This window comes from Streptomyces flavochromogenes (assembly GCF_000717595.1).
Taxonomy (GTDB): domain Bacteria; phylum Actinomycetota; class Actinomycetes; order Streptomycetales; family Streptomycetaceae; genus Streptomyces; species Streptomyces flavochromogenes.
The window spans coordinates 56,151-168,802 of record NZ_JNZO01000011.1; the positions used below are offsets into that span (position 1 = coordinate 56,151).

105 protein-coding genes and 4 tRNA genes (2 of these 109 cut by a window edge) are annotated in these 112,652 nt (G+C 71.9%); 59 read left to right on the forward strand and 50 right to left on the reverse strand.

Going from position 1 to position 112,652, the window contains the following annotated elements; genetic code table 11:
- The 3 genes from IF00_RS0114280 to IF00_RS0114290 form a co-directional block, all read right to left on the reverse strand.
- Positions 1-374, reverse strand: the start of a protein-coding gene (locus IF00_RS0114280) for a MerR family transcriptional regulator (protein ID WP_030318017.1). 574 nt of this gene lie to the left of the window's left edge; the window shows 374 of its 948 coding nt (coding positions 1-374); it begins with the start codon at positions 372-374; the stop codon falls past the left edge of the window.
- Positions 375-494: 120 nt separating this feature from the next.
- Positions 495-2,288: an SDR family oxidoreductase gene (locus IF00_RS0114285; RefSeq protein ID WP_030318018.1), complete on the reverse strand. Its 1,794-nt coding sequence runs from the start codon at positions 2,286-2,288 to the stop codon at positions 495-497.
- Complete coding sequence (locus tag IF00_RS0114290) at positions 2,288-3,121, reverse strand: M24 family metallopeptidase (protein ID WP_209439765.1); 834 nt, start codon at positions 3,119-3,121, stop codon at positions 2,288-2,290. Before IF00_RS0114290 ends, IF00_RS0114285 begins: the two co-directional genes overlap by 1 nt.
- 286 nt (positions 3,122-3,407) lie before the next feature.
- Here IF00_RS0114290 and IF00_RS0114295 point away from each other — a divergent pair, with 286 nt between their 5' ends.
- The 4 genes from IF00_RS0114295 to IF00_RS0114310 are packed head-to-tail and all read left to right on the forward strand — an operon-like array spanning position 3,408 to position 6,973.
- Entirely contained in the window at positions 3,408-4,370 is a 963-nt protein-coding gene (locus tag IF00_RS0114295) for an ABC transporter ATP-binding protein (protein WP_030318022.1), read from the forward strand.
- Positions 4,367-5,278 (forward strand): ABC transporter permease, encoded by a 912-nt coding sequence (locus IF00_RS0114300; RefSeq protein WP_030318024.1) that lies wholly within the window; start codon positions 4,367-4,369, stop codon positions 5,276-5,278. The genes IF00_RS0114295 and IF00_RS0114300 overlap by 4 nt, the downstream gene beginning before the upstream one ends.
- 49 nt (positions 5,279-5,327) lie before the next feature.
- On the forward strand, positions 5,328-6,239 hold the full coding sequence (locus IF00_RS0114305; RefSeq protein ID WP_030318025.1) for an ABC transporter ATP-binding protein: 912 nt from the start codon (positions 5,328-5,330) through the stop codon (positions 6,237-6,239).
- Positions 6,240-6,253: 14 nt separating this feature from the next.
- Positions 6,254-6,973 (forward strand): ABC transporter permease, encoded by a 720-nt coding sequence (locus IF00_RS0114310; protein WP_030318027.1) that lies wholly within the window; start codon positions 6,254-6,256, stop codon positions 6,971-6,973.
- An 87-nt stretch (positions 6,974-7,060) separates the two neighbouring features.
- On the opposite strand, the gene IF00_RS0114315 is transcribed toward IF00_RS0114310, so the two are convergent.
- Together IF00_RS0114315 and IF00_RS0114320 are read right to left on the reverse strand one after the other, a co-directional pair.
- A complete protein-coding gene (locus IF00_RS0114315; RefSeq protein ID WP_030318029.1) occupies positions 7,061-8,359 on the reverse strand; it encodes a CynX/NimT family MFS transporter in 1,299 nt (432 codons plus the stop codon).
- On the reverse strand, positions 8,356-9,036 hold the full coding sequence (locus tag IF00_RS0114320) for a FadR/GntR family transcriptional regulator (protein WP_030318031.1): 681 nt from the start codon (positions 9,034-9,036) through the stop codon (positions 8,356-8,358). The genes IF00_RS0114315 and IF00_RS0114320 overlap by 4 nt, the downstream gene beginning before the upstream one ends.
- Positions 9,037-9,158: 122 nt before the next feature.
- Between IF00_RS0114320 and lpdA the strand changes: the two genes are divergently transcribed.
- Both lpdA and IF00_RS0114330 read left to right on the forward strand, forming a co-directional pair.
- Positions 9,159-10,562, forward strand: a complete 1,404-nt coding sequence (gene lpdA / locus IF00_RS0114325) for a dihydrolipoyl dehydrogenase (RefSeq protein WP_030318033.1) — start codon at positions 9,159-9,161, stop codon at positions 10,560-10,562.
- Between the two features lie 35 nt (positions 10,563-10,597).
- A complete protein-coding gene (locus tag IF00_RS0114330; protein WP_030318034.1) occupies positions 10,598-11,257 on the forward strand; it encodes a rhomboid-like protein in 660 nt (219 codons plus the stop codon).
- Positions 11,258-11,360: 103 nt separating this feature from the next.
- On the opposite strand, the gene IF00_RS0114335 is transcribed toward IF00_RS0114330, so the two are convergent.
- The 9 genes from IF00_RS0114335 to IF00_RS0114375 all read right to left on the reverse strand — a co-directional run bounded on the left by IF00_RS0114335 (position 11,361) and on the right by IF00_RS0114375 (position 21,214).
- Complete coding sequence (locus IF00_RS0114335) at positions 11,361-12,167, reverse strand: HAD family hydrolase (RefSeq protein WP_030318036.1); 807 nt, start codon at positions 12,165-12,167, stop codon at positions 11,361-11,363.
- On the reverse strand, positions 12,164-13,453 hold the full coding sequence (gene serS, locus IF00_RS0114340; RefSeq protein WP_030318037.1) for a serine--tRNA ligase: 1,290 nt from the start codon (positions 13,451-13,453) through the stop codon (positions 12,164-12,166). The genes IF00_RS0114335 and serS overlap by 4 nt, the downstream gene beginning before the upstream one ends.
- A 497-nt stretch (positions 13,454-13,950) precedes the next feature.
- Entirely contained in the window at positions 13,951-14,886 is a 936-nt protein-coding gene (gene pheA, locus IF00_RS0114345; RefSeq protein WP_030318039.1) for a prephenate dehydratase, read from the reverse strand.
- An 81-nt stretch (positions 14,887-14,967) separates the two neighbouring features.
- Positions 14,968-16,236 (reverse strand): iron uptake transporter deferrochelatase/peroxidase subunit, encoded by a 1,269-nt coding sequence (gene efeB / locus IF00_RS0114350; RefSeq protein ID WP_030318040.1) that lies wholly within the window; start codon positions 16,234-16,236, stop codon positions 14,968-14,970.
- A 3-nt stretch (positions 16,237-16,239) separates the two neighbouring features.
- Positions 16,240-18,240, reverse strand: coding sequence for a copper resistance CopC/CopD family protein (locus IF00_RS0114355; protein WP_030318042.1), 2,001 nt, complete (start codon positions 18,238-18,240; stop codon positions 16,240-16,242).
- Positions 18,241-18,285: 45 nt separating this feature from the next.
- The gene (locus tag IF00_RS0114360; protein WP_030318044.1) at positions 18,286-18,753 is read right to left on the reverse strand and encodes a copper chaperone PCu(A)C; all 468 of its coding nucleotides are present in this window, start codon (positions 18,751-18,753) and stop codon (positions 18,286-18,288) included.
- Positions 18,750-19,481: an SCO family protein gene (locus IF00_RS0114365; RefSeq protein WP_051820251.1), complete on the reverse strand. Its 732-nt coding sequence runs from the start codon at positions 19,479-19,481 to the stop codon at positions 18,750-18,752. Before IF00_RS0114365 ends, IF00_RS0114360 begins: the two co-directional genes overlap by 4 nt.
- A 47-nt stretch (positions 19,482-19,528) precedes the next feature.
- A complete protein-coding gene (locus IF00_RS0114370) occupies positions 19,529-20,311 on the reverse strand; it encodes a YcnI family copper-binding membrane protein (RefSeq protein ID WP_030318047.1) in 783 nt (260 codons plus the stop codon).
- 111 nt (positions 20,312-20,422) lie between these two features.
- The gene (locus tag IF00_RS0114375) at positions 20,423-21,214 is read right to left on the reverse strand and encodes a hypothetical protein (protein WP_030318050.1); all 792 of its coding nucleotides are present in this window, start codon (positions 21,212-21,214) and stop codon (positions 20,423-20,425) included.
- A 213-nt stretch (positions 21,215-21,427) separates the two neighbouring features.
- On the opposite strand from IF00_RS0114375, the gene IF00_RS0114380 reads away from it, so the two are divergent.
- Positions 21,428-21,877, forward strand: a complete 450-nt coding sequence (locus IF00_RS0114380) for an ATP-binding protein (RefSeq protein WP_030318052.1) — start codon at positions 21,428-21,430, stop codon at positions 21,875-21,877.
- 71 nt (positions 21,878-21,948) lie between these two features.
- On the opposite strand, the gene IF00_RS0114385 is transcribed toward IF00_RS0114380, so the two are convergent.
- Entirely contained in the window at positions 21,949-23,409 is a 1,461-nt protein-coding gene (locus tag IF00_RS0114385; RefSeq protein ID WP_030318054.1) for an aminopeptidase P family protein, read from the reverse strand.
- Between the two features lie 139 nt (positions 23,410-23,548).
- A complete protein-coding gene (locus IF00_RS0114390; RefSeq protein WP_078944680.1) occupies positions 23,549-25,000 on the reverse strand; it encodes a PP2C family protein-serine/threonine phosphatase in 1,452 nt (483 codons plus the stop codon).
- A gap of 567 nt (positions 25,001-25,567) precedes the next feature.
- Here IF00_RS0114390 and IF00_RS0114395 point away from each other — a divergent pair.
- Both IF00_RS0114395 and IF00_RS0114400 read left to right on the forward strand, forming a co-directional pair.
- Entirely contained in the window at positions 25,568-26,248 is a 681-nt protein-coding gene (locus IF00_RS0114395; RefSeq protein WP_030318058.1) for a bifunctional DNA primase/polymerase, read from the forward strand.
- Between the two features lie 301 nt (positions 26,249-26,549).
- Complete coding sequence (locus IF00_RS0114400) at positions 26,550-27,188, forward strand: hypothetical protein (RefSeq protein ID WP_030318060.1); 639 nt, start codon at positions 26,550-26,552, stop codon at positions 27,186-27,188.
- Positions 27,189-27,407: 219 nt separating this feature from the next.
- On the opposite strand, the gene IF00_RS0114405 is transcribed toward IF00_RS0114400, so the two are convergent.
- From IF00_RS0114405 to IF00_RS0114415, 3 genes are all read right to left on the reverse strand, one after another.
- Positions 27,408-28,385, reverse strand: a complete 978-nt coding sequence (locus tag IF00_RS0114405; protein WP_030318062.1) for a DUF5926 family protein — start codon at positions 28,383-28,385, stop codon at positions 27,408-27,410.
- A 234-nt stretch (positions 28,386-28,619) separates the two neighbouring features.
- The gene (locus IF00_RS0114410; protein WP_078944681.1) at positions 28,620-29,222 is read right to left on the reverse strand and encodes an ATP-binding protein; all 603 of its coding nucleotides are present in this window, start codon (positions 29,220-29,222) and stop codon (positions 28,620-28,622) included.
- Between the two features lie 166 nt (positions 29,223-29,388).
- Positions 29,389-30,210, reverse strand: coding sequence for a glycerophosphodiester phosphodiesterase (locus tag IF00_RS0114415; protein ID WP_030318065.1), 822 nt, complete (start codon positions 30,208-30,210; stop codon positions 29,389-29,391).
- Positions 30,211-30,417: 207 nt separating this feature from the next.
- On the opposite strand from IF00_RS0114415, the gene IF00_RS0114420 reads away from it, so the two are divergent.
- From IF00_RS0114420 to IF00_RS0114480, 13 genes are all read left to right on the forward strand, one after another.
- Positions 30,418-31,887, forward strand: coding sequence for a S1C family serine protease (locus tag IF00_RS0114420; RefSeq protein WP_030318067.1), 1,470 nt, complete (start codon positions 30,418-30,420; stop codon positions 31,885-31,887).
- Between the two features lie 48 nt (positions 31,888-31,935).
- A tRNA-Ser gene (locus IF00_RS0114425) sits at positions 31,936-32,022 on the forward strand.
- A gap of 222 nt (positions 32,023-32,244) precedes the next feature.
- Positions 32,245-32,460: an antitoxin gene (locus tag IF00_RS0114430; RefSeq protein WP_030318069.1), complete on the forward strand. Its 216-nt coding sequence runs from the start codon at positions 32,245-32,247 to the stop codon at positions 32,458-32,460.
- Between the two features lie 134 nt (positions 32,461-32,594).
- Entirely contained in the window at positions 32,595-33,119 is a 525-nt protein-coding gene (locus tag IF00_RS0114435; RefSeq protein WP_030318071.1) for an O-acetyl-ADP-ribose deacetylase, read from the forward strand.
- A 393-nt stretch (positions 33,120-33,512) separates the two neighbouring features.
- Positions 33,513-33,818, forward strand: coding sequence for a hypothetical protein (locus IF00_RS0114440; RefSeq protein ID WP_030318072.1), 306 nt, complete (start codon positions 33,513-33,515; stop codon positions 33,816-33,818).
- Positions 33,819-34,017: 199 nt separating this feature from the next.
- Entirely contained in the window at positions 34,018-35,184 is a 1,167-nt protein-coding gene (locus IF00_RS0114445; protein ID WP_030318076.1) for an acyl-CoA dehydrogenase family protein, read from the forward strand.
- The gene (locus IF00_RS0114450) at positions 35,181-36,149 is read left to right on the forward strand and encodes a bifunctional MaoC family dehydratase N-terminal/OB-fold nucleic acid binding domain-containing protein (protein WP_030318078.1); all 969 of its coding nucleotides are present in this window, start codon (positions 35,181-35,183) and stop codon (positions 36,147-36,149) included. The genes IF00_RS0114445 and IF00_RS0114450 overlap by 4 nt, the downstream gene beginning before the upstream one ends.
- Position 36,150: 1 nt before the next feature.
- Positions 36,151-37,179, forward strand: a complete 1,029-nt coding sequence (locus tag IF00_RS0114455) for an acyl-CoA dehydrogenase family protein (protein WP_030318080.1) — start codon at positions 36,151-36,153, stop codon at positions 37,177-37,179.
- Positions 37,176-37,583, forward strand: coding sequence for a MaoC family dehydratase (locus tag IF00_RS0114460; RefSeq protein ID WP_030318082.1), 408 nt, complete (start codon positions 37,176-37,178; stop codon positions 37,581-37,583). The genes IF00_RS0114455 and IF00_RS0114460 overlap by 4 nt, the downstream gene beginning before the upstream one ends.
- Complete coding sequence (locus IF00_RS0114465; protein WP_030318084.1) at positions 37,580-38,746, forward strand: lipid-transfer protein; 1,167 nt, start codon at positions 37,580-37,582, stop codon at positions 38,744-38,746. Before IF00_RS0114460 ends, IF00_RS0114465 begins: the two co-directional genes overlap by 4 nt.
- 52 nt (positions 38,747-38,798) lie before the next feature.
- Positions 38,799-39,947, forward strand: coding sequence for a DUF1906 domain-containing protein (locus IF00_RS0114470; RefSeq protein ID WP_078944682.1), 1,149 nt, complete (start codon positions 38,799-38,801; stop codon positions 39,945-39,947).
- Positions 39,948-40,071: 124 nt separating this feature from the next.
- Positions 40,072-40,617, forward strand: a complete 546-nt coding sequence (locus IF00_RS0114475; protein ID WP_030318088.1) for a SigE family RNA polymerase sigma factor — start codon at positions 40,072-40,074, stop codon at positions 40,615-40,617.
- Positions 40,618-40,805: 188 nt separating this feature from the next.
- Positions 40,806-42,458 carry a long-chain fatty acid--CoA ligase gene (locus IF00_RS0114480; RefSeq protein ID WP_030318089.1) on the forward strand — a complete coding sequence of 551 codons (1,653 nt, stop codon included), beginning with the start codon at positions 40,806-40,808 and terminating at the stop codon, positions 42,456-42,458.
- A 119-nt stretch (positions 42,459-42,577) separates the two neighbouring features.
- Here the strand turns inward: IF00_RS0114480 and IF00_RS0114485 are convergent, their stop codons facing one another.
- Entirely contained in the window at positions 42,578-46,504 is a 3,927-nt protein-coding gene (locus tag IF00_RS0114485; protein ID WP_030318090.1) for a PAS domain-containing protein, read from the reverse strand.
- Between the two features lie 157 nt (positions 46,505-46,661).
- On the reverse strand, positions 46,662-47,084 hold the full coding sequence (locus tag IF00_RS0114490) for an SSI family serine proteinase inhibitor (RefSeq protein ID WP_030318091.1): 423 nt from the start codon (positions 47,082-47,084) through the stop codon (positions 46,662-46,664).
- A gap of 301 nt (positions 47,085-47,385) precedes the next feature.
- Here IF00_RS0114490 and IF00_RS0114495 point away from each other — a divergent pair.
- The 5 genes from IF00_RS0114495 (at position 47,386) to IF00_RS0114515 (ending at position 50,150) form a co-directional block, all read left to right on the forward strand.
- A tRNA-Ser gene (locus tag IF00_RS0114495) sits at positions 47,386-47,476 on the forward strand.
- A 233-nt stretch (positions 47,477-47,709) separates the two neighbouring features.
- Positions 47,710-47,782, forward strand: a tRNA-Arg gene (locus IF00_RS0114500).
- 444 nt (positions 47,783-48,226) lie between these two features.
- Positions 48,227-48,613 carry a signal protein gene (locus IF00_RS41245; RefSeq protein WP_245234531.1) on the forward strand — a complete coding sequence of 129 codons (387 nt, stop codon included), beginning with the start codon at positions 48,227-48,229 and terminating at the stop codon, positions 48,611-48,613.
- A gap of 207 nt (positions 48,614-48,820) precedes the next feature.
- Positions 48,821-49,186 carry a PH domain-containing protein gene (locus IF00_RS0114510; RefSeq protein WP_030318096.1) on the forward strand — a complete coding sequence of 122 codons (366 nt, stop codon included), beginning with the start codon at positions 48,821-48,823 and terminating at the stop codon, positions 49,184-49,186.
- Between the two features lie 139 nt (positions 49,187-49,325).
- Entirely contained in the window at positions 49,326-50,150 is an 825-nt protein-coding gene (locus tag IF00_RS0114515) for a BRO family protein (RefSeq protein WP_030318097.1), read from the forward strand.
- Here the strand turns inward: IF00_RS0114515 and IF00_RS0114520 are convergent.
- Positions 50,135-50,530 (reverse strand): hypothetical protein, encoded by a 396-nt coding sequence (locus IF00_RS0114520; protein WP_030318099.1) that lies wholly within the window; start codon positions 50,528-50,530, stop codon positions 50,135-50,137. The two genes, IF00_RS0114515 and IF00_RS0114520, sit on opposite strands and share 16 nt — an antisense overlap.
- Before the next feature lie 25 nt (positions 50,531-50,555).
- On the opposite strand from IF00_RS0114520, the gene IF00_RS0114525 reads away from it, so the two are divergent.
- The 9 genes from IF00_RS0114525 to IF00_RS0114565 all read left to right on the forward strand — a co-directional run bounded on the left by IF00_RS0114525 (position 50,556) and on the right by IF00_RS0114565 (position 61,104).
- The gene (locus IF00_RS0114525) at positions 50,556-51,425 is read left to right on the forward strand and encodes a DUF2797 domain-containing protein (protein ID WP_030318101.1); all 870 of its coding nucleotides are present in this window, start codon (positions 50,556-50,558) and stop codon (positions 51,423-51,425) included.
- 85 nt (positions 51,426-51,510) lie between these two features.
- Entirely contained in the window at positions 51,511-51,846 is a 336-nt protein-coding gene (locus tag IF00_RS0114530; protein WP_030318103.1) for an antibiotic biosynthesis monooxygenase family protein, read from the forward strand.
- Positions 51,847-51,892: 46 nt separating this feature from the next.
- Positions 51,893-52,783: an amidohydrolase family protein gene (locus tag IF00_RS0114535; protein ID WP_037638263.1), complete on the forward strand. Its 891-nt coding sequence runs from the start codon at positions 51,893-51,895 to the stop codon at positions 52,781-52,783.
- 79 nt (positions 52,784-52,862) lie between these two features.
- Positions 52,863-53,606 carry a response regulator transcription factor gene (locus IF00_RS0114540; protein ID WP_030318107.1) on the forward strand — a complete coding sequence of 248 codons (744 nt, stop codon included), beginning with the start codon at positions 52,863-52,865 and terminating at the stop codon, positions 53,604-53,606.
- 6 nt (positions 53,607-53,612) lie between these two features.
- Positions 53,613-55,181, forward strand: a complete 1,569-nt coding sequence (locus IF00_RS0114545) for a sensor histidine kinase (protein WP_030318109.1) — start codon at positions 53,613-53,615, stop codon at positions 55,179-55,181.
- A 26-nt stretch (positions 55,182-55,207) separates the two neighbouring features.
- Positions 55,208-56,479 carry a bifunctional glycosyltransferase family 2/GtrA family protein gene (locus IF00_RS0114550; protein WP_051820253.1) on the forward strand — a complete coding sequence of 424 codons (1,272 nt, stop codon included), beginning with the start codon at positions 55,208-55,210 and terminating at the stop codon, positions 56,477-56,479.
- On the forward strand, positions 56,476-58,680 hold the full coding sequence (locus IF00_RS0114555) for an ArnT family glycosyltransferase (protein ID WP_030318114.1): 2,205 nt from the start codon (positions 56,476-56,478) through the stop codon (positions 58,678-58,680). The genes IF00_RS0114550 and IF00_RS0114555 overlap by 4 nt, the downstream gene beginning before the upstream one ends.
- Before the next feature lie 79 nt (positions 58,681-58,759).
- Complete coding sequence (locus IF00_RS0114560) at positions 58,760-60,286, forward strand: MFS transporter (RefSeq protein WP_030318119.1); 1,527 nt, start codon at positions 58,760-58,762, stop codon at positions 60,284-60,286.
- Positions 60,287-60,321: 35 nt separating this feature from the next.
- A complete protein-coding gene (locus IF00_RS0114565) occupies positions 60,322-61,104 on the forward strand; it encodes a TetR/AcrR family transcriptional regulator (RefSeq protein ID WP_030318121.1) in 783 nt (260 codons plus the stop codon).
- Positions 61,105-61,211: 107 nt separating this feature from the next.
- On the opposite strand, the gene IF00_RS0114570 is transcribed toward IF00_RS0114565, so the two are convergent.
- On the reverse strand, positions 61,212-62,750 hold the full coding sequence (locus IF00_RS0114570; protein ID WP_466412015.1) for an MDR family MFS transporter: 1,539 nt from the start codon (positions 62,748-62,750) through the stop codon (positions 61,212-61,214).
- A 96-nt stretch (positions 62,751-62,846) separates the two neighbouring features.
- Positions 62,847-63,290: a MarR family winged helix-turn-helix transcriptional regulator gene (locus tag IF00_RS0114575; protein WP_030318125.1), complete on the reverse strand. Its 444-nt coding sequence runs from the start codon at positions 63,288-63,290 to the stop codon at positions 62,847-62,849.
- A 214-nt stretch (positions 63,291-63,504) separates the two neighbouring features.
- Here IF00_RS0114575 and IF00_RS0114580 point away from each other — a divergent pair, with 214 nt between their 5' ends.
- Positions 63,505-63,738 (forward strand): hypothetical protein, encoded by a 234-nt coding sequence (locus tag IF00_RS0114580; protein WP_030318127.1) that lies wholly within the window; start codon positions 63,505-63,507, stop codon positions 63,736-63,738.
- 105 nt (positions 63,739-63,843) lie between these two features.
- On the opposite strand, the gene IF00_RS0114585 is transcribed toward IF00_RS0114580, so the two are convergent.
- A complete protein-coding gene (locus tag IF00_RS0114585) occupies positions 63,844-64,533 on the reverse strand; it encodes a TetR family transcriptional regulator (protein WP_030318129.1) in 690 nt (229 codons plus the stop codon).
- Between the two features lie 100 nt (positions 64,534-64,633).
- On the opposite strand from IF00_RS0114585, the gene IF00_RS0114590 reads away from it, so the two are divergent.
- Positions 64,634-65,572 (forward strand): oxidoreductase, encoded by a 939-nt coding sequence (locus IF00_RS0114590; protein WP_030318130.1) that lies wholly within the window; start codon positions 64,634-64,636, stop codon positions 65,570-65,572.
- Here the strand turns inward: IF00_RS0114590 and IF00_RS0114595 are convergent.
- The 10 genes from IF00_RS0114595 to IF00_RS0114640 form a co-directional block, all read right to left on the reverse strand.
- Positions 65,559-66,413: a hypothetical protein gene (locus tag IF00_RS0114595; RefSeq protein WP_245234532.1), complete on the reverse strand. Its 855-nt coding sequence runs from the start codon at positions 66,411-66,413 to the stop codon at positions 65,559-65,561. The two genes, IF00_RS0114590 and IF00_RS0114595, sit on opposite strands and share 14 nt — an antisense overlap.
- Before the next feature lie 50 nt (positions 66,414-66,463).
- Positions 66,464-67,369 (reverse strand): RNA polymerase sigma factor SigF, encoded by a 906-nt coding sequence (locus tag IF00_RS0114600; protein WP_030318134.1) that lies wholly within the window; start codon positions 67,367-67,369, stop codon positions 66,464-66,466.
- A 235-nt stretch (positions 67,370-67,604) separates the two neighbouring features.
- Positions 67,605-68,450 carry an RNA polymerase sigma factor SigF gene (locus IF00_RS0114605; RefSeq protein WP_030318136.1) on the reverse strand — a complete coding sequence of 282 codons (846 nt, stop codon included), beginning with the start codon at positions 68,448-68,450 and terminating at the stop codon, positions 67,605-67,607.
- 223 nt (positions 68,451-68,673) lie between these two features.
- A complete protein-coding gene (locus tag IF00_RS0114610) occupies positions 68,674-68,967 on the reverse strand; it encodes a Dabb family protein (RefSeq protein ID WP_030318138.1) in 294 nt (97 codons plus the stop codon).
- Between the two features lie 9 nt (positions 68,968-68,976).
- Positions 68,977-69,141, reverse strand: a complete 165-nt coding sequence (locus IF00_RS46115) for a hypothetical protein (protein WP_167346861.1) — start codon at positions 69,139-69,141, stop codon at positions 68,977-68,979.
- A 303-nt stretch (positions 69,142-69,444) separates the two neighbouring features.
- Positions 69,445-69,885 (reverse strand): acyl-CoA thioesterase, encoded by a 441-nt coding sequence (locus tag IF00_RS0114620; RefSeq protein WP_030318139.1) that lies wholly within the window; start codon positions 69,883-69,885, stop codon positions 69,445-69,447.
- A 2-nt stretch (positions 69,886-69,887) separates the two neighbouring features.
- Entirely contained in the window at positions 69,888-71,792 is a 1,905-nt protein-coding gene (locus IF00_RS0114625; protein ID WP_063740655.1) for an acyl-CoA dehydrogenase family protein, read from the reverse strand.
- A gap of 15 nt (positions 71,793-71,807) precedes the next feature.
- Positions 71,808-73,025, reverse strand: a complete 1,218-nt coding sequence (locus IF00_RS0114630; protein ID WP_030318142.1) for a beta-ketoacyl-[acyl-carrier-protein] synthase family protein — start codon at positions 73,023-73,025, stop codon at positions 71,808-71,810.
- The gene (locus IF00_RS0114635) at positions 73,022-73,267 is read right to left on the reverse strand and encodes an acyl carrier protein (RefSeq protein ID WP_078944685.1); all 246 of its coding nucleotides are present in this window, start codon (positions 73,265-73,267) and stop codon (positions 73,022-73,024) included. Before IF00_RS0114635 ends, IF00_RS0114630 begins: the two co-directional genes overlap by 4 nt.
- 117 nt (positions 73,268-73,384) lie before the next feature.
- Positions 73,385-74,410 (reverse strand): beta-ketoacyl-ACP synthase III, encoded by a 1,026-nt coding sequence (locus IF00_RS0114640; RefSeq protein WP_030318146.1) that lies wholly within the window; start codon positions 74,408-74,410, stop codon positions 73,385-73,387.
- A 379-nt stretch (positions 74,411-74,789) separates the two neighbouring features.
- On the opposite strand from IF00_RS0114640, the gene IF00_RS0114645 reads away from it, so the two are divergent.
- The 16 genes from IF00_RS0114645 (at position 74,790) to IF00_RS45630 (ending at position 96,378) form a co-directional block, all read left to right on the forward strand.
- Positions 74,790-75,542, forward strand: coding sequence for a 4'-phosphopantetheinyl transferase family protein (locus IF00_RS0114645; protein WP_078944686.1), 753 nt, complete (start codon positions 74,790-74,792; stop codon positions 75,540-75,542).
- A 373-nt stretch (positions 75,543-75,915) separates the two neighbouring features.
- Positions 75,916-76,944 (forward strand): ParB N-terminal domain-containing protein, encoded by a 1,029-nt coding sequence (locus tag IF00_RS47635; protein WP_051820255.1) that lies wholly within the window; start codon positions 75,916-75,918, stop codon positions 76,942-76,944.
- Positions 76,945-77,107: 163 nt separating this feature from the next.
- On the forward strand, positions 77,108-77,728 hold the full coding sequence (locus IF00_RS0114655; RefSeq protein WP_030318150.1) for a hypothetical protein: 621 nt from the start codon (positions 77,108-77,110) through the stop codon (positions 77,726-77,728).
- A gap of 276 nt (positions 77,729-78,004) precedes the next feature.
- Positions 78,005-79,021, forward strand: a complete 1,017-nt coding sequence (locus IF00_RS0114665; protein WP_037638239.1) for a 3-oxoacyl-ACP synthase III family protein — start codon at positions 78,005-78,007, stop codon at positions 79,019-79,021.
- 3 nt (positions 79,022-79,024) lie between these two features.
- Positions 79,025-79,258, forward strand: coding sequence for a hypothetical protein (locus IF00_RS0114670; RefSeq protein WP_030318153.1), 234 nt, complete (start codon positions 79,025-79,027; stop codon positions 79,256-79,258).
- Positions 79,259-79,266: 8 nt separating this feature from the next.
- Entirely contained in the window at positions 79,267-79,893 is a 627-nt protein-coding gene (locus tag IF00_RS42650) for a GNAT family N-acetyltransferase (protein ID WP_030318155.1), read from the forward strand.
- Complete coding sequence (locus tag IF00_RS0114680) at positions 79,890-80,648, forward strand: SDR family oxidoreductase (RefSeq protein WP_030318157.1); 759 nt, start codon at positions 79,890-79,892, stop codon at positions 80,646-80,648. Before IF00_RS42650 ends, IF00_RS0114680 begins: the two co-directional genes overlap by 4 nt.
- On the forward strand, positions 80,645-81,556 hold the full coding sequence (locus IF00_RS0114685) for an ACP S-malonyltransferase (RefSeq protein ID WP_030318158.1): 912 nt from the start codon (positions 80,645-80,647) through the stop codon (positions 81,554-81,556). The genes IF00_RS0114680 and IF00_RS0114685 overlap by 4 nt, the downstream gene beginning before the upstream one ends.
- The gene (locus tag IF00_RS0114690) at positions 81,546-82,442 is read left to right on the forward strand and encodes a hypothetical protein (protein ID WP_030318160.1); all 897 of its coding nucleotides are present in this window, start codon (positions 81,546-81,548) and stop codon (positions 82,440-82,442) included. Before IF00_RS0114685 ends, IF00_RS0114690 begins: the two co-directional genes overlap by 11 nt.
- A 34-nt stretch (positions 82,443-82,476) precedes the next feature.
- Positions 82,477-83,604: a glycine amidinotransferase gene (locus IF00_RS0114695; protein ID WP_030318162.1), complete on the forward strand. Its 1,128-nt coding sequence runs from the start codon at positions 82,477-82,479 to the stop codon at positions 83,602-83,604.
- On the forward strand, positions 83,604-91,004 hold the full coding sequence (locus IF00_RS0114700; protein WP_051820257.1) for a type I polyketide synthase: 7,401 nt from the start codon (positions 83,604-83,606) through the stop codon (positions 91,002-91,004). The genes IF00_RS0114695 and IF00_RS0114700 overlap by 1 nt, the downstream gene beginning before the upstream one ends.
- On the forward strand, positions 91,001-91,768 hold the full coding sequence (locus IF00_RS42655; RefSeq protein WP_051820259.1) for a thioesterase II family protein: 768 nt from the start codon (positions 91,001-91,003) through the stop codon (positions 91,766-91,768). Before IF00_RS0114700 ends, IF00_RS42655 begins: the two co-directional genes overlap by 4 nt.
- Before the next feature lie 45 nt (positions 91,769-91,813).
- Positions 91,814-92,161 (forward strand): hypothetical protein, encoded by a 348-nt coding sequence (locus tag IF00_RS0114710; RefSeq protein ID WP_063740656.1) that lies wholly within the window; start codon positions 91,814-91,816, stop codon positions 92,159-92,161.
- 41 nt (positions 92,162-92,202) lie between these two features.
- Positions 92,203-92,931: a flavoprotein gene (locus IF00_RS42660; RefSeq protein WP_051820261.1), complete on the forward strand. Its 729-nt coding sequence runs from the start codon at positions 92,203-92,205 to the stop codon at positions 92,929-92,931.
- A 67-nt stretch (positions 92,932-92,998) separates the two neighbouring features.
- Positions 92,999-95,665 (forward strand): class III lanthionine synthetase LanKC, encoded by a 2,667-nt coding sequence (lanKC, locus tag IF00_RS45625; protein WP_030318172.1) that lies wholly within the window; start codon positions 92,999-93,001, stop codon positions 95,663-95,665.
- The gene (locus IF00_RS45630; RefSeq protein WP_030318173.1) at positions 95,665-96,378 is read left to right on the forward strand and encodes a GAP family protein; all 714 of its coding nucleotides are present in this window, start codon (positions 95,665-95,667) and stop codon (positions 96,376-96,378) included. The genes lanKC and IF00_RS45630 overlap by 1 nt, the downstream gene beginning before the upstream one ends.
- A 96-nt stretch (positions 96,379-96,474) precedes the next feature.
- On the opposite strand, the gene IF00_RS0114730 is transcribed toward IF00_RS45630, so the two are convergent.
- The 4 genes from IF00_RS0114730 to IF00_RS0114745 form a co-directional block, all read right to left on the reverse strand.
- Positions 96,475-96,562, reverse strand: a tRNA-Ser gene (locus IF00_RS0114730).
- A 55-nt stretch (positions 96,563-96,617) separates the two neighbouring features.
- Positions 96,618-97,109 (reverse strand): tRNA adenosine(34) deaminase TadA, encoded by a 492-nt coding sequence (gene tadA, locus IF00_RS0114735; protein ID WP_078944689.1) that lies wholly within the window; start codon positions 97,107-97,109, stop codon positions 96,618-96,620.
- Positions 97,109-97,642, reverse strand: coding sequence for a tRNA adenosine deaminase-associated protein (locus IF00_RS0114740; protein ID WP_030318175.1), 534 nt, complete (start codon positions 97,640-97,642; stop codon positions 97,109-97,111). The genes tadA and IF00_RS0114740 overlap by 1 nt, the downstream gene beginning before the upstream one ends.
- 295 nt (positions 97,643-97,937) lie before the next feature.
- The gene (locus tag IF00_RS0114745; protein ID WP_030318177.1) at positions 97,938-98,147 is read right to left on the reverse strand and encodes a hypothetical protein; all 210 of its coding nucleotides are present in this window, start codon (positions 98,145-98,147) and stop codon (positions 97,938-97,940) included.
- A gap of 94 nt (positions 98,148-98,241) precedes the next feature.
- Here IF00_RS0114745 and upp point away from each other — a divergent pair, with 94 nt between their 5' ends.
- Entirely contained in the window at positions 98,242-98,877 is a 636-nt protein-coding gene (gene upp / locus IF00_RS0114750; RefSeq protein WP_015034991.1) for a uracil phosphoribosyltransferase, read from the forward strand.
- Positions 98,878-98,952: 75 nt separating this feature from the next.
- On the opposite strand, the gene IF00_RS0114755 is transcribed toward upp, so the two are convergent.
- Positions 98,953-99,582 (reverse strand): LytR C-terminal domain-containing protein, encoded by a 630-nt coding sequence (locus IF00_RS0114755; protein WP_037638244.1) that lies wholly within the window; start codon positions 99,580-99,582, stop codon positions 98,953-98,955.
- A gap of 116 nt (positions 99,583-99,698) precedes the next feature.
- Complete coding sequence (locus tag IF00_RS0114760; protein WP_015034993.1) at positions 99,699-99,995, reverse strand: type II toxin-antitoxin system VapB family antitoxin; 297 nt, start codon at positions 99,993-99,995, stop codon at positions 99,699-99,701.
- Positions 99,996-100,091: 96 nt separating this feature from the next.
- Between IF00_RS0114760 and IF00_RS0114765 the strand changes: the two genes are divergently transcribed.
- Positions 100,092-101,684, forward strand: a complete 1,593-nt coding sequence (locus IF00_RS0114765) for a helicase HerA-like domain-containing protein (RefSeq protein WP_030318181.1) — start codon at positions 100,092-100,094, stop codon at positions 101,682-101,684.
- A 14-nt stretch (positions 101,685-101,698) separates the two neighbouring features.
- On the opposite strand, the gene IF00_RS0114770 is transcribed toward IF00_RS0114765, so the two are convergent.
- The 5 genes from IF00_RS0114770 to IF00_RS0114790 all read right to left on the reverse strand — a co-directional run bounded on the left by IF00_RS0114770 (position 101,699) and on the right by IF00_RS0114790 (position 108,305).
- Complete coding sequence (locus IF00_RS0114770; protein WP_030318183.1) at positions 101,699-103,252, reverse strand: M28 family metallopeptidase; 1,554 nt, start codon at positions 103,250-103,252, stop codon at positions 101,699-101,701.
- A gap of 115 nt (positions 103,253-103,367) precedes the next feature.
- Positions 103,368-104,021 (reverse strand): HhH-GPD-type base excision DNA repair protein, encoded by a 654-nt coding sequence (locus tag IF00_RS0114775; protein WP_051820263.1) that lies wholly within the window; start codon positions 104,019-104,021, stop codon positions 103,368-103,370.
- Positions 104,022-104,079: 58 nt separating this feature from the next.
- Positions 104,080-105,039 carry a prolyl aminopeptidase gene (gene pip / locus IF00_RS0114780; RefSeq protein ID WP_030318186.1) on the reverse strand — a complete coding sequence of 320 codons (960 nt, stop codon included), beginning with the start codon at positions 105,037-105,039 and terminating at the stop codon, positions 104,080-104,082.
- 10 nt (positions 105,040-105,049) lie between these two features.
- The gene (locus IF00_RS0114785; protein ID WP_030318187.1) at positions 105,050-105,622 is read right to left on the reverse strand and encodes an RBBP9/YdeN family alpha/beta hydrolase; all 573 of its coding nucleotides are present in this window, start codon (positions 105,620-105,622) and stop codon (positions 105,050-105,052) included.
- Between the two features lie 412 nt (positions 105,623-106,034).
- Positions 106,035-108,305, reverse strand: coding sequence for an ATP-binding cassette domain-containing protein (locus IF00_RS0114790; RefSeq protein WP_030318189.1), 2,271 nt, complete (start codon positions 108,303-108,305; stop codon positions 106,035-106,037).
- A gap of 122 nt (positions 108,306-108,427) precedes the next feature.
- Between IF00_RS0114790 and IF00_RS0114795 the strand changes: the two genes are divergently transcribed.
- Positions 108,428-109,207 carry a TetR/AcrR family transcriptional regulator C-terminal domain-containing protein gene (locus tag IF00_RS0114795; protein ID WP_030318191.1) on the forward strand — a complete coding sequence of 260 codons (780 nt, stop codon included), beginning with the start codon at positions 108,428-108,430 and terminating at the stop codon, positions 109,205-109,207.
- Positions 109,208-109,262: 55 nt separating this feature from the next.
- On the opposite strand, the gene IF00_RS0114800 is transcribed toward IF00_RS0114795, so the two are convergent.
- A complete protein-coding gene (locus IF00_RS0114800; RefSeq protein WP_030318193.1) occupies positions 109,263-109,898 on the reverse strand; it encodes a TetR/AcrR family transcriptional regulator in 636 nt (211 codons plus the stop codon).
- A 195-nt stretch (positions 109,899-110,093) separates the two neighbouring features.
- Here IF00_RS0114800 and wrbA point away from each other — a divergent pair, with 195 nt between their 5' ends.
- Positions 110,094-110,702: an NAD(P)H:quinone oxidoreductase gene (gene wrbA, locus IF00_RS0114805; RefSeq protein ID WP_030318194.1), complete on the forward strand. Its 609-nt coding sequence runs from the start codon at positions 110,094-110,096 to the stop codon at positions 110,700-110,702.
- Positions 110,703-110,843: 141 nt separating this feature from the next.
- Here the strand turns inward: wrbA and IF00_RS0114810 are convergent, their stop codons facing one another.
- Positions 110,844-111,131 (reverse strand): metal-sensitive transcriptional regulator, encoded by a 288-nt coding sequence (locus tag IF00_RS0114810; RefSeq protein WP_030318196.1) that lies wholly within the window; start codon positions 111,129-111,131, stop codon positions 110,844-110,846.
- An 84-nt stretch (positions 111,132-111,215) separates the two neighbouring features.
- Between IF00_RS0114810 and IF00_RS0114815 the strand changes: the two genes are divergently transcribed.
- Positions 111,216-111,689: an MFS transporter gene (locus tag IF00_RS0114815; protein ID WP_245234533.1), complete on the forward strand. Its 474-nt coding sequence runs from the start codon at positions 111,216-111,218 to the stop codon at positions 111,687-111,689.
- 77 nt (positions 111,690-111,766) lie between these two features.
- On the opposite strand, the gene IF00_RS0114820 is transcribed toward IF00_RS0114815, so the two are convergent.
- A complete protein-coding gene (locus IF00_RS0114820; protein WP_030318199.1) occupies positions 111,767-112,309 on the reverse strand; it encodes a GNAT family N-acetyltransferase in 543 nt (180 codons plus the stop codon).
- A gap of 63 nt (positions 112,310-112,372) precedes the next feature.
- A protein-coding gene (locus tag IF00_RS0114825) for a YciI family protein (protein WP_030318201.1) crosses the window boundary here: on the reverse strand, positions 112,373-112,652 show its 3' portion. 137 nt of this gene lie beyond the right edge of the window; only the last 280 of its 417 coding nucleotides appear in the window; its start codon lies beyond the right edge, outside the window — the gene reads right to left on this strand; the stop codon is at positions 112,373-112,375.

Genomic DNA, 112,652 nt, shown 5'->3' on the forward strand with positions numbered 1-112,652 from the left:
AGAATGGCCGCCTCGTCCGGCGTGCCGCCGAAGCGGGCATCGAGCTCCGCACGGGAGATCCGGTCCGCCTCCTCGTCCGTCCACGGGCCGTGCACCTCCGCGACCAGACCGAGCACCCCGCCGAGCCCCCGGCCGGTGTCCCAGGCCTCCAGGAGCTCCTTGATCGAGGCCAGGGTGTAGCCCCGGTCGAGGAGGTCGGCGATCTGCCGGAGCCGCGCGAGGTGCGCGTCCCCGTACACGTTCGACCTGCCCCGCCGCTCCGGGCGGGGCAAGAGCCCGCGGTCCTGGTAGGCGCGGATCGTCCGGACCGTGGCCCCGCTGTGATGGGCGAGATCCTCGATCCTGTACTCCGGCTGTGCTGACTGCTCGGACAAACCCGCTCCCACCGACCGCTCGCTCCACCCCGCCGCCGCGGGGCCCCTCCTGCAGGGGACCGATCGTACGACCGCCGCGCCCACCCGCCCTAGGGGGCGCCTTGTCGATCAGGACACCTCCTAGGCCGGCGGCTGCCACCGCGCGAACGCCCGCAGTGTCCCCGGGCTGAACCGGGACAGGAAGTGCGCGCCCCGCGCCTCTGGTGTCACCGGGACGACCGCGCGGTTGTGCAGGACCGCCCCCAGGATCGCGTCCGCGACCTTCTCGGGCGGGAAGTTCCGCAGGCCGTACAGCCGGGACGCCTTCCGCTGGCGCCGCTTCTCCTCCGCCTCGTCGGTGACTCCCGCGAACCGCGCGGTCGCCGTGATGTTGGTGTTGACGATGCCGGGGCATATCGCGGACACCCCGATGCCCTGGTCGGCCAGCTCGGCGCGCAGGCACTCGCTGAGCATCAGCACCGCCGCCTTCGACGTGCTGTACGCCGGCAGGGCTCGGGAGGGCTGGAACGCCGCGGCGGACGCGGTGTTGACGATGTGGCCGCCCTGGCCGCGCGCCGTCATCTGTGCGCCGAAGACCCGGGATCCGTGGATCACGCCCCACAGGTTGACGTCGAGAACCCGCTTCCACTCCTCGCTGGTCGTGTCGAAGAAGGAGCCGGTGAGCCCGATGCCCGCGTTGTTGACGAGGACGTCGACGACTCCGTACTCGCTCGCCACCTTGGCGGCGAGCTTCTCCATCGCCTGTTCGTCGGCGACGTCGACGGTCTCGCCCCAGGCCTCCGGGGCGCCGATCAGCCGGGCCATCTCGGCCGTGCGGACCGCGCCCTCACTGTCCCGGTCGACGGCGACGACGCGGGCGCCGGCCTCCGCGAACGCGAAGGCGGTGGCCCGTCCGATGCCGCTGGCCGCCCCGGTCACCAGGACCAGCTGGCCGCCGAACCGCTCGGTGTAGGCCGGCTCGACACCGCTCTTCGCCACCGCCGCCGCGACCGGCGCGGGCGCCCTGGTCGCCGGTTCCTCGTGGGTCCGGACGAACTCGCCGATCCAGGCGGACAGCTGGTCGGGCCGGGTGCGCGGCACCCAGTGCTTCGCCGGCAGCGTGCGCCGGGTCAGGTCCGGCACCCAGTCGGCCAGGTCGTCGTAGAGCCGCTCGGAGAGGAAGGCGTCGCCGGTCGGCGTGATCAGCTGCACGGGTGCGTGAGCGTACGCGTCGGGGCGCGGCCTGCCGAGACGCGCCCGGACGTTGTCCCGGTAGAGCCAGGCACCGTGCGCCGCGTCGCTCGGCAGCGAGGGCGTCGGGTAGTCACCGGCGGGGACCTTCTCGACGCGCTCCAGGATCTTCGGCCAGCGCTTTCCGAGCGGGCCGCGCCAGGCGAGCTCCGGCAGCACGGGCGTGTGCAGCATGTACACGTACCAGGACTTGGCGCCCTGGCCGAGGAGCTGGCCGACCCGGCGCGGGGTGGGCCGGGTCATCCGCCGCTTGATCCAGTGCCCGAAGTGGTCGAGTGAGGGCCCCGACATGGAGGTGAAGGAGGCGATCCGGCCCTCGGTGCGCGGGACGGTCACGAACTCCCAGGACTGCACCGAGCCCCAGTCGTGGCCGACGAGGTGTACCGGCCGGTCGGGGCTGACGGCGTCGGCGACGGCGAGGAAGTCGTCCGTCAGCTTCTCCAGGGTGAAGCCGCCGCGCAGCGGTGCCGGCGCGGTCGAGCGGCCGTGGCCGCGGATGTCGTAGAGGACGACGTGGAAGTCCTCGGCGAGCCGGGTGGCGACCTCCGTCCACACCTCCTTGGAGTCCGGGTAGCCGTGCACGAGCAGCACGGTGGGCCGGCCCTCTTCGCCGAGCTCGGCGACACACAGCTCGATCCCGCCCGTACGGACCCAGCGCTCCCGCGCTTCGTCGAACCCCGCCATCAGACCGCCCCTTCGTTCCAGCGCCGCACGTGCGGCAGATCGTCGTCCAGCCAGAACGCGCTCTGCTCGGGGTCCCTGGAGTCGGTGACGACCAGGATCTCCTCGAACTTCGCGCCCGTCCCCCGGAATCCGAGGTGCGGTTCGACCGCCCACAGGCCGGGCTGCGGCGGGTGGTCGGAGAACGTGTACGGCGACCAGAGCGGCGACCAGCCGTCCCGGTGCCCGTGCAGGGCATCGCCGGCGAGGCCCTTGAGCGCCTGGGTGCCGAAACCGAAGACGGTCGGCGACCAGCGGCGCTCCTTCACCCGGTCGATCTTGTGGGCGATGACGCCGAAGGGATAGGCCCGGTGCCGGTTCGCGTAGCCCTGGCGGACCATGAGCCGGTCCACGTCCTGGTAGATCTCGCGGAGCGTGCGGCGCTCGCGCACCTCGCGCAGGATCAGCTCGCGGTGGTCCTGGAGATCGGCGAGCAGTTTGTCGTGCAGGGGGTTGAGGCCCAGGCAGCCGCTGTAGCCGATGTCGGCCGTGTAGCCCTTGAACACCGGGGCCATGTCGAGGATGAACGGCATCCCCGCCTCGAGACGCCGGTTCGTCGGGAAGAACTGCAGCGGGATCCTGAAGTCGACGAAGGCGGTGCGGTCCCCGAACCAGGCGAACGGCCGGTGGAACCAGTCCCGCACCCCCCGGTCGTACAGCCACTCGCGCTGCATCCGCGCGGCCTGGCGCTCGGTCACCCCCGGCTTGAGCTGAGCCGCGACGGCCTCCGCGCACTCGTAGGAGAGCCGCTGTACTTCCCTGAACCCCCGCAGCTCCGCGGAGAGTTCGCCTGTCATCGCTGAGGCCATGCCACCCGCCGTCCCGTGTGAGCGCCCGACTGCGCTACGCGTCCGTAACTTGACACCGATGAATGTGACAATGCTCGGCGGCTGCGTCAAGAGGTCGGACGGCGCCCTGTGGAAAAGCGGTCGTCCCGCGCGCGCCGTGAGCGGCCACGAGCCTGTGGAAAAAGACTTTCGTCGCGAGCTCCCCTACTGGCTTGTACTCCTCTGGTCGGACAAGGATCGAGCCGTTGGGCTGACGACCGCTGTGGCGCAGGCCACTACCGTCGAAGGCGTGACTGTGATCGCGACCGAAAGCCTCAGCAAGCGGTTCCCCCGGGTGACCGCTCTTGACCGGCTCTCCCTGGACATCGGACCCGGTGTGACCGGACTCGTGGGTGCCAACGGAGCCGGCAAGTCCACCATGATCAAAATCCTGCTCGGACTCTCCCCCGCCACGGAGGGCACCGCCCAGGTCCTCGGCATGGACGTCCGCACGCACGGCGCGGAGATCCGTGAGCGCGTGGGCTACATGCCCGAGCACGACTGCCTCCCGCCGGACGTCTCGGCCACCGAGTTCGTCGTCCACATGGCGCGGATGTCCGGGCTGCCCGCGACCGCCGCCCGTGAGCGGACCGCGGACACCCTGCGGCACGTCGGTCTGTACGAGGAGCGGTACCGCCCGATGGGCGGCTACTCGACCGGCATGAAGCAGCGCGTGAAGCTCGCCCAGGCCCTGGTCCACGACCCGAAGCTGGTCCTCCTGGACGAGCCGACGAACGGTCTGGACCCGGTCGGCCGGGACGAGATGCTGGGACTCATCCGCCGGGTCTGGACCGACTTCGGCATCTCCGTCCTCGTCACCTCGCACCTCCTCGGCGAGCTGGAGCGGACCTGTGACCACGTCGTCGTCATCGACGGCGGCAGCCTCCTCCGTTCCAGCTCCACCAGCGACTTCACCCGGACGACGACGACGCTCGCCGTCGAGGTCACCGACTCCGACGTCCACACCGACGGCACGGCGGCCCTCCGCGCCGCTCTCACCGCCGCGGGCGTCACGCTCCACGCGGGCGTGGAGGAGGGCCTGCCCGGCGCCGGCCACATCCTTCTCCTGGAGGCCGCGGGCGAGGAGACGTACGACCTCGTTCGGGACACCGTCGCCGACCTCGGCCTCGGTCTCGTCCGCATGGAGCAGCGCCGCCACCACATCGCCGAGGTCTTCCGCCCCGAGGCGTCCCAGCACGAGGAGGTGCCGGCCCGATGAGCACCCAGATCCCGCAGCCCTCCCAGGCCGCTCCCGACACGACCCGCATCCACAACATCGGCTACCGCTCCTACGACGGCCCGCGACTCGGCCGGGCGTACGCGCGCAGGTCGCTGTTCTCGCAGTCCCTGCGCGGCGCGTACGGCCTGGGCCGCAGCGCCAAGTCGAAGGTGCTGCCGATGCTGCTCTCAGGTGTGATGTGCGTACCCGCGCTGATCATCGTCGCGGTCGCGGTCGTCACCAAGCAGTCCAAGCTGTCGATCGAGTACACGCAGTACGCGATCTTCCTCCAGGTCGTCATCGGCATCTACCTGGCTTCCCAGGCGCCGCAGTCGGTCTCCCGCGACCTCCGGTTCCGGACCGTGCCGCTGTACTTCTCCCGGCCGATCGAGCGCGCGGACTACGTGCTCGCCAAGTTCGGCGCGATGGCCTCGGCGCTCTTCCTGCTGACGGCGGTTCCCCTCGTGATCCTCTGGGTCGGCTCCCTGCTGGCCAAGATGGACTTCGGCACCCAGACGCAGATGTTCGGCCAGGGACTGGTCTCCGTGGCCCTGCTCTCGCTGCTGTTCGGCGGCGTCGGGCTGGTCATGGCGGCGCTCACGCCGCGTCGCGGCTTCGGTGTCGCCGCCGTGATCGGTGCGCTGACGATCTCGTACGGGGCGGTCTCGACGCTCCAGGGCATCGCGTACGGCACGGACAACCTCGGCGCCATCTCCTGGCTCGGCCTGTTCTCGCCGATCACGCTCATCGACGGCGTGCAGACCGCCTTCCTGGGCGCGCCCTCCTCCTTCCCCGGAGGCGAGGGACCGGGCGCCGGTGTCGGCGCGGTCTATCTGCTGGTCGTCCTCGCGCTCGTCGCCGGCTCGTACGGCATCCTGATGCGCCGCTACCGAAAGGTCGGGCTGTGACAGCCCTCCCGTCGCCCGCCACCACCCTTCTAAGGAATGGGCAGCGCCCATGAGCATCCTCTCCATCGACCACGTCTCCCGCTGGTTCGGAAACGTCGTGGCCGTGAACGACGTCACGATGACCGTGGGCCCGGGTGTCACCGGCCTCCTCGGGCCGAACGGCGCGGGAAAGTCCACCCTGATCAACATGATGGGCGGCTTCCTCGACCCCTCCACCGGGAGCGTCACCCTCGACGGGCAGACGATCTGGGGGAACGAGTCGGTCTACCGCGAGATCGGCGTCGTGCCCGAGCGGGAGGCGATGTACGACTTCCTCACCGGCCGCGAGTTCGTCGTGGCGAACGCGGAACTGCAGGGCCTCGGCGCCAAGGAGGCCCAGCAGGCCCTGGCCACGGTCGAGATGGAGTACGCGCAGGACCGCAAGATCTCCACGTACAGCAAGGGCATGCGGCAGCGCGTGAAGATGGCCTCGGCCCTCGTGCACAACCCGTCGGTGCTGCTGCTCGACGAGCCGTTCAACGGCATGGACCCGCGCCAGCGCATGCAGCTGATGGACCTGCTGCGGCAGATGGGCGCGGACGGCCGCACGGTGCTGTTCTCCTCGCACATCCTGGAGGAGGTCGAGCAGCTCGCCTCCCACATCGAGGTGATCGTGGCCGGGCGCCACGCGGCCTCCGGCGACTTCCGGAAGATCCGCCGGCTGATGACGGACCGGCCGCACCGCTACCTGGTCCGCTCCAGCGACGACCGGGCACTCGCCGCGGCGCTGATCGCCGACCCGTCCACGGCCGGCATCGAGGTCGACCACGTGGAGGGCGGACTGCGCATCCAGGCGGTGGACTTCGGACGGTTCACCGAGCTGCTGCCGAAGGTCGCGCGCGAGGGGGGGATCCGTCTGCTGACGGTCTCGCCCTCGGACGAGTCCCTCGAATCGGTCTTCTCATACCTCGTCGCGGCCTGAAAGGAGCCTGACCGATGTACAACCCCACAGTCGCCCGGCTCACCTACCGGGCCCTCCTCGGCCGCCGCCGGGCCCTGATCCTCTTCCTGCTGCCCGGCATGCTGCTGCTCATCGCCGCGGCGGTGCGCGCCTTCAACGGTGCGGACGACCAGGTCGCGGCCGATGTCCTCGGCGGCTTCGCGCTGGCCACGATGGTCCCGCTGATCGGTGTGATCGCCGGTACGGGCGCGATCGGACCCGAGATCGACGACGGCTCGATCGTCTATCTGCTGTCCAAGCCGGTGAAGCGGCCCTCGATCATCTTCACGAAGCTGATCGTCGCCATCGCGGTGACGATGGTCTTCTCGGCGGTACCGACGTTCATCGCCGGCTTCATCCTCAACGGCAACGGCCAGCAGGTCGCCGTGGCGTACACGGTGGCGGCGCTCGTGGCCTCCATCGCGTACAGCGCGCTGTTCCTGCTGCTGGGCACGATCAGCCGCCACGCGGTGGTCATCGGCCTGGTCTACGCCCTGGTGTGGGAGGCCCTGTTCGGTTCCCTGATCGAGGGGGCGCGCACCCTGAGCGTCCAGCAGTGGGCGCTCGCCCTCGCCGAGAAGGTCACCGGTGACGGCCTGATCACCTCGGAGGTCAGTCTCACCACGGCGGTCGTGCTCCTCTCCGCGGTCACGATCGTGGCGACCTGGTTCGCCGGCTTCAAACTCCGCACGCTGAAGCTGGCGGGCGAAGAGTAGAAGCGGACACGGAAGCGGTACGGCTCCGAGGCCGGGCGCCCCACCCCGGGAGCCCCACCCCGGAGCCGCACCGCAACCCCCCTCCCCTCACACCGTCCGATCCCGTGCGGCGAAGAGCCCCACGGTGAGGGCCGCCGCGCAGACGCCGAGGACCACACAGATCGGCAGCGTCCAGGAGCCGGTGGCCTGGTGCAGGGCGCCGGCCGCGAGCGGGCCCGCGGCGGCGAGCAGATAGCCGACCGTCTGGGCCATCCCGGACAGCCGGGCCGCGGTCACCGCGTCCCCGGAGCGCAGCACGATCAGGGTCAGGGCGAGACCGACCGCCCCGCCCTGGCCGACCCCGAGCACCGCCGACCAGAGCCAGGCACCCTCCACCGGCGCCACCATCAGACCGGCGTAACCGGCCGCGACCAGCGTGGTGACCAGGACGATCAGCGGACGCTGGCTCCGCATCCGGCCGGCGAGCAGCGGTACCACGAAGGCGCCCGCGACCTGGATCAGGTTGTTGAAGGCGAAGACGACGCCGGCCGTGGAGCGGCTCATCCCGTGGTCGGTGAAGATCGTCGGCATCCAGGCGATCAGCACGTACGACCACAGCGACTGCAGGCCCATGAACAGCGTGACCTGCCAGGCGAGCGCCGAGCGCCAGACGCTCACCGGGCGGGCGCCGGCGGCCGGGACGGCCCGTACCGCGTGGCCGGTGCGGCCCCGGGCGATCAGGACCTGGGGCAGCCAGGCGACCGCGGCGACCACGGCGAGCAGGGACCAGAAGCCCAGCGAGCCCTCCCAGCCACCGCCGAGCGCCTTCTCCAGCGGCACAGCGGCCGCCGCCGCGACCGTCGCACCGGCGATCATCGCGCCCGTGTAGACCGAGGTCATCGCCGCGGCCCGGTCCGGAAAGTCACGCTTGATCAGGCCGGGCATCAGCACGTTGAGCAGGGCGATCGCGGTGCCGACGAGGATGCCGCCGCCGTACAGGGCGTACACGGAGGGCAGCACGCGCGCGAGGATGCCCACGGCGAGCAGCAGCAGGGCCCCGAGCAGCACGCGTTCGGCGCCGAAGCGGCGCCCCAGCCAGGGCGCCACCAGCGCGCCGACGCCGAGGAACAGCACCGGCACCGACGTCACGAGCGAACTCGCCGTGGAGGAGAGTCCGAAGGCCCCGGATATCTCGCCGACCAGCGGCGCCACGCTCGCGAGCGCGGCCCGCATGTTCAGCGAGGCCAGCACGATTCCGGCCAGCAGCAGCGCCGGATGCGCGAGCAGCGCCCGCCGCGCCGCAGCCCCTGCGGCCGACGCCGGGACTCCGGCCTCGGCGTCGACGAGGACGGGGGGCGGTACGGGGGAGGGGGCGGCGGAACCCTCCGTACGGGTCTCCGCGCTCATCGGGAGTTCTCCGTCAGTGCCGCGACCGTCTCCATCGGGACCCGCAGCAGTTCGCGGGCCTGGCGCTCCGCCGCCTCCGGGTCGCCCGCCTCGATCGCCGCGACCAGGGCCTCGTGGGCGTCGATGTCGACGGGCGGCATCTCCCGGTCGCCGAGGGCCTCGACGAGCACCTCGTGCACCTGGGCGGAGAAGAAGCGGTACACCTCGACGAAGGCCGCGTTGTGGGTGGCGCCGACGACCGCGAGGTGGAAGGCGAGGTCGGCGTCCGCGTTCCGGTCGCCCTCCTCGCGCAGTGTGGTGAGGGCCGCCCGGAGCCGCAGCAGGTCGTGGGTGTCCCGCCGGGCCGCCGCGAGCCGCGCCGCCTCGGCCTCCAGGGCGACCCGGAGTTCCAGGACGTCGGCCGCGCCCGCGTGCCGCACCCCGCGCAGCACGGCCGCCGGATCGGCGGTCGACCTGACGAAGGTGCCGTTGCCCTGGCGGGATTCGAGCAGGCCCGCGTGGACCAGGACCCTGACCGCCTCGCGGACGGTGTTGCGGCCCACACCGAGCTGCTGGGCGAGCTCGTGCTCGGTGGGGATGCGGTCGCCGACCGCCCACTCTCCGTCCGCGAGCTGCGTCCGCAGCTGGTCCACCACGGAGTCCACCAGCGAGGTCCGCCCCGTCGCCCTGAGTGCCATGCCGTTCCGACCTTCCATTTGCCCGGTTGCCCGGTCATCCTACAACTGACCGTGGGCGGGACACCGGACTACTGTGGGCCCGTACGCGGACCGAACACCCTCACCACCCTCGGGAGTCAGTCATGTCAGACCGCTTCGACGTCGTCGTACTCGGAGCTGGCCCCGGCGGCTACGTCGCCGCCATCCGCGCCGCCCAGCTGGGCAAGCGGGTCGCGGTCGTCGAGGAGAAGTACTGGGGCGGTGTCTGCCTGAACGTCGGCTGCATCCCCACCAAGGCACTGCTGCGCAACGCCGAACTGGCCCACATCTTCAACCATGAGGCCAAGACCTTCGGCATCAAGGTGGACGGCACCGTCTCCTTCGACTACACCGAGGCGTTCCGCCGCAGCCGCTCGGTCGCGGACGGCCGCGTCAAGGGCGTCCACTTCCTCATGAAGAAGAACGGGATCACCGAGTTCAGCGGCCGGGGAACCTTCCTCGACGCGAACACCCTTCAGGTCGCCAAGTCCGACGGCACCTCGGAGACGATCCAGTTCGACAACTGCATCATCGCCACCGGCGCCACCCCGCGACTGCTCCCGGGCACCGCCCGCAGCGAGCGCGTCGTCTCGTACGAGGAGCAGATCCTCGCCGAGGACGCCCCGCAGTCGATCATCATCGCCGGCGCCGGCGCGATCGGCATCGAGTTCGCGTACGTCCTCAACAACTACGGCACCAAGGTCACGATCGTCGAGTTCCTCGACCGGATCGCGCCGCTGGAGGACGAAGAGGTCTCCAAGGAGCTGGCGAAGCAGTACCGCAAGCTCGGCATCGACGTCCTGACCTCGACCCGCGTCGAGGCCATCGACGAGTCCGGCCCGCAGGTCCGCGTCACCGTCACCGGCAAGGACGGCGTCCAGAAGGTCCTGGAGGCCGACAAGGTCCTCCAGGCCATCGGCTTCGCCCCGAACGTCACCGGCTACGGCCTGGAGGCCACCGGCGTCGCCCTCACCGAGCGCGGTGCGATCGACGTCGACGGCCGATGCCGCACCTCCGTGCCGCACATCTACGCCATCGGCGACGTCACCGCGAAGCTGATGCTCGCGCACACCGCCGAGGCCATGGGTGTCATCGCCGCGGAGACCATCGGGGACGCGGAGACCATGGAGCTCGACTACCCGATGATCCCGCGCGCGACCTACTGCCAGCCGCAGATCGCCAGCTTCGGCTGGACCGAGGCGCAGGCCCGCGAGAAGGGCTACGACGTCAAGGTCGCCAAGTTCCCGTTCGTGGCGAACGGCAAGGCGCATGGCCTCGGCGACGCCACCGGTTTCGTCAAGATCATCGCGGACGGGACGCACGGCGAGATCATCGGCGCCCACCTGATCGGCCCCGACGTCACCGAGCTGCTCCCCGAGCTGACCCTGGCGCAGCAGTGGGACCTCACCGTCCACGAGGTCGCGCGGAACGTCCACGCGCACCCGACGCTGGGCGAGGCCGTGAAGGAAGCGATCCACGGCATTGCCGGACACATGATCAATTTCTGAGGTTTCCACCGGTTCGGGGTGATAGGCACGGACACGTGCCTCCCGAGAACCTCCCGGGTGGCGAACCGTCCCGACCGCTCAGGTCGTGGGTGCGTTCGTCACCCGGTACGCATCTCTGGCTCGCGGTCATCGCGATCACCAGCCTCGTCATCGCGCTGTCCCCCCAAGGCCTCGATAGCTATCTGCTGCACCGCAACAGCAGCAATCTCCACCAGCTGTCCCACCATCCGCTGAGGGCCCTGCTCGGCAGCGCGTTCTGGATCGAGGACCCGGCCGACCTGCTGCTGTACGCGGCGCTGTTCGAGGTGATCCACGCGCCCGTGGAGCGGTGGCTCGGTACGGCGAAATGGCTCTTCGTCGTCGCCACGGCCCATATCGCGGCCACGCTGATCAGCCAGCAGGTCGTCCTGGTGGCCATCCGCCTCCACGACGTGCCGCGCAGCATGGCGCATGTCGTCGACATCGGGGTCAGCTACGGCCTCGCCGCCTCGGCGGGCATCCTCACGTACCGGCTCGCCCGCCCCTGGCGCTGGCTCTACCTCGCGGCAGTGGTGGCCTTCTTCGTCGTACCGCTGCTCGCCGACCGCACGTACACCGATCTCGGGCATGCGATCTCGCTGGCCATCGGCCTCGCCTGCTACCCGCTCACCCGCGGAAAACCATTCGCCCCCGAACAGGGGCCCGGCGCACACTAGTTGTACGGGGGACACGGGGGTTCCCCCGAAAAGAAGGGGCGGCCGCTTCGAGCGCGTGGACCTGGTCCACGCGGGCCGCCCCTTTTCTTTTCCCCGCGGCCGGTCAGACCGACAGCAGCCGCTCCAGGACGACGGCGATGCCGTCCTCCTCGTTCGAGGTGGTGACCTCGTCAGCCACCGCGCGCAGTTCGACGTGCGCGTTGCCCATGGCCACGCCGTGCGCCGCCCAGCCGAACATCGGGATGTCGTTGGGCATGTCGCCGAACGCGATCGTCTCCGCCGCCTTCACACCCAGCCGGCGCGCCGCCAGGGAGAGACCGGTCGCCTTGCTCAGACCGAGCGGCAGGATCTCCACCACACCGGGCCCCGCCATGACGACGTCGACGAGACCGCCGACCGTCGCACGGGCGGCGACGGTCAGCTCGTCGTCCGACAGCGTCGGGTGCTGGAGGTAGAGCTTGGTCAGCGGCGCCGCCCACAGCTCCGCCGGATCCTCGTACGGCACGTACGGCAGCGGTCCCGGGTGCACCCGGTAGCCGGGGCCCATCAGGACCTCGCCCTCCAGGCCGTCGCGACTCGCGGCCAGCGCCAGCGGGCCGACCTCCGCCTCTATCTTCGAGAGGGCGAGCCCCGCGAGCTGCCGGTCCAGGGTCAGCGAGGTGAGCAGCCGGTGCTCACCCGCGTGGTAGACCTGCGCGCCCTGCCCGCACACCGCGATGCCCTCGTAGCCGAGGTCGTCCAGGATGTGCCGGGTCCAGGGCACCGCCCGGCCGGTGACGACGATGTGCGCGGCGCCCGCCTCCGTGACGGCGGCGAGCGCGTCCCGCGTGCGGGCCGAGACGGACTCGTCGGCGCGCAGCAGCGTGCCGTCGAGATCCGTCGCGACCAGGCGGTAGGGGAAGGAGCTCACTTGGCGATCGGCTCCAGGACCTCACGGCCACCGAGGTAGGGCCGCAGCATCTCCGGGACGCGCACGGAACCGTCGGGCAGCTGGTGGTTCTCCAGGATCGCCACGATCGTCCGCGGTACGGCGCAGAGCGTGCCGTTCAGGGTGGCGAGCGGCTGCACGGTCTTCTTGCCGCCCTGCTCGTCGCGCATGCGGACGGAGAGACGGCGGGCCTGGAAGCTGTTGCAGTTGGAGGCGGAGGTCAGCTCGCGGTACTTGCCCTGGGTCGGGATCCACGCCTCGCAGTCGAACTTGCGGGAGGCGGAGGCGCCGAGGTCACCGGTGGCGACGTCGATGACCTGGAACGGCAGCTCCAGACCGGTCAGCCACTGCTTCTCCCACTCCAGGAGCCGCTGGTGCTCGGCCTCGGCGTCCTCCGGCGCGACGTACGAGAACATCTCGACCTTGTCGAACTGGTGGACGCGGAAGATGCCGCGGGTGTCCTTGCCGTACGTGCCGGCCTCGCGGCGGAAGCAGGGCGAGAAGCCCGCGTACCGCAGGGGCAGCTTGTCCGCGTCGATGATCTCGTCCATGTGGTACGCCGCGAGGGGCACCTCGGACGTGCCGACGAGGTAGTAGTCGTCCTTCTCCAGGTGGTACACGTTCTCCGCGGCCTGGCCGAGGAAGCCGGTGCCCTCCATGGCGCGCGGACGGACCAGCGCCGGGGTCAGCATGGGGATGAAGCCGGCCTCGGTGGCCTGCGCGATCGCCGCGTTGACCAGGGCGAGCTCCAGGAGGGCGCCCACGCCGGTCAGGTAGTAGAAGCGCGAGCCGGAGACCTTGGCACCCCGCTCGACGTCGATGGCGCCGAGCGCCTCGCCGAGCTCCAGGTGGTCCTTGGGCTCGAAGCCCTCGGCCGCGAAGTCGCGGATGGTGCCGTGCGTCTCGAGGACGACGAAGTCCTCCTCGCCGCCGACCGGGACGTCGGTGTGGACGATGTTCCCGAGCTGGAGCAGCAGCTGCTTGGCCGTCTCGTCGGCCTCGTTCTGCTCGGCCTCGGCGGCCTTGACGTCGGTCTTGAGCTGTTCGGCCTTCTGGAGGAGCTCGGCGCGCTCCTCCGGGGTGGCCCTGGGGATCAGCTTGCCGAGCGCCTTCTGCTCGGATCGGAGCTCGTCGAAGCGGACGCCGGACGACCTGCGCCGCTCATCGGCGGAGAGCAGGGCGTCGACGAGCGCGACGTCCTCTCCACGGGCGCGCTGGGAGGCGCGAACACGGTCGGGGTCCTCACGGAGCAGGCGAAGGTCAATCACCCCACCAGGCTACCGGTGCGCGTTCGCCCGCCCCCACCGGATAACGTCACGCGTGTTGTCACGCGTGACGTTATGCCCGCATTGATACCCGTGAGAATGCCGGGAGCCGGGCTCCGCATTCAGTTATCCACAGGCTGTGCGGAAGATCTGTGGACTACGGGGAAGATCGCGTGGATTTCCTGCCCCGCCCCTGGGAATTCCGTGATCAAACACCATTGAGGCACTCATTTGGGTGGGAATTGCTCGCCCCAAAGAGTTGGTCGAGCGAACTGTGCTGACGAGGGCGTCTTCCCCGTGCTGTGGACAGTCGAGGCGGGTCGAGGAGTGGCTAGGGCGATTTGTCGACCTTGTCGGGGTGAGCTGTCGACTTGTCCCCAGGTCGAACGAGGAGCCTGTGGATAACCGCTGTGGGTAACTGAAAAATATGCAGGTAGGACTAGTGGTTCGCACCTGTGGACGAACGCTCCCGTCACCGGGAGCGTTCGGTCAGTATCGGGTCAGGCCCGACCGTCCTGGGCCCTCGCCAACCAGTCGGAGGCCGCCATGAACTCCCCGTCCGAGGTGCCGCGCCGCAGCGCTGCCACGTCCTCGACCGCGACGCCCGCCCTCGGGTACGAGCCGAGGAAGCGCACCTTGGGGCACATCCGCTTGAGCCCCATCAGCGCCTCGCCCACCCGCCGGTCCGAGATATGGCCCTCGGCGTCCACGGCGAAGCAGTAGTTCCCGATCCCCGCCCCCGTGGGCCGGGACTGGATCAGCATCAGGTTCACCCCGCGCACCGCGAATTCCTGGAGCAGTTCGAGGAGGGCACCCGGATGATCGTCACCCAGCCACAGCACCACCGAGGTCTTGTCCGCGCCGGTCGGCGCGGCCGGCCGGGCCGGCCTGCCCACCAGGACGAACCGCGTCTCGGCGTTCTCCGCGTCGTGGATCTCGGTGACCAGCGCCTCGAGGCCGTACGTCACCGCCGCGAACTCCCCCGCGAAGGCGGCGTCGAAGCGGCCCTCCTGCACCAGCCGGGCCCCGTCCGCGTTGGACGCGGCGGACTCCCACAGGGCTTCGGGAAGATGCGCCCGCAGCCAGTTCCGGACCTGCGGCTGGGCCACCGGGTGGCCCGTCACGGTCTTGATGTCCGACAACTTGGTCCCCGGCCGCACGAGCAGCGCGAAGGCGATCGGCAGGAGCACCTCGCGGTAGATCATCAGCGGCTCGCCGGAGGCCAGCTCGTCGAGGGTCGCGGTCACCCCGCCCTCGACCGAGTTCTCGATCGGTACGAGAGCGGCGGCGGCCTCCCCGTTCCGTACGGCGTCGAGCGCGGCCGGGACCGAGACCATGGGGACGAGTTCCCTCGTCGCGGCCTCGGGCAGCGTCCGCAGCGCGGCCTCCGTGAAGGTGCCCTCGGGGCCGAGATACGTGTACCGGTTGGCGGACATACCGTCACCCTAATGGGCCCCGGAGCCCCGGGCCGCCCGCCCGACGGGACACGTGTGTCCGCCGGCGGCCGACCCGGCCGGTCAGGACTCCAGGAGCCGCTGTCCCACGTACTCGCCCTCGGCGGGACCGCCCGGGACCGCGAAGAGGCCGCTCGCCTCGTGCCGGATGAACGCGGACAGCGCGTCGCCCCGGTCGAGCTTGCGCTGCACGGGCACGAAGCCCCTCAGCGGGTCGGCCTGCCAGCAGACGAAGAGGAGACCGGCGTCCGGCGTCCCGTCGGCGGCGATCCCGTCGTGGAAGGAGAACGGCCTGCGCAGCATCGCCGCCCCGCCGTTCTGTTCGGGGGCGGAGATACGGGAGTGGGCGTTGTCCGGGATGACCGTCGTTCCGTCCGGACCGCGCTTGTCCAGGTCGAGCTCGGTGGTCTCGCTGCCGCCGCTGAGCGGGGCCCCGTCGGACTTCCGCCGCCCGATCACCTTCTCCTGCCGGTCGAGCGGCAGCTTCTCCCAGTCGTCGAGCAGCATCCGGATCCGGCGCACCACCGCGTACGAGCCGCCCGCCATCCACTCCGTCGCGCCCCCGGTGCCCGCCGGGACGAAGATCCGCCGGTCGAAGTCGGGATCGGTGACCTTCGGATTGCCCGTGCCGTCGATCTGACCCATCAGGTTGCGGGCCGTCATCGGCTTCGCGGTGGCACCGGCCGAGCGGTTGAAGCCGTTCATCTGCCAGCGCACCCGGGCCGCGTCGCCCGCGTCCTTCTGGAGGGCCCGCAGCGCGTGGAAGGCGACGAGCGCGTCGTCGGCGCCGATCTGCACCCACAGATCGCCCTCCGAGCGCCGCGCGTCCAGGGCGTCGGCCGAGAAGGCGGGCAGCGGGTCGAGCGCGGAGGGGCGACGGGCGGTGAGCCCGGTCCGGTCGAAGAAGGTACGGCCGAAGCCGAAGGTGACCGTGAGGGAGGAGGGGCCCGCGTCGAGCGCCACTCCGGTGTCCCCGGCCGGGGCCTTGCCCGCCATCAGGGCCTTCGCCGTCACCGACCAGCGGCGCAGCAGCGCTGCCGACTCCTTGCGACCGGCGCCGGGGGCGAGGTCGAAGGCGATCAGATGACCGCGGGACTGCAGGGGCGTGGTGATACCGGCCTGATGTTTCCCGTGAAACATCACCTCGGTCGCACCGACGGACGTCAGCGCCGGAGCGCCACCGGCTCCGGTCCCGGCGGTGTCGTCGCCCGACCCGGCCGCGGCGACCCCGACGCCACCGGCCGCGCCGATGACGAGCCCGGCCGCGCCCGCCGCGCCGACGGTGCCGAGGAGGCGCCGCCGGGAGATCTCAGGATTGTCGTTCTCGGTCACGGGTCAGCCGATCTTCACGTTCTTCTCGATGGTGGTCTGGTCGATCTCGGAGGTACGGACGGTCACCTGGATCCGCCACTCGCCGGGCATCGGGATCTGGACGCCGCTCGCGCTCCAGTGTCCGGTCTGGATCCGGTCCGGGGCGACGGGCAGCGGGCCGACGTCCTTCGCCTCCAGGGTGAGGGCGACCTTGATCTCGGGGACGTCCAGCGGCTTGCCGTTGGGGCGTTCGACGAAGAGGTGGAGTGCGTTGGCGCCGGTGCGGCCCGGGTCGAGGCTGAGCCTGACGACACCCTTGCCCTCGATGCCGCCGGTGTCGAAGGGCAGCCGGATGTCGACGGGCCGGTCGGGCACGGCGGCCGGGCCGGAAGCGGCGGTGCCGCCCCGCCCCGCCTCCTCCTCGGTGCGGCCGGGCTCGGTCGAGGTGAGGACGGTGGTGACGGCGAGGAGCACGACGGCGACGGCGGCCTCGGTCAGCACCGAGCGGCGCAGACCGGCCCTCTCGGGGTCGGCGTCCCGCTCCCGCTTGCGCCGCGCGGTGGCGACGGCGGCCCGCTGTCGGGCGAGCTGAGCGGCCCGCTCGGGATCGTCGGTCTCGGCGGTCCCCGTGGCCTCGGTCTCGGCCGCCGCCCCCGCGCCGGCGTCGACGGCGCCTTGAGCCGTGCCGGTGCCTTCAGCCTCGTGGGCCTCTTCGGTTTCCCCGGCCTCCACCGCGGCCTCCGTCTGCTCGGCCGCCGTCTGCTCGGCTTCCTCCGCCGGCTCAGGGGCGGCGAGGCGCTGGGTCCAGCGGCGCGAGATCCAGGCGATGCCGATGAGGACGCACATCAGGCCGATCTTGACGAGCAGCAGTTGCCCGTAGCGGGTCCCGGTCAGCGCGGACCAGGAGCCCACCTGGCGCCAGGACTGGTAGAGGCCGGTGGCCGCGAGGACGGCCACGGAGCCGAAGGCCACCTTGGAGAAGCGTTCGATCGCCGAGCGGTCGACGGACGGCGCCTTGTAGAGGGAGACGAGCAGCACCGTGAGACCGCCGAGCCAGGTGGCGACGGCCAGCAGGTGCAGGATGTCGACGGGCATGGCGATCCCGGGCTGGATACCGGTCGAGGCGTGCTCCGCCAGCGCCCAGGTGCCGGCGATCCCCGCGGCCACGACGGTGCCGCCGACGCCGAGTCCGAACGCGAGGTCCTTCTTCTCCTTCGGGTCGGTCCGCCGGGCGTAGGCGCCGAAGAGGACGGCCACGAAGAGCGCGGCCGCGCCGAGCAGCAGCAGCCGGGAGGTGAGCGCGGCGCCGGTCTTCGTCTCCAGGACGGCCTTCAGACCCGCCAGGTCGAAGGCGTCGGAGAGTTCACCGGAGCCGGTGTACGGGTTGCGCAGGAGCAGCATGGCCAGGGTGGCGCCGGTGAGGGCCAGCCAGCCCCGGACCACGGTCTGCTGGACGGGGCGGACGCTCGCGCCGCGCGGCCAGCAGGCCAGGACGAAGGCGCCGCCGCCGACGAGGACGGCGAACCCGGCGTACGAGACGTAGCGCGCGATGCCGTAGAGAGTGCCGACGATGCCGCCGCCGGCCGTCCGGTCGGGCAGGGCGACGGACGTCGCGGAGGGGGCGCCGATGGAGAAGGTGAAGGCGCCCGCGATGGGGTGGCTGTCGGCCGAGACGGTCTGCCAGGCCACGGTGTACGTGCCGTCGGGCAGCCCGGACCGGAGCGCCACCCCGTAGCGGACGATCGAGCCGCTGCAGAGGTCGAGTATCTCGCCGGTGTCGGCCCGCCGGCCCGCCGGGTCGAGGACCCGGATCGAGTCGGCGCTCATGGCGACCTGTTCGGAGAAGGTGAGGTTGACCTCCTTGGGAGCGGCGGCGACCACCGCCCCGTCCTTCGGATCGCTTCCGGTCAGCGCCGCGTGCGCGGACGCGGGGGCGGCACCGGCGAGCAGCGTGCCGAGCAGCGCGGCCGCGAGGATCAGCAGCCGGGCCAGGGCGGTACCGAGGCGCGGGGCGGTGGTTGTCATCTTCCGGTTCTCTCCGTCAGTTCTGTGAGAACTCCGTCAACGCGCTCAGTGCTGCTGCGGGTTGTGGTTGGCGGCTTCGACGGGAAGGTCGACCTTGATCGGGTCGGACTTCTCGAAGTGGAGCTCGATGCTGACCTTCTCGCCCTGCTTGGGCTGCTTCTTCAGTTCCATGAACATGATGTGGTTGCCACCGCGGGCGAGCTTCAGCTCCCCGTTCGCGGGGATGTCGAAGGACTTCACCTCCTCCATCTTCTGGTTCTTCGTCTCGTGGATCGTGACGTCGTCCGAGAGGGAGCTGGTGACCGAGGTGAGCTTGTCCGCGGTGCCGCTGTCGTTCTTGATGGTGAGGAAGCCGCCGGCCATGTCCATCACCGGCTGCGGCATGAACGCGCCGCTGACCTTCAGGTCGGGCTTCCCGTCCTCGGACGCTTCGGACGAGGACGAACACCCGGTCAGCGCGAGCGCGGCGGCGAGCGCCACGGAGGCGGACAGGGTGGTGGTGCGGCGGTTCACGGGTTCTCCCCCTTGATGAGCTTCGGCAGATCCTTGGCGTAGTCGTCGACGCTCGTGTCCTCGCCGTACAGGACATAGCCCTGGTCGGTCGTCGGCGAGAAGGCGATCACCTGCGCTCCGTGCATGGAGACGACCTTGCCGTTCTCCTTCTTCGGCGGGTCGATGCCGATGCCGATCTGCCGCGCCCCCGCCTGGATGGTGGAGAACGAACCGGTGAGACCGGTGAAGGAGGGGTCGCCCGCGGCGGGCAGCCACTTGGCGAGCTCGGCCGAGGTGTCCCGCTCGGGGTCGGTGGTGACGAAGACGACCTGGAGCTTGTCCTGGTCGGCCTTGGGGAGCTGCTTCTTGGCGATGGCGATGTTGCTCATCGTCATGGGGCAGACGTCGGGGCAGTGCGTGTAGCCGAAGTAGATGAGCGTCGGCTTGCCCTTGGTCCGCTCCCGCAGGTCGTACTTCTGGCCCTTGGTGTCGGTGAGGACGAGCCCGGGCTTGGTGAACGGCCGGTCGAGGACGGTCGCGGCCTTGGTGGAGTCGTCGCCGCCGGAGACCACGGCGACCGAGCCGGAGCCGTCGGCGGAGGACTTGTCGTCGTTGCCGCCGAGGCCGACGGCCGCGGTGATGCCGATCGCGGCGACGATCGCGATCGCGGCGACGATCAACGGGGTGTGGCGCCCGGGACGGGCGGGGCCGTCCTCGGGCTTCTGAGAGGGGGTCTTCTCTGCGGACATGCTGTTTCTTTCCGCTTCTTTCCGGGTTCTCTGGATGAGGGCGGCCGTCAGGCCGAGCGGCGGCGGCCGGCGAGGACACCGAACGCGACGCCGGCGATGCCGACGAGGATGCCGATGACGCCGAGGATCCGGGCCGTGGTGTCGGAGGAGTCGGCGGCGGCCGTCTCCTTCTTCGCGTCGGCCTTGTCGTCGTGCCCGGCCTTCTCGTCCGCCGCGGCCGGAGCCGAGGCAGAGGCGGACGGGGCGGCGCCACCGTGGTGGTCGCCGGAGGCGGCGGAGAGCTTCAGGACGGGGGCGGGGTTCTGCGGCTCCTCCGCGCCCTCCTTCTGCTCCTCGATCCAGCGCACGACCTCCTTGTTGTCGTACGTCTGGATCGCCTTGAGGACCAGCTGGTCGGCGTCCTCGGGCAGCTGGCCGAGGGAGAGCGGGAACTGCTGGAACTGGCCGGGGCCGATCTTCGAGCCGTCGGCGGTCCACGTCACCTTGGAGACGGCCTCGTTGATGGTCTTGCCGTGCAGCTCCAGCGGCTTGCTGAGCTTGCTCTTGGTCACCTCGGCCTTCCAGCCGGGGATGGGCTGCGGCATGACGGAGGCGAGCGGGTGGTCGAGCGGGAAATTGACCTCGACCTTCACGGTGGAGGCGTTGTCGCGCTCGTTCGGGACCTTGATGTTGACGGTCGCGTAGCCGCCCTTGGTGGCCTGGCCCTGCGGCTGAACGCTCACGTGCGCGAACGCCGTGCCGGACAGCAGGACGACGGAGGAGAGGGCGATGCCACCGGCGAGGGCGACCCGGGTGGCGGAGACGCGGGAGGAGACACGGGAAACGGTCATGGCAGAAGACACTCCAGCTCGGAGGAAGGCGAGGGAGTCCGGCGCGCCGCGGGACAGACCCTGGAGCGGCGTGCGGACGAGCACGGCCCCGCTCCCTGTGAGCGGTCCGCGTCAGGCTGCGAGAACGCAGTCGACGGCCGGCGGGCCCCGCCTGATCAGCGTGTCCTCGAGTGCCTCGGCCACCGGCGGTGGCGAGGAGTCGAAGGCCGCACGGACCGTCCGGCGAGGCCCGGTGCCGGGCGTCGCCGCGAGGCCGTTGAGCAGCGCCCGAACGAGCCGGAGCGCGGCCCGCAGCGAGCGGACGAGGGCGCATTCGGCGAGCTCCGTCGCCCCCTGCTCGGAGAGTTCGACGAGACGGCCGAGGGCCCGGTCGCCGCGGCGCAGCAGCCAGCCCGTGGCCACGGCGGCCAGCAGGTGGCCGAGGAGCATGGGCAGACCGGGCAGCAGCTCACCGGCGGGCGCGGTCGCCGCGGCGGCCGTGTGTCCGAGGTGGTGGGCACCGGACTGCGCGGTGGCCGGGTCGAGCCCGGCGTCGCGGATGATCCTGGTGGCGTCGGCGGAGGTGAGGGACGAGGGCCCCGCGCCGCAGACGAGCCGTGCCGCCATTCGTACGAGGGCGTCGTCGGCCTGCTGGCTCAGGCCGAGCCGGCGCTGGCCGAGACCGAAGAGGACGTGCAGCCCGAGCTGTCCGCCGGCGAGGGCGCCGACGACGAAGCCGAGCGAGCGTTCCCGTCCGGTGAAGAGGACGGTGATGCCGAAGACGCCGAGGAATCCGGCGAGCAGCGTCCACAGGGCGATGCCCGCACAGGCGGCGATGGCGTGCCCGAGCGCGGACAGCACGACGCAGACCGCGGTGAACACCGCGGCCCTCAGCAGCCGTGGAGCGAGCGCGGGGGCATTCATGGCGGGCCCATCATCGCACCACGGGCCCCACCGGTATGAGGCAGGTCCAGAAGGTCGTTCTTGGGGCTCTTGCGGGTCTTCGGGGTGACATACACCGGCGCACTGGCCCGATGCATCCGCCGATCGAGCGCTCTTGACGCGTCCGTGCGCTTACGAAGGGTTCTGTCCGGCAATAGGTATCGGTATGTCGAGCCGCTGCCGGGAGGCTGGAGTATGAGCATCTGGTGGTCACTCCATCTGCGGCGCGAAGCCGCGAGCGTGCCGCTCGCCCGAAGGCTTCTGCTGGGCACGATGGAGACGGCGGGTGTCGATCCCGACGTGTCGTACGAACTGTCGGTCGCGCTGACCGAGGCGTGCGCGAACGCGGTCGAGCACGGTGGCGACGGGTCCGACGCGTCGGGTGCGGCCGGCAGGGCCTATCGGGTGACGGCGTACCTGGACGGCGAGACCTGCCGTATCGAGGTGGCGGACTCGGGCCCGGGTTTCCCCGGCGCCGAGCTGCCCGCCGCGCCGTCGGACGCCGAGCACGGCCGGGGGCTGCGTCTCATCGAGGAGCTCGCGGACCATGTGCAGTTCGGCAACCGGTCGGGCCGGGGCGGTGCGGTGGTCAGCTTCGACAAGATCCTGAAGTGGAAGGACAGCCCTTCCCTGCTCATGGCGTGAGCACGGGAGCACGGGGAAGGGCCCCCGCCGGTCGGTCGGCGAGGGCCCTTCGGTTCCAACGTACGCGGAGGTCAGCCCTTCAGCGCGGCCATCCACGCCTCGACCTCGTCGGCGTGGCGCGGCAGCGCGTCCGAGAGGTTCCGGTTGCCGTCCTCGGTGACGAGGATGTCGTCCTCGATCCGGACGCCGATGCCGCGGTACTCCTCCGGCACGGTCAGGTCGTCGGCCTGGAAGTACAGACCCGGCTCGACGGTCAGGCACATGCCCGGCGCGAGGGTCGTGTCGACGTAGGCCTCGGTGCGCGCGGCGGCGCAGTCGTGGACGTCCATGCCGAGCATGTGGCCGGTGCCGTGCAGGGTCCAGCGGCGCTGGAGGCCGAGCTCCAGGACGCGCTCGACCGGGCCCTCGACGAGGCCCCACTCGACGAGCTTCTCGGCGAGGACGCGCTGCGCGGCGTCGTGGAAGTCGCGGTAGGCGGCGCCGGGCTTCACCGCGGCGATGCCGGCCTCCTGCGCCTCGTACACGGCGTCGTAGATCTTGCGCTGGAGCTCGGTGTACCGGCCGTTGATCGGCAGGGTGCGGGTGATGTCCGCGGTGTAGAGCTCCGTGGTCTCCACGCCGGCGTCGAGCAGCAGCAGGTCGCCGGAGCGGACGTCGCCGTCGTTGCGCACCCAGTGCAGGGTGGTGGCGTGCGGGCCGGCGGCGCAGATGGAGCCGTAGCCGATGTCGTTCCCCTCGACGCGGGCGCGGAGGAAGAAGGTTCCCTCGATGTAGCGCTCGCTGGTGGCCTCGGCCTTGTCGAGGACCTTGACGACGTCCTCGAAGCCGCGGGCGGTGGAGGCGCAGGCCTTCTCCAGCTCGGCGATCTCGAAGGAGTCCTTGATGAGACGGGCCTCGGAGAGGTAGACGCGGAGTTCCTCGTCGCGCTCGGCGGTGACCTTGTCGGTCAGCGCGGCCTCGATGCCGGCGTCGTGGCCGCGCACGTTGCGGACGGGGCCGGTGGCCTCGCGCAGCGCCTCGGCCAGCTCGCGGACGTCCTTCGCGGGGACGCCGAGGAGCTGCTCGGCCTCGGTGAGGGAGTGGCGGCGGCCGACCCACAGCTCGCCCTGGCCGTCGAGCCAGAACTCGCCGTTCTCACGGTCGGAGCGCGGCAGCAGGTAGATCGTCGCCTCGTGGCCGCTCTTCGTCGGCTCCAGGACGAGGACGCCGTCCTGGGTCTGGTCGCCGGTGAGGTACGCGTACTCGGTGGAGGCGCGGAAGGCGTACTCGGTGTCGTTCGACCGGGTCTTCAGCCTGCCGGCCGGGATCACCAGGCGCTCGCCCGGGAAGCGGGCGGAGAGCGCCGCGCGGCGCTCGGCGGTCTTGTCGGCCTGGGCGATCGGCTCCAGGCCGCGCAGCTCGGTGTCGGCCCAGCCGGACTTCATGTTCTCGGCCAGCTCGTCGGAGACGCCCGGGTACAGGCCGTTCTTCCGCTGCTTGATCGCCTGTTCCTCAGTCTCTTCCGGGGTCTCCGGCGTGAGCTCCTCGGCCACGGGTCTGCCTCCTCTTGGTACGACACTGAACCCCCACCATCGTACGGTCGTACGGAAGGGGGCCCAGGGCCGGAAGACCCATTACCGGAATGTCACGCTCCGCTTACGTGTACCCACGCGGGCGGCCGCCCCGTGCCGCTCAGTCGAAGCGGGCGGCGAGCAGGACCACGTCCTCCCCGTCCACGGCGGTGTCGAGACCCTCGGGCAGCATGGTCCGCAGGACGTGGTCGGCGACGGCGCCCGGGTCGCCCCGGTCCGCCTTCGGCACGCTCGACGCCGCCGCGTGGAGCCGCGCGAAAGCCCGGTCCATGGCGTCGCCGGTACGGCGCAGCAGCCCGTCGGTGTAGAGAAGCACCGTTTCTCCGGGCTCGGGGGACAGCTCCACGCTCGGCGCCTCCCAGCAGGACAGCATCCCGAGCGGGGCCGAGAGCGAGGTCTCGACGAACTCGGTGCGCCGATCCCCGATGACCAGCGGCGGCGCGTGCCCGGCGCCCGCGAGGACGATCCGGCGCTGCGCCGGTTCGGCGTACGCGAAGAGCGCGGTCGCCGAGCGGGCCGGTTCGGTGAGCCGGAGCAGGAGCTCCAGGTCGGAGAGGACGGCGACGGGGTCCTCGCCCTCCATCACCGCGTACGCGCGCAGGGAGGCGCGCAGCCGCCCCATGGCCGCGAGTGCGCTGGGTCCGGTGCCGGAGACCGAGCCGACGGCGAGGCCGAGGGCGCCCTCGGGCAGCGGCAGCGCGTCGTACCAGTCGCCGCCGCCCCGGGGGCCGGTGCGGTGGCGGGCGGCCAGCTGGACGCCGGGGACGCGGGGGAGACGGCTGGGGAGCAGCTCCTCGGCGATGGTGGCGACCTGCACGCGGGCGCGTTCGACCTGGAGGAGGCGGGCGAGGTGCTCGGTGGCGAAACGGCCGTAGAGCCCGATGAGGTGGCGCTGGCGGTCGGTGGGTTCGGCGGGCTCGTCGTAGAGCCAGACGGCGGCACCGAGCCGTCCGGCCTCCTCGGTGGCGAGGGGGAGGGCGTAGCTGGCGGCGTAGCCGAGGCGGGCGGCGACCTCGCGGTGGCGCGGGTCGAGGCCCTCCTCGGTGCGGACGTCGCGGATGGCGATCGGATCGGGGACCCGCTCGGGGTGGACCGGATCGGGGAGGCCGTCGAGGAGGCGGCCGTAGCTGCTGGTGCCGCGCGGGACGGTCTCGATCGTGCCGAGGTCCGAGTGGGCGAGGCCGAGGCCGATGGTGGAGGCGGGGCCGAGCCCGTCGGCCGGTTCGAGGACGGCCATGCCGCGGCGGGCCCCGACGAGGGCGGCGCCGGCGCCGAGGACCTCCCGGAGGGCCTCGTCGAGGGAGGCGGTCCTGATGAGGCGCTCGGTGAGTTCGTGGAGGGTGGTGAGGTCGGAGACCCAGGAGGCCAGCCGGTCCTGGATCAGCGCTCCCGGTGGGGAGACCGGTTCGGAGGGTGCTGCCGCCGCGGGGACCCCGGGGAGGGGCGCCGTAGTGTGCGGGGGCCCGGGAACCGTTGAATCGATTCCGGCCACTTTCGGCATCTGTGGGGCGCTCATGTCAGTCGGCTTTCCGACCGGTGCGTTTGACGCCATAGCATCGCAAACCCCCATGTCATTCTGAGCCGCTCGATGCATCCACATGTACACGCACAAGAGGAACGATGTCCAGCATTGTCCCCACGGGACTTGTGGTGTCCGTGAGGTCGTGCGAGAGGGTTGAAGTACTGGCGAAGTTGGCCGAAAATTGTCCTCGGTGTGCACCTTTTGCGGTCGACTGGCGTCGTTTGAAAGCGCGTCATTCCGAGCGTGCTGGGTACGTAATCGGTGACAGGCAGGGGCAGTTGAAGCTGCCCCGGAACGCGACGCGGGACCCCGGCGTCTTACATGCCGCAGGCCGCAGCCCGTCACCGAGTGGCGGGGAACGTGTTCTGACCCGCCCCTGGTGCTGACCCGGCTCCACCTCGTTCTGACCTGGCTCCACCTGGTACTGACCCGCTCCATCTGGTTTCCACGTGGGTTCCACCTGGTTCCGGCCCGGGCCGGCCCCGCTCCGACAGGGGCCACCGTCCCGCCGACCCGGTACGCGCTGATACGCACGGTGAAGTGTCCTGCACATGGTGTGATGTGGATTCGGCGTTCAACGGAAAGGAACGAGCGCTCATGCGCGAGATCCTCGGAAGGCGACGCAGGCTCCGGTTCCGGCGCAAGGCGAGGACCGCCCGGCTCGACGCGGCGGTCACCTTCGCCGTCGAATGGGACTGGCCCGTTCTGCCGGGAGCGGGCCTGAGAGCGACGACCCGCACGTCCGCGGGAGCCGCCTGCTCCTGCCCCGACCCCGAGTGCGTGGTGCCCGGCGCACACCCCTACGACCCCGGGCTGCTCGCGGCCACCACCGACGAGCGGATGATCCGCTGGTGGTGGACCCGGCGCCCGGACGCCCCGGTGGTGCTCGCCACGGGAGGCGGCGCGCCCTGCGCGGTCAGTCTGCCCGCGGTCGCGGGAGCGCGGGCGCTCGCCGCGCTCGACGCCATGGGCATGCGGCTCGGCCCGGTGGTCGCGACCCCGACGCGATGGTCGATCCTCGTGGCCCCGTACGGCCTCGAACGGCTCGGCGAGCTGCTGTACGCGAAGGACAGCGTCCCCAGCTCGCTGCGCTTCCATGGAGAGGGCGGCTATCTACTCCTTCCGCCCTCGGTCGCCGGGACCGGGCAGGTCCGGTGGGAGCGGGCCCCTCTCGCGGGCTCGGCCCGGCCGTGGCTGCCGGACGTGGAGGCGGTGGTCGACGCCCTGGTGGAAGCGAGCACGAGCACGCCGGGCGGCGGGAGCCGGCTGGCGTACTGAGAGCGGGGGGCCGGCTGGCGTACGGAAAAGGCGCCCTCTCGGCCCTGGCGGGCGACACCGGCGCAGCATCGGCGCCGGGCCGGCGCCGGCGGGGCGCAGGCATCGGCGCCGGCGGCGACACCGGTACCCGTACCGATGGCGGCACCGGCGGCAGCGCGGCGGGACATCCTTCACCCGAACGGGTGCGTACTGGTCCGACTTGTACGGGAAACGGGCGCGCGGCCGACCGTGCGCCCGTCGGCCGCCGCTATGTTCACCCCACCGTTCAAGATCTCCAGCCGAGCAGGAGCAGGTGGGGCGCATGGGTCCGGTGAACCTCCGTGTGGTCGGACTCGGGGCCGCCGTCACGGTCGCCGTGCTGCTGCCGCTGGTCGCGATGGCCGGGCCGACGGGCGAGCCCGTGGCGGGTGGGTCCGCACGACCGGCGCGTGCGGCCGACGCCGCCGACGCCGACGCGAAGCCCGGGGACCTGCTGAACGGGCTGGGCCTGGGCCGCCGTGCGGAGTCCGCAGCCGACCCCTCCACCCCCGTCCCACCCGGCGCCCCCGTCACTCCCCGTAGTGTCCCGGCCGCTCCGGCGCCTCCGGAGCGGGTCACGAACTGTGGGCCGGAACTCGCCTCTCCCGAGGGGGTCGAGGCGCAGACCTGCGTCCTGGCGGAGGGACCCGACACGTGGGGGCGTACGTACTACCGGAACGCGACCGGCCAGAATCTCGACGCGTTTCTGACCCTCATGGCGCCCGGTGGGCGGACCGTTCAGGTCCGTTGCCCGGTCGCCGCGCAGGACGAACCGGGAACCTGTGAAACGCCCAGGGAGCGGGGCAAGGGGGTGGCCACGGCCTATACGGCGGTAGCGGAATTCGCAGGAACCGGCGAAGGGGACAACACCCCGCTGCTGCTGCGGGCGGGCAGCAACACGGCGGACAGCGAAGGAAGTTGAGCGTCGACGCCTCGGACCTGCCGGAGGCGGACATGGAAAGGCCCGATCGCTGGCGACGGGGGATGCACCAGCGACCGGGCTTCCAGAACGGTAACAAGAGATCTGCTGTTCGCAAATTCGATCTCGGTTATTCGGACAGGGATTTACCCGTCCGCAGACCGGGTTGTGGCGGAAGTCACCGACTGGTCGGTCTGTCAGTCACCGATACCACGCGGGGTATCAGCTGAGAGTCACCTGACGGTTCGTGAGACCGCCACGCGCGCGCCGCTCCTCCGCGGTGAGCGGAGCGTCCGAGGCGAGCGCTTCGGTCAGCCGCTCGGCGAACTCGGCGGCCGGCTTCTCGCACTCCTCCGCCGTCATCGAGGTCGGAAGATCCCAGACCGGCACCATCAGTCCGTGCGCGCGGAACGAACCGACGAGGCGGGTGTCCGCGCCGATGGAGGTACCGCCGGCGGCCTGGAGACGGGCGAGCGCGTCGAGGAGCTTCTCCTCCGGGTACGGCATGACCCAGCGCAGGTGGTTCTTGTCCGGGGTCTCGCACCAGTAGGCCGAGTCGACGCTCGCCAGCTTCACGGTGGGGATCGCGGCCGCGTTGGCCCGCTCCAGGGAGGCGGCGACCTCCGGGTCGGCGCCGTCCGCGGACTGCGGGATCCAGAACTCGAAGCCCGAGTGGACCTCAGGGGCGAACGCGGCGTCCGCGTCGAGCAGATCCTGCAGGCGCGGGCCCTCGGCCGGTACGCGGCGCGGCGGGACCGGGGTGCCCGGCTCGGTCTCCAGGGCGCGCTGGAGGGTGTCGGCGAGGTCGCGGGCGAGGTCGCCGGAGGTGGAGTCGTTCTGCAGGGCGAGCAGGACGGAGCCGTCGTCGCGGCGGAGCGCCGGCCACGCCATCGGCAGCACGGTCGCGAGCGTCACGGAGGGAACGCCCTCCGGGAGCCCGCCCTTGAGGGTGAGCGGCACGGTGGCGGCGGGCACCAGCTCGCGCAGCGCGACCCAGTCGCACTCGCCGGCCAGGCCCTCGAAGGGGCGCTGGACGAGTTCGGTCACGGCGTGCGCGGCGGCCCGGCCGTGACACGCCTTGTAGCGGCGGCCCGAACCGCACGGGCACGGCTCGCGCGCCCCGACGACCGGGATCTCCCCGTTCGTGACCTGTGCCTGACCGGTCTTGCCGGCCTTCGTCTGGGGGCGCTTCTTGGCCATGGTGTGGCTTTCTCCCGATCGCGGCGGTGCGGTGCTTGTTCCGGGCGCGAGCCTAGCCGCACCGCGCACCGACGCCCTTCAGGCGGGCCGTTGCCCCCCCCCGTGAGGGGGCGGCCGCGGGGCGCCGTGCGCGGTCGGGATCGCCCCGTGCGGAGACCGCCGACCACGGTGCGGCGCCGGGATGCTCGTACGGCGTCGCTCCAGGTCGTACGGCGCCGGGATCCTCGTACGACGTCAGTCCAGGTCGTCGTACGCGTCCAGGATGTCGAAGCGGGAGCCGCCGCCGACACGGGACGCGAAGTCCTCGCGGCGGTGTCCCGCGGTCACCACCACCCAGACCGTGACCTCGCCGGTCGCGCTGTCCCGCACACCCCAGTCCTGCGCCAGCGCGCTGATGATGTTCAGCCCGCGGCCGCCCCGTGCGGTGACCGACGGCGTCGCCGGAACGGGCCGGGTCGGACCGCCTCCGTCCGTGACCTCGACTCTGAGGCCGCCCGCCGGGTCCACCCGCCAGGCCGCCCGTACATCCCCGTCGCCTCGATCCGCCTGCCCCAGCGGCCTGCCGTACCGGCAGGCATTGCTGAGCAACTCGGAAAGGATCAGCACCGCGTCGTCGACGACCGATTCGGACACCCCGCTGCGGTACAGCTCGTCCCGCATCCGGTGTCTCGCCTCACCCACGCCCGCAGGGCCATGGGGTACGGCCATGCTCGACGACGTGGGCACCTCCTGTGCCACCACCAACGCCACCCCCGAGACCTCCTTTGCCCCACGCCACGGTGTGGATGCCCCAATGGCCTGGACCGGAAACCGGCCAATCAGTGTGCGATGAGGCACTCGTGACGATCGCGTACGCGTGGAACGCGCCGGTGCACTCCCTGTAAGCCCTGTGAAGCCTTGTGGCGCAAGGGGAAGAGGGTGCTGAAGGGGAGGCCGGGAAGGCGAGAAAGGGCGAAACGCGGGAAACGTGCCCGTCGCGGGAACGCGTCGGCCGCCGGAGACATCAGTCGCGACGCAGCTGGGAGAGCACCTGCTTGGGGCGGTTGGTGATGATCGCGTCCACCCCGAGGCGCTCGCAGAGCTCGACGTCCTCGGCCTCGTCCACGGTCCAGACATGGACCTGGTGCCCGGCCTTCTGGAGCCGCAGGATCACGGCCGGGTGGTGGCGGACGATCCGGATCGACGGCCCGGCGATGCGCGCGCCCGCGGGGAGCCGTCCGTCACGCAGTCGCGGCGAGACGAACTGGGCGAGGGAGACGGTGGGGAGCGTCGGCGACGCGGCGGCGATCCGGTGCAGGGAGCGGGCCGAGAAGCTCATGACGCGTACCGGGGACTCGTCGGGGGACGCGGGCGCGTCCAGGCCGAAACGCTTCAGGAGCTGGAGCAGCCGCTCCTCGACCTGGCCGGCCCAGCGGGTGGGGTGCTTGGTCTCGATGGCCAGCTCGACCTGGCGCCCGGCGTCGGAGACCAGCTCCAGGAGCCGCTCCAGGGTGAGGACGGAGGTGTACCCGGGGTCGCCCCAGTCGGGACTCTCGCGGGAGTCGTCGCGGCCCTTCCAGGTGCCGAAGTCGAGGGCGGCGAGATCGGCGAGTTCCAGGGCCGAGACGGCGCCGCGGCCGTTCGAGGTGCGGTCGACGCGGCGGTCGTGGACGCAGACGAGATGGCCGTCGGCGGTGAGCCTGACGTCGCACTCCAGGGCGTCGGCGCCGTCCTCGATGGCCTTCACATAGGCGGCCAGAGTGTGTTCCGGTGCGTCTTCGGAGGCTCCACGGTGGGCGACGACCTGGAGGGGGACGCTGTTCGGGTGCTGCCGTGCGTGAGTCACGGCGTCATGGTGCCATTGGCGGGGCGGCGCGGGCACACCGGAAGGTGTCCATTCTGTCCGTATATAAAGGTAGGGGGGTGAATGCACAGCTCCGCCTTACAGCGGCCTGACGTCCTGTGGGAAAAGCTGGTGCAACACCCTGGACGCAGTAGGTGACCCGTAGGTACCACCCACCCCACCCCGCGCAGTCAACGAGGAGAGCGAGCTGTGAGCACCGAGAACGAGGGCACGGCGGTACCGGCGGACCACCCGGCTGCCCCGTCCACTCCGTCCACCCCTCCGACGACTCCGACGCCTCCGGCCACTCCCTCGGTGTCGACGCCGGCTCCCGCGCCGACGGAGGCCCCGACGGTCGCGCAGAACGCGGTCCCGGAACCGACCCCTGCCCCGGCCCCTACCTCGACCCCGGCACCGGCCCAGACCCCGGCACCCGCCTCCGCGCCGGAGCCGACGGCGGCCACTCCCACCCCGGCCGCCGCCGGGGCCGGCTGGCCGCCGCCCCCGCCGACCGTGCCCGCCTGGGGCGCCCCGCTCCCGCCCGCTCCCGCGGCCCCGCGGCGACGGGGCGGCGGCCTGGTGGCGGCGGTCCTGGTCGCGGCGCTCGTCGCGGGCGGCATCGGTGGTGGCATCGGCTACTGGGCCGCCCAGCGCGGTGACGACGACGTCAGCTCCACGACGGTCTCCTCGGGCGAGGCCCCGGCGTCGTTCAAGCGCGACCCCGGGACGGTCGCGGCGGTCGCCGCGAAGGCGCTGCCGAGCGTGGTCACCATCCAGGCGAAGTCGGGAGGTTCGCAGGCCGAGGGCGGCACGGGCACGGGCTTCGTGTACGACCAGGAGGGCCACATCGTCACCAACAACCACGTGGTGGCGTCGGCGGCGGACGGCGGCACGCTCTCCGTGACGTTCCCGGACGGCAAGTCGTACGACGCGGAGGTCGTCGGCCGGGCCGAGGGCTACGACGTGGCCGTACTGAAGCTCACGAACGCGCCGAAGGGGCTGCAGCCGCTGCCGCTGGGCGACTCCGACAAGGTGGCGGTCGGCGACTCGACGATCGCGATCGGCGCGCCCTTCGGTCTGTCGAACACGGTGACGACGGGCATCATCAGCGCCAAGAACCGTCCGGTCGCGTCGGGCGACGGTTCGGGCGGCAGCAACTCGTACATGAGCGCGCTGCAGACGGACGCGTCGATCAACCCGGGCAACTCGGGCGGGCCGCTGCTCGACGCGAGCGGCGCGGTGATCGGCATCAACTCGGCCATCCAGTCCACCGGTAGCGGCTTCGGCCAGTCCCAGGCGGGTTCGATCGGCCTCGGCTTCGCGATCCCGGTGAACCAGGCGAAGAACGTGGCGCAGCAGCTGATCAGGACGGGCAAGCCGGTGTACCCGGTGATCGGCGCGACGGTGAACATGCAGGAGCAGGGCGAGGGCGCGACGATCGCCTCCCAGGGCTCGGGCGGCACCCCATCGGTGACTCCCGACGGTCCGGCGGCGAAGGCGGGCCTGAAGCCCGGTGACGTGATCACGGGCTTCGACGACCACCAGATCGACAGCGGTCCCTCCCTCATCAGTGAGATCTGGACCCACAAGCCGGGCGACCAGGTCAAGGTCACCTACGAGCGGGACGGCAAGACCTCCACGGCCACGGTCACCCTCGGCGAACGCACCGGCGACAGCTGACCGGCTAGGCTGTCCCCCGCGCCGCAGGTGGACACACCGCCGGCGCGGGGTGGGTTGCCCGAGCGGCCTAAGGGAACGGTCTTGAAAACCGTCGTGGCAGCGATGTCACCGTGGGTTCAAATCCCACACCCACCGCAGTGGATCGGCGAACGCGCTGGTCGGAAGGGGTGCTCCGGATATCGGGGCGCCCCTTCGTCGTGTGTGGGGGCGCGGGATTCCGGCGGGCCGGGACTCTTCGGGCGCGCTTCTTGAGCCCCTCGGGTCCTTCCGGGGTCCGCCCGGGGTGCCTCTGCGGATGCGGGACCCGGGTGGTGCCGTGATGCTGGAGGGGCTGGAACAGCGGCTAGGAGGGCCAGGATGTCTGTGTTCGACAAGCTCAAGGGAATGCTGAAGGGCCACGAGGAACAGGCCTCCAAGGGCGTCGACAAGGCCGGCGACTACGTCGACGGGAAGACGCAGAGCAAGTACAGCGGCCAGGTCGACACCGCCCAGGAGAAGCTCAAGGAGCAACTGGGACAGACGGGTCAGCGGCCGGACTCTCCGCATCAGCCCCCGCCCCCGCCCCAGCAGTAGCGCGAGGCACGAAGCGACCGTCAGGGGCGCCCCGGATCCACGTCCGGGGCGCCCCTTCCGGGATGCGGCGGGGTCGGCTCTTCGGGTTTCATGGGGCGTCGGAACGGTGGGGGACTGGACGAAGGAGTGGTGTCGTGGTGCGGATCGTGCTCGTGCAGGGGGACATCACCGCCGAGGCCGCCGACGCGATCGTGAATGCCGCGAACTCGTCGCTGCTCGGCGGCGGCGGAGTCGACGGTGCCATTCACCGCAAGGGCGGCCCCGAGATCCTCGCCGCCTGTCAGGACCTGCGCCGCTCGCACTACGGCAAGGGGCTGGCCACCGGGCAGGCCGTGGCGACCACCGCGGGGCGGTTGCCGGCCCGGCATGTGATCCACACGGTCGGACCGGTCTGGTCGCGCGAGGAGGACCGGTCTGAGCTGCTGGCCTCCTGCTACCGCGCATCCCTGCGGATCGCGGACGAGTTGGGTGACCGCACGGTCGCGTTCCCCGCCATCTCCACCGGGATCTACGGCTGGCCGATCGACGACGGGGCCAGGATCGCCGTGCGCACGGTACGGGCCACCCCCACCGACGTGGAGGAGGTCCGCTTCGTGCTCTTCGACGCCCCGGCCTATGCGGCCTTCGAGGCGGCCGCGGGGGAGCGGGACGTTCCGTAGGTCGAACCTTTCCTTTCCTTCTGCCCGTGCGTTCGGTCTCCGTGTACCGGGGGCGCGCCGTCGTGATCTTCCGGCGGGGAGATTGGCGGAAAATCTGCCGGAACGCTTCCTCCCGTGCGGCGCACGGGCCACCGCTGTCCTGAATGCCTTTTGCCCGGGTGAGCTGGGCCTTTGCTCGAAGCCGCCGGGTTTATCTGCTTCTCCTCACGCTTGCGGGGGAATCGGGCGCTCCGGGGTGGTTCGCCGGGGATTCGGTGGGCAACTCTGGAGTCGCGACGTCGATCACCAACGACCGGGGCGGTCGGCCAACTGCCTTGGAAATAGCCGTACTTCAGAGCACTTCAGAGCAGTTCCGTGCAACAGCACCAGCTTTCAGTTCCCGGAGGAACAGACATGGCAAGCATCCGTACCGCCCGCATCCTCGCCGCCGCCGCCGCCCTGCCCCTCGCCGCCGCGCTCTTCACCGGGGTGGCCCAGGCCGACAACGGCGGGTTCGCGGACGACGGATCGAACACGAGCGTCGCCACGATCACCGGCAGCGGCGTGGGCGGGGGCAACTTCGGCAACTCGACCACGACGCAGCAGGTGGCGACCGGTTCCGGTGCCTCCAACCAGAACAACACGGCCAGCGTGAACGGCTCCGCCTTCACCCACATCGCCCAGAACAACGCGGTGGTCAACTTCCTCCCCTGGTGGTGACCGTCCCGGGACGACAGCCGGCCCGACGGGGGGCGTGACCGCGGTGTGAACGACGGCCTGTGCGCCGGTACTTCGGTACCGGCGTGCGGGCCGTCCCGCGTGTGCCCCCGGGCGGGCGCGGTCGGTCGTCGACCTTGACAGGGGTCCTGAATCTGACGGACAGTCAGAAACCTCAGTCGTCCCACGGGAGGCCGTCGCCGTGCACCTCGCCCCGACCGAGCGGCAGCTACGGCTGCGCGCCGAACTCCGCGCGTACTTCCGGGACCTGATGCCCGAAGGTCCGCCCCCCGCCACCGACACCGAAGCCCAGCGCCGGCTGCTCCGCCGGATCGGCGCCGACGGGCTCCTCGGTCTCGGCTGGCCCGAGGAGTACGGCGGGCAGGGCCGAGGTCCCGACGAGCAGTTCGTCTTCTTCGACGAGGCGTACCGTGCGGGCGCCCCCGTCTCGATGGTCACGCTCAACACCGTCGGTCCCACCCTCATGGCCTACGGGACCGAGGAGCAGAAGGCCTCCTTCCTGCCCCGGATCCTGCGCGGCGAGACCGTCTTCGCCATCGGGTACAGCGAGCCCGAGGCCGGCACGGACCTCGCCTCCCTCCGGACGCGCGCGGTCCGCGAGGGCGGGTCCTGGCTGATCGACGGCCAGAAGATCTTCACCTCCAACGCCCAGAACGCCGACTGGATCTGGCTGGCCTGCCGCACCGATCCCGACGCGCCCCCGCACAAGGGCATCTCGATCGTCCTCGTCCCCACCGACGCCCCCGGCTTCTCCTTTACCCCGATCGCGACCGTGGGCGGGCTGACGACCACGGCCACCTACTACGACGGGATACGGGTCCCCGCCGGGAACCTCGTCGGGCCCGAGCACGGGGGCTGGGGGCTCATCACCAACCAGCTCAACCACGAGCGGGTCGCGCTCGCCGCGATCGGCATGCAGGCGGAGGACTTCTTCGCCGCCGTGCTCGACCGGGCCCTCACCCCCGATCCGGTGACGGGCAGGCGCCGCATTGACGAGCCATGGGTTCGGATCCGAGCCGCCGAAGCGCATGCCCGGCTGGCCGCGACACGCCTGCTGAACTGGCGTTTGGTGGGAGATGTGGGGGCCGGTCGACTGGCCCCGGGGGATGCGAGCGGCGTGAAGTTCGTGGGAACCGAATCCGCGGTGGAGGTGTATCGAATATGTCAGGAGATCGCGGGTGGGCCGGGGACGGTGCGAGCGGGATCGCCGGGGGAGGTCGACGGCGGTGAGCTGGAGCGCATGAACCGGGCCGCGCAGATCAACACCTTCGGGGGAGGGGTGAGCGAGGTGCAGCGCGAGATCGTCGCGAGGATGCGGCTCGGCATGAAGGGGAGGGGCCGGCGATGACCTTCACACGGAGCCAGGACGGGCCTGAGCCGTCACCGGACGGGCTGTACGAGCGGCTGGCGGGGTTCGCGGGGCGGGCCGCCGCGACGTCCGGCGTCGGCAAGGACCCGGTCAACCTGCCCATGATCCGGCACTGGTGCGAGGCGATGGGGGACGGCCACCCCGCCTACCGGGGGCCCGACGCCGTCGCTCCGCCCACGATGCTCCAGGCCTGGACGATGGGCGGCCTCTCGGGGCACACGGACCGCTCCTCCGCCCACGAGGAACTGTTCGCCCTCCTCGACGGGGCCGGATACACGTCGGTGGTCGCGACCGACTGCGAGCAGGAGTACCTGCGGCCGCTGCGGCCCGGCGACGAGATCGCCTTCGACACCGTCATCGAGTCCGTGTCGGAGCTCAAGACCACCAAGCTCGGGTCGGGGCACTTCGTCACCACCCGGACCGACGTCCGCGCCGGCGGGCAGCCGGCCGGCACCCACCGCTTCCGGATCCTCAAGTACGCGCCCGCCGCACGACCGCGGAGGCCGGAGCCCCCCACCGGGAGCGAGGCGAAACAGCCGGAAGCCCGGCGGCCCCGGCCCGTCGTCAACCGGGACAACGCCGGATTCTGGGAAGGCGTGGCCGCGCACCGGCTGCTCATCCAGCGCTGCGGCGACTGCGCCGCCCTCCGGTTCCCCTGGCTGCCGGGGTGCGCCGACTGCGGCTCGCCGGAGTGGGACACCGTCGAGGCGAGCGGCTCCGGGACGGTCTACTCGTACGTGGTGATGCACCACCCGTCCTTCCCGGCCTTCGACCCGCCGTACGCGGTCGGTCTGGTCGAACTCGCCGAGGGCGTACGGATGATCAGCAACGTGGTGGGGGTGCCGTACGACAAGGTGCGGATCGGGATGCCGGTGCGGCTGGAGTTCCTGCGCGTCGACGAGGAGCTGGAGCTTCCCGTCTTCCGCGCGGGAGGGGAGGACTGACATGGACTTCACCCCCACCGAGGAGCAGGAGGCGGCCCGCGAGCTGGCCGCCCGGATCTTCGCCGACCTCGCCACCCATGAGCGGCTCAGGGCGGTCGGCACCGGCAGCGACGCCGAGCTCTGGAAGGCCCTCTGCGCCGCCGGGCTGCCCGGCTCCGTCGAGGAGACCGGCCTGCTCGGCCTGGTCCTCCTCCTGGAGGAGCAGGGACGCGTGACGGCCCAGGTGCCGTTCGCCGCGACCTGTGTGTACGGGATCCTCGCCGTCGCCCGGCACGGCACGGACGAGCAGCGCGCCCGGCTCCTGCCCGGCCTCCGCGACGGCACGACGGTGGTGACGGGGGCCTTCCCGGCGTCCGGGTCGGTCACCTCGCGCGAGGGGCGGCTCAGCGGGGCCGTGGACTGGGTGCCGTGGCTCAGGGACGCCACCCATGTCCTCGTCCCCGACGCGCACCGTGCCCTCTGGCTGGTCCGCACCGAGGACGCGGCGGGCGTCGACCCCGTCGAGCTCACCGCACCCTGGTCCGCCGGTCGGCTCGTCCTCGACGGAGCGGCGGGGGAGCGGCTCGGGGAGGGCGCCGCCTACGCGGACGTGCTCGCCGCCGCCCGGGTCGCCTTCGCCGGTCTGCAGGCAGGGGTCTGCGCCGGGTCGCTCGCCAGGGCCGTGGAGTACACCTGCGTACGGGAGCAGTTCGGCCGCCCGCTCTCCACCCACCAGGGCGTGCAACTACGGGCCGCCGACGCCCATATGGACACCGAGACCATCCGGGTCACCGCCTACGAGGCCGCCTGGCGCCACGACGAGGGGCTGGAAGCCCGCGGGGCGGCCCTGACCGCCGCCTGGTGGGCCTCCGAGGCGGGGAAGCGGGTCGTGCACGCCGGGCAGCATCTGCACGGGGGCATGGGCGCGGACCTCGACCACCCCGTGCACCGGCACTTCCTGTGGGGCAGGCAGCTCGACGCCCATCTCGGCTGCGGCACCGAACTCCTCGCCGAACTCGGCGATCTGCTCGCTGAAGGAGATCTGTCATGAAGCCCGGCACGGAGAGCTTCGTCAAGCCGGGGGACGAGCTGCCGCCGCTGACGATCCCGATCACCCGCACCCTGATCGTCGCCGGGGCCGTCGCCTCCCGCGACTACCAGGACGTGCACCACGACGCCGAACTGGCCCGGGAGAAGGGCTCCCCGGACATCTTCATGAACATCCTCACGACCAACGGCCTCGTCGGGCGGTACATCACCGACCACTTCGGCCCCCGCGCCGTCCTCCGCAGGGTCGCCATCCGGCTCGGCGCCCCCAACCACCCCGGCGACACCATGGTGCTGACCGGCACGGTCACCGAGGTCGACGGGGACATCGCACACGTCCGGGTCGTCGGTGCGAACGGGCTCGGTCACCACGTCACGGGGACGGTCACCGTGGAGGTGCCGCGATGAGCCTCCGCACCAGGGACGGGCTCGGCGGCCGGGCGGCCGTGGCGGGCATCGGAGCCACCGCGTTCTCCAAGGACTCGGGCCGCAGCGAACTGTCGCTCGCCGTCGAGGCGGTGCGCGCGGCCCTCGACGACGCCGGGCTCGCCCCCGCCGACGTCGACGGCATGGTCACCTTCACCATGGACACCAACCCCGAGATCACCGTCGCCCAGGCGTCCGGCATCGGCGAGCTGTCCTTCTTCTCCCGCGTGCACTACGGCGGCGGGGCGGCCTGCGCCACCGTGCAGCAGGCCGCGCTCGCCGTCGCCACGGGGGTCGCGGAGGTCGTCGTCTGCTACCGGGCGTTCAACGAGCGCTCCGGGCGGCGCTTCGGCTCCGGAGTCCAGCAGCGCGAGCCCTCCGCCGAGGGCGTCGCACTCGGCTGGCAGCTGCCCTTCGGGCTGCTCACCCCGGCCTCCTGGGTCGCGATGATCGCCCAGCGGTATCTGCACACCTACGGATTGACCCCGGACGCCTTCGGCCATGTCGCCGTCACCGACCGGCGCCACGCCGCCCGCAACCCCGCCGCGTACTTCCACGGGAAGCCGATCACCCTCGCCGACCACGCCGCCTCGCGCTGGATCGTCGAACCACTCCGGCTCCTCGACTGCTGCCAGGAGACCGACGGCGGCCAGGCGATCGTCGTCACCTCCGTCGAGCGCGCCCGTGACCTGCGGCGTCCGCCGGCCGTGATCCTGGCGGCGGCGCAGGGCGCCGGCCGGAAGCAGGAGGCGATGACCAGCTTCTACCGGGACGAGCTGACGGGGCTTCCGGAGATGGGGGTGGTGGCCCGGCAGCTCTGGCGGACCTCCGGCCTCGCACCGGGCGAGATCGACGTGGGCATTCTCTACGACCACTTCACCCCCTTCGTGCTGATGCAGCTGGAGGAGTTCGGCTTCTGCCGGCCGGGGGAGGCGGCCGATTTCGTCGCGGCGGACGCGCTCCCGCTGAACACGCACGGGGGCCAGCTCGGCGAGGCCTATCTGCACGGCATGAACGGCATAGCCGAGGCGGTACGACAGCTGCGCGGGACCTCCGTGAACCAGATACCCGGGGCGGAGCGGACCTTGGTCACGGCGGGGACGGGGGTTCCCACGTCCGGGTTGATCCTGGGCACGGACGGCTGAGGCGACGGCCCCTGCGGTGGCCGCGCGGGGCGGTCGGTTCTTCACTCGCGCCATGAGCACACACGCATCACGACCGGAGCCCACTTCCGCACGCGCATCCGCCGCCACTCCCCCGTCCGCTCCCGCACGCGCACCCTCGGCCCGTACCTGGCGCCGGGCGCGGGCGCGGATCATGGTCGCGGCCGTCGTGGCGGCGCTGGCCGGGGCGGCGCCGGCCGTCGCCCCCGCACGGCCCGTCGCCCCCGACCGCGCCCCGGCAGCGGGCCCTGCCCCCGCCGCCGGTCCCCTCGTCCGCGCCCCCGCTCCCGGCGCCCCGGCCCCCGCTCCCGGCAGCCCTGCCGATGCGGCCGATGCCGCCGACCTCGTGCACTACGTCGGGCGCGCCTTCGACACCTGTGAGGCGCCGTCCCTCGCGGTGATGAAGGCGTGGCGGAGCTCTCCGTACGGGGCCGTCGGGATCTACTTCGGCGGACGGGGGCGCGGCTGCCCCACCCAGCGGGAGCTGAGCCCCGCCTGGGTCGCCTCCGTCGATGCCATGGGCTGGCGTGTGCTGCCGCTGTTCGTCGGGTCGCAGGCGCCGTGTGTGACCGCCGTCGCCAAGCGGCCGTTCGCCATCGGCAGCAACCCCGGGAGCCAGGGCACCCGCGAGGGGGCCGAGGCGGTGCGGGCCGCGCAGGCTCTGGGGCTGGACGCGAGCAGTCCGCTCTACCTCGACATCGAGGCGTACCAGCCGGATGACGCGGGCTGCGCCGCGACCACCCTCTCCTTCGTCCGCGCCTGGAACCGGGAGGTGAGTCGCCTCGGCTACGTGCCCGGGTACTACAGCAGCGCGGACACCGGGGTGCGGGACATCGAGGCGGCGCGGCGGGCGGGGACGAAGGACCTGCCGGCCGTGATGTGGTTCGCGCGCTGGCTGGGGCGGCCCGCGCTGTACACCGAGTCGGTGCTGCACCCGGACGCCTGGACACCGCATGCCCGGATCCACCAGTACGCGGGCGATGTCACCGAGGCGTACGGCGGCCGGCGCCTCGCCATCGACCGGAACGCGATGGACGCGCCCGTCGCCCGTGTCATGCCGACGGCCACCCGCACGGCCGGGGTTTCCGGCTCCGGCGGGGTTCCCGGCGCGGCCGGCGCTCCCGACCGGGGCGGGGCTTCCGGCCGGGCGGGGGACGCGGCGCCCCCCGCCCTCCGACCCTGAGGAGGACCCGAGGGCTCTCCACCCAGAGGAGGTCGGGCCGTCCCCACCCCTACAACCTGAGGCGGACTGCGGGTCGGGACCTGGGGCCGATCCGCGGGGCTCCCTCCGCTCATAGCGTGGAGTCATGACTCCGCCACCCTCTGGCCCCGTCTGCGCCGGTGCCTCGCAGTACGCGTCGTACTCGACCTTCTCGTCGTACGTACGGGCGCGTGGGCCCGTGCTCCTGCGCACCGCGCGCTCCCTGACCGCCAACCCCTGCGACGCCGAGGACCTGCTGCAGACCGCGCTGGCCAAGACGTTCGTCGCCTGGGAGCGCATCGAGGACCACCGTGCGCTGGACGGTTACGTCCGCCGCGCGCTGCTGAACACCCGCACGTCGCAGTGGCGGAAGCGCAAGGTCGACGAGTTCGCCTGCGACGAGCTGCCGGAGCCCTCCGGTGTCCCCGAGCCGGACCCGGCCGAGCGGCAGGTGCTGCACGACGCGATGTGGCGCGCGGTGCTGAAGCTTCCCGAGCGTCAGCGTCAGATGGTGGTTCTCAGGTACTACGAGGACCTGAGCGAGGCGCAGACCGCCGAGATCCTGGGAGTGTCCGTCGGCACCGTGAAGAGCGCGGTGTCGAGGGCGCTCGGCAAGCTCCGCGAGGACCCGGAACTGACCCCCGTCCGGTAGGCGGTGCGCAGAAGGCACGGATGAGGCGAGCAGGAGACAGTGGAATTCCGACGAAATCGGTACAGCGGAACGCTCGTGCCAGTGATCACTGGCATTTTCCGTACTCTCGGGTAGTGACATACCGAGCGGTACGTGCGCAGAATCGCCACACCCTTTCTGCCACGTAGCGCCCACCGGGAGGACGCCCCGTGTACAGCACCATGCAGGACGTACAGCTGACCGTGAGCCGCATTCTCAAGCACGGAATGACGATTCACGGGAAGTCGATCATCACCACCTGGACGGGCGAGCCCGAGCCGCAGCGCCGCACGTTCGCGGAGGCCGGAGCACGCGCGCACCAGCTGGCCAACGCCCTGCGCGACGAACTCGGGGTCACCGGCGATCAGAGGGTCGCGACCCTCATGTGGAACAACTCGGAGCACGTCGAGGCGTACTTCGCGATTCCCTCCATGGGTGCGGTCCTGCACACCCTCAACCTCCGTCTTCCCCCCGAGCAGCTGGTGTGGATCGTCAACCACGCCGCCGACCGGGTCGTCCTCGTGAACGGCTCCCTGCTCCCCCTCCTCGCCCCGCTGCTGCCGCACCTGCCCACGATCGAGCACATCGTGGTCGCGGGCCCCGGCGACCGTTCCGTCCTGGACGGCGTGGCCCCCCGCGTGCACGACTACGAGGAGCTGATCGCGGGCCGTCCGACCACGTACGACTGGCCCGAGCTGGACGAGCGTTCGGCCGCCGCCATGTGCTACACCTCCGGCACCACCGGCGACCCCAAGGGCGTCGTCTACTCGCACCGTTCGATCTACCTGCACTCGATGCAGGTGAACATGGCCGAGTCGATGGGCCTCACCGCCAAGGACACGACCCTGGTCGTCGTCCCGCAGTTCCACGTCAACGCCTGGGGCCTCCCGCACGCCACCTTCATGACCGGCATCAACATGCTCATGCCGGACCGTTTCCTCCAGCCGGCCCCGCTCGCCGACATGATCGAGCGCGAGAAGCCGACCCACGCGGCCGCCGTCCCGACCATCTGGCAGGGCCTGCTCGCCGAGGTCACCGCCAACCCCCGGGACCTCTCCTCGATGTCCCAGGTCACCATCGGCGGCGCGGCCTGTCCGCCGGCGCTCATGGAGGCGTACGACCGCCTCGGTGTCCGCCTCTGTCACGCCTGGGGCATGACCGAGACCTCCCCCCTGGGCACGATGGCCCACCCGCCGCACGGCCTCACCGCCGAGGAGGAGTGGCCGTACCGCATCACGCAGGGCCGCTTCCCGGCCGGCGTCGAAGCCCGCCTGGTCGGTCCGGCCGGCGAACACCTGCCCTGGGACGGCGAGTCCGCCGGCGAACTCGAGGTGCGCGGCACCTGGATCGCGGGCTCGTACTTCGGCGGCATCGACGGCGAGGCCATCCGCCCGGCGGACAAGTTCAGCGAGGACGGCTGGCTCAAGACCGGTGACGTCGGTGTGATCAGCCCCGACGGCTTCCTCACCCTCACCGACCGCGCCAAGGACGTCATCAAGTCCGGCGGCGAGTGGATCTCCAGCGTCGAGCTGGAGAACGCGATCATGGCGCACCCGGAGGTCGCCGAGGCCGCCGTCGTCGCCGTGCCGGACGAGAAGTGGGGTGAGCGCCCGCTGGCGACCGTCGTCCTCAAGGACGGTGCCACGGCGGACTACGAGACGCTGAAGGCCTTCCTCGCCGACGAGGGCGGCATCGCCAAGTGGCAGCTCCCGGAGCGCTGGGCGATCGTGCCGGCGGTGCCGAAGACGAGCGTCGGCAAGTTCGACAAGAAGGTCATCCGCAGGCAGTACGCGGAGGGCGAGCTGGACGTGACGGAGCTCTAGTCACGTATTCCGGATACGGATACGGATACGGGTGCGGGGAGGGCTTCGGCGGCGAAGCCCTCCCCGCACCCGTGTCGCGGTCCTCGTAGCTCGTACCCGTAACCCGTGTCCGTGCCCGGCTAGTTGGTGCCGATCTTCGCGAGCAGGTCGACGATCCGGGCCTGGACCTCGGCGCTGTTCGCGCGCTCGGCGAGGAAGAGGACCGTCTCGCCGGATGACAGCTTCGGCAGCTCCTCCTCGGCGAGGTCGGCCGAGGTGTAGACGACGAGCGGGGTGCGGTTGAGCTGCCCGTTCGCCCGCAGCCAGTCGATGATCCCGGCCCGGCGGCGGCGCACCTGCATCAGGTCCATCACCACCAGGTTCGGCCGCGTCTGGGTGGCGAGCGTGACCGCCTCGGTGTCCGTGGCCGCCCGCGCGACCTGCATCCCGCGCCGCTCCAGAGTGGCCGCGAGCGCCTCCGCGATGTCCTCGTTCTCCTCGATCAGGAGGACGCGGGACGGGTGCTGCTCGCTGTCGCGCGGGGCGAGCGCCTTGAGGAGTACGGCCGGATCCGCGCCGTACGCGGCTTCCCGGGTCGCCTGTCCGAGCCCGGCGGCGAGGAGTACGGGGACCTCGGCGGCGACGGCCGCCTGGCGCAGCGACTGGAGAGCGGTACGGGTGATGGGCCCGGTCAGCGGGTCGACGAAGAGCGCGGCCGGGAAGGCGGCGATCTGGGCGTCGACCTCCTCGCGGGAGTGCACGATCACCGGCCGGTAGCCCCGGTCGCTCAGGGCCTGCTGGGTGGAGACGTCGGGGGCGGGCCAGACGAGCAGCCGGCGCGGGTTGTCGAGGGGCTCCGGGGGGAGTTCGTCGTCGACGGGGCGCGGTGCGGGCCGGTTGGCGACCTCGATGGCGCCACCGGGGCCGTCGAGCGGCTCGGGACCCTCGTCGGAGCCCTCGGCGGGTGCTCCTATGGCGTACGCGCGGCCTTCGGGCGCGCGGGACGGCGCCTGCGACGGGGAGTCCGCCTGCGGGTGCGGCCTGGCCTCGCCGTGGGCCGGTACGGGGAGCGCGGCCGCGGCCGGCGGGTCGGCCTCCGGCGGGGTGGCGAGCCTGCGCCGCCGACCGGAGCCGTTGGAGCCGCCGGAGCCACCGGCGCCGTTGGAGGGCGTGCCGGGGGCCGCCGGGACGGGAGGGACGGCGGGGGGCGCCGGGTTCGCCTGGGCGGGCGGCGGGACGAAGGGAACGCCCTGCCCGAGGGTGCGCACGCTGAACGCCCGCCCCTGGGTCGAGTCCTTCGGCATGGGCAGCTCGGGCGGCAGCGGTACGGAACCGGTGCCGGTGCCGGACGACGGGGTGCCGGACGACCCGGTCCCGGATCCGGAACCGGTGCTGTTCCGGGGCTCGGCCTGCGGGATGGAAGCCGTCTGAGCCGGGGGCTGAGCAGAGGTCTGGGCCTGCGGCAGAGACGGCAGCGACTCCGGCTCCGGGGGCGGGGGCATGACGGCCCGGCGACGCCCGGTCGGCTCGGCAACCGGCGGCTGTGCGTGCGGATGGGCCTGGGGAGGCGCGTGACCGGCGCCGGGGACGCCCCGTACGGCTTCGTGCTGCCCCTCGTCGGAGACCGGCAGCGGCCCGGCGACGGGGGCGGAGGCACCCGGTCCCGCGAACGGCGCCGGACCCGGCTCGGAGGGACGGTCCGCATCGGCGGGCGGAAGCGCGAACGGCGTCCTGGGCCCGGCCTCGGCCGCCGCCGCCCGCTCCTGCGCGGCGGCGAGCGCACGCCGGCGGCGCCCGCTCGGCTGCGCCTCGGGCGGGACCTCGGCGGAGGGCACGGCCGGCAGGGCGCGAGCGAGTGCGGGAGCCGACGGGGTCCCCGAGGGTTCGACGGAGACACCCTGAGGCGGCACGGCGGTGCCGAGCGCGGCCCGTCCCTGCGCGCCCTCGGCGGCGGTCACGACGGAGCCCTCGGCGGGTCGGCCGCGCCGACGCCCGGTCGGCTCGACGACGGCGGCGCCCTGGGGCGAACCGGTGGCGGCAACGGCCTGTTCCACGCCCGAGTTCTGCTGGGCCGGGATCAGTTCGGCGGGTCCGCCGGCAGCCTCTCCCGTACGGGCGCGACGACGGCCACTGGGCTCGGCACCGCCCTCAGGGGCGACCGAGCTCTCCAGGAAGGCGTCCGTGGAGGCACGCCGGGCGCGCCGCCGTCCCCCGCCGGAGGCCTCCGACGGGTCGGCGGAGAGCGCGAGAGGAGCGGAAGGAGCGACGCCGGAACCGGAGGAACCGGAAGAACCGGAGGAACCGGAGGGAGCCGAGACGGGCGCGGAGGCCTGCGCGGGCAGCGCGAGCGCCTCCCGACCACCGACGACGGGGCCACCGGTCGGCCCACCGACGGGTCCACCGACCTGACCGACGGCCGGTCCCCGTGCGGGCGCGCCGCCCGCCGCCCCCTCAGGACCCGTCTCCGTCACGGGGACCGTGCCCCGCCCCGTACCGAGCGGGACTTCGAGCACGTACGCGCCGCCGCTCGTCCCCGGCACCTCGTGGGTCTGCACGACACCGCCGTGCGCCGCCACGATGCCGCGTACGACCGGCCCGTGGACCGGGTCGCCGCCCGCGTACGGCCCGCGGACCTCGATCCGTACGACATCACCGCGCTGTGCGGCCGCGACGACGATCGTGGAGTCGGCCGGCCCGGAGCCCTGGGCGGCGGCGCGGTTCCTGCCGGTCGCGTCGACGCCGGCGACGTCCGCGACGAGGTGCGCGAGCGCGGTCGCGAGCCGGGTCGCGTCGACCTCGGCCTCGATCGGCGGCGCGTGCACGGCGAACTGGGCGCGACCGGGCCCGATCAGGTCGACAGCCCCGTCGATGCCCGCCGTCACGACCCCGTCGAGGAGCGCGACGCGCTTGTCCAGCGCCTCCTCGCCCGCGTCCAGGCGCTGGTAGCCCAGGACGTTGTCGACGAGCGCCGTCATGCGGGCGTACCCGGCGGCGAGGTGGTGCAGGACCTGGTTGGCCTCGGGCCAGAGCTGTCCGGCGTCGTCCGCGGCGAGGGTGCCCAGCTGGGTGCGCAGCTCCTGGAGGGGGCCGCGCAGGGACTCGGCGAGGACGGCCGTGAGCTGCTCGTGCCGGGCGGCCAGGGAGGCGTACCGCTCCTGCTGCGCCTCCCGGTCGGCGGCGTTCCGCTCGGCGCGGTCGGCGAGTTCGGCGGCGTTCCGCTCGGTGAGGTCCTTGATCTCGGCGGCGTGTTCCTCGACGAGCTGCTCGTACGGCCTGCGGTCGGTGAAGGTCATGACGGCGCCGACGAGCTGGTCGCCGTCGCGGACCGGGGCGGTCGTCAGGTCGACCGGCACGCGGTCGCCCTTCTTCGCCCAGAGGACCTGCCCGCGGACGCGGTGCTTGCGGCCGGACTTGAGGGTGTCGGCGAGCGGCGATTCCTCGTACGGGAAGGGCTCGCCGTCGGAGCGCTTGGCGAGGATCAGCGGGTGCAGCTCCTGGCCGCCGAGTTCGCCGGCGCGGTAGCCGAGTATCTGGGCGGCGGCCGGGTTGACGAGGACGACGCGACCGTCGGTGTCCGTGCCGACGACGCCCTCGGCCGCGGCGCGCAGGATCATCTCGGTCTGCCGCTGCGAGCGGGCGAGTTCGGCCTCGGTGTCGAGGGTGCCGGTGAGGTCCCGGACGACCAGCATGAGCAGCTCGTCGCCGGTGTAGCCGCCGTACGAGTCGTAGGCCTCCCGGCCGTCCTCCAGGCTGGCGCTGGTCACCTCGACGGCGAATTCGCCGCCGTCGGTGCGGCGGGCGATCATCCGGGTCGGCTTGGTGCGGCCGCGCTCGTCGGTGCCCTCGGGGCGGCGCATGGAACCGGGGATGAGCCGGGAGTCGAAGCCGGGCAGGAGATCGAGCAGACCGCGGCCCACGAGTGCGGTGCCCGGGGTCTCGAACATGCCGAGGGCGATGGTGTTGGCGTTGACGACCGTGCCGTTGCAGTTGACGAGCACGAGGCCGTCGGGGAGGGCGTCGAGTATGGCTGCGAGGCGAGCAGCGCCCCGGGATGGCCTGCTGCTCACGACGACGTTCCTCCCTGACGCACTGCAACGTGCATGCCCTATCGGCCGGCCGGCCCCATCTTGCCCCTCGGGCCGCACCCTGTCACGGAAGGGAGTCTAAGGGAGCCTCCGGGGGTGACCCCGGTCTCATCCCGGTCTCATCCCGTCCCATCCTGTCTCATCCCCGGACAAGAGGAAGGACCGGCTCCAGATTCTCCCAGCGGTTGATCTCACAGCCGTTGGCACGCGAGAAACGGGCGTCGACCGTGCGGCCCTGCCAGGTGCCGGTGATGTGGGCGAGCGCCGGACCGCCGTACACCTGCGTGCAGAACCGGTCCGCGGGCACGGGCTCGAACGGGTTACCGCCCTCCTTCGCGAGCTGCTCAAGGCGCTCGCAGGCGTTGTCGCGCGCCGGGTGGTTTCCGCCGGCGCGGTCGTCGCACCTCAGCTCGAAGGTGCCGTCGGCGTCCGGGTGCCCGCTCTCGGAGACGGTCACGGTCAAGCTCTCGGGCGGCGAGAGCAGGGGCAGCGGCGGAAGCGGACCGAGCCCCGCGGTACCGGCGGCGGTGGCGAGGGACGCGAGGACGAGGCGGCGCAGCATGCGGATCTCCAGGAGCGGGGCAGCGGGAGGCGTCGGTGTACGGGGCGTGGGCGCACGACGTGCCCCGCCCCGTCTAACGCTCCGGGCGCCGGGGCGTTGCGCAAGCGGGGTGCGCCGGGCGGGCGCGGGTGCGACGGAGGGGTCGCTGCGGGTGGGTCCGGTGGCTTCGGAGGGCGCCACGTCGGGGTCGCCGGGCTTTGCCCTCGACCCCGGAGGGCTAGTACGGTGAGAATCGATTGGTGACAGCCGGTTCGCCTGTGTCATCATCTGCACGCACCACTCGCTTACGCGCGAGGTGCATGGAGGCGTCGCCTAGTCCGGTCTATGGCGCCGCACTGCTAATGCGGTTTGGGTCTTAAAGCCCATCGAGGGTTCAAATCCCTCCGCCTCCGCCCCTACCGAAGCCCCGGCCCCACAGGCCGGGGCTTCGGCCGTTTCCGGCCGACGGTGCGCCGCCCCGACCACCCCCGCCATTCGGCCGCACGTGCGGGCCCGTGCGGAGTTTCCGCAGGTCACAAGGGGTGAGGCCAATGGATTTCACATGGCGGCGGCAGTCATGTAATGTTCTGTCTGTCGCCGCGAGCGGGTCGAAAGACCGGGGAGCGGAGGCAAGACAAAAGAACAAGCACTCGTAGCTTAACGGATAGAGCATCTGACTACGGATCAGAAGGTTGCAGGTTCGAATCCTGCCGAGTGCACACAGGCAAGAGGCCCGGACGAGAGTCCGGGCCTCTTGCGTTTCCGGGGCGTACAGCAGTGAAGTCGGCACCGGCTCAGTGGCAGTCCGGTACTACCCCGCCGACAGCGTGGCCGCTCATGTCGCGTCGGGTGGGGGACACGACGGCGCGTCCGATCGGGAGGGGCAGATGAGGTTCAAAGCTGGAGTGGCGGGCCTGACCGCTGTAGTGATGGCGGCCTTGGCGGGGTGTGGGGCCCAGGCGGCCGCGGGGCCGGAGGGCGCGGCCCCGGTGGCGCCGGCCCGCACCGCTGCGCCGAGTGCCGTTCCGGCGAACGAGGCCGTGCGCCTCCCTTCCGCGGAGCTGCAAGGCCGATGGTGGACATGGGCGGCCTCGGAGCCCGACGCGACCAACCCTGTCGCTGACACGGACGGGAGCGCGTGCGGACGCAATCAACCGCACGATGTGTGGTTCCTGGCCGGAACCTTCGGCGGTCAGGCCGAGCGCACGTGCGAGGTTCCCAGCGGTCGTCCGATTGCTGCGCCTGTCGTCAACACCTTCGGAGACCCTGAGAACTGCGAGGCCTTCATGGGCAGCGCGCGGGGAACCGTGCTCCTCGACGGCAAGGTGGTCGAGCCGGAGACTCACAAAGCCGACTTGATCATGGTGCAAGGAGCTGAAGGCAACCCGCTCACCGGGGAGGAAGGGCGCTTCACAGCTACAGGGTGCGGCTTGTGGGTGCAGCTGCCGCCCCTTGCTTCCGGGACGCACTCGCTGAAGATCCGTGGTCGGTCGGGCGACTTCTCGACCGGTGTGGACTACGCGTTGACCGTCGCCGCCTCGTCGGTCTAGGCGAGCGGATGGAGAAGAGACCCCGGGATGATCCCCGGGGTCTCTCCTGTACCTCACAGCCATTGTGGGCGGTTCAGCCGGCGCCGCCCGTCGCGTCGGACAACCCGCCGATCGCCGGTCCCCGGCCCCCCAAGCCTTCGGGGATGGGGGGTTTGAGGGTTAGGGTCGGATGATCGTTCTTTTCTCTTCGAATGTGGGGGTTGGGGCATGGCGCTCTTCGGGAACGCGCACGCGATAGATCCGGCGCAGGCGCAGCAGGACTACGCGCGGCTGCTCGGGCAGGGGGAGCAGGTGCACGCCGCCTACCTGCTGATTCGCGACACCATCTTCTTCACCGACCGGCGGCTCGTGCTGGTCGACAAGCAGGGCATCACCGGCAAGAAGGTCGAGTACCACTCGATCCCGTACAAGAGCATCACGCACTTCGCGGTCGAGACCGCCGGCACCTTCGACCTGGACGCCGAGCTGAAGATCTGGATCTCGGGCAGCCAGCTTCCGGTCCAGAAGACCTTCACCAAGGGTGTCGACATCTACGAGGTGCAGGCGATCCTCACGCAGTTCGTCGCCCGCTAGGCGGCGGACGCCCGTAGGTGTGGGGGAGGGATTTCCGGGGGTATACCCGGGAATCTCCCCCCTTTTGGGTGAACCTGTCTTATTTGCATGTCAGTTGAATATGCCTTCGTCCTAGCTTGCGAGACGGAGGTGATGATCGATGGACGCGATCGACATCGATGACTTGGTGTACGCCGCCACCGGCGCGCCCCTGCGGAGGCTGACCGCGTACGACGGGACCCACTGGTTCCCCGTCGTGGACGTGGCGAAGCGGCTGGGGTACCGGGGGACCCGGGAGGCGTTGCGGACGGTGGCGCTGCCCGGGACGTACCTGGCGTCCGCGCGGGAGCTCGCCGGGGGCGAGGAGTTCTCCGGCCGGTGCGGGATCAGGGCGACGACGCGGATGGTGAGCCTGCAGGGGCTCGTCCAGCTCGTCGGGGCCTGCCGGAGACCGGAGGCCGGGCCGTTCCGGGCGTGGACGGCCGAGGTCATAGCGGCGGTCCAGCGGTACGGGGGGTACGGGCTCGAACCCTCCCCCGCACACAGCGGGTTCGTGCTGCCGCCGGAGCTCGTCGACGTCCTCGTACGGCTCGACGGGCAGTTCGACGAGCGGGCCGTCGCGTACGCCGAGCACACCGAGTACGCGGAGCTGCTCCGCGAGGCCCGGCAGAGTCTCTCAAGGGTCGCCGACTCCCTTGAACGGCTCTCCGTGCCCCGCCAGCGCGTCGGCGCCGCCGTCGCGCTCACCCCGCAGCAGTTGGTCGAGTCCTGGGCCATCACCGGGGACGTGCGCACGGTCGCGAGCTTTCTCGCCCCCGCCCTGATCCGTGGCGGCGTCCGCTACCGGGCCCAGGACGTCACCCGGCGCACCGGGCTCTCCGGCGAGCGCGTCCGGGACTGCGTGCGTCTCCTGATCGAGCGCGGGTGCATGCGGGAGGTCGGCGGGCCGGACGCCGACGGGGCGCGGATCTACGTCCTGCCCTGAGGCGGCACGACGACGACCTGGTACGCGTCCGTGTAGACGACCCGGCCGGGGGCAGCCGACTCCAGGCGGACGCAGGGCACCCCGTGGTCACGCAGGATGCGCAGGTACGGGGCGACCCGGGCCAGTGCCTCGGTGGCCGTCGGGCGGAACCAGGCGGCCGCGCCCGGGTTCAGCTCCGGGTCGTAGACCGTCGGGTCGACCGTGGTCGGGTTGGGGAAGTGGGCGTCGTACCAGTCGTTCGAGGAGCGCCAGATCGCCCACTCCCCGGAGGACAGCCTGCCCTCCCGGGCCAGCAGGTTGGTCAGGCCGAAGACCCCGGGGTGGTTGCCCCGGGGTCCCGGGGCCGGGGACTGGAAGCGGATGTGGCGGAGACTGGACATCCGGGGAGCATAGGGAGGCACGAGCGTGGAGTGGCGGTGTCGGGGGATCACCTGGGGCGGAGGCGTGCCCGGGCTGCGGTGGCGGGGCGGGAGGGTCAGCGCCCTCGCGTACGGGCAGGAGCTCGCCTTCCGGGCCGTCGGGGAGCGGCGGTGCCCGGGGGCCCGGGGGAATCCCTGTCCGCTGGAGGCCGTCGTTCCCGGCCGGGCCACCGGAGGGCGGTGCGCGGAGTGCGCGCGGCTCGACCGGGCCCACTCCGTCGCCGCCGACACCTTCCTGGACGATCCGCAGCCGTACCGCGTGTACCTGGCCTGGTTCGGGCCCGGGATGACCAAGGTCGGGATCACCGCCGAGGCCCGGGGCGAGGCCAGGCTGCTCGAACAGGGCGCCGTCACGTTCAGCTGGCTCGGGCGAGGGCCGCTGATGGCCGCCCGGCGGACCGAGGAGGTGCTGCGGCAGGCCCTCGGGGTTCCCGACCGGGTGGCGTACGAGCGCAAGCGCGTCGCCCGGCACACCCTGCCGACCGCCCCTGACCGGGCTGTGGAGGTCCGGGAGCTGTACGGGCGGGCGCGGGAGGTCGGCGGCTGGACGGAGACCCTGGAGCCGCTGGAGTTCGCCGCGCGCGACCACGCCGGCGCCTTCGGTCTCGACGGGCTGCCGCCGTTCGCGGGCACGGTCACCGAGCTGGTCGACGGGGGCGTCGTCAGCGGGCGGCTGCTCGCCGCGGCCGGGCCCGATCTGCACCTGCTCGACCCCGGCGGGCGCTGTCTCGCCCTCGACACCCGGCTGATGGGCGGCTGGGTGCTCCAGGGAGCCGGGGACGGCGGCGCCTTCTCCGTGCCGGTCTCGGAAGCGGTGTCCGCCGTCGACCCGAGCAGCCAGGGGGAGCTCTTCTGAGGGCCTGCGGGCCCTGAGTAAAGTCTTGGATCCCTTTGCCCGGGCGCCGTGGACAGTCCCGCCCCGGCCCGGCGAGGGTGATCACATGACCCCCAAGCTGGTGGCGGACATCGAACCGCCCTACTACACCGCTGTGTTCACTTCGGTCCGGCCCGACGCCCCCGAGGGCTACGCCGAGACGGCCGCCCGGATGGACGAACTCGCCAGGGAGATGCCCGGCTTCCTCGGCCACGAGTCCGCCCGGACTCCCGGCGGCATCGGCATCACCGTCGCCTACTTCCGTGACCTGGAGTCGCTCGACGCCTGGCGTGTGCACTCCGAGCACCGGGCCGCCAAGGCGCACGGGCGGGAGCACTGGTACGACAGCTACAGCGTCCATATCGGCAAGGTCGAGCGGAGTTACAGCTTTGAGCGTGAGTAGCGACAACGGCGCGAGCGGCGGACGTGACCAGAGCGGCGGAAGTGACCTGAGCGGCGAGGCTCGCGAGAGCGACGGCATTCGGGCGCTCGTCGAGCGGCTCGGGATTCCCGGGCTCGTCGACGTGCATACCCACTTCATGCCGCAGAACGTCCTCGACAAGGTCTGGGCCTACTTCGACGCCGTCGGTCCGCTGACCGGCATGGAGTGGCCCATCACCTACCGCGAGGAGGAGGAGCGCCGTCTCGCCCTTCTGCGGGGCTTCGGGGCGGTCGCGTTCACCGCGATGCTCTATCCGCACAAGCCCGGCATGGCCGCCTGGCTCAACTCCTGGGCCGCCGACTTCGCCTCCCGCACCCCCGACTGTCTGCACACCGCGACCTTCTTCCCCGAGCCGGGCGTCGAGACGTACGTCCGTGAGGCGCTCGACGCGGGGGCCCGGGTCTTCAAGGTGCACCTCCAGGTCGGCGGCTTCGATCCGACGGACCCGCGGCTGGACGGGGCGTGGGGAGCACTCGCCGACTCCGGTACCCCCGTGGTGGTGCACTGTGGCTCCGGTCCCACCCCGGGCAGGTTCACCGGACCCGAGCCCATGGGGCGGCTGCTCGCCCGCCACCCCGGGCTTCGTGTGATCGTCGCCCATATGGGGATGCCCGAGTACGGCGACTTCCTCGATCTCGTCCAGCGGTACGAGGGCGTCCACCTCGATACCACCATGGCCTTCACCGACTTCAGCGAGCGGCTCGCGCCCTTCCCCCGGGCGGAGCTCAAGCGGCTCGTGGACGTCGGCGACCGGATCCTCCTCGGCTCGGACTTCCCGAACATCCCGTATCCGTACGCCCACCAGCTCCACGCCCTCGAACGCCTCGGGCTCGGGGACGACTGGCTCCGGGGGGTCCTGTACGAGAACGGCGCCGCGTTGTTTCACGTGAAACGCTGAGGGCCTCGCCGGCCCTTTCTCAGGGAATTCACAGGAAAGGGCAAGGGGCCTCTCAGCGGCGGCCGACAGCGTGGGTTCCATGACCGTCACCACACGCCGTACCGGCACCCGCGCCGACATGCTCCGTGCCGACGGCACCGCCGTCCGTGTTCTCGTCGTCGACGACGAGGCCTCGCTCGCCGAACTGCTCTCCATGGCCCTGCGCTACGAGGGCTGGCAGGTGCGCAGTGCCGGGGACGGGGCAGCAGCCCTGCGTTCCGCGCGTGAGTTCCGGCCCGACGCCGTCATCCTCGACATCATGCTTCCCGACGTCGACGGGCTGAGCCTGCTCGGCCGGATCCGGCGCGAACTGCCCGACGTACCGGTGCTGTTCCTGACGGCGAAGGACGCCGTCGAGGACCGGATCGCCGGACTCACGGCCGGCGGAGACGACTACGTCACCAAGCCGTTCAGCCTGGAGGAGGTCGTGGCCCGGCTGCGCGGGCTCATCCGCAGGTCGGGGGCGGCTCTCTCGCGCAGCGAGTCGCTGCTCGCCGTCGGAGACCTCACCCTCGACGAGGACAGCCACGAGGTCACCCGGGGCGGGGTCTCCATCCACCTCACGGCGACCGAGTTCGAGCTGCTGCGCTATCTGATGCGCAATCCGCGGCGGGTGCTCAGCAAGGCGCAGATCCTCGACCGGGTCTGGTCGTACGACTTCGGCGGCCAGGCCAATGTCGTCGAGCTCTACATCTCGTACCTGCGGCGGAAGATCGACGCGGGGCGCACCCCGATGATCCACACCCGGCGCGGGGCCGGCTATCTCATCAAGCCGGGGGAGTAGAGGCTCGTGCTCCGAGGTGCAGGGCAGCGGCCACGGCCTCCGCGGACACGGGGGCCGTGGTCGCTGCGGACCCGTCTCGTCGTCTCGGCGGTCGCGCTGATCGCGGTCGTCGCGGCCGTCATCGGCACGGTCACGACGATCGCGTTCCGCTCGTATCTGTACGACCAGGCGGACAAGGAGGTCCGGGCCGTCTCCAACCGGGCAGCCGGCCCGCCGCCCGGGATGGCCGTCGGGCCCCTGCCGGATCGGGGCGGGAAGGACCCGCTCGGGTTCGTCGTGGGGCCCAGCATTCCGACCGGCACCCTGGGCGCGGAACTCACGGACGGCGTGGTGACCGCGGCCGGGTACTCGGCGGAGGCCGAGGACGGCGGGGGGTACGGGCGGGACTTCCGGATCAAGACGCTCGACGAGGCCCAGCGGGCCGCCCTGACGGCCGTCCCGCGCGACGGTGATCCGCACACCGTCGAACTGCCCGGCGGCCTCGGCTCGTACCGGGTCGAGTACGCCTCCGGGAGCAACGGCACCTTCCTCACCGGCATCCCGCTGGCCTCCGTCGACAAGGCCCTCTCCACCCTGATCCTCGTCGAGCTGAGCGTCACCGGCGCCGGGCTCTTCGCCGCCTCGCTCGCCGGCACCGTGCTCGTCCGAGTCGCCCTGCGGCCGCTGCGCCGGGTCGCCGCGACCGCCGGCCAGGTCGCCCAGCTCCCCCTGCACAGCGGAGAGGTGGCGCTCCACCAGCGGGTCCCCGACGCGGAGGCCGATCCGCGGACCGAGGTCGGCCAGGTCGGCGCCGCCCTCAACCGGATGCTCGACCACGTCCACTCGGCGCTCGACGCCCGCCAGCAGAGCGAGACCCGCGTCCGGCAGTTCGTCGCCGACGCCAGCCACGAACTCCGCACCCCGCTCGCCTCGATCCGGGGATACGCGGAGCTGACCCGGCGCGGGGGCGAGGAGTGCGGGCCCGACACCCGGCACGCCCTCGGCCGCATCGAGTCCGAGGCGACGCGTATGACGGGCCTCGTGGAGGACCTGCTGCTGCTCGCCCGGCTCGACGCCGGACGCCCCCTCTCGTACGAGCCCACCGACCTCGTCCCGCTGGTCGTGGACGCCGTGAGCGACGCCCGCGCCGCCGGGCCCGACCACCACTGGTGCCTCGAACTGCCCGAGGACGGCGGCAGTCCCGTACGGGCGGACGGCGCCCGGCTCCAGCAGGTCCTCGTCAACCTCCTCGCCAACGCCCGCACGCACACCCCGCCCGGGACCAAGGTCACCGCGCGGGTCCTGACCGAACCCGGCGCGGTGGTCGTCCGGATCGAGGACGACGGGCCCGGCATCCCGGCCGCGCTCCTGCCCGCCGTCTTCGAGCGGTTCGCGCGCGGCGACGCCTCCCGCTCCCGCAACGCCGGATCCACCGGCCTCGGGCTCGCCATCGTCAGGGCCGTCGTGGGTGCGCACGGAGGCGACGTGGGCGTCGAGAGCGTCCCGGGCCGGACCGTCTTCACCGTCCGGCTGCCCGCCGCTTCCCGGGCGGAAGCCCACTCACAGGCAGGCCACAGGCTCATCACACAGCCGTGACAGCGGCCCCGGCGAATGTCGGTGGCATGCGAACCCCAACGATCGCGGGGCCCACGTCCGGGGCCCTCCCCGCCCGGGAACACCTGCCGGTGAACATCGCGGGACGCCCCGTCCTGGACGTGGTGATTCCCGTCTACAACGAGGAGAAGGACCTGGAGCCGTGCGTCCGCCGGCTCCACGAACACCTCCTCCGGACCTTCCCGTACGGCTTCCGCATCACCGTCGCCGACAACGCCTCCACCGACACCACCCCCGAGGTCGCCGCCGGTCTCGCCTCCGAGGTGCCCGAGGTGCGCTCGGTACGGCTGGAGCAGAAGGGGCGCGGCCGGGCGCTGCGGACGGTGTGGTCGGGCTCGGACGCGCCCGTCCTCGCCTATATGGACGTGGACCTGTCCACCGATCTGAACGCCCTGCTCCCGCTGGTCGCGCCGCTCATCTCCGGCCACTCCGACCTGGCGATCGGCTCCCGTCTCGCACGCTCCTCGCGTGTGGTGCGCGGCCCGAAGCGGGAGTTCATCTCACGCGCGTACAACCTGATCCTGCGCGGCTCGCTCGCCGCCCGGTTCTCCGACGCGCAGTGCGGGTTCAAGGCGATCCGGCGCGATGTCGCCCAGCGGCTGCTCCCGATGGTGGAGGACACCGGCTGGTTCTTCGACACCGAGCTGCTGGTCCTCGCCGAGCGGGCCGGGCTGCGCATCCACGAGGTGCCCGTCGACTGGGTCGACGACCCCGACTCGACCGTGCACATCGTGAGCACGGCCACCGACGACCTGAAGGGCGTCTGGCGGGTGGGCCGCGCCCTCGCGACGGGTTCGCTGCCGCTCGACCGGCTGGCCAGGCCCTTCGGGGACGACCCCCGGGACCGTGAACTCACCGGTGTGCCGGGCGGACTCGCCCGGCAGCTGGTCGGCTTCTGCGTGGTCGGGGTCCTGTCGACGCTCTTCTACATCGCCCTGTACTCGCTCTTCCGGCTCGGCGTGGGCCCGCAGATCGCCAACGCCGCCGCGCTCCTCGTCTCCGCCGTCGCCAACACGGCGGCCAACCGGCGGCTGACCTTCGGGGTACGGGGCCGTGACCGGGCCGTCCGCCATCAGGCGCAGGGGCTCGTGGTCTTCGCCATCGGCCTGGCCCTGACCAGCGGTTCGCTCGCCGCCCTCGGCGCGGCGACCGGCGATCCGGCGCACTCCACCGAACTCGCCGTCCTGGTCGTCGCCAATCTCGCCGCGACCGTCCTGCGCTTCCTCCTCTTCCGGCTCTGGGTCTTCCCCGAGCGGCCCACCTCAAGGAACGACCGATGACTTCGACCTTCCCGGAGATCTCCCCGGCCGCGTCGGCCGGCGCGGCGCATGCCGCACCGGCCCGCGGTGGCCCGCTCACCCGGCTGTGGCACGGACGCGCAGAGGACGCCCGCTGGGTCCGGCCCGCGTTCCTCGGCCTGCTCGCCGTCACCGCCGCGCTCTACCTGTGGAACCTGAGCGCCTCCGGCTACGCCAACTCCTTCTACTCCGCCGCGGTGCAGGCGGGCGGCGAGAGCTGGAAGGCCTTCTTCTTCGGTTCCCTCGACGCGGCCAACGCCATCACCGTCGACAAGCCGCCGGCCGCCCTCTGGCCGATGGCACTCTCCGTCCGCCTCTTCGGCCTCGGCTCCTGGCAGATCCTCGTGCCCGAGGTCCTCATGGGCGTGGCGACCGTCGCGGTGCTCTACGCGGCCGTACGACGCCGGTTCGGCGCGGGTGCCGGCCTGATCGCGGGTGTCGTCCTGGCGCTCACGCCCGTGGCGGCGCTGATGTTCCGCTTCAACAACCCGGACGCGCTGCTCGCCCTGCTCATGACGGTGGCCGTGTACTGCGTGCTGCGCGCCCTCGAACAGGACCGGGGTGCGGCGAAGTGGCTCGTGTGGGCCGGGGTGGCCTTCGGGTTCGCGTTCCTGGCGAAGACCCTCCAGGCCTTCCTGATCCTGCCGCCGCTGGCGCTCGTCTACGGCGTGTGCGCGCCGGGCGGTATCGGGCGCCGGATCGGTCGTCTCGCCCTCGCGGGGCTCGCGATGCTGGTGTCGGCGGGCTGGTGGGTGGCCCTGGTCGAGCTGTGGCCGGCCTCCTCCCGCCCGTACGTCGGAGGCTCGCAGAACAACAGCTTCCTGGAGCTGACCTTCGGCTACAACGGCCTCGGCCGCATCAACGGCAACGAGACCGGCAGCGTCGGCGGAGGCGGCGGTGGCATGGGAGGCGGCCGCTGGGGTGAGACCGGCGTCCTCCGGATGTTCAACGACTCCGTCGGCGGCCAGATCTCCTGGCTTCTGCCGGCCGCGCTGATCCTGCTCGTCGCGGGGCTGGTCGTCACCTGGCGGGCGCCCAGGACGGACACGGCACGCGCGGCGTTCCTGGTGTGGGGCGGGTCGCTGCTGATCACGCTGGCCGTGTTCAGCTTCATGGCCGGCATCTTCCACGAGTACTACACGGTGGCCCTGGCCCCGTACCTCGCGGCGCTCGTCGGCATGGGCGCGGCCGTGCTCTGGGAGGAGCGCACCCGGCTGCTCGCCTCGGCGGCCCTCGCGGTGACGGTGGCGGTGACCGCCTGGTGGGGCTGGACCCTGCTCGGACGGACGCCGGACTGGCTGCCGTGGCTGCGCTGGACGGTCCTGGTCGCGGGCGCGGTGGCCGCGCTGGGGCTGCTGTGCGTGGGCCGGGCGGACCGGCGCCTCGGCCTCGGGGTCGCGGGCCTCGGCCTGGCGGCGGGACTCGCGGGTCCGCTCGCGTACACCCTGGCGACGGTGGACGCCGGACACCAGGGCTCGATCGTCACGGCGGGCCCGGCGGGCGGCGCGATGGGCGGCCGGGGCCCCGGCGGCGGTGGCGGCATGCGGTTGTTCGAGGGCGGGGGCTTCCCCGGCGGTGGCCAGGGCGGTCGGATGCCGGGAGGTGCCGACGGTGGCCAGGGTGGTCAGCTGCCCGGAGGTCCCGGTGGTGGCCAGGGCGGTCAGGCCGGCCAGGGCGGCGGTCCGATGCCCAACGGCCAGGGACAGCCCCAGGGCCAGATGCCCGGCGGCACCCCGCTCCAGGGCATGACCCGCGGCGGGGGCCCGGGAGGCGGTGGCGGCGGCATGGGCGGTCTGCTCAACGGCGCCGGCGTCGGTACGGAGGCGAAGGACGCGCTCCTCAAGGACGCCGACTCCTACACGTGGGTCGCCGCCGCGGTCGGTGCCCAGAACGCGGCCAGCTACCAGCTCGCCACCGAGAAGCCGGTCATGGCGATCGGCGGCTTCAACGGCAGCGACCCGTCCCCCACGCTCGCGCAGTTCCAGCAGTACGTCGCCGACGGGAAGATCCACTACTTCATCGGAAGCGGCGAGAGCGGGGGCACCGGCGAGGACGGCGGGGGCCGCATGGGCGGCGGCGGCGGACCCGGTGGCGACTCGGAGATCTCCACCTGGGTCGCGGAGACCTTCGAGAAGCTCACGGTCGGCAACGCCACCTTCTACGACCTGACCGCCAGGAAGTGAATAAGCGCTATACAGCGTAGAAGAGTCCTTGTACGGTGTACGAGACCTAGTCCCGTACACCGTACAAGGAGCCCTGCCCATGACGGCGACGACCGCCGCGACCGAACCGACCGCCACCGGCGGTCACCCTCAGCGCTGGCTGATCCTCGGCGTCATCTGCCTCGCCCAGCTCACCGTGCTGCTCGACAACACCGTGCTCAGCGTCGCCATCCCGTCGCTGACCTCCGAACTCCACGCGACGACCACCGACATCCAGTGGATGATCAACGCGTACTCGCTCGTCCAGTCCGGCCTGCTGCTCAGCGCGGGCAACGCCGCCGACCGCTACGGACGCAAGAAGCTGCTCGCGATCGGACTCGCGCTCTTCGGCATCGGCTCTCTCGCCGCCGGACTCGCCGACTCGACCACGCAGCTGATCGCCGCCCGCGCGGGCATGGGCGTCGGCGGCGCGCTGCTCATGACCACCACCCTCGCCGTCGTCATGCAGATCTTCGACGACTCGGAGCGGGTGAAGGCCATCGCGCTCTGGTCCACCGTCGCCTCCCTCGGCTTCGCCGGCGGACCGCTGATCGGCGGCGTGATCCTCAACCACTTCTGGTGGGGAATGATCTTCCTGATCAACATCCCGGTCGCGGTCGTGGCCCTGGTCGCCGTCCTGAAGCTCGTCCCGGAGTCCAAGAACCCGCAGGGTGAGCGTCCCGACCTGCTCGGCGCGCTGCTCTCCACCATCGGCATGACCGCCGTCGTGTACGCGATCATCAGCGGCCCCGAGCACGGCTGGGTCTCCGCCCAGGTGCTGGTCCCGGCCGCGATCGGGCTGCTCGGTCTCGGCGCGTTCGCGCTGTGGGAGCTGCACACCCCGTACCCGATGCTCGACATGCACTTCTTCCGGAACCAGAAGTTCATCGGCGCCATCGGCGGCTCGATCCTGGTCGTCTTCGGCATGGGCGGCTCGCTCTTCCTGCTCACCCAGCACCTGCAGTTCGTGCTCGGCTACGAGCCGCTGGAGGCCGGTCTGCGGATGGCGCCGCTCGCGCTGACGATCGTCGGTCTCAACCTGACCGGCATCGGCCCGAAGATCGTCATGAAGCTGGGCACCCCGCCCACCGTCGTCCTCGGCATGAGCCTGGTCGCCGGTGGTCTGACCTCGATCTCGCTGCTCGGCGGCGGCACCGACGGAAGCTACGCGGGCATGCTGCTCGGCCTCGTCCTGATGGGCGGAGGCATCGCCGTCTCCTCGCCGGCCATGGCCAACGCGATCATGAGCTCGATCCCGCCGGAGAAGGCGGGCGTGGGCGCCGGGATCAACGGCACCCTCGCCGAGTTCGGCAACGGCCTCGGTGTCGCCGTCCTCGGCGCCGTGCTCAACGCCCGCTTCGCCGCGCTCGTCGCCGTCACCGCGACCTCCCTCCCGGCCGCCCTGGCGGCCGCCGGCGGCGAGGCCGAGCGGCGGGAGATCTCGGACGCCTTCGCCTCCGGCCTCCAGACCAGCCAGCTGGTCGGCGCGATCGCCGTCTTCGCCGGCGGTCTGGTGGCGGCGGCCCTGCTCCGGCGGGCCGAGCGGACGGAGAAGAGGCTGACACCCGAGCAGTCGATCGCTGCCTAGCATGGTCACGGAGAACTGACAGACGGAGGAACGCGATGGTCAAGGCAGCCGACCGGGCCAAGAACCCGGCGCGTTCCAGCGTCTGGCTGGAGACCCGGACGTCACGGAGCGGCGGCGGTCCGGCCGGTCTCGACCGGGACCGGATCGTCGCCGCCGCGATCCGGATGCTCGACGAGGAAGGCCTGGCCAAGCTGTCGATGCGCAAGCTGGCGGCCGAGCTGAACGTCACCGCGATGTCCCTGTACTGGTACGTGGACACCAAGGACGACATCATCGAGTACGCCGTCGACACGGTGTACGGCGAGATCGACCTCGCCGCGGTCGACGCCGCGGGGGACTGGCGGGACCGGATGCGGGTGCTTGCCCTGGACTACCGCCGGATGCTGGTCCGGCACCCCTGGATGTCGCCCTGCGCCGGGTACTACCTGAACATCGGACCGCACGCGATCGCCGTGGGCGGCAAGATCCAGGAGACCATCAGGGACACCGGGCTGCCGATGGACCGCCAGCCGAGCGCCATGTCGGCGGTCTTCCAGTTCGTCTACGGCTACGGGACGATCCAGTCGCAGTTCGAGAGCCGGGCGGCCCAGGCCGGAATGTCGCAGAACGAGTTCTACGGCGAGTCGATCAAGGCCTTCCGGGACGATCCGCAGTTCATGGAGGCGCTCGAACCGATGACGGACCTCCTCGACGAGCGGGCCTCGCACGGCAGCGTCACCGAGATCTGGGACCGCGACTTCGACTACGCCCTCGACGTCCTGGTCGCCGGCATCGAGGTGATGGTGGCCCGGGAATCGGCCGCCGGGACCGGCACCTGAAGGAGCGACGGACACCACGGACACGACGGAGCGGCGGGCCGTCCCCTGCCCGCCGCTCCGTACTCGACCCGGCCGCGCCTCCGCTCGAAGCGCGGCCGGGAGTCTTTCTAGGCCTCCGCGGCCACCGGCTTCTCGTCGCCCTTCACCGAGCTGCTCTTCAGGGCGACTTCCTTGATGAAGAGCGTCACCACGAAGGCCAGCAGCGCGAACGGCGCCGAGTAGAGGAAGACGTCGCCGACGCCGTGCCCGTAGGCGCTCTCCATGACCGTGCGGATCGGGGCCGGCAGCTTGTCCATGTCGGGGATCCCGCCGCCCGAGCCGCCCTGGCCCAGGGCCGCCGCGGCCTTCGGGCCGAGCTCGGTCAGGCCCTCCTTGACGTAGTCCGTGACCCGGTGGGCCATGACCGCGCCGAGCGCCGAGACACCGATCGCACCGCCCAGGGAGCGGAAGAAGGTGACGACGGAGGAAGCGGCGCCGAGGTCGGCGGGGGCCACCTGGTTCTGCGTGCAGAGCACCAGGTTCTGCATCATCATGCCGAGGCCGAGGCCGAGGACCGCCATGAACAGCGCGATGTGCCAGTACTCCGTGTCGTAGCGGATCGTGCCGAGCAGGCCGAGACCGCCCGCGGCGAGGGCGCCGCCGCTGACCAGCCACGCCTTCCACCGGCCGGTCTTGGTGATGATCAGACCCGAGACGGTGGAGGAGACGAACAGGCCCGCGATCATCGGGATGGTGAGGACGCCGGACATCGTCGGCGACTCGTTCCGCGCCAGCTGGAAGTACTGGCTGAAGAAGACCGTGCCGGCGAACATCGCGACACCCACGAAGAGCGAGGCGAGCGAGGCGAGGGTGATCGTGCGGTTGCGGAAGAGGCGGAGCGGGATGATCGGCTCGCTCGCCTTCGACTCGACGAGCAGGAAGATCCCGCCGAGCGCGATCGCGCCGAGCACCATCACGGCCGTCTGCCACGACATCCAGTCGTACTTGTCGCCCGCGAAGGTGACCCAGATGAGCAGCAGGGAGACCGCGGCGCTGATGAAGAACGCGCCGGCCCAGTCGACCTTGACCTTGCGCTTCACGACGGGGAGCTTGAGGGTCTTCTGCAGGACGATCAGCGCGATGATCGCGAAGGGCACGCCCACGTAGAAGCACCAGCGCCAGCCGAGCCAGTCGGTGTCGGTGATGACACCGCCGAGCAGCGGGCCGCCGACGGTGGCGACGGCGAAGGTCGCGCCGAGGTAGCCGCTGTACCGGCCGCGCTCACGCGGGGCGATCATCGCGGCCAGGATGATCTGCGAGAGGGCGGTCAGACCGCCGACGCCGATGCCCTGCACGACACGGCAGGCGATGAGCATGCCGGTGCTCTGCGAGAGGCCGGCGACGACCGAGCCCGCCACATAGATGACCAGGGCTATCTGGACGAGCAGCTTCTTGGAGAAGAGGTCGGCGAGCTTGCCCCAGAGCGGGGTGGTCGCGGTCATCGAAAGGAGTGCGGCGGTGACCACCCAGGTGTAGGCGGACTGGCCGCCCCCGAGGTCGGTGATGATCTGGGGGAGGGCGTTGGAGACGATCGTCGAGGACAGGATGGCGACGAACATGCCGAGCAGCAGCCCGGACAGCGCCTCCATGATCTGCTTGTGCGTCATCGGGGCGCCGCCGGAGGCGGTGTCCCCCTGCTTGGCGCTCCCGCCGCTCACACCGGTCTCTGGTGTGGTGGTCGTAGCCATCAAGTTCCTTCGTTCTCAAGCGTGGTGGGCCCGGCAGTCCCCGAAGGAATCGCGGAGGCGGGCGAGCAGGGTGGTGAGCAGTTCGACGTCGTCGTCGGACCACTCCGCGAGGGTGCGGGCGAGCATGTCGGTCAGCCGTCGGTCGAGGACGGCGAGCATGTCTTCGCCCGCCCGGGTCAGGTGCAGGATCCGGGAACGCCGGTCCGCCGGGTCGGGCAGGCGCTCGACCCAGCCGCGGTCCACGGTGTGGGCCACGTGACGGCTGCTGACCGACATGTCGACGGCCATCAGTTCGGCCACCCGGCCCATTCGCATGTCGCCGTGGTGGTTGAGCAGGGCGAGGACGATGGCGGATCCGCTGGGGCACTCGGCGGGCAGAACCCTCCCGAGGCCGCGCTTCACCGCTCCGATGGCGCTCACCTGGCGGGCGAGGTTCTCGTAGCGATTGCCCCGGTCCATCGAGCTGTCCATCGAGTCGTCCATCGGGCACTCCCCAGATGTTGTTGCTTAGGGCAACCATAGAGATCGATGGTTGCTCCAGGCAAACTAAATCGGTCAAACGGCGCTAAAGAATAGGCAAAGGTGGAGCGGAGGTGTGGGTCGCGGACGGTTCCACAGAGGTGGGGGTACGGGGCTTGGGCCCCTCAGCCGTACTTCGCTAGGGTCCTGACCCATGGCACACAACCCCCAAGCACCGTACGGCCAGGGCCAGCCCCCGCAGGGCCCCGAGGGTTACGACCCCGCCGGCAACACGCAGATGTTCCGCGCCTTCGTCGACGAGGGCGCCCCGCAGCAGCGGCAGCCGCAGGTCGCGGCCGCGTCGGGCGGCCCCAAGGTCGGCCTGATCGTCGGCGTGGTCGCGGTGATCGTCGTCCTGGCGGCCGTCGCCTGGCTGGCCCTGGGCTGACCGACCTCTCCTTCACCGAGCCCCCGGGTGGGCCGGATCCGCGTCACGCGGACCCGGCCCACCTTTCTTTTCGTGCGCTCGGGGCCCGTGCTTCGGCGCGGGCGCTCAGGGGGTGACGGAGTCCAGGGCGGGCGCGAGCACCGCGAAGGCCTCTCCGATCAGGGCGCCCGGGTCCGCGGAACCGCCCGCCTCCTCGCCCTCGCTCCACCGGTGCAGTACGGCGTCGAAGGCGGCGAGCGCCATGCCCGCGGCCAGCCGGGGGTAGAGGTCGGCCCGGGCGTCGCGGCCCAGGCGGGCCGCCAGCTCCTGCGTCAGGTCCTCCCGCCATCGCGCCTGGTGCTCCAGGAAGCGGGCGAGCAGGGCGGGGGTGCGCAGGATCAGCCGGACCACGGGCAGGGCCCGGTCGGCGTGGTCGCCGCAGATCGTCAGGGGTACGGAGACGGCGTGCAGGAGCGCCTCGGAGGGGCGTTCCCCGGCGGGCCGGGCGGCGAGGTCCGTGCGCATGTCGGCGCCCATGCCGGCCAGGAACTGGACGACCACGTCCTCCTTGGACGCGAAGTACCGGAAGAAGGTCCGCTTGGAGACCCCGGCGGTGGTCGCGATCTCGTCGACGGTGACCGCGTCGAAGCCCCTGAGGGCGAGCAGCTGGAGGGCCGCCTCGGTGAGCTCGGTCGCGACGAGCTGACGCTTGCGCTGGGCGAGGCTGACGGGGGCGGGGCCGGGGCCGGGGGTTCGGACGGGACCCGGGTCGGGGGCTTGGCCGAGGTCGGGACCTGCTTCGGGGCGGGTGCTCACGGTCGAATCGTACCGTGGTGCCTTTGATGGCGCGGAGACGCTTCTATGTCACTCAATTCCATGCTTGACACTCAGTGACACAAGCGGCAGCGTGTGCCGTATGACCAAGAAGCAGCGCTGGACCGCCGACCGGATCCCGGACCAGACCGGGCGGCTCTTCGTCGTCACCGGGGCCAACAGCGGCCTCGGCCTCGCCACCACCCGGGAGCTCGCCCGCCGGGGCGGCCGCGTGATCCTCGCCGTACGGGACGAGGAGAAGGGCCGCCGGGCCGTCGACGAGCTCGTCGCGGCCGGGATCGCGCCGGGCCTGCTCGCCGTACGCCCGCTCGACCTCGCCGACCTCGACTCGGCGCGCACCTTCGCCGGCCGGCTGCGCGAGGAGCACCCGCGCCTGGACGTCCTCGTCAACAACGCGGGGGTGATGGCGCCGCCCCGCACCCTGAGCCCCCAGGGCCACGAGGTCCAGTTCGCCGTCAACCACCTCGGCCACTTCGCGCTCACCGGACTGCTGCTCGGCATGCTCGCCGCCGGGCGGGACCCCCGGGTGGTCACCGTCAGCTCGATCAACCACCGCCAGGGCAGCCTCCGCCTCGACGACCTCACCGGTGAGCGCGGCTACGCGCCCATGACCTTCTACAACCAGTCGAAGTTCGCCAACGCCGTCTTCGGGCAGGAACTGCACCGGCGCCTGAGTGCGTCCGGCAGCCCGGTCCGGAGCGTCCTCGCCCACCCCGGCTACACGGCGACCCGGCTCCAGACCCGGGACGCGTCCGGCCTCGTCAAGCTGGCCTTCGGCCGGATCGGCAACCCGCTGCTCGCCCAGCGCCCCGAGCGGGGAGCGCTGCCGCAGCTGTACGCGGCGACCGAGCCCGGCCTGGGGGGAGGGGAGTTCATCGGACCCGACGGCGTGGGTGAGCTGCGCGGAGCGCCCACCCGTGTGCACCTCTCCACCGCGGCGGCCGACCCCGGGACGGGGCGCGCGCTGTGGGAACTCTCGGAGCGCCTGACCGGGGTGAGCTTCCCGGTCACTGCCAGGTAGCGGAGACCTTCCGGGTGTCGATCCGCATCCCGAGCGGCACCCGCCAGGAGTCCACGCACACGGTGTACGTCTCCGTCCGCGCCGCCCCCGCGGCGATCGGCGCCGGCAAGGGCCCCGTGGACGTGAGCGTCGCCCAGTCGACGCCGAGGGCCCCGATGACGTGGGTGGCGAAGGTGACCGTGCCCGAACGGGCGGCCGTTCCCCCGCTGTTCCGGAAGGTGACCGTCACCTTCTCGCACCAGCGCCGGTCGCCGTCGGCGAGGACGGGCGCGGAGACGGTGAGCACGGCGGGCCCGGGGGCGGGCGTCGGCGTGGGCGCCGGGGTCGAGGGGGGTGCCGGGGCGGTGGTGCCCGGCGCGGGCTTGGCGGGCGGCGCGGAGGGCGTACGGGGAGGGGCGCCGGTGCCGGGGTGCGATCCCGTACCGCCGGAGCCGGAGCCGGAGCCGGAGCCGGAGCCCGTACCGGAGCCCGAGCCGCTGCCCGGTGTGGTCGTCGGGGCCGTGCCGGAGCCCGTACCCGACCCCGTACTCGATCCGGTGCCGGAGGATCCGGATGTGCCCGGGGGCGTCGTGGTGCCGTCCACCGGCGGTGGAGGGGCCGCGCCGCCCGCGTCCGTGCCCGGTTCCGGTGACGGGGAGAACGTGCTGGACGTGTCCCCGCTCGTCGTGGGGCCGTCCAGGGGTACCAGGGTGACCGCTCCCGAGGGGGTGCCCGCCGCTCCCGGGGAGGGGCCGGCGCCCACCGCCGCGTACCCCTCGCCGTCTCCTCCGCCGCCACAGGCGGTCAGCGCCCCGCCGAGGCAGAGCGCCACCGCCACGAGTCCGGGCTTCCTTCGCCTCATGACCGCCAGTCTGTCTGACGATCCGTCAACAAGGGAGCCCTTCGCGGAACTCAGTCGGCGATGAGGCCCTCGCGCAGCTGGGCGAGGGTGCGGGTCAGCAGCCGGGAGACGTGCATCTGGGAGATGCCGACCTCCTCGCCGATCTGCGACTGGGTCATGTTGGCGAAGAAGCGCAGCATGATGATCTGCCGCTCCCTGGGCGGGAGTTTGGCGAGCAGCGGCTTGAGCGACTCGCGGTACTCGACGCCTTCGAGCGCCGTGTCCTCGTAGCCGAGGCGGTCGGCGAGGGAGCCCTCGCCGCCGTCGTCCTCGGGCGAGGGGGAGTCGAGCGAGGAGGCGGTGTACGCGTTGCCCACGGCCAGGCCGTCGACGACGTCCTCCTCCGACACCCCCAGCACAGCGGCGAGTTCGGGCACGGTGGGAGAGCGGTCGAGCTTCTGCGCGAGCTCGTCGCTGGCCTTGGTGAGGGCGAGGCGCAGCTCCTGGAGCCGGCGCGGGACGCGGACCGACCAGGAGGTGTCACGGAAGAAGCGCTTGATCTCACCGACGACCGTCGGCATCGCGAACGTCGGGAACTCCACGCCCCGCTCGCAGTCGAAGCGGTCGATCGCCTTGATGAGGCCGATGGTGCCGACCTGGACGATGTCCTCCATCGGCTCGTTGCGGGAGCGGAAGCGGGCCGCCGCGTACCGCACGAGGGGGAGGTTGAGCTCGATGAGGGTGTCGCGGACGTAGGTCCGCTCCGGGCTGTCCGCGGCGGCGCCCTCGGTGTCGAGGGCGCGCAGCCTCAGGAAGAGGGAGCGCGAGAGGGTGCGGGTGTCGAGGGCTCCCGACGTGACGACCATCGGCGGAGGCGTGGCCTCCGCGCTGTCGGTCGCGGTCGGCGCCGTCGTCTGCGTGGGCACGGGAACGGGCGTGAGCGTGAGCACCTTCGAGCTGCCCAGTTCTGTGGACATGCCACCCCCTTGAGGTCGCGGACGGTCGCGGTGGCCGCGACCATCTGAGGAACGCAGCCACCACCTGAATACCGGCGGCGGGGCTGCGGCAAACTCGGTTCCAGCAGAATGTCACATGTCGGCAACACGCTGTAGTGACTTGTCGACAAGCCGAGGGTGCATATCCGCAGGAAACAAGGGGTGTACGGCATTTGGTGCGCCGCAGAACTGCTCCGAACCGGTCTACCCGATTCAGCTACGCCTCGATTCTGTTTGCGGATCTCAAACGCGCGAAGCTGCGGGCGAGGAGCCTTGACACATGCATCTGGGAGACGCCGAGTTCCTGGCTGATCTGGGACTGCGTCAGATTGCTGTAGTAACGCAGCATCAGAATCCGCTGCTCCCGCTCGGGCAGTTGGACGAGCAGGTGCCGGACGAGGTCGCGGTGCTCGACGCCGGCCAGCGCGGGGTCCTCGTAGCCGAGCCGGTCGAGCAGCCCGGGCAGCCCGTCGCCCTCCTGTGCGGCCTCCAGGGAGGTCGCGTGGTACGAGCGTCCGGCCTCGATGCAGGCGAGCACCTCGTCCTCGCCGATCCGCAGCCGCTCGGCGATCTCGGCGGTCGTGGGGGAGCGGCCGTGGGCGGTCGTGAGGTCCTCGGTGGCGCCGTTCACCTGGACCCAGAGCTCGTGCAGGCGGCGGGGCACGTGCACGGTGCGGACGTTGTCGCGGAAGTACCGCTTGATCTCGCCGACGACGGTCGGCATGGCGAACGTCGGGAACTGGACACCGCGGTCGGGGTCGAAGCGGTCGATGGCGTTGATGAGGCCGATGGTGCCGACCTGGACGACGTCCTCCATCGGCTCGTTGCGGGAGCGGAAGCGGGCCGCCGCGTACCGGACGAGCGGCAGGTTGGCCTCGATGAGGGCCCCACGCACCCGGTGGTGCTCCGGAGTGCCCGGCTCCAGGTTCTTTAGCTGCCCGAAGAGCACCTGGGTGAGGGCGCGGGTGTCGGCGCCGCGGGTGCTCTGGGGGCGGGGGCGGGGGGTCTCCGCGCCGCCTGCCTCGTGCTGGGGCGGGACCTGAGGCGCTGTACTGGCCGGCACGTTCACGCCACCCCTTTGGCTGGTCTTGCTGGTCGACTGGGTCAACTACGGTCAACTCATCCGTCAAAAGCGGTCATAGCATCACAAGACATGTCCACTGTGTGCAAGCACCGCATAGTGACGTGTTGAGGGCATAGTGACGGAAAAAGGGGAGGTCACGCATGGAATCACGCACGGAAAAGCCCCCCACCTCGACGGCGGGGGGCCTGGTGTCGGCCGAGGCCTAGAACGCGTAGTCCGCGATCACCCAGGTGGAGAACTCGCGCCACTGGGCGACACCCGCCTGGTGCGCGGGGTGGTCCAGGTAGCGCTGGAGCGCGTCGGTGTCCTCGACGGCCGAGTTGATGGCGAAGTCGTACGCGATCGGCCGGTCCGTGATGTTCCAGTCGCACTCCCAGAAGCGCAGTTCCGGGATCTGGTCGCCCAGGGCACGGAACGCCTCGACACCGGCGACGACACGCGGCTCGTCGCGGGCGACACCGTCGTTGAGCTTGAAGAGGACCAGATGGCGGATCACGAAGGGCTCCTAGTTGATGAGTTCGGTCATGAACTCGCCGACACCCTGGGCGGCGCTGGAAATGCCCTCGAACCCTACCTGTACGAGATCGGCGGCCCGGGCAGGGGACGTGATGATCGTGTACAGCACAAAGACCGAGACCGCGTAGAGCGCGACCTTCTTCGCTTGCGCCATTGCCAGCTCTCCCCTGTTCCCCCGCCGTACGACCGCGCCACTCTAACCGAGGCCTTATGGACCAAGGGCCCGGCGATCGAGGCCTTTCGCCGCCCCCCGGAAGGGTGACGGCGGAGCAGGATGGAGGGCGAGCCCGGAGGATCTGGCAGGAATCGGAAGGGCTCCTGGAACCGGCCCGCACTGCGGGGTCCGCGCCGCGAGCTTCCCCCTGACTGCGGCGCGGGCCGGTAGGACCGGTTCTCATCGGGGGGAGCGGCTTGTCCCCCCGATGCCGCTCCCCCCGTCCTGGGGGTGTCCTGTCGATCAGACCGGGCTCGGGGCCAGACTCGCCCGGCCCGGTTCCCCGAGGTACTTCTCGAAGAAGGCGTGCTCGGCCTCGCTGATCCGGCGGGGACGGCCCTTCCCGTAGTCGAACGCAGCCATGACCGTCGACGCGCTCGCGTAGACCTTCTCGCCGTCCTTGATCAGATAGTCGACGGTGACCGTCGCCGACGTGAGGCCGGAGACCCACATCTCGATGTCGACGGGCTCGTGCCGGTGCACCAGCTGGTTCAGATAGCGGATCCGGTGCTCCACGACCACCGAACCGCCGCGGAAGAAGGCGTCGCCACGGGTCGGCGCCAGGCGGAAGATGAAGTCGACCCGGGCCTCCTCCAGACAGCGCAGCAGGGAGACGTTGTTCACCACTCCGTAGGCGTCCATGTCCGACCAGCGGACCGGGCAGGGGTACGTGTGCCGTGTCATCGTCACTTCCCGGGTGTACGCGGAGGGGGCGTCGTCGCGGGGCCGGCCGCGCCGGACCGGCCGGTGGGGCCGCTCGCGCCGGTCCGGAGCAGGAACGCGGCTTCGGGGTCGTCGTACGCGAGGGGCGCGCGGAGCAGCTCCGGGGTGAGCCGGAACGCCTCGGTCAGACGTCGCGCGTGCGGCCGGAGCCGCTCGCAGAGCCCGTCCACGGCCGCGGACAGCCCTTCGACCGCTGCCCCGGTCACCAGGCCCCCGGCCAGGTACCAGCCGGCGTCCCGGCGGATCTCGACGAGTCCGTACAGCGAGGCGAGCAGTCCCAGGGCCGTCCGGTCCCGCTCGTCGGCCAGGGCGGGGACCGCCGCGGCGAGCTGCTCCAGGGCGAGGCGGACCCCGCGGGTACGGGCCATGTCGAGGGCGGTGTTCACGGCACCGTTCCAGGCGTCGAAGTACGTGCCCTCCGACGCCGCCATGTCCGCCCGCGCCTTCCGGTGCAGGGAGTCCTCACGCCGGCGCAGCAGCGCCAGCTGGACGCGGGGGTCCTCGACGTCGTCCGCCGCCTTCGCGGGCCCGGCCGCGAGAGGGCGGTCCTCCCCGGTGAGCAGCTGGCCGGCCGTCGTCGCGAGGAGCACCTGGTTGTCGCCCTCGGCGGTGACGAGCCCGTGCAGCAGCGAGCCGTACTCGGCGATCCGGTTCACCCGGAACCCGCCCTGTGCTCCGCAGCGCTCGCGGCAGATCCCGGCGACCTCGCTCATCTCCCAGGTGGAGAGCGCCTTCGTGAGGGAGATCAGATGGTTCAGCTCGTCCGACGCCGGGCCGGGGTGCGCCTCGAACTCCCGCTTCGCGTGGTTCAGGAGCAGATTCATCGCGTACACCTTCGCCAGCGCGGGGAAGAGGTCCCGCTGGTGGCTCCGGTAGTCCAGTACGGGCACGCTGCCCCGCCCGGGGCCGTTGGTCAGCCGGGTCTCCGCGTACCGCAGGGCCGTGTAGACGCTCGCCTTCCCGGCCCCGACGGCGGCGCTCGCCACGCACAGCCGGCCCGGCTGGATGCGGCTCATCGTGTGGAGGAAGCGCCGGCGCAGGTTCCCGCCGCCGGGCAGGAACGATCCGTCGGGGGAGAACCCGCCCTTCTCGCCGTACAGAAGGTTGCGGCGCGGGACGACGACCCGGTCGAACCGGGTGAGCGCGTGGTCCACTCCCTGGACGGGCTGCTCGGGAGCGGGCGTGATGTGCACCCCTTCGGCCGGCCCGGTGCCGTCGCTGATCCGCACGAGGAACGCGTGGACCCCGTGGTTCCTGCCGTCGGCCTTGAGGCGGGCCAGGACCACCGCGAGCTTCGGCAGGTCCGTGAAGCCGGTCGCGGACATGAACTTCTGCGCGCCCGCGTCCGGGGTGTCGAGGACGAACGACTCCGTCTCCGGGTCGTACACCGCCTCCGTACGCAGGGCCGCGACGTTGTTCCCGTACCCCAGCTCGGTCGCCATGTAGGGACCGAAGGAGTCGAGCCGGTCGAGCTCCTCCACGTGGTCCTCGATGTCGTCCCGGCCCGCGCCGAGGTCGAGGACCGTGCCGAGGGCGAGGTTGTGGTGCACGAGGAGCACCGAGAAGACCGCGGGGTCCAGGAGGGGCGCCCACTCCGCCAGGGCGAACAGCCGGCGCGGGCGGCGCAGCATGTCCCGGGGCCGCTCCAGATCCCGGTGCAGCACGCGCGAGCGCGTGTACGTCAGCTTCCCGGCCTCCACCGAGGTCAGACCCTCACGGGGGTCGAACGCCGGGTCGAAGAGCACCGCGCGGATGTCGCGGTGCGTCTCCTCGTACTCCCCGTCGAAGAGGAGGCCGGACAGCGTGGTGGCGCCGACGGTCCCACCCCGGGTGCCGTGCCGGGGCTCGGTCTGCGTCGCGGTCCCCATGGATTCCTCCTCCGGTCAGGCCGTGAAGACGAGCGTGGCGTTCTGGCCGCCGAACCCGAACGAGTTGCTCAGGGCCGCGCGGACGGGCCCCGTGCGGGCAGTGCCGCGTACGAGATCGACCGCGATCCGGGGGTCCGGATCGACGAGCCCCGCCGTCGGCGGGATCAGCCCGTCGCGGATCGCGAGCACGCAGTACGCCGCCTCGACGGCGCCGGCCGCACCGAGCGGGTGACCGGTCACCCCCTTGGTGGAGCTCACCGCCACCCCGTCGCCCAGCAGACGGCTGACGACCCCGGCCTCGGTCACGTCGTTGAGCGGGGTCGAGGTCCCGTGGGCGTTGACGTAGTCCACGTCGCCGGGGGTCAGGCCGGCATCGTCGAGCGCCGCCCGCATCGCCAGTTCGGCGCCGCGCCCTTCCGGGTGCGGCGACGTGACGTGGTGCGCGTCCGACGAGGCGCCGTACCCGGTCAGCCGGGCCAGCGGGCGGGCGCCGCGGGCGGCCGCGTGCTCCTCGGTCTCGAGGACCAGGACCCCGGCGCCCTCGCCCAGGACGAAACCGTCCCGTCCCGCGTCGAACGGACGGGAGGCCGTCGCCGGATCGTCCGAGCGCCGGGACAGGGCGCGCATCCGGGCGAAGGAGGAGACGTACAGCGGGGTGATCGGTGCCTCGGCGCCGCCCGCGACGACGACGTCCACGACACCCTGCCGCAGGAGCTCCCGGCCGATGCCGAGCGCGCTCGCGCCGGCCGCGCAGGCCGTACACGGGGCGAGGCAGGGGCCGTTGGCCGAGATGTCGATCGCGACCTGGCCTGCCGCCATGTTGACCAGACCCATCGGCAGGGTCAGGGGGGACACCGAAGAGGGACCCTCCTCCAGGAGGATCCGGTGCTGGGCCTCCAGGGTGGCCGTGCCGCCCGCCCCGGAGCCGATGATCACCGCCACCCGGGAGGAGTCCGCCCACCCGCCCGGAGTCAGCCCGGCCTGCTCAAGGGCCTCGCGCGCGGCGACGACGGCGAACTGGGTGAAGCGGTCCCACTGCCAGGAGCCGTGCCCCAGCTCCCGCGGGGAGAAGTCGGGCACCTGACAGGCCATCGTGACGGGAAGGCCGTCGAGCTCCGGCAGGTGGGCGGCCGTCGGCCGGCCCGCCAGCACGGTGTCCCAGTTCGCCTTCACGCCGACTCCGGCCGGGGTGACGAGCCCCGCTCCCGTGACGAGCGCCGGGAAGCCGCTCATCGGGCGACGGCGCCCTTGCTCTCCAGGAGGGCCACGATCTCGCCGACCGTCGAGAGCTCGGCCATCTCGTCGTCGTCGAGCTCGACACCGAGCTGCTTGGTCAGCGCGGTGGCCAGCTCGATCTGCGAGAGCGAGTCCAGGCCCAGGTCGTCGAACGTCGCGTCGGCGACAACGATGTCCCGGTCCATGCCGAAGCGGTTGGCCATGACCTCGGCCACGGAGTCGTGCATGCTGCTGCTCATCTCTTCTCCCTTTGTCTGTACGGTGGTTGTGTGTGCGGTGGGCGGCGGAGTCGGTGTCGTGACCGACGCGATGACCGGCGTCGTGACCGGCGTCGTGACGGGTGCGGTCGTGTGTGTTCAGCGAAGACTTTCGACGGACAGGTCCGGCCACTCCAGGACCGTCGAGCCCCAGGAAAGCCCGGCGCCGAAGGCCGACACGAGGACGCGCGCGCCGGGCCGCAGGGTGCCGTCGGCCGCGAGGTCGTTGAGCAGGAGAGGGATGGAGGCGGCGAGCGTGTTGCCCACGCGGTCGATGTTCACGGCCATCCGCTCCTCGGGCAGCCCGAGTTCCTCGGCGACGGCCCGCAGGATGCGGACGTTGGCCTGATGACCGACGAACCAGTCCACGTCGCCCACACCCCAGCCGGCCTTTCCGAGGGCGGCCGTCGCCGAGCCGGTCATGCGCTCGACGGCCTGCGTGTAGAGGGGACGGCCCAGCATCCGCAGGTACCAGTCCTCGGTGGCCACCGTGTCCTGGCCGGGCCCGCCGTCGGCGGACCGCTGCCGCGAGCCGCCCGCCGGGATCGCCAGCAGGTCGGCTCGCGCCCCGTCGCTGCCGAGGTCGAAGGGGCCGAGGGCGCCCGGTTCCGCCGCATCGCCGCGGCGCAGGACCACGGCTCCCGCTCCGTCGCCGAAGATGGGGGCGGTGGCCCGGTCGGCCGGGTTCACGAGGGTGGTGAACGCCTCGGCCCCGATGAACAGCACCGTGTCGGCCGCCCCGGTGGCGATCAGGCCCGCGGCGGTGGCGAGTCCGTAGACGAAGCCGCTGCACGCGGAGGTCAGGTCGAACGCTGCCACCGTGCCGAGCCCCAGCCGGTCGGCGACCTCGGGTGCCACCGCCGGGCAGAGCCGGTCCGGCGAGGTGGTCGCCACGACGACCGCGCCGACGGCCGGGTGTCCGGCGGACTTCAGCGCCCTGGCCCCCGCCTCGATCGCCAGGTCCCGGGTCGAGAGCCCGTCGGTGACCCGGTGCCTCTGCCTGATGCCGGTCCTGCTGCTGATCCACTCGTCGGAGGTGTCGAGGGTCGCCGAGAGGTCCTCGTTGGACACCACATTCGGCGGGAGGTATCCCCCGAGGCCCATGAGCACTGCTGCCATCGCCATACCCTCCCGGTGAATTCGGCATTGTTCACTGCGGCGTTCACCGCGGCGTTCACTCCGGCGTGCCCAATTTCCCGCCGGGCCGGTTCCGGTTCTCGTACGCGCCGGCTTCGGCACGCCTCGTGTGAAGGGAACGGATGACCCGCGGGTGCGCACGTCTTCGGTGAGGCCCGTGCGAGCGAAGCGATTCCCGCGCTTTTTCGCGTGCACACGACAAAAGTGGGTGGTGTCTACCGTTCGGACCGCCCCGCGGTTCGCCCTCGGCACACTGCCGAGTAACCGACGCCGATCACTCTGCTTCGACCCTTTGGGCGTGTCAAGCACACTCCGGGCGGCCCCTGTCGACCTTCCTGAAACCCGGCTTCCGGGAATACTCGGGGACATGACGGAGTACGACGCGCGGGAATCGGAGCAGGGCCGGAACGACGTGACGAGAGGGGCCGAGGCACTGTTTCCGGCCTCCGTGATCCTGGTCGAACGGTTCCACGACATCCCCGACGGTCGCCTCCCCGACGGCCTCTTCCCCGAGGAGCGCCGGCTCGTGGACCGGGCCGTCGACCGCCGCAGGCGGGAGTTCACCACCGCCCGGATCTGCGCGCGCGAGGCCCTGCGCCGCCTCGGCCGTCCCGCGGTGCCGGTTCCGCGCGGGCCGTCGGGCGCCCCGCTCTGGCCTGCCGGTGTCCTGGGCAGCATCACCCACTGCGAGGGCTACCGGGCGGCTGCCGTGGCAACGGCGGGGCCGGTCACGGGACTCGGCCTTGACGCTGAGCCCAACCTTCCGCTCGCCGACGCGGCGATGCTTCCGCTGATCTCCCTCCCGGCCGAGCGCCGTCATCTCGCCGAAATCACGGCGGACCCGGCCACGGCCGCGGACGGAGCGGAAGTGCACTGGGAACGCCTGCTGTTCAGTGCCAAGGAGAGCGTCTACAAGGCGTGGAACCCGATGACCGACCGCCGGCTCGGCTTCGCCGACGCCGAGATCACCTTTTCTCCGGGCGACGGAACCTTCCGCGCCCTCCCCACCGTCCGAGGTCACGGCGCGGAGCGTGGCTTCGACGGGACCTGGCAACTTCGCGCCGGGATTCTCCTGACCGCGGTGACCGTCGTGTCCGGCGCCGGAGGAGAAAGGCCGTAGAGCATGGCGCCCCGGGAGAGTCGCACGAATGCGGGCGACTTCCGGGCAACTTCGGTGTGCCTTCAGGGGTGTTCGGAACCGAAACCGGATGATTCTCCGGCGGATTCAGGACTCCGGACGATTTCCGGCCACGGCGTGAAGGTTCCGGAAGGCTTTGGCCGGACCTGTTTGCTTCCCCTTGACCTTCCTGACACGCCGCAAAGAATGGTTGAGACCAGAAGTTAGGTACTTGTCAGGGGGAAGCACCATGGACGGAGCCGCGTCGTGTCGCACGGACCTACTCGACAGAGTCGGCAGGACGGCCGAAAAGGTTCCTATCGCCTCGCTGGACATCGCGCATTCGCCGCGCCGCGCGGGACTGGATGTCGGCCACGTGAGGCTGCTGGCCGAATCGGGTACGGCGCCTCCGCCGATCATCGTCCAGCGTGACACCCTGCGCGTCATCGACGGCGTCCACCGTGTCAAGGCGGCCCGGCAGCTCGGGCACGACACGATCGAGGCGCGGTTATTCGACGGCACGGACGAGGACGCGTTCGTCCTCGCCGTCGAGCTCAACTCCTCGCACGGTCTGCCGCTGTCCCTCGGGGACCGCACAGCGGCGGCCACGCGCATCCTCATGACCCATCCGGCGTGGTCCGACCGCCGCGTAGCCCGCACCACGGGGCTGTCCCCCTCGACCGTGGGGAACCTCCGCAAGCGGGCGACCGTCCAGATCGAACACTTGGACAGCCGCACGGGGAGCGACGGGCGGGAACGGCCCGTGAACAGTGCCTCCGGCCGGCTCAAGGCCGGACGGGTCCTCACCGAGCAGCCGAATCTCTCGCTGCGCGAGGTGGCGAGGCTCGCCGGAGTCGCGCCCTCGACCGTGCGGGATGTACGGGACCGGCTGCTCGCCGGTGAGGAGGTGGTGCCGCGGCAGCGGAGCGGCATCCGGCCGGGGGAGTCCCCCACGGTCCCCGCGGCCCCCTCGTCCCCGGCGGCGGCCTCAGGAGCCTCCGGGTCCTCGCAGCCCCCAGGAGCCTCCGGGCCCTCTCAGCCCTCCGGGACCTCCCGGGCCTCGGGGTTTCCCGGCTTCCCCGGGGCTCCCAGGCCCCCCGCCGAGAGCGACCGGGCCAGGGGGCGTCCTGTCCCCGCCCGCTTCGTGTCGCGGAGTTTCGACCGGCAGGCGACGCTGGAGAGCCTGCGCAACGACCCGTCGATCAGGTTCAACGACGCCGGCCGCGAGCTGCTGCGGCTGCTCAACCTGAGCTCCGTGGAACAGGCCAGCCTGGAACGCATCGTCAATCACGTGCCGCCGCACTGGGCCGGCACCGTGGCGGAGCTGATCCGGAACAACGCCGAGGCGTGGACGGCGTTCGCCGCCGCCCTGGAACAGCGCCGTGGAGTGCGGGACGCGTCCTGACGCCACCGGCCGGGCCCACCACCGCCCGTATTTCCACCACGGAATTCCGTGTGCGGCGGTCCCGCGTTGACACCGATTACCGGCGGTTCTAAGTTTTGGTCATCGCCGCAGGGAAGCCCCGGAGAAACAGGGGAATCCGGGGGAATCGGGGAATCGGGGGAGAATGGACGGCAGGGCAGGTACGTCGCTTGAATTCATTCCGGTCCTCACCGAGAATGAAGAGAAATTGCTCGACGGAGTGCTCGCCGCCCCTTTCTCCTATGTCTCCACCGAGGGCCCGGTGTGGCGCACCGCGGCGATGCGCCGGCGGATCGTCGAGGACGATCACAGGTCGCATCTCCTGGTCCGCCGTGACGAGCGGGTCATCGGTGCGGTCAGCTGGTCCGCCGGTCAGACGCCGGGGTACCACCGACTGGTCCTGACCTCCTGCTCCGACGGGGACTGGACGCCGGGGACGGCCGACGAGGCCATCCGGGCGGCCCTGTCCGCGCTGCTGCGGGCCGCCGAGGTGAAGCGGGTCGAACTCCTCGTCGCCACCTACAACGAAGTGCTTCTCGAATATCTCACCGAGTATTCCGGATTCATTGTCGAAGGTGTGTTGAGGGACCGGTTCTTCATTGACGGCGAGTTCTGGCCCGGCATAATCTGCCGGGCAGATGTCACTGAATTCGCACAGCGCGGGGAGCGGCTTCCGGAAAGTCGGGCCGCACTCCTGACCTCGCTGCGCAAGAAGACGCTTGAAGATCTGAAGGCCGCCCACGACGGCACGTCGTGGAGTGCGTGACCCCGGATCTCGCGTCCATCCGAGCTCATCGTTCTTCGGGGCGATGTATCCCATGAAATTCGATACCCGGAAAGGAGGAACAGTCATGGATCTCACCAACGTGATCGACCTGCAGGGCACCGAGATCGTCGCCGACGGCGTCGAGCTCCCCGCCAGCGGCTCCAGCGAGGGCTGCTGATGCCCGGGCGAGCGGGTCGGCTGTTGCGCGTGCGACGCGGAGCGGCCGGCCCGCCGCCCGTCCCTGTTTCCGACCCGTTCCGTACTGAAGGAGGCCGCGTGCCCCGATGGCAACTCACCCCGGTCAGTCCGCTCAGCGTCGGCATCGCCCTGCCGGAGCGGGTCGTCACCAACGAAGAGCTCTGCGCGACGCTGAAGACCTCGCCCGAGTGGATCGAGCGCAAGACCGGCATCCGGGAGCGGCGGTTCCTCTCCGACGGAGAGTCCATCACCGACCTGGTCGAGGAGAGCGCGCGCAAGGCCGTCCGGCAGGCCGGACTGACCATGCGTGACATCGATGTCCTGCTCGTGACCTGCAGCAGCCCCGAGTGGACAATGCCGTCCCTCGGCGTCCTGCTCGCCGAGCGGCTCGGCATCGAGACCCCGCGCATCATCGACATCACCCAGCACGCCTGCGCCTCCGTCGTCTACGCGGTCTACACCGCGTCCTGCCTGCTGCAGGAGCCGGACGTGCGCAACGCCCTCGTCGTGTGCGCCGAGGGTCCTTCGCGCGTCACCGACCCGGACGACCGCCTGGTGCGCATCTTCTTCGGCGACGCGGCCGGGGCCATGGTCCTCACCAAGACACCCGGTGACGTCGGCCTCCTCAGCTACGACCTGGGGAACGCGCCCTCGCCGAAGGTCGCCCTGGCGGCCACCGCCCTGCTCAACGGGCCGAAGACCGAGGGGGATCCGGAGATCGGGCCCTACCTCACCATGGACGGACCCACGGTGTGGCAGGAGGCCACCACCCGGGTTCCCAAGTCGCTCGCCGCAGCGCTCGACGCGGCCGGGGTCGAGGTCGACGACGTCGCCGGCTTCGCCCTGCACCAGGCCAATCTGCGGCTCATCGAGCACATCGCCGGCTCGGCCGGAATCGACATGGCCAAGGTCGCCATCACGGTCGACACCCTTGGCAACACCGGTGGCGCGTCACCGCTGACCGCTCTGTGGCGCCTCGCCGAGGACGGCCGGGCGAAGGCGGGCGACGTCATCGCGATGGGGGCCATCGGAGCCGGGTTCCTCTGGGGTTCCCTCTGCTTCCGGCTGCCCCGTGACATTCGAGTGGAGGCATGACCCATGGACCAACTGCGCGAGATCTTCCTCGGTCTCTTCGGCGAGCGCACGGGCGGTGAGGCCCCGGGCGACGACGACGTGGTCTTCGGCCGCGACAGCCGCTACGGCCTGGAGTCGATGGACACCCTGAGGTTCGCCTCCGCGCTGCTGCCGGTCTTCGGCGACGCGGTCTACGACCTCAAGGTCGAGAACGTGAGCTCGCTGCGCAGCATCCACGACCAGCTGCAGCCCGCCTAGGCACGACGGTGAAGGGCCTTCTCTGCGAACTGGTGCCGCTCACCCCCGACTCCCTTGATTCGGTGGCGAGATGGCTGAGCGGCACCGACTGCGAAACCCTGCTGCGGGGCACGTCGAGCCGGCTGGTACGCCGCTCCCGGTACGAGACGCTGGAGGGCGACGACCGCAGGGCGGCCCTGATCACCGACCGGCAGGGCACCCCCGTCGGAGTGGCGCACTACTGGCGTCTCGGCGAGGGCGTCTACGAGGTCGGCGGCGCCACGGGCGACGAGCGGCTGTGGCACACGGGCATCGGCATCGAGGCCGCGATGCTCCTCGTCGACTACCTCTTCGAGGTGCTGAACTGCCGCCGCGTCGAGTTCACCACCGGTCTGCACAACAACACGACGCTCCAGCTGGTGCTGACCGACGGACTGTCCCTGGAGGCGGTCTGCGAGGACTACTTCCAGACACCTAACGGCACGCTTCCGGCGGTGAAGTCCTCCCTGACCCGCGAGGAGTACCGCCGTCCCTATCCGCACTACCAGCCGCGCGTGGGACGGCGCGTCGACAGGGACCGCGTCCGGACGCTCACCGAGGGCCTGGTGGGGCGCGCGGCGGCCGATCCCGGATCTTCCGAGGAGAACAAAGCATGAGTGACGAACGGACGACGGAGTACCGCAACGTCGTGGTCATCGGCGGCACGAGCGGCCTCGGCCAGGAGGTGGCGCGGCAGTTCGCGCCCTTGGCGCAGAAGGTCTTCCTCACCTATCACGGGCGCCGTGAGGAGGCGGAGAAGGCGGCCGCCGCCGTCGTGGAGGCCGCCGGGACCGCGGAGATCCGCCAGCTGTCGCTGCCCACGGACGACATCGGCGGCGCGCGCATCCGGGAACTCCTCCTGGAGGCCTCTCCCTGCGACGTCGTGGTGAACTGCGCCGTCACCAACGAGGCCGCCGTGGCCACCATCTCCAACGCCGAGGCCTTCAAGACGGTCATCGACGCCAACGTCTTCGGCACGTACCAGATCAACGCCATCAGCGCGCAGACCCTTGCTGCGACGGGCGGCGGCAGCGTCGTCAACGTGTCCTCGATCCTCACCCGGCGCTACATCACCGGGGCGATCGGCTACATCACGAGCAAGGCCGCCATCGAGATGATGACGCGCGGCTTCGCCCGCGAGTGGGGCCGCCTCGGGGTGCGCTTCACCACCGTCTCGCCCGGCCCGATCCGCGACACCAGGCTTCTCGACACCGTGCCGCGCGAGGTCGTGGCCGAGGTCATGGGGCCGGACTTCGAGGAGAAGCTGATGCCTCCGGAGAAGGTCGCCGCGGTCATCCGCCGGATCACCGGCCCGGACTTCGCCGCCGTGAACGGCGAGGTCGTCGTCGTCGACGAGGGAGCGTCGCTGTGACCGACTCCGCCATCTACGTCTTCCCGTCGCAGGTCTACCTCGACGCGGACATCCGGCAGCGCTGCCTGGAGTCCCGGCAGATGCAGCTGATGCTCGACCTGGCCAGCGACACCCTGTCGATCGACTTCCGGGACGTGCTCCGCAACGGCGACGAGGAGCAGCTGAACGACGGGCGCTTCCGCCGCCCGCTCATCAACCTCATGGGCGTCGCCGGATACCAGCAGGACCTGCGCCGGCGGGACGTGCAGCCGGTCTGCGTGACCGGCATGAGCCTGGGCTTCATCAGCGCCGCCGCCGCCGTCGGCTGGGTCTCCCTGGAGGACATGGTGCGGATGTCGCACACCATGGCCGCCATCGAGATCGACGTGTTCGGGGGAACCGACTACGTCAGCGTCTTCTTCTACGTCGGCGACCACGAGGCCGTCTTCCGTGAGCTGCGCGCCCACGGCACCGACCACCTCCTGCACCTGTCCGGACACGTCTCCAGCAACCAGTTCCTGGCGGCGTGCCGCCTCGCGGACCTGGACGCCATGAAGCCGGCCCTCATGAAGGCGGGCGCCCTCTACAAGGCGATCCCGCACAGCTACCCGGGGCACTGCGACCTGATGGCCGGGGTCGGCAAGACCTTCGCCGACGAGTGGCGCTTCGCCGACCCGTGCCGGAACCTCGACATCCCGCTGATCAGCCACGACGCCCGCCCCTACACGAGCGGCGAGGCGATCGCGAAGCTGGCGGTCGAGCAGTACACCACCATCCTCGACTGGCAGGGGATCCTGCGGTACGTCGAGAGCCTGGAGCTCGACACCCACATCGTCCTGGAGCCCTCGGCCTTCGTGGTGAAGTCGATGCAGCTGGACCCGGAGTGCGGCATCGAACCGGTGACGGGCGGTCTCGGCCGTGTCGAGTGACCGTGCCCTCGTCTTCCCCGGCCTGGTGCCGCTGACGCGGGGCGAGCTGACCGCCGTACTGGAGACCAGGGACACACTGCTCGAACTGGCCGAGGGGACGAGCGGGTTCGCGGCACGCGACCTCGATGTCACCGACGGGCACGCGCAGTTGTCCTCGACCGTGCACGAATCACTGCTCGCCGTCGCCCTGTTGCGCCGCGTCGCGGCCGAGGGGCGGCGATGGGCCGCGTACGGCGGCATGAGCGCCGGCTGCATCCCCAGCCTGCTCGCCGCCGGGGTGATCACCGAGGAGACCTGTTTCCGGCTGATCCGGGACATCAACGAGACGCAGATCGCGGCGAAGGCGGCACGCCCCAACGGCATCACCCTCGCCCTGCTGCCCTCCTCGGAGGGCGACGCGGAACGGCTCGTGGAGGTCCTCGCGACCGCGGACGACAAGCCCTGGCTCTCCGTCGACCTCGGAGCCGGCCTGATCGCCCTCGCCTTCCGGGGCGACGACGCGGCGGCCCTCACCCGCCGCCTCGGTGCCCTCGGCACCGCCGTGCTCGACCGCATCGACCGGGCCGAGCACTGCCCGTGGGCGCTCCCCGGACCGGACGTGTTCGCGGAGCTCCTGGCGGGCGCCGACTTCCGCCCTGCGACGGCGGCGGTCGTCTCGCCGCTCACCGGGAAGCGGGTGGACGACACCCCGGAGGCGTACCGGCGGATGCTCACGGAGCAGTGGTTCGACACGGCGAGCCTGCCCCGGCTCGTCGACGGACTGTGCGCCGTCGACTCCGTGACCGCCGTGGACCTCGTCGGCCCGGCGAAATCGGTCTACGTCCCCCGCGTCCGGGCAATGACGGCCGGCCGGGCAGACCACCGACTCTTGACGATCGCAGGATGACAAGGAACACGCAGTGACCGAAGACAGCGTGACGATGCCCGTGGTGAACTCCTGGAACGAGTGGGACACCCTGCGGGAGGTCGTGGTCGGCTCCGCCACGGGAGCCTGCTTCGAGCCCACCGAACCCGGAAACCGTCCGCAGGTGCGCGGACCCGGCGACCTGCCCTTCCCGACCGGCCCCAAGTCCGACGAGGCCGTCCACCGCGCCGACGAGCAGCTGGAGGGCCTGGCAGCGGTCCTCGCCGGCCAGGGCGTGACCGTACGGCGTCCGGAGCCGTACGACTTCTCCCGGTCGCTGCGGACCCCCGGCTTCGAGGTCGAGAACCAGTACTGCGCGGTGTGCCCGCGCGACGTGATGATCACGCTGGGGAACGAGATCCTCGAAGCCACCATGTCCCGCCGGGCGCGCTACTTCGAGTACGAGCCCTACCGGAAGCTGGTGTACGGCTACTGGGAGGCGGACCAGCGGGTCGGCTGGACCGTGGCGCCCAAGCCCACCATGGCCGACTCCATGTACCGGCAGGACTTCTGGGAATGGCCCCTCGAAGAGCGGCACGCCCGGATGCACGACTCCGAGTTCTGCGTCACGCAGGACGAGGTGGTCTTCGACGCCGCCGACATGAGCCGCTTCGGCCGCGACATCCTCGTGCAGGAGTCGATGACCACCAACCGGGCCGGCATCCGCTGGCTCAAGCGGACCCTCGAACCCAAGGGGTTCCGTGTCCACCCGGTGCACTTCCCGCTCGACTACTTCCCCTCGCACATCGACTGCACCTTCGTGCCGCTGCGCCCGGGGCTCATCCTGACCAACCCCGACCGGCCGATCCGCGACGCCGAGCGGCGCATGTTCACCGAGAACGACTGGAAGCTGGTCGACGCTCCCGAGCCGGTGCTCACCAACGACGACATGCCGCCGTACTGCCAGTCCTCCAAGTGGCTCTCCATGAACGTCCTCAGCGTCTCCCCGGACACGGTGATCTGCGAGGAGCAGGAGAAGCCGCTCCAGGACCTCATGTACTCGCTCGGCTTCGAGGTGCTCACCGTCCCCTTCCGTGACGTCTTCGAGTACGGCGGATCCCTCCACTGCGCCACCTGGGACATCCGCCGGGACGGCACGCGCGAGGACTACTTCCCCTCCCTCTCGTCCCGACCGGCGGTCTGATGCCCAGCCACTCCTCCGCACTCCCGCCGGCCACCGTCGACGCGCTGGTACGCCGCCACGCCGACGGCCCGGCGGCCGCCACCGTCGCGATGGAGCACGGCGACCGGCGGGTGACCTACCGCGAGCTGGACGCCATGACCCTGCGGGTGGCCGACGCCCTCGGCCGCGCGGGCGTGGGGAGGGGTGACTTCGTCGGCGTCCGCCTGGCCCGCTCGCCCCGGGCGGTGGCGGCCATGCTGGGCGTCCTGCGCGCCGGGGCGGCGTACGTCCCGATCGACGTCGCCGACCCGGTGGAACGGGTCGGGCACGTGATCCGCACGGCGGGCGTCGCCCTGGTGATCACCGACGACGCGGCGGCGGCCGGCGGTCCCTCCGTACCGGCGCTCCGGTTCGACGAGGACTGCCGCCCGCTCGCCGGGGCGGCCCCGCCCGCGCCCGCCACCGCCCCCGATGCGACGGCGGTCCCCGCGACGGCCGCCGCGCCCGACCTCACCGCCGAGGACATCGCGTACGCCCTCTTCACCTCCGGCTCCACCGGCGCCCCCAAGGGCGCGCTGATGACACACGGCGCCCTGGTGAACCTGCTGGAGTGGCACGACCGGGCACGGCCGGGAAGCTGCGGCAGCCGCACGGCCCAGGTGTGCTCGCTCAGCTTCGACTTCTCGTTCCACGAGATCTTCTCCACCCTCGCCTTCGGCGGCACCCTCGTGTTCGCGGACGACGAGGTGCGGCGCAACCCGTTCGCGCTCCTGGCCCACCTGGGGGAGCGGCGCGTCGAGCGCCTCTTCCTCCCGGTGCCGCTGCTCGACCAGCTGGCCCAGGCCGCCGCCGGGGAGGACGAGGCGCTCCCGGCGCTGCGCGAGGTCGTCACCACCGGCCAGCAGCTGCGGACGACCCCGCACATCCGCGAGCTGTTCCGCCGCACCGGCGCCCTGCTGCACAACCACTACGGCGCGACCGAGTTCCAGGACGCCACCGCGCACACCCTGGACGGCGACCCCGACACCTGGCCCGCCGTCGCTCCGGTCGGACGCCCGATCGACGGCGTACGGGTCCGGATCCTCGACGAGGGTCTCGCCGAGGTGCCCGCGGGCGAGGAGGGCGAGCTGTGCGTCCTGGGCGCCGGCGTGTCCCCCGGCTACATCGGCCGGCCCGACCTGACGGCGCGCAGGTTCCTCGACGACCCGGCCGGCGGCGGTCGGCTCTACCGGACCGGCGACCTGGCCCGGATCGGGCAGGACGGCGTGATCGAACTCCGCGGCAGGATCGACACCCAGATCAAGGTCGCCGGGGTGCGGATCGAGGCGGGGGAGATCGAGGCCCTGCTCCTGGAGCACCCGGGCGTGCGGGACGCCGCCGTGCTCGCGCACGAGATCGACGGCCACACCCGGCTCGTCGCCCATGTCGTCCCCGCGCCCGCCCTGCCCGGTGACGGGGCGCCTCGGCTCCTCGACGCCTTCCTCGCGCCGAAGCTGCCGCGGGCGATGATGCCCGAGGCCTACGTGCTGCTGCCCGGGATGCCGCTGACCGCGAGCGGCAAGACCGACCGGGCCCGGCTGACCCCGCCCGAGGTCTTCGAGCGGCTCGCGGGGGAGGAGGTCGTCGCACCCCGGAGCACCACCGAACAGGTCCTCGCGGAGGTGTGGAGGTCCGTGCTGAGGCTGGCCGACATCTCCGTCGACGACCGCTTCTTCGACCTGGGGGGCACCTCCCTGCTCCTCGTCCGGGTACGGGCCGAACTGGCCCGCCGGCTCGGCCGTGACGTCCCCATGGTGGACCTGCTCCAGTACCCGACGATCCGGGCGCACGCCGCCCGGCTGGACGGGGCCGCGGCGGCCGCCGGGACCACCGGGGACGCGCACCTCCCGTCCGTCGAGCAGGAGACCACCGAGGACATCGCCGTCATCGGCATGGCGGGCCGCTTCCCCGGCGCGCCGGACGTGGAGACCTTCTGGCACAACCTCCGCCACGGCGTCGAGTCCGCGGGACCGCTGCCCGGCGGCGGCGCGGGCCAGCGGGACCCCGGCATCGCCGGCCATCCGGACTTCGTCGCGGCCGGCGCGGTCCTGCCGGACATCGACCTGTTCGACGCCGAGTTCTTCCAGCTGAGCCGGAAGGAGGCGGAGCTCCTCGACCCGCAGCAGCGCCTCTTCCTGGAGTGCGCCTGGGAGGCGATGGAGTCCGCAGGACACCCGCCGGGCGGCGCCTCGGCGGACCGCGTCGGCGTCTTCGCGGGCGCCGGCATGAGCACGTACCTCCTCAACAACCTCGCTCCGCACTTCGGTTACGGGCAGGGCAAGGCCCTCACCGAATCCGATCTGGAGCAGTTCCAGCTGAAGCTCGGCAACGACGGCAACTACCTCGCCACCCGGGTGTCGTACGCCCTGAACCTGCGCGGCCCCAGCGTGGGCGTGCAGTCGGCCTGCTCGACCTCCCTGGTCGCGGTCCACCTGGCGTGCCAGAGCCTGATCGACGGCGACAGCGACATGGCGCTCGCGGGCGGCGTGCACGTGGTCGTTCCGCAGGACGCCGGGTACGTCCACGAGGAGGGCATGATCATGTCCGCCGACGGCCACACCCGGACCTTCGACGCCGAGGCCACCGGCACCCTGTTCGGCAACGGCTGTGGAATCGTCGTCCTCAAGCGCCTCGCCCGTGCCCGTGCCGACGGCGACCGGGTGATCGCCGTCATCAAGGGCTCCGCCGTCAACAACGACGGCAGCGAGAAGATCAGCTTCACCGCCCCGAGCGTCACCGGTCAGGCCGACGTGGTCCGCACCGCGCTCTCCCGCGCGGGCGTGAAGCCCTCGGAGGTGGGTTACGTCGAGGCCCACGGCACCGGTACGGCCCTGGGCGACCCCGTCGAACTCGCCTCGCTCACCAGTGTGTTCGGGGCGGGAGCGGGCGACGGTGCCGTCGCCGTCGGCTCGGTCAAGACCAACATCGGGCACCTGGACGAGGCCGCCGGGGTGGCCGGGCTCATCAAGGCCGCCCTGTGCGTACGGGACGGCGTCCTCGTCCCGAGCCTGCACTACCGCGCGCCCAACTCCGAGATCGACTTCGACCGGTCCCCGTTCCGGGTGAGCACCGGGACCACCGTCTGGGAGACGGACGGCGCCCCGCGCACCGCGGGTGTCACCTCGCTCGGCGTGGGCGGCACCAACGCCCATGTCGTCGTCCAGCAGGCCCCGGAGAGCATTCCGGCGAGTGAGTCCGTTCCGCTCGGCGGTGATGCCGCGGCCACCGACACCGATGCCGCCGAGGCCCGGCTGCTCGTGCTGAGCGCGCGCGGCGAACGGGCGCTCGCGCAGCTGTCCGACCGGTACGCCGCCCACCTGGGCGCGGCCCCCCGCGACCTCTCCCTCGCGGACGTCGCCTTCACCGCGGCCACGGGCCGCAGGCACTTCCCCTACCGCCGTGCGGTGGTCGCGCGGTCCCCTGCCGACGCCGCCGCACGGCTCTGTGCGCGTCCCGGCGGGATCACCGTCCCGCCGGGCCGTCTCGCCCTCCTCTTCCCGGGGCAGGGGCCCCAGTACGCGGGCATGGGCCGCGAGCTGTACGACCGCGAGCCGGTGTTCCGGGAGGCCCTGGACCGCTGCGACGCGCTGCTCCGCGACCGCCTCGAACATCCGCTGCTGTCCGTCGTGTTCGCGGCGGACGGCGAGCCCTCCCCGCTCGGGGAGACGCGCTACGCCCAGCCGGCCCTCTTCGCGTTCGAGTACGCGCTCGCGCGGCTCTGGCACTCCTGGGGAGTACGGCCCGACGTCCTGCTCGGGCACAGCCACGGCGAGTACGCCGCCGCGTGCCTCGCCGGGGTCCTCTCCCTGGAGGACGCCCTGACCCTGGTCCATGCCCGGGGGCGGCTCATGCAGGCCCTGCCGGAGTCCGGCGCCATGGTCGCCGTCGCGCTCGACGAGGCCTCGGTGGCCGGGCTGCTCGGCCCCCACAGTGCCGTCGCCGTGGTCAACGGGCCCCGCTCCACCGTCATGTCGGGCCGGGTCGACGAGATCGACGCCGCCTGCGCCGTACTCGCCGAGCGCGGTGTGCGGCACAGGAGGCTGGACATCTCCATCGCCTCGCACTCGCCGCTCATGCGGCCGATGCTGGCCGAGTTCGAGGCGGTCGCCCGCTCGGTGCGCTACCGGGAGCCGCGCGTCGAGATCATCTCCACCGTCACGGGCGCGCCCATCGGCAGGGAGATGGCCGACTGGCGGTACTGGGTCGAGCAGATCACCCGGCCGGTGCGCTTCCACGACGCGGCGACCGCCCTGCGGTCGGCCGGCGCCCGCGTGCTGCTGGAGATCTCGCCCAAGCCGACGCTGCTCCAGCTCGTCGAGGACCTCTTCGACGAGGGCGACGCGGCGCTCGTCCCCAGCATGCGGGCCGACGGCGGTCACGAGCATCTCCTCGGCGCCCTTGGCGCGCTGTACGAGGCGGGCGTCGACCCCGACTGGGACGCGGTCCTCGGCGGCCGCGACCGGCGGCGCGTGGCCCTGCCGACGTACCCCTGGCAGCGTGAGCGGCACTGGATCGACGCCTCGGAGCGGACGGGCGAGCCAGGGCGGACGGGCGAGCCGGTCGGGGCCGGCGCGGACTTCCTCGGCGCGCGGCTCGGCCTCGCGGGCGGCGGCGGTGTGCGGTTCACCTCGACGGTCGGGGTGGGCACCGTGTCCTGGCTGCGGGACCACCGGGTGTTCGGCTCCGTGGTCATGCCCGGCGTCGCCTTCCAGGAACTCGCCTGCGCGGCGGCCCGCGAGGCCTTCGGACCGGTCCCCGCCCGGGTGCGGGACTTCCACATCCACCGGGCCCTGGTGTTCCCCGACGAGACCACGCTGCGGCGGATGCAGGTCGTCCTGGCGCCCGAGGGGGACGGCACGTACACCTTCGAGGTCCACTCGACCCTCCTGCCGGCCGACTCCGGCAGCGGTCCGGAGCAGCCCGAGGAGTGGACGCTGCACGCCTCGGGGCAACTGGAGTCCGGCGCCGCCGAGGCGTCCTTCGTGCCGCTGCCGGCGGCCGGTGCCCTCGACGCGCTGCGGACGCGGTTCGCGGACCATCCGCTGCCTCCCGAGGAGATCTACCAGCGGGAGCGGGAGCGGGACATCGACCTCGGTCCGCTCTTCCGGGTGACCGACCGGCTGTGGCACCGGGGCTCCGAGGCGCTGTCCCACATCGCGCTCGGGCCCGCCCTGCGGCCGGAGACGGACCGCCACCGGGTGCACCCCGTGCTCCTGGAGGCGTGTTTCCTCGCGCTGACCGTCACGTACCCGGAGAAGCTGGGCCGGCGGACGTACGTCCCGCTCGGCGTGGACCGCATCCGGATCGAGGGGCATGCCGCGGGCGACGAGGCCTGGTGCCACGCCCGGATCCGGCCCACGGATCAGGACGACCCGGAGACCCTGCGGGCCGACATCGACCTGTGGGCCGCGGACGGCACGCTCCTCCTCGCCCTGGACGGGGTCCTGCTCAAGCGCGCGGCGCGCGAGACGATGATCCCCGCGGCCCGTGAGCCCTGGCGGGACTGGTTGTACGAGACCCGCTGGACTCCGACCCGGCTGCCCGCGCCGGCCCCGTCGGCGGGGCGCTGGCTCGTCGTGTCGGACGACCCGCTGGGCGCCGCTCTCGGCGACTTCGCCCGCCTCCACGGGGTCGCGTGCGAGGTGCTGACCGGTGAGGCGGCGGGGAGCACCGCGCCCGAGGAGTACGACCTGGTGGTTCTGTGCGGGCCGTCCGGACCGCACACCGGGCGGGGGTCCGGGACCGGTCGCGTGTCCGGTCCCGATCGCGCCGCCGGTCCCGACGCCGGTCCCGATCGCGCCGCCGGTCCCGACGCCGGTCCCGATCGCGCCGCCCGTGCCGACGCCGGTCCCGATCGCGCCGCCGGCCCCGGGGCCCGGGACGCCGCGGCGGACGCCGAGGCGGAGAGCGCCCTGATGCTCCGGCTCGTCCAGCGCCTCGCCGCCCGTACCGAGGGCACCCCGCGCTGGTGCCTGGCGACCCAGGGCGCCCGGCCCGTGGGCGGCCGGTCCGTGACCGCGCCCGCCGGGGCGGCGGCATGGGGCCTCGGCAGGTCGGCGGCGGCCGAACACCCCGACGTACGCCACCTCCTGGTCGACCTCGACCCGGCGACGCCCGTCGAGGCGAGGGCCGCGCTGCTGTACGCCGAACTCGCCCAGGTCTGTGCCGCGCGGGACCAGCCCGAGCACCACCGGGTCGGCTACGAGGGCCACCGCCGGCACGTCGAGGCCCTCGCACGCGGCGCCGCCCCCGCGCGGCCGGAGCCGGATCCGCAGCCGGGTTCCGTGCTGCGCCCCGACGCCACGTACCTGGTCACCGGCGGCCTCGGCGGTCTCGGTCTGGCGGCAGCCCGGACGCTGAGCGCCTCGGGTGCCCGGCACCTCGTCCTGCTGGGCCGTACGCCGCCGGGCGACGCGGCCCTGCGGGACATCGAGGCCCTGCGTACCGAGGGCTGTGACGTCCGCGTGGTCACGGCGGACGTCGCCGACGCGGAGCAGCTCGCCCGGGCCCTGGCGCCGCCGCCCGACGGTCCGGAGCAGCCGCGGCTCGCGGGCGTGCTGCACCTGGCCGGAGTGCTCGACGACGGGGTGCTGCTGCTCCAGTCGCCGGAGCGGCTCGGGCGGGTCATGGCCCCCAAGGCGCGGGGCGCGTGGAACCTGCACGAGCTCACCCGCGAGCTGCCGCTGGACTTCTTCGTCCTGTTCTCCTCGGTGTCGGGACTCCTCGGCACCCCGGGGCAGACGACGTACGCGGCGGCCAACGCCTTCCTCGACGGCCTCGCCTCGCACCGGCGCGGACTCGGTCTGCCTGCCCTGTCCGTGCAGTGGGGCTCGTGGTCGGAGACGGGCATGAGCGCGCGGGCCGGTGTCAACGCGAAGCTGGTGTCCCGGGGCGAGGGGGTCATCCCGCTCGCGGACGGACTCGCCGCGCTGCTCGGTCTGTTGACCGCGCGGCCCGACGACGGCGCCCTCGCGGTGCTGCCCGTGGACTGGACGCGGTTCGCCGACCGCGACGCACCGGCGCTGCGCGGTCTCCTGGCGGCGATGCCGGGTGCCGGGCGGGGTCCCTCGGAGAGCGGCGGGTTCCGGGCGGCGTTCGACGCGGCGTCCTCCGGGGTGCGCGGGGAACTGCTGCTGGCCCGGGTCAGGGAGCAGGTGGCCCGGGTGCTCGGTGAGACGGACCCCGACGCGGGGGAGACGGACGACCTGGACGTCTTCGCCCGCGGCCTGGACTCGCTGACGGCGATCGAGCTCAGACGGAACCTGCAGCGCGCCCTGGGGTGCCGTCTGGGGCAGTCGGCCGTGTACGACCACCCGACGGTCGCGGCGCTCGCCGGGCATCTGGGGGAACTCATCGAGGACGACGGGAGCGGTACGCGATGACGAAGCTGGTGTGTCTGCACCACGCGGGGGGCAGCCCCTCGGTCTTCCGCCCGTGGGAGTTGTACGCGCCGCCGGGGATCGAGGTCGTCGCGATCGCCCTTCCGGAGGTGCCGGCGGCGGCCGCGTCGACGGGCCCGGCGGTGGCTCCGCGCCGGCAGATCGGAGCGCTGGTCCCGGTCCTCGCGGATCTGGTCCGCGAAGAGGTCGGCGACGAGGATTTCGTGCTCTTCGGGAAGAGCATGGGCGGACTTCTCGCCTATCTCGTCACCCGGTATTTCGGGGAATGCGGCGGGCCGCTGCCGAAGGCACTTGCCGTGGCCAGTTTCGGGGCGCCGCACCGTCCTTGGCAGAATTTCACCGAAGGATATGAGGACGACCGGAGGCTCGTGCGATATCTGCACGAGATCGGGAGCATCCCGGAGTGGGCCGTCGAGCATCCCGAATGGGTGGCGCCCTACCTCGGGCGGCTCCGCGAGGACGCCCGTATGTGCGCCGAGTTCCGTTTCGAGCCGCAGGGCGCCCCGTTGTCCGTGCCGGTCCGGGTCTTCGGCGGAGACCGGGATCCGCTGGTCCCGGTCGAGGCCGTACGCCGGTGGTCGGAGCTCGGCGACGACGTCGAGGTGACGATCCTGCCCGGCGGTCATTTCCTGGTCTCCGAGGACATCGGCCTGCTCAGGCAGTCGGTTTTCGGCCTGGTCTCCGCAATTCGGCCATCGGCTTGTGGTGTCGAGCCCGCCATATGGCGTACCGTGGAGGCGAGTTGACAGTTTCTTTACCGAGCGCAGACATACCCCAGGAGGCTCACAGGTATGAAGCGAATTTTCGGCCTCGCGGCAATCGTCGCAGGCGGAGTGCTCGCCCTCTTCTTCCCGGATCTCGAATTCGGCTGGTTCAAGGGCCGCCCGCTGGGAATCGCCCTTGTCGTCATCGGCGGAATCGAACTCCTGGAGAGCACGCGACGCCGCAAGCCGAAGGGTTTCGTCGAGGAGCTGCGCGACGACCTCGGCCTCGGTTCGCGGAACCGCGACAGGGACGAGGACCGGCGCGGGAGCCGCGGCAGGGACCGTGAGCGCGACCAGGACCGGGAGATGGTGCGGGAGTTCGACCAGGAGGTGGAGCGTGAGGCGCGGAAGTACCGCGACTACCCGGACCTCTAGCTCCCGCGGGGACAGTGACACGAACGGGGAGTGACCAAGCGATGCCGGAGTTCGGCACCATCGGATTCGACAAGAGCGAAGAGGCCCGGTCGAAGCGGGCGAAACTGTTCCTCGTGGCCACGGGCACGCTGTCCACGGCGCACCTGCCCTTCTGGCTCAACTGGCTTTCGTCCAACCGTCCCCACTACGAGGTGACGATTGGGCTGACCGACTCGGCCAGGAAGTTCGTGAGCGCCCCGGCGCTCGCCGCGATCACCGGTTCCCCGGTGGTCGGCAACACCTGGGACACGGCGGACGGCCTGCGACCGGTCCACACGCGCATCGCCGCCGACTACGACGGCCTCCTGGTGTTCCCGGCCTCCGTCGCCTTCACCTCGGCCCTGGCCGCTGCCTCCGGCACCTCGCCGTTCCACCTGGCCGCGCTCGGCACGGCGGCGCCGGTCGTGCTCGCCCCCACGTTTCCGCCCGGGGTGGCCGACAATCCGCTGGTCGCCGACGTGTTCCGCAGACTGGGCTCCGTACCGAACTACCACGTCGTCGAGCCCCGTAAGGGGACGAGCCGTTCGACCGGCGCCGAGACGGACGTGACCGCGCCCCTGTGGGACGTGATCGCGGCGTTCGAGGCGGCACGCCGGGCGCCCGCGCCGGGCGGGGCCCCCGCGCCGGCATCGGACCCGGCCTCCGCGCCGGGCGAGGCCCAGGCACCGGACGACGCCCCCGCGCCGGCGGCGGACACCACCGTGACCGCACCGGTACCCGTATCCGCCTGACACCCCGCCCGAGACCCCCCGGTGGCCGGGCCGTTCAGACAGCGACGCTCAACAAGAGGCCGAGCACATGGACTACTTCTATTACACGTTCGCCGACCCCGACGCGTACGACGACATCGGCCGCTGGAAGGCCGACCCGCGGGACCCGCGGTTCGACCGGATACGCAGCGGCCTGACCGCCGTCCCCCACACCGAGGGCTGGCACTACGCCCAGCACGGGATCTGGACGGTCTGCCGCCCCGGCCCCGATCCCGTGCGCGGCCAGGGCTGGAAGATCCATGTGGCGGTGACGCCGGAGACCTTCGCCCCCCTCGTCGACGTCGTCTCCGCCTTCTGTTACGAGCGCGGTGTCCCCTTCAAGTTCCTCGCGCGCCACGAGTACGCGTGGCTGATCAACGCCAAGTACGCGCCGCGCCCGGTCAGCGGGAAGGGCGTCGTCCTCTACCCGGCCGACGAGGAGCAGTCCGTCGCCCTGGCCGCCGAGCTGACGGACCTTCTGGAGCCCTGGCAGGGCCCGCGGGTCCTGTCCGACCTGCGCCTCGACGAGGGCGTGGTCCACGTCCGGTACGGGGCCTACACCCGCCGCTACTGCCGCAACGCCGACGGCAAGGTCACCTTCGCGCTCGAAGACCCGGAAGGCCGCCTCGTCCCGGACCGCAGGGCCGTGCCCTTCCGCGCCCCGTCGTTCGTGAGCGTGCCCGAGGCCTTCACCGCCCCGGCGTCCGCGCCGGACGGCCCCGTGCCCCCGTACCGGATCGACAAGACGCTGCACTTCTCCAACAGCGGTGGCGTGTACCTCGCGACGCACAAGGAGACCGGCGGCCAGGTCGTCCTGAAGGAAGCGCGCCCGATGGCGGGCTACGACCTGATCGGCGGCGACGCCGTCGAGCGGGCCCGCCAGGAGTACGCCGCCCTGCGCAGGTTCGCCGACCTGCCGGCCGTGCCCGCCGCCCACGAGCAGTTCACCTGGCAGGGTCACCTGTTCACGGTGATGGAGTACGTCCGCGGCACCACGCTCCTGGAGTGGTGCGCCGCCAAGCAGCCCTATCTGCTGCGCCCCGACCCGATGACGCCGCCCACCGCGGCGGACATCCAGGAGTACCGCGAGCAGCTCGACAGCATCCTTCCCCAGGTCCGCGCCTTCCTGTCGGCGCTGTGGGAGCGGGGCCACGTCTTCGGGGACGTGCATCCGGGCAACGTCATCGTGACCCCGGACCTGGAGGTCAGGTTCATCGACCTGGAGGCGTGCATCGAGGAGGACGCCCCGCGTCCCTTCCCCGGCGCACCCGGGTTCAACGACTACACCCGCACCGGGCGGGCGGCGGACGAGTACGCCCTCGGCATGCTGGAGCTGTCCTGCTACCTGCCGCTCACCCATCTCGTACGGATGGACGCGGCGAAGCTCCCCCTCCTGGTGGCCACCAGCGTCGAGCGCTACGGCCTGCCGGCGGAGTGGGCCGAGCGGATCCTGCGCCTCTGCGCCCCCGTCGCCACCGCGGCCGCACCCGTCCCCGCCGCGGTCTCGCCCGCACCCGTGACCACCGCGGCCCCGTCCGCCCCCGCCGAGGCCCGGACCGCCCTCCGTGCGGCGTCCAGCCATCTCGACGACGCGCTCGGCTTCGAGGAGTGGGCCGCGCAGATCGTCGCCGGTCTCGCGGACACCATGACCCCGGACCGCACGGACCGGCTCTTCCGCAACGACTTCTCGGGCTTCACCCTCTCCCCGGTGTGCCTCGCCACGGGCGCCTCCGGCGTGCTGTGGTCGCTCCTCGGGACCCGGGGCGTCGACGCGCCGGAGCTGGTGGAGCGGATCGTCGACTGGATCGCCGTCCGCGGCCGGGAGTCGTCCGCCGTCCGGCTCGAATCCGGCCTGTACGACAGTGAACTCGGCGCCGGATACGCCCTCTGGCGGCACGGCCGCCCCGAGCACGCCCGTGGCCTCGTGGACGCCGCCCTGGCGAAGGACCACCACAGTGCCGGGCTCAGCCTGTTCAGCGGCCTCGGAGGCGTCTTCCTGGCCACCGCCGAGATGGCGGCCGCGTCCGATCCGTTCGTCGCGGCGGCCACGGCCGAGAAGCTCGGCGGGGAACTCGCCGACCGCGCCCGGCGCTTCCTCGCCCGGCTCAAGGCGAGCGAGACGCCCGACGTCGCCCACTTCGGGCTCCTGCACGGTGTCGCGGGCATCGGGCTCGCCGTCCACCGCTACGGACTGCTCGTGGACGACGCCGCGGCGGTGGACCTGGCACGCGAACTGCTGGAGTTCGAGCTGACCGGCTACGTGCGCTGCGCGGACGGCTCCCTCCAGTTCAACGAGGCCGAACGCCGGAGCCTCGGCTACGTCGAGGTCGGCTCGCTCGGCACGGCGCTGGTCCTCTCGGAGTTCGCCCGGCACGAGGGCTGGGCCCCCGCCGACGCGGGCATCCCCGACCTGGTGCGGGCCAACGGCCCCGAGTTGATGGTCCAGAGCGGGCTCTTCCGCGGCCGGTCCGGGTTCATCGCGGGCCTGGCCTCGCTCGCCCGCGACGGACACGAGCAGCCGGCCCGGTCGTTCGTCGAGCGCCACATGAACCAGCTCGGCCTGCACGAGATCCGCCCGGCGGAAGGCCGGCTGCACTATCCCGGCACGCGCAACTACAAGCTCTCCGGCGATCTGCGGACCGGCAGCGCCGGGGTGCTCACGAGCATCGCCTTCGCGGAGGGGCGCCGCGACGCGTGGCTCCCCGGAGTCCGGTAGTGGGCGACGTCCTGGGCCAGGTCCTGCCCCTGGCCCTGCTCGACACCCTCGGCGTGTCCACGATCGCCATCCCCGTCTGGTTCCTGCTCATGCCGTCGGGGCTGCGGATCGGCCGCGTCTTCGGCTACCTCGCCCTCGTCTCACTGGGCTACCTCGTGCTCGGCCTGGTGCTCCTGAGCACCCTCGCGGCGGTACGCGAGGACCTGAAGAGCGCGCTGGAATCGCCGGCCGGCGACACGGCGATGGGCGTGGCGGGCGGCGCCCTGCTCCTCCTCGCCGCCTGGTACGGACTGCTGCGCCGGGAGAGGCCCGGCTCCGGCCGGCTCGTCCGCTGGCGGGAACAGGCGGTGGGCCGGTCCTCGACGGCGAAGGGCCTGATCACCGTCTCCACCCTGGCCGTCGTCCTCGAAGCGGCCACGATGTTCCCCTACTTGGCGGCCATCGGAATCCTGGGCGATTCGGCGCTGCCCTGGCCGTCCCAGGCGGCCGTCCTGGCGGTCTACTGCCTGGTGATGGTCGCCCCGGCCGTGCTCGTGGCCCTGGCCCGGCTGGTCTCGAAGAGCGCGGTCCACCGGCCGCTGCGCAGGATCGACATCTGGCTCAGGGACAACGCCCGGGAGAACACGGCCTGGCTCATCGCCCTCGCGGGATTCATCCTGCTGTCGAACAGCACCGCCTACGACCGGATCATGGCCCTGCTCTCCTCCGACTGACTCCGGCCCACCCGGGCGCCCCCGGCTGACGGAGGGCCAGGGCCCCGAAAAGAAGAACCCCTCCGATCCGTTTCCACGGATCGGAGGGGTTCCTGCTGGCGGTAGCGGAGGGATTTGAACCCTCGGTGACTTGCGCCACACTCGCTTTCGAGGCGAGCTCCTTCGGCCGCTCGGACACGCTACCGAGAGAGAGCTTAGCCGAAACTCGCGCTGCGATGAAATCCGTATCCCGTGGCAGGTCAGCGGGTGCGGAAGAAGGCCGTGAGCTGCTCCGCGCACTCCTCGCCGAGCACGCCCTGGATCACCTCGGGCCGGTGGTTGAGCCGACGGTCCCGTACGAGGTCCCAGAGCGAACCCGCCGCGCCAGCCTTCTCGTCCGGCGCGCCGAACACCACCCGATCGACCCGCGACTGGACGAGTGCCCCCGCGCACATCACGCACGGCTCCAGGGTCACGACCAGCGTGCAGCCCGTGAGCCGCCATTCCCCGGTCGCCGCGGCCGCCCGGCGCAGGGCGATCACCTCGGCGTGCGCGGTGGGGTCCCCGGTCGCCTCCCGCTCGTTGTGCCCGCGGGCGAGCACGGCGCCGCCGGGACCGAGCACGACCGCGCCGACCGGTACGTCACCGGCCGGCACGGCCGCGTCGGCCTCGGCGAGGGCGACGCGCATGGCGTCCCGCCAAGGGTCCCGAACGGGGTCGTGCACAGGTACGGCAGGTACAGCGCGTGCCACTAGCGGACGGCCTCCAGGACCTCGGCGGCACCCAGCGCGTCCGCGATCTCCGCGAGCGCGTCGCTTTCGAGCGCCAGCAGATCCGCCGGGGACATGCCGAGGTCGGCCAGGATCAGCCGGTCGCCGACCGGAGCGGCCGGCACGGCCTCGGCCGCGACGCTCGTCTCCTCGTCGTCGTCCGCGTCGCCGTCGAGCGGCTCCCCGTCCTCCGTACCGTCCAGGTCCAGCGATTCGAGCTCGTCGACGATGTCGTCCAGGTCGTCGCCGAGGATCTCCCGGGTGAGGATCTCCCCGTACGAGGAACGGGCGGCGGCGGCGCCGTCCGAGACGTAGATGCGAGGGTCTTCCTCACCCTCGATCCGTACGATCCCGAACCACGCGTCCTCCTGCTCGATGAAGACGATCACCGTGTCGTCGTCCGAGGCCTCGCGGGCGAGCTCGGTCAGATCCGACAGGGTCTCCACGTCGTCGAGCTCCGTGTCGCTCGCTTCCCACCCGTCTTCGGTGCGCGCGAGCAGTGCGGCGAAGTACACCTGACTCTCTCCCACTGATCAGAGGTGTGACGATCCGGCGGCGCGCTCCTGATGCCCCGCCCAATCGGCATCGTGACAGATACGGCGCCCACAGGAGAGGTCTTCGGCTCTTGCGTCGTGCATCAGTCTGAACGACCCCGCGATCGGGCGGGCGTGCGACCCCGGCGCACACAGGGGGCGCACAGGGGGGCGGGACGGGGCGCGGCCGGGGACGGAGCGGTCGGTGGCCCGGGCGGGGGCCGGGCAGGCGTCGCGTGCCCCTGGGCGGGCTTCCGGCGGACTCCCGGCGGGCTCCTCACCAGCGGAAGGTGCGCATGCGCATGGCCTGGCGCATCCGGGCCGCCCGCGCGCGTCGCGGCTGGACGCGTTCGCGCAGCGCTTTCGCCTCGCCGAGTTCACGGAGGAACTGGGCGCGGCGCCTGCGGCGCTCCGCGTCCGTCTCCGGTGCCGGTGTCCGGGCCGCCCCCTCGGCGGCGCCGTCGGCCGGTTCTTCCAGGTGCGGCATCGGCCACTCCAACCCCATCGCTGGGTCCCCGTGCCACCCACCTTCCCCCAGTGGCGTGGGTCGACGCCAGTGCGCGGCGGGCTACTGTTGAGTCATGCGTCTCCACGTCGTCGATCACCCGCTGGTCGCCCACAAGCTCACCACGCTGCGCGACAAGCGCACGGATTCCGCGACCTTCCGTCGGCTCGCCGACGAGCTGGTCACCCTGCTCGCCTACGAGGCCACCAGGGACGTCCGGACCGAGCAGGTCGACATCGAGACCCCCGTCACGCCCACGACCGGCGTGAAGCTGTCGTACCCGCGTCCGCTGGTGGTCCCGATCCTGCGCGCCGGTCTCGGCATGCTCGACGGCATGGTCCGGCTGCTCCCGACCGCCGAGGTCGGCTTCCTCGGCATGATCCGCAACGAGGAGACGCTGGAGGCGTCGACCTACGCCACGCGGATGCCGGAGGACCTCTCGGGCCGCCAGGTGTACGTCCTGGACCCGATGCTGGCGACCGGCGGCACGCTCGTCGCGGCCATCCAGGAGCTCATCAAGCGCGGCGCCGACGACGTGACCGCCGTCGTGCTCCTCGCCGCCCCGGAGGGCGTCGAGGTCATGGAGCGCGAGCTGGCGGGCACCCCCGTCACCGTCGTGACGGCCTCGGTCGACGAACGTCTCAACGAGAACGGCTACATCGTTCCGGGCCTGGGCGACGCGGGCGACCGCATGTACGGCTCCGCCGAATAGCGAGCAGGGGCTTCCGCCCCGGTGAGCAGCAGGCTGTCGGCTCCGCCGAGCAGCCTCCGGCTCCTCGGCGGTGCGTCAGCACTTTCCGGTCGGTACGGGCGCGGGCTTGGTCAGGGCGACCAGGGCCGCGTCCGCCGTCTTTTTCGGGGCCAGGTTCTTGAAGGCTGTCCCGATGATCAGGTCCACGTCCGCCGTGCCCCGGGTGTCCGTCTTCGTCGTGGCGCCCGCGAGCTGGGTGCCGAGGACGGGGAAGACGCCCTTGGCGGCGGTCGTGGCGCCGAGGAGCAGGCCGGAGCCGGGGACCTTCTTGTCGTAGGCGGCGGGCGCGTTGCCCACCTTGCCGATCTTGAAGCCGCGCTTCTTGAGCTCGTCCGCGGTCGTCTTGGCGAGCCCGCTGCGCGGGGTCGCGTTGTAGACGTTGACCGTGATCTGGGCGGGCTTGGGGAGGGCGGCCGCGGGTGCGGTCGTCGCCCCGGGGGCGGGCTTGCAGTCCGCCTGTTTTCCGGCCGTCGCCCTGGTGCCCTCGTCGCCGGAGAAGACGTCGACGAGCTGGAGCGTGCCCCAGCCGGCCGCGCCGAGCACGACGACGGCGGCGGCGGACGCGAGGATGATCCTGCGCCGGCGGTGGGGGCGGCGCATGCGCGGGTAGACGTCCCCCGTGATGCGGTACTTTCCGCCCATTCCGGGGGGAGTGAGCATGCTCATGAACGCAGCGTAATGCCGCCCGTCGGCGATGCCTACTTGATGATCATGTGATCGCGTCCGGATGGGGGCGAACTGACCCCGAAAGGGTCAGCGAGTACGGGCCGGTCGGCGCCGTCTCAGTCCATTTCCAGGACGCGGGCGTGCAGCACCTGGCGCTGCTGGAGCGCCGCGCGGACGGCGCGGTGCAGTCCGTCCTCGAGGTAGAGATCGCCCTGCCACTTCACGACGTGCGCGAAGAGGTCGCCGTAGAACGTGGAGTCCTCGGCGAGCAGCGTCTCCAGGTCCAGCTGGCCCTTGGTGGTGACCAGCTGATCGAGACGGACCGGGCGCGGGGCGACGTCCGCCCACTGCCGGGTGCTTTCCCGGCCGTGGTCGGGATACGGCTTTCCGTTTCCGATGCGCTTGAAGATCACACGGAAAGCCTACCGGGCGAGCGGCTCCCGGCGCAGCCATGCACGGGCAGTGGGATGCTGGTGCGAACCGTGACAAACCGGAATCGGGGTGCCGTGATGAGCGCGAGCGAGCAGCCACCGGCCGCGCTGGGCGGCCCTGCCGCCGAGATCGCCGCCGGGTACGCCTTCGAGGGCGCGGCACTCGATCTGGGGGCACTGCTCTGGGACGGCGCATGTCACCCGGACGCGCCGATCCGCATCCCGCTGCCCGTGCTCAACCGGCACGGACTGGTCGCCGGCGCGACCGGCACCGGCAAGACGAAGACGCTCCAGCTGATCGCCGAGCAGCTCTCGGCGAACGGCGTGCCGGTCTTCCTCGCCGACATCAAGGGCGACGTCTCCGGCGTCTCCGCCCCCGGCGAGGACGGCGAGAAGGTCCGGGAGCGGGCCGCCCAGGTCGGCCAGGAGTGGCGGGCGACGGGCTTCCCCTGCGAGTTCTACGGGCTCGGCGGGACCGGTCCCGGCATCCCCGTGCGCGCCACGGTGACAGGTTTCGGCCCCGTACTGCTGTCGAAGGTGCTCCAGCTCAACCAGACGCAGGAGCAGTCGCTGGGCCTGATCTTCCACTACGCCGACGCCAAGGGCCTGGAGCTGGTGGACCTCAAGGATCTCCGGGCGGTGGTGGCGTTCCTGGTCTCGGACACCGGGAAGGCCGAGCTCAAGGGGATCGGCGGGCTGTCCACGGTGACGGCCGGGGTGATCCTGCGGTCGATCACGGCCTTCGAGCAGCAGGGCGCGGGCGGCTTCTTCGGGGAGCCGGAGTTCGACACGGCTGCGTTCCTGCGGACGGCTGCGGACGGGCGCGGGATCGTCTCGGTCCTGGAGCTGCCTGCCGTGCAGGACAAGCCGCAGCTCTTCTCGACCTTCCTGATGTGGATGCTGGCGGATCTCTTCAACGACCTGCCGGAGGTCGGCGATCCGGAGAAGCCGAAGCTGGTCTTCTTCTTCGACGAGGCGCATCTGCTGTTCAGCGGTGCGTCGAAGGCGTTCCTGGCGTCGATCACCCAGACCGTGCGGCTGATCCGCTCGAAGGGGATCGGCGTGTTCTTCGTGACGCAGACGCCGAAGGACGTGCCCTCGGACGTGCTCGCGCAGCTCGGCAACCGGGTGCAGCACGCGCTGCGCGCCTTCACCCCGGACGACGCGAAGGCCCTGAAGGCGACGGTACGGACGTTCCCCAAGTCGCCGTACGACCTGGAGGAGGTCCTCACGGGCCTCGGCACGGGCGAGGCGGTGATCACCGTACTGAGCGAGAAGGGCGCCCCGACCCCGGTCGCGGCGACCAGGCTGCGGGCGCCGGAGTCGCTGATGGGCCCGGTCGACGCGGCGGCCCTGGACGCGGCGGTGAAGGGCTCGCCGCTCTACGGGCGGTACGCGGAGGCGGTGGACCGCGAGTCGGCGTACGAGCGTCTGACGGCCGAGCAGCAGGCGGCGGAGGCCGCGGCACTCGACGCGGCGGCCGCCAAGGAGGCGGAGAAGGAGGGCAAGGCGGGGAGGCAGGGCGGAGGGAGGGCTCCGAAGCCGGAGCCCTCCCTCGCCGAACAGGTGGTGGGCAGTGGGGTGTTCAAGTCCCTGGCGCGCTCGATCGGCACCCAGCTGGGCCGGGAGATCAGCCGCTCGATCTTCGGCACCGCCCGCCGCAAGAGGTAGCGGGACCTACCGGACTACTCGGTGACCTCGTGGTGGTCGCTGTGCAGGCCGCCGCCGCTGCTCTCGCCGCCCGTGGTCGGGGTGGAGACGACCGGCTTGCGCAGCGAGGAGATGTCGTGGGCGTAGGTGCCCACGGCGTTGGCGATGACCTTGATGTTGGCGTCGAAGGCCTTCATGTTGACGTTCTTCAGGTCGTCGCCCTTGGCGTGGTAGTTCACGTCGTACGCGACACCCGCCGTGCCGCCGAACTTGGCGGCCTGGGCGGCGGTCTTGATGCCCTCGGCGCCGGTGAAGGTGCCGCCGGAGGGGATGCCGACCTTGATGAACGGGCCGTAGTCGGAGCGGCCGGAGAAGTCGGTGCCCTCGTGCGGAAGGCCGCGCGAGCCCATGAAGTCGGTGATGTCGCGCTCGAGCTGGGCGGAGCCCGCGGGGCCGGCGCCCTCGCCCACGTTGTCCGAGTTGTCGCCGTCGTAGACGAACAGGCCGTAGTTCGGCGAGGCGATCATGTCGAAGTTGAGGTAGAGCTTGATCTCGCTCTTGTCGAGCGCGGTCAGGTTCTTGACGTAGTGGTCGGAGCCGAGGAGGCCGTTCTCCTCCGCGGACCACCAGGCGAAGCGGACCTTGTTGCGGACCTTGTCCTTCGACTTGGCGAGCTCCAGGGCGGTCTGGAGGAGACCGGCGGAGCCGGAGCCGTTGTCGTTGATGCCGGGGCCCGCGGTGACGGAGTCGAGGTGCGAGCCGAGCATCACGGTGTTGGCGGCGTTGCCGCCCTTGGTCTCCGCGATGACGTTGTTGGTGACGCGCTTCTCCTGGAGCTGGCGGATCTCGAAGGAGAGCTTGACGGCGCCCTTGGCGAGGTCGCCGGCGAGCTTCTCGCCCTCGGCGAGGCTGATGCCACCGGTCGGGATCTTGCCCGCGGCCGGCTCGCCGAGGGTGCCGGAGAGGATGCCCTCGATGTTGTTGTAGATGATCGCGCCGGCGGCGCCGGCCGCCGCGGCCTGCTCCTGCTTGATCGCGAAGGAGCAACCGCCGCGCTTGATGAGCGCGACCTTGCCGGTGAAGGCGCCGGCGGCGTAGTCGCCCGGCTGGCAGCCGGTGGTGCCGTCGGCGTCGACGGGCACGGCGGCCAGGTCGGCCTTGATGCCGCCGACCGGGGTGGACTTGGTGTACGTCATGGCGTGGATCTCCAGGGCGCGCGGCGCGGGCGCCTCCACGGAGACCTTCTCGGCGAGCGTCTGGGTGTAGATGAAGTCGAACTGCTCGTACGAGACGTCGTAGCCGGCCTTCTTGAGCTGCTGGTACACGTACGCGGCCGAGGCGTCGTGCCCGAGCGTGCCGGCCGCGCGGTGACCGCCGGCCGAGTCGGCTATCGCCTGGAACTTCTGCAGGTGCTTGTAGGCGTCCTGGCCAGTGGTTTCGCGGACCAGCTTCTTCGCCAGCCTGGCGGCATCGCGGGCGGGTGCGGCCGCGGGGTCCTTCACCGCGGTGGCGGGGGAGGCGAGGACCAGCGGGGTGGCGAGGGCGGCGGCGGCCAGAACGGCCGCGGCCCGGCGCTGGGTAGCGTTCACAGAAGTCCTTCCCGTTACGGACGAGGTTGAGGGGAAGTTAGCGATCTGCAGGGCGTCCTGTGAACACCTTCTCCACAATTCCTGTCACATAGAGCAGGATTGAAATCTGGAATTTTCAATTCCCATCGGATTTGGACTCCTTGGCGGCTTTCGCCGCTTTCGCCGCCGCCTTCATCTCCTGCTTGTGCGCCCGTACCTTCACCAGCGAATCCGGGCCCGTGATGTCGGCGGCCGAGCGGTACGAGCCCTGCTCGCCGTACGGCCCCGCCGCCTCCCGCCAGCCCGTCGGCCGCACCCCGTACTGCTTGCCGAGCAGCGCCAGGAAGATCTGCGCCTTCTGCTTGCCGAAGCCGGGCAGCGCCTGGAGACGCCCGAGCAGCTCCCTACCGGTCGCGGCGTCCGCCCAGACGGCCTCGGCATCGCCCCCGTACTCCTCGACGAGGAACGCGCACAGTTGCTGTACGCGCTGGGCCATCGACCCGGGGTAGCGGTGCACGGCGGGCTTCTCGGACAGCAGCGCGGCGAACTCCTCCGGGTCCCGGGCGGCGATCTCGTGCGCGTCGAGATCGTCCGCGCCGAGCCGCTGGGCGATGGTGTACGGCCCGGAGAAGGCCCACTCCATGGGCACCTGCTGGTCGAGCAGCATGCCGACGAGCGCGGCCAGCGGCGACCGGCCGAGCAGCGCGTCGGCCTCCGCCTGCTGGGCCAGATGGATCTCCGGGTTCTTCGGGTGCGTGGGGACGGCAGGGCTCTTGGACACGGGACTCATGTTCCGATCATCCCGCCCGGCCGTGGTGATCGCCCGGTGGACTCACCCTCCCCCGGGCTCAGGGCCTCCCCCGGGCGGGGGCCCCCGTCGCGAAGCGGTCGAGCGCGGCGAGGATCAGCTCCCCGGTCTCCTTCCCGCCCAGGTGGCCGGCGGTCTCGACGACGTGCAGCTCGGCGTCCGGCCAGGCCCGGGAGAGCTCCCAGGCGGTGCCGAGCGGCCCGCCCATGTCGAGCCGGCCGTGGATCAGGACGCCGGGGATGCCCGCGAGCCGGTGGGCGTCACGGATCAGGGCGCCCTCCTCCAGCCAGGCGCCGTGCGCGAAGTAGTGCGAGCAGATCCGGACGAAGCCGAGCCGGGTGTCGTCCACCCGGTCGGTGTACGGGGTGCCCTGGCCCTCCATCGACAGGACCGCGTCCTCCCAGGCGCACCAGTCGGCGGCGGCCCTCTCCCGTACGGCCCGGTCGGGGTGGTCCATGAGGGCGGCATAGGCGCCGACGAGGTCCGCGGCCCCCTCGGCCCCCGCCCGGAAGCGCTCGTGGGCCTCCGGGAAGAACCGCCCCACCCCCTCGTACAGCCAGGCCGTCTCGGAACGGCGGGTGGTCGTCACGGCCGCGATCACGATCTCCGTCACCCGCTCCGGGTACGCCTCCGCGTACGCCAGGATCAGCGTGGAACCCCAGGAGCCGCCGTACAGCAGCCAGCGGTCGATCCCCAGATGCTCACGCAGCCGCTCCATGTCGGCGACCAGATGCGCGGTGGTGTTCACGGCCATGTCGGCGGCCGGGTCGCTCGCGTGCGGGGTGGACCGGCCGCAGCCGCGCTGGTCGAAGAGGACCAGGCGGTACGCCGCCGGGTCGAAGAAGCGGCGGTTGTGCGGCGAGGACCCGGAACCGGGCCCGCCGTGGACGACGAGCGCCGGGCGGCCCTCCGGGTTCCCGGAGACCTCCCAGTGGACGTGGTTGCCGTCCCCCACGTCGAGCAGGCCCTGGTCGTACGGTGCGGTGCTGTCGGAGTACATCCGACCGAGCCTAGTGACCCCTGAGCCGCACCGCCGGATCCTCGCACCACTCCAGGAGCGACGGCCAATCCCCGTACCCGGAGTCGGGATTGAGGTGCTCGCCGCCCGGCACGTGGTCCATGTCGAGGCCGAGCGGAAGGCCGTAGTGCAGGTCGGCGCCCTCGGGGCAGTAGGGGTCGCCGTCGCCGTACACGAGACGCGCGTCGAGCCCCGCCTCCGTCAGGTCGAGCCCGTCGGCGAACGCGGCGATCTCGGGGATCGAGGCGGTGACGGGCGGCGAGGGCGGGGCGACGAGCAGTACCCGGTCGGCGACCGGCCGGCGGCCGCCCGCCCGCAGCCACAGCAGCACGGACAGGCTGTGCGCGAGGACGACGAACTCGCCCTGCGCGGGCCGCGCACCGTGCTCGTCCAGCGCGGCGAGCCAGTCGCCGAGCACGGGGGCCTCGGGGTCGGGCAACTGCGGATAGCGCACGCCGTGCCCGCGCGCCCGCAACTGCTCGGCGAGCCGGTGCTGCCAGTGCTCGGGGGGCCGCCGGTTCTGGAAACCGTGCAGGATGAGGAAGGTCTTGGATGGCCTGGTCATGGCGGAATGCTGCGCGCCGCCGCGCCCCGGGGTCCACCGGATTCCACAACGCGGACGCCCCCACCCCCCCCACCGCCCTGCCGCGGGCCGCGCCCTGCCACCCGCGTCGTGGGCATCTGTTCCGCTGGGGCTGGGCCCCTGGACGGAGTCTGGCGGTGGGTGGGAGGCGGACGCAGCCGTGCGGGTGGGCACCGCCCCCACACGGCGGGTGGGGCCCATGCGGGTGGGCGCCGCCCCGTGGGGCGATGGCCCGCACGGCTGTGGGTGGTGGGCACCGTCCCCACGAAGGCACCGAGGGTGGCGGGCGCAGCCCGCATGGGCCGGGGTGGCGCGTGCGCGGCGGCGGCAGCCCGCGCGGACGACACACCGCCCATACGGCAGGTGGCGGCGGGCGTAGCCCGGGTGGGTGGGGTCAGCCGCCTACGTACTCCCGGAGGTGTCGCGCCGTCAGCGTGTCGCCCTTCTCCACCAGTTCCGCCGGCGTCCCCTCGAAGACGATCCGCCCCCCGTCGTGCCCCGCCCCCGGCCCCAGGTCGATCAGCCAGTCGGCGTGGGCCATCACCGCCTGGTGGTGTTCGATGACGACGACCGTGTTGCCGGCCTCGACGAGCCGGTCGAGAAGAGCGAGCAGTTTGTCGACGTCGGCCAGGTGGAGCCCGGTGGTGGGCTCGTCGAGGACGTAGACCGCGCCCTTCTCCGCCATGTGGATCGCCAGCTTCAGACGCTGCCGCTCACCGCCCGAGAGCGTGTTGAGCGGCTGCCCGAGCCGCAGGTACCCGAGGCCGACGTCCTTGAGGCGGCCGAGGATCGTGCGGGCCTGGCTCTTGGCGGTGAAGAAGTCGTACGCCTCCTCGATCGAGAGCGACAGGACCTCGTGGATGTTCTTCCCGTCCAGCCGGTACGTGAGGACCTCGGGCGTGAACCTCTTCCCCTCGCACTCCTCGCAGACCGATGCGACGCCCGCCGCGATGGCGAGGTCGGTGTAGACGAGTCCGAGGCCGTTGCAGCGCGGGCAGGCGCCCTCGGAGTTGGCGCTGAAGAGGGCCGGCTTGACGCCGTTGGCCTTGGCGAAGGCCGTACGGATCGGGCCGAGGAGCCCGGTGTAGGTCGCCGGGTTCGAGCGGCGTGAGCCCCGGATGGGGGACTGGTCGGCGACGACGACGCCCTCGCGGCCCGGCAGGTTGCCGTGGATGAGGGAGGACTTGCCGGAGCCCGCGACGCCCGTGACGACGGTCAGGACCCCGGCGGGGATCTCGACGCTCACGTCCTTGAGGTTGTGCTGCGTGGCGCCGGTGATGCTCAGCGCGCCGGAGGGGACCCGTACCTCCGCACGGAGCTTCGCCCGGTGCGCGAGGTGGTTCCCGGTGAGGGTGCCGGAGGTGCGCAGTCCGGGAACGTTCCCGCTGTAGCAGATCTCGCCGCCCGCGGTGCCGGCCCGCGGGCCGAGGTCGACGACGTGGTCGGCGATCTCGATGACCTCGGGCTTGTGCTCGACGACGAGGACGGTGTTGCCCTTGTCGCGGAGCCGCAGGAGCAGGTCGTTCATGCGGCGTACGTCGTGCGGGTGCAGTCCGGTGGTCGGCTCGTCGAAGACGTACGTGACGTCGGTGAGCGGGGAGCCGAGGTGGCGGACCATCTTCACGCGCTGCGCCTCGCCGCCGGAGAGCGTGCCGGAGGAGCGGTCGAGGGAGAGGTAGCCGAGGCCGATCTCGACGAGCGAGTCGAGGAGCTCGCGCAGGCCGGCGAGGAGCGGGGCGACGGACGGGTCCTCGATGCGGCGGACGAACGCGGCGAGGTCGCTGATCTGCATCGCCGAGCACTCGGCGATGTTGACCCCGTCGATACGGGAGGACAGCGCGGCCCGGGTGAGCCGGGCGCCCTCGCACTCGGGGCAGGTCCGGAAGCCGACGGCCCGGTCGACGAAGGCGCGGATGTGGGCCTGCATGGCCTCCCGGTCCTTGGAGAGGACGGTCCGCTGGAGCTTCACCACGAGGCCCTCGTAGGTGAAGTTGTTGGTGCCGACCTTCACCTTGCAGGACGGCTTGTGGAGGAAGTCCTCCCACTCCTGCTCGGTGAAGTCGGCGAGCTTCTTGTCGGGGTCGTAGAAACCGGAGTGGGCCATGATCTGCCACATCCAGGAGTCGACGGCGTAGCCGGGCACGGTGATGGCGCCCTCGTTGAGGGACTTGGTGCGGTCGACGAGCTCGTCGACGTCGATGTCGGAGATCTGTCCGGTGCCCTCGCAGCGCGGGCACATACCCTCGGGCAGGTTGAAGCTGAAGGCGCCGGAGGTGCCGACGTGCGGGGTGCCGAGGCGGCTGAAGACGATCCGCAGCATCGTGTACGCGTCGGTGGCGGTGCCCACGGTGGAGCGGGAGTTGGCGCCCATCCGCTCCTGGTCGACGACGATCGCGGCGCTCAGGTTGTGCAGTCCGTCGACGTCGGGGCGGGCGAGCGACGGCATGAAGGACTGCAGGAAGGCGCTGTAGGTCTCGTTGATCAGGCGCTGCGACTCGGCGGCGATGGTGCCGAAGACGAGCGAGGACTTCCCGGAGCCGGAGACTCCGGTGAAGACGGTGAGGCGGCGCTTGGGGAGGTCGACGTCGACGTTCCTGAGGTTGTTCTCCCTGGCCCCGCGGACCTGGATGACGTGGTGGCTGTCCGCTGCGACGGGGTGGTTCATGCGTGCGCCCTCCGGTGGTCGTCCTGTGTGCTGGGGAAGCGTACTCTATACAACGTACAAAGTAAGCGAAAATGACTCTGACCTGCGACAATGCGCAGAAGACAAGGAAGGGCGGAAGCGGTATGTCGGGAGCGAAGGGGAAGAGCAGCAGCGGTGCGGGCGACCCGGCGCGCACCCTGGAGCTCCTGTGGCGCGACGGCTCGGCCGCCCCGGCGGGGCGCCGCGGCCCCAGGCAGGGCCTCACCGTCGACGCGGTCGTCGACGCGGCCCTCGCCCTCGCGGACGCCGGCGGGCTCGACGCGCTGACCATGCGGGCGGTGGCCCAGCACCTCGGTGTGACCCCGATGACGCTCTACACGTACGTCCCCGGCAAGGCCGAGCTCCTCGACCTCATGCTGGACGCCGTCTTCCTGCGCATGCACCGGCCGCCGTTCCGCCCGGAGGAGTCCTGGCGGTCCCGTGTCACGGCGGTCGCGGACGCGAACCGGGCGCTGCACCTGGGTCATCCGTGGCTGGTCGAACTCCGGATCGTGCGCGCTCCGTTGGGGCCCGGTGTGATGACCAAGTACGAGTACGAGCTCGGCGCCTTCGAGGGCCTGGGTCTCGACGACGTGGCCCGGGACTCGGCGCTGACCTACGTTCTCGGCTTCGTCCAGTCCGGCGCCCGGGCGGAGCTGGACGCGCGGGCCGTGGCGCGGGAGAGCGCGATGTCGGACGGGGAGTGGTGGGACGCCCACGAGCCTTTGCTGGCGCGGGCGCTGGACGAGTCGCGGTTCCCGTTGGCGAGCCGGGTGGGGGAGGCGTCGGCGATCGCCTACGACGGCCTGTACGACGCGGAACACGCGTACCGCTTCGGGCTGGAGAGGGTGCTGGACGGGCTCGCGGCACTGGGCGGGAGCTGACCGATCCGGCCGGCCGCTGCCACGGGGCGGCGGCCGGGGCCCGCTGATCCGGAGCTCAGGCCCGGAGCCGGAGCAGCTCCCGTACACCCGCCTTGAGGCGGTCCGCCGACAGTTCCTGTTCGACCGTCAGATGGTGCACGACGTCCGGCGAGAACGGCGCGAGCAGCAGGTGTGCGAGGAGCGTGCTGTCGGAGCCCGGCCTCAGCCGTCCGATGAGCAGGGCCACATGCGTGTGCATCACGCGGTACGCGCCGCTGTGATAGCGGGCGCGGGGCGCGGCGGAGTGCGCGGCGAGCAGGATCTCGCGCTGCTCGCCGACCCGGTCGACGAGCGCGTCGAGGAAGGCGTCGAGCCGTGCGTCGGCCGGGGCGCCGGGCCCGAGCGGCGGCGGGCCGCTCATGTACGCCTCCTGGAACTGGCGCTCCCGGTCGTCGAGGAGCGCCCACAGGAGCTGGGAGACGTCGCCGAAGCGGCGGTAGACCGTGCCGACGCCTATGCCGCTGGCGTGGGCGACCTGGTTCATGGTGACGGCCTCGGGGCCGTCCTCGCTGACGATCCGGGCGGCGGCGTCGAGGATCTTGCGCCGGTTGCGGGCGGCGTCGGCGCGCTCGGGCGCGGGGGTCCCGACGGTGGGGAGGAGGCCGAGCAGGGGTGCCGCCGCGCCTCCGGCCTGCGGAATCTCGGTGCTCATCTGCCGACTCCTGTTCTGGTGCGCCGCCCGTGCGCCCTGTTGCGCGCTGTGTCGCGCTGTTTCGATCTTTCGCGCCCCGTCTCCCCGCTCCGGTAGCCCTCGCTGTGAGCATACCTGTTCCCCTTGCAAAACGGATAGCAATCCGTTTAGGCTCCCGGCATTGAAACGGAAACTGATCCGCTTGAGGAGATCGCCATGTCCGTGAAGGTCGCCGTCATCTACTACTCGGCCACGGGTGCCGTGCACCAGCTCGCCCAGGCCGTTGCCGAGGGCGCCGAGAAGGCGGGCGCCGAGGTGCGGCTGCGCCGGGTGCCCGAGCTCGCCCCGGCCGCCGCCATCGACTCGAACCCGGCCTGGCGCGCCCACGTGGACGCCACCGGTGACGTGGAGGTCGCCACCCTCGACGACCTGGAGTGGGCGGACGCGTACGCGCTCGGTTCTCCGACCCGGTTCGGCAACGTGGCCGCGCAGCTGAAGCAGTACATCGACACCTCGGGCGGCCTCTGGCAGCAGGGCGTCATGGCGGACAAGCCCGCGACCGCCTTCACGAGCGCGCACAACCTGCACGGCGGCAACGAGTCGACGCTGCTCGCGCTCTACAACACCTTCCACCACTGGGGCTCGGTCATCGTCTCGCCCGGATTCACGGACCCGGCGGTGTACGCGGCCGGCGGCAACCCGTACGGCACCGCCCACCCGGGGGCGAACGGCGCCCCGGAGGAGCCGGTCCTCGCGGCCGCCCGCTACCAGGGCCGGCGTCTGACGACGATCGCGAAGCGTCTGAAGGGCCTCGCGACCGTCTGATCGCGCCGACCGGCCGCCGCGCAGGCGGCACAAAGGACGTACCCCCGGGGGATCCCCCCGGGGGATCCCCCCCGGGGGTACGTCCTTTGTCCTTCGTGCCGAAGGGCGGAGGTCACACCCTCCGCGCGTCGAAGGGCGTGGTCACGCCAGCGACAGGAAGAGCTTCTCCAGCCGGGCGCGCATCGCGTCACGGTCCTCACCGTTGCGGCGGGCGTCCTCGACGTCGGTCAGACACTGCTGGAGGCCGGTCGCGATGATCGCGAACCCGGCCCGGTCGAGGGCCCGGGAGGCGGCGGCCAGCTGGGTCACGACCTCCTCGCAGTCGCGGCCTTCCTCGATCATCCGGATCACGCCGGAGATCTGGCCCTGGGCCCGGCGGAGCCGGTTCAGTACCGACTTCAGCTCCGCACCAGCGAGATCCAGTTCCACAGCTACTCCTCTTAGATACCCCAGGGGGTAATTTACTCCCCGCGCGGGGTTCCGTCGAAGACCAAGGATGACACCTGCGTCAGGATGCGGGCGTGGACGAGGGTGCGGCGCCGGGCCCGGGCCCGGCTGCTGAGCACGGCAGGCCCGCGCGCCTGCGCGACGGGAGGCCTGACGGTCGCGGCCCTCGGCTGCCTCCCACTGGTCTTCTTCGACCCGGCGTCCGGCCCGTGGACCACGCTCCTCCCGTCCCTCGCGACGGCGTCGCTCGGCCTCGGCGCGGTCTTCGTCACGGCGACGACGACGGCCCTGGGCCTGATCGCCCCACACGAGGCGGGCCTCGCCTCCGGCATCGTGAACACCTTCCACGAACTGGGCGGCTCCATCGGCGTCGCGCTCGTCTCCACCCTCGCCCTGACCACCCCGACCCCCACCCCGGCCGGCCTGACCGCCGCCTACACCCTCTGCACCCTCACGGCGGCGGCCGCGGCACTGGCGTCCCCGCTCCTCGTCCCGAGGGGCCGCCCGCACATGACGGGCGGACCGCACGGAATGCACTGACCCAGGGCCGTCCGAGGCCGGAACGGGCGCGAATTCAGGGCGCGGCTTCAGAGGCCGCGCATGCAGAGGGCGCGCATTCAGAGCGGGGCCAGGATCATCAGGACCTCGTCCCGGTCGTCCCCGGGCGCCAGCCGGAGCGCCCCGGGCCAGCGCCCGACCTCCCGCCACCCGAGCCGCCCGTAGAACGTCTCCAGGCCGGCGCCACCGCGCGCGGCCAGACGGAGCTGCTCCAGTCCCATCTCGTCGCGGGCGATCTCCCGTACGCGGCGCATGAGGGCGGCCCCGATCCCCCGCCCCCGCAGTCCCGTCCGGGTCTGGACGTGGTGGAGCGTCCCCCAGTGCGCGACGAGCCGGAAGTCGTCGCGACGGACGTTCAGCCATCCGACGAGGCGGTCGTCGACCGACGCGACCAGAAGGCGGCTCGACCCGGGATCGAGGCCCGCGACGAGGAAGTCGACCGCGGGCCCTGCCAGGTCCGCGTCGATCGGCGGGTAGGGGAAGCCGGCCGCGCCACCCGCGTTGGTCACCTCGATCCAGCAGTCGAGGAGTTCGTCCCGCAACTCCGGGGAGACGGCCTCCGGGGTCGTGAACTGTCGAAGAGCGAGCGATCCGGTATCCACGCGGCCGATCCTCGCACCCGGCACGGACAGCGCCGGGTGCGAGCGAGCGGGCTGCTCGCGCCGTCAGTCCTGGGTCGGGCCCGTCTCGTCGACCGGGCGGATGACCACCGGGTACGCCGGCGCGCCGGCCGGCTGCGGACAGCGGGCGACCTGGGCGGCGATCTCCGTCACGCGCTCCAGGGAGGCGCAGTCGAGGAGCCAGAAGCCCGCGATGACCTCCTTGGTCTCCGCGTAGGGGCCGTCCGTGACGACCGGCCTGCCGTCGCCGTCCACCGTCACGAACCGGGCCGTGGACGGGGCCGCGAGGCCCTGGGCGTCGAGCATCTCGCCCTTCGCCGTCAGC

What these genes read in the sequence shown, in the direction of transcription:
- IF00_RS0114285 (WP_030318018.1), bottom strand. Translation starts at nt 2,288, where the DNA reads ATGGCGGGGTTCGACGAAGCGCGGGAGCGCTGGGTCCGTACGGGCGGG.
- IF00_RS0114290 (WP_209439765.1), bottom strand. Translation starts at nt 3,121, where the DNA reads ATGACAGGCGAACTCTCCGCGGAGCTGCGGGGGTTCAGGGAAGTACAG.
- IF00_RS0114300 (WP_030318024.1), top strand. Translation starts at nt 4,367, where the DNA reads ATGAGCACCCAGATCCCGCAGCCCTCCCAGGCCGCTCCCGACACGACC.
- IF00_RS0114305 (WP_030318025.1), top strand. Translation starts at nt 5,328, where the DNA reads ATGAGCATCCTCTCCATCGACCACGTCTCCCGCTGGTTCGGAAACGTC.
- IF00_RS0114310 (WP_030318027.1), top strand. Translation starts at nt 6,254, where the DNA reads ATGTACAACCCCACAGTCGCCCGGCTCACCTACCGGGCCCTCCTCGGC.
- IF00_RS0114315 (WP_030318029.1), bottom strand. Translation starts at nt 8,359, where the DNA reads ATGAGCGCGGAGACCCGTACGGAGGGTTCCGCCGCCCCCTCCCCCGTA.
- IF00_RS0114320 (WP_030318031.1), bottom strand. Translation starts at nt 9,036, where the DNA reads ATGGCACTCAGGGCGACGGGGCGGACCTCGCTGGTGGACTCCGTGGTG.
- lpdA (WP_030318033.1), top strand. Translation starts at nt 9,159, where the DNA reads ATGTCAGACCGCTTCGACGTCGTCGTACTCGGAGCTGGCCCCGGCGGC.
- pheA (WP_030318039.1), bottom strand. Translation starts at nt 14,886, where the DNA reads ATGTCCGCCAACCGGTACACGTATCTCGGCCCCGAGGGCACCTTCACG.
- IF00_RS0114355 (WP_030318042.1), bottom strand. Translation starts at nt 18,240, where the DNA reads ATGACAACCACCGCCCCGCGCCTCGGTACCGCCCTGGCCCGGCTGCTG.
- IF00_RS0114365 (WP_051820251.1), bottom strand. Translation starts at nt 19,481, where the DNA reads ATGTCCGCAGAGAAGACCCCCTCTCAGAAGCCCGAGGACGGCCCCGCC.
- IF00_RS0114370 (WP_030318047.1), bottom strand. Translation starts at nt 20,311, where the DNA reads ATGACCGTTTCCCGTGTCTCCTCCCGCGTCTCCGCCACCCGGGTCGCC.
- IF00_RS0114375 (WP_030318050.1), bottom strand. Translation starts at nt 21,214, where the DNA reads ATGAATGCCCCCGCGCTCGCTCCACGGCTGCTGAGGGCCGCGGTGTTC.
- IF00_RS0114380 (WP_030318052.1), top strand. Translation starts at nt 21,428, where the DNA reads ATGAGCATCTGGTGGTCACTCCATCTGCGGCGCGAAGCCGCGAGCGTG.
- IF00_RS0114390 (WP_078944680.1), bottom strand. Translation starts at nt 25,000, where the DNA reads ATGGCGTCAAACGCACCGGTCGGAAAGCCGACTGACATGAGCGCCCCA.
- IF00_RS0114395 (WP_030318058.1), top strand. Translation starts at nt 25,568, where the DNA reads ATGCGCGAGATCCTCGGAAGGCGACGCAGGCTCCGGTTCCGGCGCAAG.
- IF00_RS0114400 (WP_030318060.1), top strand. Translation starts at nt 26,550, where the DNA reads ATGGGTCCGGTGAACCTCCGTGTGGTCGGACTCGGGGCCGCCGTCACG.
- IF00_RS0114405 (WP_030318062.1), bottom strand. Translation starts at nt 28,385, where the DNA reads ATGGCCAAGAAGCGCCCCCAGACGAAGGCCGGCAAGACCGGTCAGGCA.
- IF00_RS0114430 (WP_030318069.1), top strand. Translation starts at nt 32,245, where the DNA reads ATGTCTGTGTTCGACAAGCTCAAGGGAATGCTGAAGGGCCACGAGGAA.
- IF00_RS0114440 (WP_030318072.1), top strand. Translation starts at nt 33,513, where the DNA reads ATGGCAAGCATCCGTACCGCCCGCATCCTCGCCGCCGCCGCCGCCCTG.
- IF00_RS0114450 (WP_030318078.1), top strand. Translation starts at nt 35,181, where the DNA reads ATGACCTTCACACGGAGCCAGGACGGGCCTGAGCCGTCACCGGACGGG.
- IF00_RS0114455 (WP_030318080.1), top strand. Translation starts at nt 36,151, where the DNA reads ATGGACTTCACCCCCACCGAGGAGCAGGAGGCGGCCCGCGAGCTGGCC.
- IF00_RS0114460 (WP_030318082.1), top strand. Translation starts at nt 37,176, where the DNA reads ATGAAGCCCGGCACGGAGAGCTTCGTCAAGCCGGGGGACGAGCTGCCG.
- IF00_RS0114465 (WP_030318084.1), top strand. Translation starts at nt 37,580, where the DNA reads ATGAGCCTCCGCACCAGGGACGGGCTCGGCGGCCGGGCGGCCGTGGCG.
- IF00_RS0114470 (WP_078944682.1), top strand. Translation starts at nt 38,799, where the DNA reads ATGAGCACACACGCATCACGACCGGAGCCCACTTCCGCACGCGCATCC.
- IF00_RS0114475 (WP_030318088.1), top strand. Translation starts at nt 40,072, where the DNA reads ATGACTCCGCCACCCTCTGGCCCCGTCTGCGCCGGTGCCTCGCAGTAC.
- IF00_RS0114490 (WP_030318091.1), bottom strand. Translation starts at nt 47,084, where the DNA reads ATGCTGCGCCGCCTCGTCCTCGCGTCCCTCGCCACCGCCGCCGGTACC.
- IF00_RS0114510 (WP_030318096.1), top strand. Translation starts at nt 48,821, where the DNA reads ATGGCGCTCTTCGGGAACGCGCACGCGATAGATCCGGCGCAGGCGCAG.
- IF00_RS0114515 (WP_030318097.1), top strand. Translation starts at nt 49,326, where the DNA reads ATGGACGCGATCGACATCGATGACTTGGTGTACGCCGCCACCGGCGCG.
- IF00_RS0114520 (WP_030318099.1), bottom strand. Translation starts at nt 50,530, where the DNA reads ATGTCCAGTCTCCGCCACATCCGCTTCCAGTCCCCGGCCCCGGGACCC.
- IF00_RS0114530 (WP_030318103.1), top strand. Translation starts at nt 51,511, where the DNA reads ATGACCCCCAAGCTGGTGGCGGACATCGAACCGCCCTACTACACCGCT.
- IF00_RS0114540 (WP_030318107.1), top strand. Translation starts at nt 52,863, where the DNA reads ATGACCGTCACCACACGCCGTACCGGCACCCGCGCCGACATGCTCCGT.
- IF00_RS0114550 (WP_051820253.1), top strand. Translation starts at nt 55,208, where the DNA reads ATGCGAACCCCAACGATCGCGGGGCCCACGTCCGGGGCCCTCCCCGCC.
- IF00_RS0114555 (WP_030318114.1), top strand. Translation starts at nt 56,476, where the DNA reads ATGACTTCGACCTTCCCGGAGATCTCCCCGGCCGCGTCGGCCGGCGCG.
- IF00_RS0114560 (WP_030318119.1), top strand. Translation starts at nt 58,760, where the DNA reads ATGACGGCGACGACCGCCGCGACCGAACCGACCGCCACCGGCGGTCAC.
- IF00_RS0114565 (WP_030318121.1), top strand. Translation starts at nt 60,322, where the DNA reads ATGGTCAAGGCAGCCGACCGGGCCAAGAACCCGGCGCGTTCCAGCGTC.
- IF00_RS0114570 (WP_466412015.1), bottom strand. Translation starts at nt 62,750, where the DNA reads ATGACGCACAAGCAGATCATGGAGGCGCTGTCCGGGCTGCTGCTCGGC.
- IF00_RS0114575 (WP_030318125.1), bottom strand. Translation starts at nt 63,290, where the DNA reads ATGGACCGGGGCAATCGCTACGAGAACCTCGCCCGCCAGGTGAGCGCC.
- IF00_RS0114580 (WP_030318127.1), top strand. Translation starts at nt 63,505, where the DNA reads ATGGCACACAACCCCCAAGCACCGTACGGCCAGGGCCAGCCCCCGCAG.
- IF00_RS0114590 (WP_030318130.1), top strand. Translation starts at nt 64,634, where the DNA reads ATGACCAAGAAGCAGCGCTGGACCGCCGACCGGATCCCGGACCAGACC.
- IF00_RS0114595 (WP_245234532.1), bottom strand. Translation starts at nt 66,413, where the DNA reads ATGAGGCGAAGGAAGCCCGGACTCGTGGCGGTGGCGCTCTGCCTCGGC.
- IF00_RS0114600 (WP_030318134.1), bottom strand. Translation starts at nt 67,369, where the DNA reads ATGTCCACAGAACTGGGCAGCTCGAAGGTGCTCACGCTCACGCCCGTT.
- IF00_RS46115 (WP_167346861.1), bottom strand. Translation starts at nt 69,141, where the DNA reads ATGGCGCAAGCGAAGAAGGTCGCGCTCTACGCGGTCTCGGTCTTTGTG.
- IF00_RS0114620 (WP_030318139.1), bottom strand. Translation starts at nt 69,885, where the DNA reads ATGACACGGCACACGTACCCCTGCCCGGTCCGCTGGTCGGACATGGAC.
- IF00_RS0114625 (WP_063740655.1), bottom strand. Translation starts at nt 71,792, where the DNA reads ATGGGGACCGCGACGCAGACCGAGCCCCGGCACGGCACCCGGGGTGGG.
- IF00_RS0114630 (WP_030318142.1), bottom strand. Translation starts at nt 73,025, where the DNA reads ATGAGCGGCTTCCCGGCGCTCGTCACGGGAGCGGGGCTCGTCACCCCG.
- IF00_RS0114635 (WP_078944685.1), bottom strand. Translation starts at nt 73,267, where the DNA reads ATGAGCAGCAGCATGCACGACTCCGTGGCCGAGGTCATGGCCAACCGC.
- IF00_RS0114640 (WP_030318146.1), bottom strand. Translation starts at nt 74,410, where the DNA reads ATGGCGATGGCAGCAGTGCTCATGGGCCTCGGGGGATACCTCCCGCCG.
- IF00_RS0114645 (WP_078944686.1), top strand. Translation starts at nt 74,790, where the DNA reads ATGACGGAGTACGACGCGCGGGAATCGGAGCAGGGCCGGAACGACGTG.
- IF00_RS0114655 (WP_030318150.1), top strand. Translation starts at nt 77,108, where the DNA reads ATGGACGGCAGGGCAGGTACGTCGCTTGAATTCATTCCGGTCCTCACC.
- IF00_RS0114670 (WP_030318153.1), top strand. Translation starts at nt 79,025, where the DNA reads ATGGACCAACTGCGCGAGATCTTCCTCGGTCTCTTCGGCGAGCGCACG.
- IF00_RS0114680 (WP_030318157.1), top strand. Translation starts at nt 79,890, where the DNA reads ATGAGTGACGAACGGACGACGGAGTACCGCAACGTCGTGGTCATCGGC.
- IF00_RS0114695 (WP_030318162.1), top strand. Translation starts at nt 82,477, where the DNA reads ATGCCCGTGGTGAACTCCTGGAACGAGTGGGACACCCTGCGGGAGGTC.
- IF00_RS0114700 (WP_051820257.1), top strand. Translation starts at nt 83,604, where the DNA reads ATGCCCAGCCACTCCTCCGCACTCCCGCCGGCCACCGTCGACGCGCTG.
- IF00_RS42655 (WP_051820259.1), top strand. Translation starts at nt 91,001, where the DNA reads ATGACGAAGCTGGTGTGTCTGCACCACGCGGGGGGCAGCCCCTCGGTC.
- IF00_RS0114710 (WP_063740656.1), top strand. Translation starts at nt 91,814, where the DNA reads ATGAAGCGAATTTTCGGCCTCGCGGCAATCGTCGCAGGCGGAGTGCTC.
- IF00_RS42660 (WP_051820261.1), top strand. Translation starts at nt 92,203, where the DNA reads ATGCCGGAGTTCGGCACCATCGGATTCGACAAGAGCGAAGAGGCCCGG.
- lanKC (WP_030318172.1), top strand. Translation starts at nt 92,999, where the DNA reads ATGGACTACTTCTATTACACGTTCGCCGACCCCGACGCGTACGACGAC.
- IF00_RS0114745 (WP_030318177.1), bottom strand. Translation starts at nt 98,147, where the DNA reads ATGCCGCACCTGGAAGAACCGGCCGACGGCGCCGCCGAGGGGGCGGCC.
- upp (WP_015034991.1), top strand. Translation starts at nt 98,242, where the DNA reads ATGCGTCTCCACGTCGTCGATCACCCGCTGGTCGCCCACAAGCTCACC.
- IF00_RS0114755 (WP_037638244.1), bottom strand. Translation starts at nt 99,582, where the DNA reads ATGAGCATGCTCACTCCCCCCGGAATGGGCGGAAAGTACCGCATCACG.
- IF00_RS0114765 (WP_030318181.1), top strand. Translation starts at nt 100,092, where the DNA reads ATGAGCGCGAGCGAGCAGCCACCGGCCGCGCTGGGCGGCCCTGCCGCC.
- IF00_RS0114775 (WP_051820263.1), bottom strand. Translation starts at nt 104,021, where the DNA reads ATGAGTCCCGTGTCCAAGAGCCCTGCCGTCCCCACGCACCCGAAGAAC.
- pip (WP_030318186.1), bottom strand. Translation starts at nt 105,039, where the DNA reads ATGTACTCCGACAGCACCGCACCGTACGACCAGGGCCTGCTCGACGTG.
- IF00_RS0114785 (WP_030318187.1), bottom strand. Translation starts at nt 105,622, where the DNA reads ATGACCAGGCCATCCAAGACCTTCCTCATCCTGCACGGTTTCCAGAAC.
- IF00_RS0114790 (WP_030318189.1), bottom strand. Translation starts at nt 108,305, where the DNA reads ATGAACCACCCCGTCGCAGCGGACAGCCACCACGTCATCCAGGTCCGC.
- IF00_RS0114795 (WP_030318191.1), top strand. Translation starts at nt 108,428, where the DNA reads ATGTCGGGAGCGAAGGGGAAGAGCAGCAGCGGTGCGGGCGACCCGGCG.
- IF00_RS0114800 (WP_030318193.1), bottom strand. Translation starts at nt 109,898, where the DNA reads ATGAGCACCGAGATTCCGCAGGCCGGAGGCGCGGCGGCACCCCTGCTC.
- wrbA (WP_030318194.1), top strand. Translation starts at nt 110,094, where the DNA reads ATGTCCGTGAAGGTCGCCGTCATCTACTACTCGGCCACGGGTGCCGTG.
- IF00_RS0114815 (WP_245234533.1), top strand. Translation starts at nt 111,216, where the DNA reads ATGCGGGCGTGGACGAGGGTGCGGCGCCGGGCCCGGGCCCGGCTGCTG.